80 protein-coding genes and 12 pseudogenes (1 of these 92 only partly in view) are annotated in these 115,343 nt (G+C 70.9%); 41 read left to right on the top strand and 51 right to left on the bottom strand.

Annotated elements, in window-relative coordinates; translation table 11 throughout:
• A protein-coding gene (locus tag ACZ4VK_RS11070) for a hypothetical protein (protein WP_468350741.1) crosses the window boundary here: on the top strand, positions 1–570 show its 3' portion. 105 nt of this gene lie to the left of the window's left edge; the window shows 570 of its 675 coding nt (coding positions 106–675); its start codon lies off the left edge, out of view; its stop codon occupies positions 568–570.
• Positions 571–811: 241 nt separating this feature from the next.
• Here the strand turns inward: ACZ4VK_RS11070 and ACZ4VK_RS11065 are convergent, their stop codons facing one another.
• Positions 812–2,170, bottom strand: coding sequence for a hypothetical protein (locus tag ACZ4VK_RS11065; RefSeq protein ID WP_468350739.1), 1,359 nt, complete (start codon positions 2,168–2,170; stop codon positions 812–814).
• A gap of 560 nt (positions 2,171–2,730) precedes the next feature.
• Between ACZ4VK_RS11065 and ACZ4VK_RS11060 the strand changes: the two genes are divergently transcribed.
• Positions 2,731–3,156: a hypothetical protein gene (locus ACZ4VK_RS11060; protein WP_468350737.1), complete on the top strand. Its 426-nt coding sequence runs from the start codon at positions 2,731–2,733 to the stop codon at positions 3,154–3,156.
• Positions 3,157–3,863: 707 nt separating this feature from the next.
• Here the strand turns inward: ACZ4VK_RS11060 and ACZ4VK_RS11055 are convergent.
• A protein-coding gene (locus tag ACZ4VK_RS11055; protein WP_468350837.1) for an IS5 family transposase occupies positions 3,864–4,681 on the bottom strand; the annotation gives its coding sequence in 2 pieces (ribosomal slippage) (positions 3,864–4,349 and positions 4,352–4,681; 816 coding nt in all).
• A gap of 328 nt (positions 4,682–5,009) precedes the next feature.
• On the bottom strand, positions 5,010–5,696 hold the full coding sequence (locus tag ACZ4VK_RS11050) for an Lsr2 family DNA-binding protein (protein WP_468350735.1): 687 nt from the start codon (positions 5,694–5,696) through the stop codon (positions 5,010–5,012).
• 324 nt (positions 5,697–6,020) lie between these two features.
• Between ACZ4VK_RS11050 and ACZ4VK_RS11045 the strand changes: the two genes are divergently transcribed.
• The 7 genes from ACZ4VK_RS11045 (at position 6,021) to ACZ4VK_RS11015 (ending at position 11,781) form a co-directional block, all read left to right on the top strand.
• Complete coding sequence (locus ACZ4VK_RS11045) at positions 6,021–6,554, top strand: hypothetical protein (RefSeq protein WP_468350734.1); 534 nt, start codon at positions 6,021–6,023, stop codon at positions 6,552–6,554.
• Between the two features lie 41 nt (positions 6,555–6,595).
• The gene (locus ACZ4VK_RS11040) at positions 6,596–7,051 is read left to right on the top strand and encodes a hypothetical protein (protein WP_468350732.1); all 456 of its coding nucleotides are present in this window, start codon (positions 6,596–6,598) and stop codon (positions 7,049–7,051) included.
• Positions 7,048–7,251, top strand: coding sequence for a hypothetical protein (locus tag ACZ4VK_RS11035; RefSeq protein ID WP_468350730.1), 204 nt, complete (start codon positions 7,048–7,050; stop codon positions 7,249–7,251). The genes ACZ4VK_RS11040 and ACZ4VK_RS11035 overlap by 4 nt, the downstream gene beginning before the upstream one ends.
• Positions 7,188–7,829 (top strand): class I SAM-dependent methyltransferase, encoded by a 642-nt coding sequence (locus ACZ4VK_RS11030; RefSeq protein WP_468350835.1) that lies wholly within the window; start codon positions 7,188–7,190, stop codon positions 7,827–7,829. Before ACZ4VK_RS11035 ends, ACZ4VK_RS11030 begins: the two co-directional genes overlap by 64 nt.
• A 384-nt stretch (positions 7,830–8,213) precedes the next feature.
• Positions 8,214–8,465: a hypothetical protein gene (locus tag ACZ4VK_RS11025; RefSeq protein WP_468350728.1), complete on the top strand. Its 252-nt coding sequence runs from the start codon at positions 8,214–8,216 to the stop codon at positions 8,463–8,465.
• A 308-nt stretch (positions 8,466–8,773) separates the two neighbouring features.
• Positions 8,774–11,197, top strand: coding sequence for a polysaccharide lyase 8 family protein (locus tag ACZ4VK_RS11020; RefSeq protein WP_468350727.1), 2,424 nt, complete (start codon positions 8,774–8,776; stop codon positions 11,195–11,197).
• A 320-nt stretch (positions 11,198–11,517) separates the two neighbouring features.
• Positions 11,518–11,781 carry a hypothetical protein gene (locus tag ACZ4VK_RS11015; RefSeq protein WP_468350725.1) on the top strand — a complete coding sequence of 88 codons (264 nt, stop codon included), beginning with the start codon at positions 11,518–11,520 and terminating at the stop codon, positions 11,779–11,781.
• A gap of 13 nt (positions 11,782–11,794) precedes the next feature.
• On the opposite strand, the pseudogene ACZ4VK_RS11010 reads toward ACZ4VK_RS11015, so the two are convergent.
• Positions 11,795–12,266: pseudogene (locus ACZ4VK_RS11010) on the bottom strand (IS5 family transposase); the annotation flags it as partial.
• Positions 12,267–12,270: 4 nt separating this feature from the next.
• Between ACZ4VK_RS11010 and ACZ4VK_RS11005 the strand changes: the two are divergent.
• Positions 12,271–12,582, top strand: a pseudogene (locus ACZ4VK_RS11005) (PP2C family protein-serine/threonine phosphatase); the annotation flags it as partial.
• A gap of 307 nt (positions 12,583–12,889) precedes the next feature.
• Here the strand turns inward: ACZ4VK_RS11005 and ACZ4VK_RS11000 are convergent.
• The gene (locus ACZ4VK_RS11000; RefSeq protein WP_468350723.1) at positions 12,890–13,093 is read right to left on the bottom strand and encodes a cold-shock protein; all 204 of its coding nucleotides are present in this window, start codon (positions 13,091–13,093) and stop codon (positions 12,890–12,892) included.
• Between the two features lie 248 nt (positions 13,094–13,341).
• Entirely contained in the window at positions 13,342–13,689 is a 348-nt protein-coding gene (locus ACZ4VK_RS10995; protein WP_468350721.1) for a MerR family transcriptional regulator, read from the bottom strand.
• Between the two features lie 926 nt (positions 13,690–14,615).
• On the opposite strand from ACZ4VK_RS10995, the pseudogene ACZ4VK_RS10990 reads away from it, so the two are divergent.
• Positions 14,616–14,992 (top strand): annotated as a pseudogene (locus tag ACZ4VK_RS10990) (ATP-binding protein); the annotation flags it as partial.
• 282 nt (positions 14,993–15,274) lie between these two features.
• Here ACZ4VK_RS10990 and ACZ4VK_RS10985 read toward each other — a convergent pair.
• Positions 15,275–16,906, bottom strand: a complete 1,632-nt coding sequence (locus ACZ4VK_RS10985; RefSeq protein ID WP_468350719.1) for a protein kinase domain-containing protein — start codon at positions 16,904–16,906, stop codon at positions 15,275–15,277.
• A gap of 219 nt (positions 16,907–17,125) precedes the next feature.
• Positions 17,126–17,212, bottom strand: a pseudogene (locus ACZ4VK_RS10980) (HNH endonuclease); the annotation flags it as partial.
• A gap of 527 nt (positions 17,213–17,739) precedes the next feature.
• On the opposite strand from ACZ4VK_RS10980, the gene ACZ4VK_RS10975 reads away from it, so the two are divergent.
• Entirely contained in the window at positions 17,740–17,868 is a 129-nt protein-coding gene (locus tag ACZ4VK_RS10975; protein WP_468350717.1) for a hypothetical protein, read from the top strand.
• Positions 17,869–18,012: 144 nt separating this feature from the next.
• Positions 18,013–18,477, top strand: coding sequence for a hypothetical protein (locus ACZ4VK_RS10970; RefSeq protein WP_468350715.1), 465 nt, complete (start codon positions 18,013–18,015; stop codon positions 18,475–18,477).
• Positions 18,478–18,688: 211 nt separating this feature from the next.
• Here ACZ4VK_RS10970 and ACZ4VK_RS10965 read toward each other — a convergent pair whose 3' ends face one another.
• Complete coding sequence (locus ACZ4VK_RS10965; RefSeq protein WP_468350713.1) at positions 18,689–18,871, bottom strand: hypothetical protein; 183 nt, start codon at positions 18,869–18,871, stop codon at positions 18,689–18,691.
• Between the two features lie 162 nt (positions 18,872–19,033).
• Complete coding sequence (locus ACZ4VK_RS10960; RefSeq protein ID WP_468350711.1) at positions 19,034–26,437, bottom strand: polymorphic toxin type 27 domain-containing protein; 7,404 nt, start codon at positions 26,435–26,437, stop codon at positions 19,034–19,036.
• A 549-nt stretch (positions 26,438–26,986) separates the two neighbouring features.
• Here ACZ4VK_RS10960 and ACZ4VK_RS10955 point away from each other — a divergent pair.
• On the top strand, positions 26,987–28,489 hold the full coding sequence (locus tag ACZ4VK_RS10955; RefSeq protein WP_468350709.1) for a hypothetical protein: 1,503 nt from the start codon (positions 26,987–26,989) through the stop codon (positions 28,487–28,489).
• Positions 28,490–28,585: 96 nt separating this feature from the next.
• Here the strand turns inward: ACZ4VK_RS10955 and ACZ4VK_RS10950 are convergent.
• From ACZ4VK_RS10950 to ACZ4VK_RS10910, 9 genes and pseudogenes are all read right to left on the bottom strand, one after another.
• Positions 28,586–28,858, bottom strand: a pseudogene (locus ACZ4VK_RS10950) (HNH endonuclease); the annotation flags it as partial.
• Positions 28,859–28,918: 60 nt separating this feature from the next.
• On the bottom strand, positions 28,919–29,722 hold the full coding sequence (locus ACZ4VK_RS10945; RefSeq protein ID WP_468350707.1) for a HEAT repeat domain-containing protein: 804 nt from the start codon (positions 29,720–29,722) through the stop codon (positions 28,919–28,921).
• Positions 29,723–29,968: 246 nt separating this feature from the next.
• Positions 29,969–30,736 carry a transposase gene (locus ACZ4VK_RS10940; protein ID WP_468350706.1) on the bottom strand — a complete coding sequence of 256 codons (768 nt, stop codon included), beginning with the start codon at positions 30,734–30,736 and terminating at the stop codon, positions 29,969–29,971.
• Between the two features lie 177 nt (positions 30,737–30,913).
• Positions 30,914–31,375, bottom strand: a complete 462-nt coding sequence (locus tag ACZ4VK_RS10935) for an SUKH-4 family immunity protein (RefSeq protein WP_468350704.1) — start codon at positions 31,373–31,375, stop codon at positions 30,914–30,916.
• Between the two features lie 89 nt (positions 31,376–31,464).
• Positions 31,465–31,984: pseudogene (locus ACZ4VK_RS10930) on the bottom strand (IS5 family transposase); the annotation flags it as partial.
• A gap of 225 nt (positions 31,985–32,209) precedes the next feature.
• Positions 32,210–32,413: a cold-shock protein gene (locus ACZ4VK_RS10925; protein ID WP_030219333.1), complete on the bottom strand. Its 204-nt coding sequence runs from the start codon at positions 32,411–32,413 to the stop codon at positions 32,210–32,212.
• A 1,060-nt stretch (positions 32,414–33,473) separates the two neighbouring features.
• Positions 33,474–33,848: a DUF6086 family protein gene (locus ACZ4VK_RS10920; RefSeq protein ID WP_468350702.1), complete on the bottom strand. Its 375-nt coding sequence runs from the start codon at positions 33,846–33,848 to the stop codon at positions 33,474–33,476.
• Entirely contained in the window at positions 33,848–37,447 is a 3,600-nt protein-coding gene (locus ACZ4VK_RS10915; RefSeq protein WP_468350700.1) for an ALF repeat-containing protein, read from the bottom strand. Before ACZ4VK_RS10915 ends, ACZ4VK_RS10920 begins: the two co-directional genes overlap by 1 nt.
• A 352-nt stretch (positions 37,448–37,799) precedes the next feature.
• The gene (locus ACZ4VK_RS10910; protein ID WP_468350698.1) at positions 37,800–39,767 is read right to left on the bottom strand and encodes an FG-GAP-like repeat-containing protein; all 1,968 of its coding nucleotides are present in this window, start codon (positions 39,765–39,767) and stop codon (positions 37,800–37,802) included.
• A 324-nt stretch (positions 39,768–40,091) separates the two neighbouring features.
• Here ACZ4VK_RS10910 and ACZ4VK_RS10905 point away from each other — a divergent pair, with 324 nt between their 5' ends.
• Positions 40,092–41,069 (top strand): helix-turn-helix domain-containing protein, encoded by a 978-nt coding sequence (locus ACZ4VK_RS10905; protein WP_468350696.1) that lies wholly within the window; start codon positions 40,092–40,094, stop codon positions 41,067–41,069.
• A 240-nt stretch (positions 41,070–41,309) separates the two neighbouring features.
• On the opposite strand, the gene ACZ4VK_RS10900 is transcribed toward ACZ4VK_RS10905, so the two are convergent.
• Positions 41,310–41,606: a transposase gene (locus ACZ4VK_RS10900; RefSeq protein WP_468350694.1), complete on the bottom strand. Its 297-nt coding sequence runs from the start codon at positions 41,604–41,606 to the stop codon at positions 41,310–41,312.
• 444 nt (positions 41,607–42,050) lie between these two features.
• Between ACZ4VK_RS10900 and ACZ4VK_RS10895 the strand changes: the two genes are divergently transcribed.
• Positions 42,051–42,560 carry an excalibur calcium-binding protein gene (locus ACZ4VK_RS10895; RefSeq protein ID WP_468350692.1) on the top strand — a complete coding sequence of 170 codons (510 nt, stop codon included), beginning with the start codon at positions 42,051–42,053 and terminating at the stop codon, positions 42,558–42,560.
• 463 nt (positions 42,561–43,023) lie between these two features.
• On the opposite strand, the gene ACZ4VK_RS10890 is transcribed toward ACZ4VK_RS10895, so the two are convergent.
• Both ACZ4VK_RS10890 and ACZ4VK_RS10885 read right to left on the bottom strand, forming a co-directional pair.
• Positions 43,024–43,788 carry a DUF6207 family protein gene (locus ACZ4VK_RS10890; protein WP_468350690.1) on the bottom strand — a complete coding sequence of 255 codons (765 nt, stop codon included), beginning with the start codon at positions 43,786–43,788 and terminating at the stop codon, positions 43,024–43,026.
• Between the two features lie 129 nt (positions 43,789–43,917).
• Positions 43,918–44,334 carry a hypothetical protein gene (locus ACZ4VK_RS10885; RefSeq protein WP_468350688.1) on the bottom strand — a complete coding sequence of 139 codons (417 nt, stop codon included), beginning with the start codon at positions 44,332–44,334 and terminating at the stop codon, positions 43,918–43,920.
• 141 nt (positions 44,335–44,475) lie between these two features.
• Here ACZ4VK_RS10885 and ACZ4VK_RS10880 point away from each other — a divergent pair, with 141 nt between their 5' ends.
• Positions 44,476–45,351, top strand: a complete 876-nt coding sequence (locus ACZ4VK_RS10880; RefSeq protein ID WP_468350686.1) for an IS5 family transposase — start codon at positions 44,476–44,478, stop codon at positions 45,349–45,351.
• Between the two features lie 18 nt (positions 45,352–45,369).
• Here ACZ4VK_RS10880 and ACZ4VK_RS10875 read toward each other — a convergent pair whose 3' ends face one another.
• The 3 genes from ACZ4VK_RS10875 to ACZ4VK_RS10865 all read right to left on the bottom strand — a co-directional run bounded on the left by ACZ4VK_RS10875 (position 45,370) and on the right by ACZ4VK_RS10865 (position 47,490).
• Positions 45,370–45,855: a DUF1877 family protein gene (locus ACZ4VK_RS10875; protein ID WP_468350684.1), complete on the bottom strand. Its 486-nt coding sequence runs from the start codon at positions 45,853–45,855 to the stop codon at positions 45,370–45,372.
• A 198-nt stretch (positions 45,856–46,053) separates the two neighbouring features.
• Positions 46,054–46,824 (bottom strand): transposase, encoded by a 771-nt coding sequence (locus tag ACZ4VK_RS10870; RefSeq protein ID WP_468350682.1) that lies wholly within the window; start codon positions 46,822–46,824, stop codon positions 46,054–46,056.
• Positions 46,825–46,866: 42 nt separating this feature from the next.
• Positions 46,867–47,490, bottom strand: a complete 624-nt coding sequence (locus ACZ4VK_RS10865) for a hypothetical protein (RefSeq protein WP_468350680.1) — start codon at positions 47,488–47,490, stop codon at positions 46,867–46,869.
• Positions 47,491–47,518: 28 nt separating this feature from the next.
• Between ACZ4VK_RS10865 and ACZ4VK_RS10860 the strand changes: the two are divergent.
• The 6 genes and pseudogenes from ACZ4VK_RS10860 to ACZ4VK_RS10835 all read left to right on the top strand — a co-directional run.
• A pseudogene (locus ACZ4VK_RS10860) lies at positions 47,519–48,229 on the top strand (DEAD/DEAH box helicase); the annotation flags it as partial.
• Between the two features lie 579 nt (positions 48,230–48,808).
• Entirely contained in the window at positions 48,809–49,519 is a 711-nt protein-coding gene (locus ACZ4VK_RS10855) for a tectonin domain-containing protein (protein WP_468350678.1), read from the top strand.
• A 795-nt stretch (positions 49,520–50,314) separates the two neighbouring features.
• Positions 50,315–50,611, top strand: a complete 297-nt coding sequence (locus ACZ4VK_RS10850) for a hypothetical protein (RefSeq protein ID WP_468350676.1) — start codon at positions 50,315–50,317, stop codon at positions 50,609–50,611.
• Positions 50,612–50,630: 19 nt separating this feature from the next.
• Positions 50,631–51,448 (top strand): annotated as a pseudogene (locus ACZ4VK_RS10845) (IS5 family transposase).
• Positions 51,449–51,638: 190 nt separating this feature from the next.
• Entirely contained in the window at positions 51,639–53,159 is a 1,521-nt protein-coding gene (locus ACZ4VK_RS10840; RefSeq protein ID WP_468350675.1) for an FAD-binding oxidoreductase, read from the top strand.
• A gap of 159 nt (positions 53,160–53,318) precedes the next feature.
• A pseudogene (locus ACZ4VK_RS10835) lies at positions 53,319–53,459 on the top strand (peptidase inhibitor family I36 protein); the annotation flags it as partial.
• A gap of 223 nt (positions 53,460–53,682) precedes the next feature.
• On the opposite strand, the gene ACZ4VK_RS10830 reads toward ACZ4VK_RS10835, so the two are convergent.
• Both ACZ4VK_RS10830 and ACZ4VK_RS10825 read right to left on the bottom strand, forming a co-directional pair.
• Complete coding sequence (locus ACZ4VK_RS10830) at positions 53,683–53,847, bottom strand: hypothetical protein (protein ID WP_468350846.1); 165 nt, start codon at positions 53,845–53,847, stop codon at positions 53,683–53,685.
• Between the two features lie 1,266 nt (positions 53,848–55,113).
• Entirely contained in the window at positions 55,114–55,323 is a 210-nt protein-coding gene (locus tag ACZ4VK_RS10825; protein ID WP_468350673.1) for a hypothetical protein, read from the bottom strand.
• Between the two features lie 304 nt (positions 55,324–55,627).
• On the opposite strand from ACZ4VK_RS10825, the gene ACZ4VK_RS10820 reads away from it, so the two are divergent.
• Positions 55,628–55,993, top strand: coding sequence for a hypothetical protein (locus ACZ4VK_RS10820; protein ID WP_468350671.1), 366 nt, complete (start codon positions 55,628–55,630; stop codon positions 55,991–55,993).
• Positions 55,994–56,031: 38 nt separating this feature from the next.
• Here ACZ4VK_RS10820 and ACZ4VK_RS10815 read toward each other — a convergent pair.
• Both ACZ4VK_RS10815 and ACZ4VK_RS10810 read right to left on the bottom strand, forming a co-directional pair.
• Positions 56,032–56,410 (bottom strand): annotated as a pseudogene (locus ACZ4VK_RS10815) (acyl-CoA dehydrogenase family protein); the annotation flags it as partial.
• 261 nt (positions 56,411–56,671) lie between these two features.
• The gene (locus ACZ4VK_RS10810) at positions 56,672–57,673 is read right to left on the bottom strand and encodes a helix-turn-helix transcriptional regulator (protein WP_468350669.1); all 1,002 of its coding nucleotides are present in this window, start codon (positions 57,671–57,673) and stop codon (positions 56,672–56,674) included.
• 137 nt (positions 57,674–57,810) lie between these two features.
• Here ACZ4VK_RS10810 and ACZ4VK_RS10805 point away from each other — a divergent pair, with 137 nt between their 5' ends.
• On the top strand, positions 57,811–58,206 hold the full coding sequence (locus ACZ4VK_RS10805; protein WP_468350667.1) for a RidA family protein: 396 nt from the start codon (positions 57,811–57,813) through the stop codon (positions 58,204–58,206).
• Between the two features lie 2,604 nt (positions 58,207–60,810).
• On the opposite strand, the gene ACZ4VK_RS10800 is transcribed toward ACZ4VK_RS10805, so the two are convergent.
• Positions 60,811–61,728: an NADP-dependent oxidoreductase gene (locus ACZ4VK_RS10800; protein WP_468350833.1), complete on the bottom strand. Its 918-nt coding sequence runs from the start codon at positions 61,726–61,728 to the stop codon at positions 60,811–60,813.
• Between the two features lie 529 nt (positions 61,729–62,257).
• A complete protein-coding gene (locus ACZ4VK_RS10795; RefSeq protein WP_468350666.1) occupies positions 62,258–63,571 on the bottom strand; it encodes a preATP grasp domain-containing protein in 1,314 nt (437 codons plus the stop codon).
• A 221-nt stretch (positions 63,572–63,792) separates the two neighbouring features.
• Between ACZ4VK_RS10795 and ACZ4VK_RS10790 the strand changes: the two genes are divergently transcribed.
• From ACZ4VK_RS10790 to ACZ4VK_RS10755, 8 genes are all read left to right on the top strand, one after another.
• Positions 63,793–63,903, top strand: a complete 111-nt coding sequence (locus ACZ4VK_RS10790) for a pheganomycin family RiPP precursor (RefSeq protein WP_468350664.1) — start codon at positions 63,793–63,795, stop codon at positions 63,901–63,903.
• A 92-nt stretch (positions 63,904–63,995) separates the two neighbouring features.
• Positions 63,996–65,966 (top strand): RiPP maturation radical SAM C-methyltransferase, encoded by a 1,971-nt coding sequence (locus tag ACZ4VK_RS10785; RefSeq protein WP_468350662.1) that lies wholly within the window; start codon positions 63,996–63,998, stop codon positions 65,964–65,966.
• 88 nt (positions 65,967–66,054) lie between these two features.
• A complete protein-coding gene (locus tag ACZ4VK_RS10780) occupies positions 66,055–67,230 on the top strand; it encodes a glycine amidinotransferase (protein WP_468350660.1) in 1,176 nt (391 codons plus the stop codon).
• Positions 67,227–68,309 (top strand): 3,5-dihydroxyphenylacetyl-CoA synthase DpgA, encoded by a 1,083-nt coding sequence (gene dpgA / locus ACZ4VK_RS10775; RefSeq protein ID WP_468350658.1) that lies wholly within the window; start codon positions 67,227–67,229, stop codon positions 68,307–68,309. The genes ACZ4VK_RS10780 and dpgA overlap by 4 nt, the downstream gene beginning before the upstream one ends.
• A 53-nt stretch (positions 68,310–68,362) precedes the next feature.
• Positions 68,363–69,136 (top strand): enoyl-CoA-hydratase DpgB, encoded by a 774-nt coding sequence (dpgB, locus tag ACZ4VK_RS10770; protein WP_468350656.1) that lies wholly within the window; start codon positions 68,363–68,365, stop codon positions 69,134–69,136.
• Complete coding sequence (dpgC, locus tag ACZ4VK_RS10765; protein ID WP_468350654.1) at positions 69,129–70,490, top strand: (3,5-dihydroxyphenyl)acetyl-CoA 1,2-dioxygenase DpgC; 1,362 nt, start codon at positions 69,129–69,131, stop codon at positions 70,488–70,490. The genes dpgB and dpgC overlap by 8 nt, the downstream gene beginning before the upstream one ends.
• The gene (locus tag ACZ4VK_RS10760; RefSeq protein ID WP_468350652.1) at positions 70,487–71,812 is read left to right on the top strand and encodes an aminotransferase-like domain-containing protein; all 1,326 of its coding nucleotides are present in this window, start codon (positions 70,487–70,489) and stop codon (positions 71,810–71,812) included. The genes dpgC and ACZ4VK_RS10760 overlap by 4 nt, the downstream gene beginning before the upstream one ends.
• Positions 71,809–73,014 (top strand): cytochrome P450, encoded by a 1,206-nt coding sequence (locus tag ACZ4VK_RS10755; protein WP_468350650.1) that lies wholly within the window; start codon positions 71,809–71,811, stop codon positions 73,012–73,014. The genes ACZ4VK_RS10760 and ACZ4VK_RS10755 overlap by 4 nt, the downstream gene beginning before the upstream one ends.
• Before the next feature lie 31 nt (positions 73,015–73,045).
• Here ACZ4VK_RS10755 and ACZ4VK_RS10750 read toward each other — a convergent pair whose 3' ends face one another.
• The 5 genes from ACZ4VK_RS10750 to ACZ4VK_RS10730 form a co-directional block, all read right to left on the bottom strand.
• Positions 73,046–74,875 (bottom strand): ABC transporter ATP-binding protein, encoded by a 1,830-nt coding sequence (locus ACZ4VK_RS10750; protein WP_468350647.1) that lies wholly within the window; start codon positions 74,873–74,875, stop codon positions 73,046–73,048.
• The gene (locus tag ACZ4VK_RS10745) at positions 74,872–76,581 is read right to left on the bottom strand and encodes an ABC transporter transmembrane domain-containing protein (RefSeq protein ID WP_468350645.1); all 1,710 of its coding nucleotides are present in this window, start codon (positions 76,579–76,581) and stop codon (positions 74,872–74,874) included. Before ACZ4VK_RS10745 ends, ACZ4VK_RS10750 begins: the two co-directional genes overlap by 4 nt.
• Complete coding sequence (locus ACZ4VK_RS10740; RefSeq protein ID WP_468350643.1) at positions 76,578–77,654, bottom strand: methyltransferase; 1,077 nt, start codon at positions 77,652–77,654, stop codon at positions 76,578–76,580. The genes ACZ4VK_RS10745 and ACZ4VK_RS10740 overlap by 4 nt, the downstream gene beginning before the upstream one ends.
• 599 nt (positions 77,655–78,253) lie before the next feature.
• On the bottom strand, positions 78,254–79,162 hold the full coding sequence (locus ACZ4VK_RS10735; protein ID WP_468350641.1) for a squalene/phytoene synthase family protein: 909 nt from the start codon (positions 79,160–79,162) through the stop codon (positions 78,254–78,256).
• Positions 79,163–79,325: 163 nt separating this feature from the next.
• Positions 79,326–79,976: a CatB-related O-acetyltransferase gene (locus ACZ4VK_RS10730; protein WP_468350831.1), complete on the bottom strand. Its 651-nt coding sequence runs from the start codon at positions 79,974–79,976 to the stop codon at positions 79,326–79,328.
• Between the two features lie 357 nt (positions 79,977–80,333).
• Here ACZ4VK_RS10730 and ACZ4VK_RS10725 point away from each other — a divergent pair, with 357 nt between their 5' ends.
• A complete protein-coding gene (locus tag ACZ4VK_RS10725) occupies positions 80,334–81,377 on the top strand; it encodes a LacI family DNA-binding transcriptional regulator (protein WP_468350639.1) in 1,044 nt (347 codons plus the stop codon).
• Here ACZ4VK_RS10725 and ACZ4VK_RS10720 read toward each other — a convergent pair.
• The 3 genes from ACZ4VK_RS10720 to ACZ4VK_RS10710 are packed head-to-tail and all read right to left on the bottom strand — an operon-like array spanning position 81,361 to position 84,880.
• On the bottom strand, positions 81,361–82,071 hold the full coding sequence (locus tag ACZ4VK_RS10720; protein WP_468350637.1) for a sulfite exporter TauE/SafE family protein: 711 nt from the start codon (positions 82,069–82,071) through the stop codon (positions 81,361–81,363). The two genes, ACZ4VK_RS10725 and ACZ4VK_RS10720, sit on opposite strands and share 17 nt — an antisense overlap.
• The gene (locus ACZ4VK_RS10715) at positions 82,068–83,507 is read right to left on the bottom strand and encodes an amidohydrolase family protein (protein WP_468350635.1); all 1,440 of its coding nucleotides are present in this window, start codon (positions 83,505–83,507) and stop codon (positions 82,068–82,070) included. The genes ACZ4VK_RS10720 and ACZ4VK_RS10715 overlap by 4 nt, the downstream gene beginning before the upstream one ends.
• Entirely contained in the window at positions 83,504–84,880 is a 1,377-nt protein-coding gene (locus tag ACZ4VK_RS10710; RefSeq protein WP_468350633.1) for a uracil-xanthine permease family protein, read from the bottom strand. Before ACZ4VK_RS10710 ends, ACZ4VK_RS10715 begins: the two co-directional genes overlap by 4 nt.
• 739 nt (positions 84,881–85,619) lie before the next feature.
• On the opposite strand from ACZ4VK_RS10710, the gene ACZ4VK_RS10705 reads away from it, so the two are divergent.
• From ACZ4VK_RS10705 to xdhC, 3 genes are read left to right on the top strand one after another with little or no spacing between them, the layout of a single operon-like run.
• Positions 85,620–87,083, top strand: a complete 1,464-nt coding sequence (locus ACZ4VK_RS10705) for a xanthine dehydrogenase small subunit (RefSeq protein WP_468350631.1) — start codon at positions 85,620–85,622, stop codon at positions 87,081–87,083.
• Complete coding sequence (gene xdhB / locus ACZ4VK_RS10700; protein ID WP_468350630.1) at positions 87,080–89,497, top strand: xanthine dehydrogenase molybdopterin binding subunit; 2,418 nt, start codon at positions 87,080–87,082, stop codon at positions 89,495–89,497. The genes ACZ4VK_RS10705 and xdhB overlap by 4 nt, the downstream gene beginning before the upstream one ends.
• A 1-nt stretch (position 89,498) precedes the next feature.
• Positions 89,499–90,308, top strand: a complete 810-nt coding sequence (gene xdhC / locus ACZ4VK_RS10695) for a xanthine dehydrogenase accessory protein XdhC (RefSeq protein ID WP_468350829.1) — start codon at positions 89,499–89,501, stop codon at positions 90,306–90,308.
• 146 nt (positions 90,309–90,454) lie between these two features.
• Here the strand turns inward: xdhC and ACZ4VK_RS10690 are convergent, their stop codons facing one another.
• From ACZ4VK_RS10690 to ACZ4VK_RS10655, 8 genes and pseudogenes are all read right to left on the bottom strand, one after another.
• A complete protein-coding gene (locus ACZ4VK_RS10690; protein ID WP_468350628.1) occupies positions 90,455–92,563 on the bottom strand; it encodes a DNA polymerase III subunit gamma/tau domain-containing protein in 2,109 nt (702 codons plus the stop codon).
• Complete coding sequence (locus ACZ4VK_RS10685; protein WP_468350626.1) at positions 92,560–96,633, bottom strand: vWA domain-containing protein; 4,074 nt, start codon at positions 96,631–96,633, stop codon at positions 92,560–92,562. Before ACZ4VK_RS10685 ends, ACZ4VK_RS10690 begins: the two co-directional genes overlap by 4 nt.
• Before the next feature lie 3 nt (positions 96,634–96,636).
• Positions 96,637–97,860 carry an ATP-binding protein gene (locus tag ACZ4VK_RS10680; RefSeq protein ID WP_468350624.1) on the bottom strand — a complete coding sequence of 408 codons (1,224 nt, stop codon included), beginning with the start codon at positions 97,858–97,860 and terminating at the stop codon, positions 96,637–96,639.
• On the bottom strand, positions 97,857–103,187 hold the full coding sequence (locus ACZ4VK_RS10675; RefSeq protein ID WP_468350622.1) for a hypothetical protein: 5,331 nt from the start codon (positions 103,185–103,187) through the stop codon (positions 97,857–97,859). The genes ACZ4VK_RS10680 and ACZ4VK_RS10675 overlap by 4 nt, the downstream gene beginning before the upstream one ends.
• Entirely contained in the window at positions 103,184–104,044 is an 861-nt protein-coding gene (locus ACZ4VK_RS10670; protein ID WP_468350620.1) for a DUF4132 domain-containing protein, read from the bottom strand. The genes ACZ4VK_RS10675 and ACZ4VK_RS10670 overlap by 4 nt, the downstream gene beginning before the upstream one ends.
• 788 nt (positions 104,045–104,832) lie before the next feature.
• Positions 104,833–104,967: pseudogene (locus ACZ4VK_RS10665) on the bottom strand (IS5/IS1182 family transposase); the annotation flags it as partial.
• A gap of 111 nt (positions 104,968–105,078) precedes the next feature.
• On the bottom strand, positions 105,079–105,732 hold the full coding sequence (locus tag ACZ4VK_RS10660; protein ID WP_468350618.1) for a hypothetical protein: 654 nt from the start codon (positions 105,730–105,732) through the stop codon (positions 105,079–105,081).
• 256 nt (positions 105,733–105,988) lie between these two features.
• Positions 105,989–107,275, bottom strand: a complete 1,287-nt coding sequence (locus ACZ4VK_RS10655) for a tetratricopeptide repeat protein (RefSeq protein WP_468350616.1) — start codon at positions 107,273–107,275, stop codon at positions 105,989–105,991.
• Positions 107,276–107,438: 163 nt separating this feature from the next.
• Between ACZ4VK_RS10655 and ACZ4VK_RS10650 the strand changes: the two genes are divergently transcribed.
• Together ACZ4VK_RS10650 and ACZ4VK_RS10645 are read left to right on the top strand one after the other, a co-directional pair.
• Complete coding sequence (locus ACZ4VK_RS10650) at positions 107,439–107,912, top strand: hypothetical protein (protein ID WP_468350614.1); 474 nt, start codon at positions 107,439–107,441, stop codon at positions 107,910–107,912.
• Positions 107,913–107,966: 54 nt separating this feature from the next.
• Positions 107,967–108,898, top strand: a protein-coding gene (locus tag ACZ4VK_RS10645) for an IS5 family transposase (RefSeq protein ID WP_468350828.1) whose coding sequence is annotated in 2 segments (ribosomal slippage) — positions 107,967–108,350 and positions 108,353–108,898 — 930 coding nt in all. Because the reading frame shifts where the segments join, the coding sequence is not laid out codon by codon here.
• Between the two features lie 399 nt (positions 108,899–109,297).
• Here the strand turns inward: ACZ4VK_RS10645 and ACZ4VK_RS10640 are convergent.
• The 3 genes and pseudogenes from ACZ4VK_RS10640 to ACZ4VK_RS10630 form a co-directional block, all read right to left on the bottom strand.
• Positions 109,298–109,636 carry a thioredoxin family protein gene (locus ACZ4VK_RS10640; protein ID WP_468350612.1) on the bottom strand — a complete coding sequence of 113 codons (339 nt, stop codon included), beginning with the start codon at positions 109,634–109,636 and terminating at the stop codon, positions 109,298–109,300.
• A 254-nt stretch (positions 109,637–109,890) separates the two neighbouring features.
• A pseudogene (locus ACZ4VK_RS10635) lies at positions 109,891–110,108 on the bottom strand (IS5/IS1182 family transposase); the annotation flags it as partial.
• Between the two features lie 323 nt (positions 110,109–110,431).
• Positions 110,432–111,493: an Lrp/AsnC family transcriptional regulator gene (locus ACZ4VK_RS10630; protein ID WP_468350610.1), complete on the bottom strand. Its 1,062-nt coding sequence runs from the start codon at positions 111,491–111,493 to the stop codon at positions 110,432–110,434.
• 104 nt (positions 111,494–111,597) lie between these two features.
• Here ACZ4VK_RS10630 and ACZ4VK_RS10625 point away from each other — a divergent pair, with 104 nt between their 5' ends.
• The gene (locus ACZ4VK_RS10625; protein ID WP_468350608.1) at positions 111,598–112,800 is read left to right on the top strand and encodes a M20 metallopeptidase family protein; all 1,203 of its coding nucleotides are present in this window, start codon (positions 111,598–111,600) and stop codon (positions 112,798–112,800) included.
• The gene (locus tag ACZ4VK_RS10620; RefSeq protein ID WP_468350606.1) at positions 112,797–114,230 is read left to right on the top strand and encodes an MFS transporter; all 1,434 of its coding nucleotides are present in this window, start codon (positions 112,797–112,799) and stop codon (positions 114,228–114,230) included. Before ACZ4VK_RS10625 ends, ACZ4VK_RS10620 begins: the two co-directional genes overlap by 4 nt.
• Before the next feature lie 429 nt (positions 114,231–114,659).
• Here ACZ4VK_RS10620 and ACZ4VK_RS10615 read toward each other — a convergent pair whose 3' ends face one another.
• The gene (locus ACZ4VK_RS10615) at positions 114,660–115,295 is read right to left on the bottom strand and encodes a TetR/AcrR family transcriptional regulator (protein WP_468350604.1); all 636 of its coding nucleotides are present in this window, start codon (positions 115,293–115,295) and stop codon (positions 114,660–114,662) included.
• Between the last annotated feature and the right edge of the window lie 48 nt (positions 115,296–115,343).

Raw genomic sequence — 115,343 nt, 5'->3', positions numbered from 1 at the left:
TTCCTGTACGACCGGGACGACAGTGCCCTTGGAAAGGTCCTGGACCGGGTCCCCAAGGCAGTGCGCATGGCCACGCAGCAATACATCAAGGACAAGTGCGCTCCGGTGATGGGGGCCTTCACCGAGTGCGGGCCGGTCGAGGTCGTTCGTGAGGCTGTGTTCTTCGGCGGGATCGACGAGGAACTCGAGGAGTACCTCGAAGGGGCCTACACGATCGGGCTCGGCATCCGCATGTCTAACGAGCGGCACCGCGATGGCAGCGTCCGGTGGGTCATCCAACTTCTGAATGACGAGGTTTCCGTGCCGGCCAGCGCCGAGCCGCGCACCTGGGCCATCCCTGCCGGGACGACGCTCGCGCGGACCTGGACGAGTAAACAGAAGACCGGCGGTGCCGGTCCTGTGCGTGGCGCGCTCCAAGTGGCGGCGGAGGCAACGGATCAGGGCCGGTGGGTGAGGATCCACACGCTGCTGCACAGCCGCTACGACGTCGACTTCGAGGGCAGCGGAACCTCGGAGTTCGTCGTCGACGTCTTCGACGCCCCGATCCCCCTGGAACCGCGGTGCGAGTAAACCAGAAGGCTGTCGCCCGGGCTGCTCGCCGGATCGGCTGAACCGGCGCGCCAGAGGGACTGCGCGCAGCCGTTGCCGCCACGATCGTGGACGAGGCGGCAGCGGCTGGCTGTTCCGCCCGGGGAATAGACCTTCGCCCAGGCCTCCCGGCCCGCCCGCCGGACCTCCTCGGTGTAATCGAATCCGGGTTCGCGGCCGCCTCAGCAGCGCCCCCGGGTACGGGCGGTGCGCATCGACTGCATCAATCGGCGTCGGAGAGGACGCTGATGTAGTGGGCGTGCTGGGCAGGCGTCAGGCGCTGGCCGGACCACCCGCGGCAGAAGGAGCAGGCCAGACCGTTCCATTCCCAGAAGGCTTCGTGTGCGACGAGCTGCGTGAGCGTCATGCGTTCGGTGTGCTGGTCGAGGTGCCGCGAGTGCTGGCAGTGGCCTCCCGGCGAGTGGGACCGTCCCTGATAGTGGCCGTTGAGGTTGGAACCGTAGACGAAGACATCGGCCAGGGGGCCGAGCAAGCCGTGGTCCGCGCGAAAGGGCCGCAGATCGACGACCCTCCCGGGGAAGGTAAGTGCAGCTGCCCAGGCATGCCTCAGGCCGAAGTGGATGTCTTTGATCTGGGCAGCGAGGTCACGCAGGTCGGTGGTGTGGGTGGCTTGTGCGGCAACCCTCAGAGCAGTCGCGCGGTCGCTGGGGCTCCACCCCGAGCCGTCGCAGGCCTTCTTGAGGTCGGCAAGGCTCGTCTCCGCTGTGAGGGGTTCGGTGTGCTCCAGTGAAAGGCGGGGCACCGCTGCGGTTTGTTCCACGCTGCCCGACGCTGGCTTCGACACGGTGCGGGCGGTCGGCATGGGTGGGGCCGTCTCGGGTGCTTCAGGCTGCGGGCTGCCGCCGACGTGCCTTTGGTAGGCGGCGGAGAGTTCCGACAGGTCGATCCGGCGCTGGCGCAGCAGGTCGTCGGGTTCCTGCAGGCTGGTGTCGAGCAGTTGTACGCCGTTTCGGAAGGTGTGGAAGCCGATCGACTCCCATAGAGCGGCGATCTTCTTTTTTGCGGTGGCACGGTAGGCGTCGGTGACGTCGTCTCTGTTGTCGGGCCACTCGACCATTCCGGGCTCGGCCGCTACCGCGCAGCAGCCGCTGGAGAGCCGGCGGATGGCTTCGGCGGCGAACACGGGGCCAAGGCCGAATCCTCGCCACGGCTTGGTGAGGAAGACGCGGTCCAGGATGAGTAGATCGCCCACCGGGCATTCGATGGCCTCTTCGAAGGCTGCCGAGTACTCGTCGTGGTCCAGGACGGTGGAGACGATACTTTCCAGGTCAACCGATTCGGCGTCGGCGACCATCCAGCGGTCGGCTCCGGTGTAGTCCCGCAGCCGCCACAAACTCAGGCGGCCGACCTCGCTGCCGTCGTCTTTGAGTCCCTCACAAGCCTCCGTGCATCCGCCGGCGCACTCGGTGTCCTGGTCGTGGAAGAAGCGGACGGACACACCCCAGTGCTCGAGGGTGTCCTCGTAGACGTAGGGGATCGCAGGATGACCGTGGGTGTAGATCAGTTGCAAGTTGGCTGGATCACCCGGGAGTTCGGAAACCGGACGGCGCGAGAGGCTCATGACGGGCAGGTTAGCCGGAGGCACTGACAACGCATCTGCAACAGCGTGCATTCCCGCCGGCCGCTCCCCCACCGACCCCCGCCTCACGGACCAGCCGGCGGGTTGATGCAGCGGTTCTCCGAAGCCGTTCCGGGAGCCTCAGGCGTCTACGCGAGAGACTGGCCGTATGGATTCGCACCGCCGGAGAGTGTGATCACCGCGCGGGACAGTGGCCCGAAGCCACATACTCTTGGCGGCTCGCTCTCTGAGCGGATCGAACGGTTCTTGCTGCTGGTGCGGCTGCTCAAGCCCGGTATCAGCGAGTCGATGGCTGAGATCCGGGGGGAGTTCCGCCTGGTACGCGACTTCGGTCCCACCGTGATCCGCTTCCGAGGTGCACGCCGAGGGCGGAAGTCTGCCCGGCGAGATTCTCAGGTCATCACTCTGGACCGGGACGACGCGGGCCGTGTCGATGGTCTCGACCGGCTGCTGGCCGCGGCACAGCAGCCGCCGAAAGAGATGGCCTTCACCTCGTTCGGCATGGCCCTTCACAAGTTCCTCCTGTCCTTTCACGCACACGAATGGTCGGAACAGATCGTCGACCTGGCGACTGCCTTCGAGGCCACACTGTCGGGCACAACGCCTACCCCCTCACCGCCGTCGCCGGGTGGACGACCGATGTCACGCTACGGCTCAAACTCCGCGCATCGGCTTTGCTCTGCACCCCTGACGACCCGGCCGAGCAGATCTTCAACGATGTCGGCACGACCTATAACCTGCGGTCCTACCTGGTTCATGGCGGCGCCCTGTCACAGAAGACGCTGCGCAAGGAGATCCGGAAGATTTTCACCGTTGCGGACGGCCTGCTTGACGGAGACGCGATCGCACAGACGGTGGAGCGGCTGCGCGACCTCGTCCGACGGAGTCTGCTGGCCAGGATCTGCCTGGCGGCAGGCGCCAACCCGCTGTGGCCCTTGGCAACGGACCAGGTGTCGACGCGGCGATGATGAGCGATGACGGCCGTCAGGCATGGCGTGAGCGGTGGCGGGATTTACTCGCCAGCATCAACGCCGAGGCCAGTGCCGACCGGGCGCCTGCCTGACCTGTACAGCCGCGCGACATGCCGCAGCCAGACGTTTCATCTTCTCAGGGGACGGCTGTCACCTCCCTCCTGCCTCTGAAGGCGGTGAGTCTCGGCTTGACCGCTCGGGTGGCCCGGCGGCTCTGCGGTGCCTTGAGGACGTGGCATTCGGTCCTCCGGCCGCCCGCAACAGCGCTTGTCCACCCAGCACTACCCCGTTGTCGCCCAGCATTCCTGGCTACGGCTGGCTCCGCGAGCTGCTGGCACCGCTGCGTCTCGCGAAGCGGCGCCAACTCCTTGAATGCCGGCTACACGGCGAGGATGAGGAGTTCCTCCGTGAGTGAGGTGACTTGATGCAGCACATCGGACCGGCTCCCAATCGCGTCACCGCGGGCATCGATGCGGCGGGCTGGCTTCTGCTTGAGTCGCCCTGGGAGCTGGGCGCCGACGTCCTCGAGTGGTTCGTCTGGGACCCCGTCCTGAGCCGGCTGGACACTCCCCGCATAGCTTTCCTGCCGCCTGTGCACCGCAGGCCATACCGCAGAGGGCCGGGGCACGGCAGGACGAGGAGAAGCAGATGAGTGTCCGATCCGGCGTTCGAAACGACGGTAGTTCTACGGCGGCTTAGAGGTCCTAACAAAGGCGTTGGACGTGTCGGTGGGTGATCAGGCAGGTCGCGAGGCCGAGGAAGGCTTCATGGATGTCGTCGCGTCGTTCCCAGCGGACGCGTAGACGTCGGAAGCCGTGCAGCCAGGCAATCGTGCGTTCGACGACCCACCGGTGGACGCCGAGTCCGGAGCCGTGCGGGACTCCGCGTCTGGCGATCACCGGTTTGATGCCCTGGGCCCAGACCAGGCGGCGGTATTTGTCGTGGTCGTAGCCCCGGTCGGCCAGCAGCACGTCCGGTCGCCGCCGCGGTCGTCCGACCAGGCCGGCGACGGACGGGATCTTCGCGAGCAGGGGCATCAGTTGGGCGACGTCGTTGCGATTGCCGCCGGTCAGCGACACGGCGAGCGGGATGCCCTGGCCGTCGACGATCAAGTGGTGCTTGCTGCCCGGCCGTGCTCGGTCGACCGGGCTGGACCCGCTTTTGGGCCCCGTCGCGCGGCCCTGACGTGGGAGGAGTCGATCACCGCCCGCGACCAGTCCAGCTTCTTCGCGACCCGCAGCTTCTTCAGCAGCACCAGGTGCAGCTGATCCCAGACACCGGCCTTGTTCCACGCGGCCAGACGCCGCCAGCAGGTCATCCCGGACCCGAAGCCCAGCTCCTGCGGCAGGTACTCCCACTGGATGCCGGTATGCAGGACGAACAGGATCCCGCACAGGGCCCACCGGTCCGGCACCCGCGGCCTGCCCTCCACCCGCTTTGGTGCCGGCTCGGGCAGCAACGGCTCGATCAGCGACCACAGTTCATCCGACACGATCCACGGTCGCGACCGACGTTCCCCCACGGCCAGATCAACGACCACCCGAACCGAAAGTCACATGATCAACAGCTTCTGTTAGGGCCTTTTAGTGAGCGCCTCCAGGGCCTCCGTGAGATGCAGGTCGGAGGACGCCTCGCCCAGGATCCGTCACTCGTCCCGGCCCAGCATGGTCGGCACGTCGACCAGCAGGACCCGCCGCGCTGCCGGGTCGGTTCCTGCGGCCAGGAAGGCCCAGCGGCCGGCCCGGAGCTGTTCCCAGGTCCTCGTGCCGCTCGGCCGCAGGTAGCACCGACACCGGGCACCGGGAGCTGAGCGGTAACCACCACTCGCCCGAGCATGCGGGGAAGGCTTCTCACCCGCTGTTGGAGTTCTCTTGTTCCCAGGCCTGGATGATCTCGATGGGGATGCGTCCGCGTTCAGGCAGGTCGTATCCGTTGGCGTTGGCCCAGTCACGGATGGTGCGTGTGCTGACGGACGTCCGACTGGCTGCGGCCGGTGTGTCGCTGCGGAGAGCCGTAGGGGTGAAGGTGGGCCTGTGGTCGAGGAGGTCCTTGGGGAACATGGGGACTTGTGTCGTTCCGCTGAGAGTGGCGACGAGGAATTCAGTCAAGGACCCGTTGTAGGTGAACCAGGGGGCGCGCAGAGCCTCGTTGACGGCGACGGTCCACTCGTCCGGGGTGCCGGAGGGCTCGGTGACCCAGAAGAGGTAGTCCCCGTTGCCCGTGACTCCCATGGCGAAGAGATCTTTGGGGGAGTGCGGCAATGGCCAGGGGTGTCCGGCAGTTTGTCGGACCTCTTCGATCTGCGTACGTAGACGCGCCGGCATGGGCCCGGTCAGATCAGCCCACTCGCTGGGGGCATGAGGCTGGTACAGGGTAATAAAGCCGCAGAACTGACCTGGGCCGTAGGTGGCGACGAGTTGCTTGTAGTCCTGGGGCAGGGTCATACCCAGTCCGTCTTCGACCCGGGACCAATCGGGAGCCGGCGGGACACTGGGGGGAGGCGGGCACAGTGCCGTCAGCGCTGTGAGGGCAGTCATGGGATTCCTTCCTGGTCGCTGCTGCGACGCGGCTGGCTCTCCAACGTCGCCTTCAGCACACCCGAACACCTCGTCCAGCGCATCCGACGCGGCCTACGGCACATCCAGTACCGCAGCTACCTCATAGACGGCTGCCTCGCCGAGACCGGTCTGACCATCAGACCCACCTGAGCAGCCCAGCAACACCACGAGTTCAACCCCACCCGCCCTGTGAACGGCCATGGTCGGTGATGGCCCGCTGCCACCCTCCCGGCCCCCCGTCTGCCACCCCTGGACGCACGGGACGTGAACCAGGTAGGCGATCATCGTGCGATGGATACAGGTATGTGGCCGACGCTCCCGGACGCGGAACGGGATCAGTGGGTTTACCTCCCAGGGCAGACCCTGGGGCCGCTGCGCATGAATATGCATCGCGAGGAGGTCGTCGCGACTCTGGCCGCGCATGGGTTTGCTACGCAGTCCGACGGACGCATCGAGGGGTGGGATTTTGTACATTTCGCCAAGGAAGGCGTCCCGCAAATCAAAGCGGCGGTGGAATGCTACTTCCACGAGGACGGGGAACTGGCCTACGTCCTCGTCGACGGCCGGTTTGGCCCACAGGTGACCTGTCAGGGGATTCGACTCATCGGCCGTGTGCCGTCGCAGCTCGCGCAGGAGATGGAGGACTACGCAACCGAGCATGACACCGGCCTCTGGTTCAGTTACGGCGGCGACTGCTTCTGCGACGGCTTCCAGCTCGAAATCGGCGCACAGCGTGCCGGCGACCACGTCGTGTCCTGGGCCCTGTTCTTCATCGCCGGAGAGGACCCCTCCCTCCCACGCGACGCCGCTCCCGCAGCGATCTGGCACCGCTGGTAGACGACATCACGAGTTCAACCTCAGTAGTTCAGAGAAACTGGATGAACCGCCCCCAGGTCCTGGCCGACCTCGACCAGCTCATCACCCCCGGCGGCGGCATCGTCATCGCCTCCGCCGGCCCGCCCGGCACCACACCCCTGCCCGCCTGGGCGCCCGTCATCGACCAGGTCCGCACCACCTACCTCGGGCCCGTACGCCGCGCCGGCACCTACGCCAAACCCGAAGACCGCTTCACCGACACCCTGCGCCGCTCGCCGTTCTCCCGCGTGGAGCTCACGTCTCTGGAGCAGCATGTGACGCGCGACCTCGACCAGCTTGTCGGACTCCAGCTGTCCAACTCCTACTCCACCCCCGCCCTCCTCGGGGACCGCCTGGACGCGTTCACCCGCGATCTGCGCCGCGCCCTCCTCGCCCACGACCCCTCGGGCCTCTACGACGAGGTGATCCGCACCGAAGTCCTCATCGCCACCCGCCCCGACCGAAGGAGCACCCCGTGACGACCTTCGCCTCCGCCGCGCACCACTACGCCGCCTTCCGCCCCCGCTACCCCGAGGAGTTCTTCACCCTCCTCACCGACCGCTTCGATCTCGACGGGACCAGACGGTCCTCGACCTCGGCTGCGGACCGGGCACCATCACCGTCCCCCTCGCCTCACGGACCGGCCACGTCCACGCGGTCGACATCGAACCGGCCATGATCAGCGAAGGCCGCAAGGCCGCTGCCACGCAGGGCACTGGCAACATCACTTGGGCGTGCGGCGACGCCGCCGGCCTCACCGGCATGGGCCTGCCCCCGCTTGACCTGTGCACGATGGGCAAGTCCTTCCAGTGGATGAACCAGGACCAGGTCCTGGCCGACCTCGACACGCTCATCCGCCCCGGGGGCGGGATCGCCCTCGTCTCCACCGGCCCCCGGGCCAGCACGGTCAGACCGACGTGGCTCGACATCATCGAGAGCGTCTGCACCGACATCATCGGCCCCGGCTACCGCCAGGAGCACGGACCCGCTGCCCACCCCGCCGAAGGCCGGGACGACGCCCTCGCCCGCTCCGCGTTCTCCCGCGTCGAGACCGCCTGCTGGGACCAGACCTTCACCCGCACCCTGGACGAGCTCGTCGGCCTGCAGTCCTCCTTCTCCTACTCCAGCCCCGCCGTCCTCGGCACCCGGCAGGCCGCCTTCGAGGAACGCCTGCGCCGCGAGCTCACGGCGTTCAGCCCGAACGGTACTTTCGAGAACACCGTCCCCATCGAAGCCGTCATCGCCACCAGGCCGTAGCTGTCCGTCCGCTTGAAGCACCGTCGGCCTGCCCCCGCCGCCGCCCCTGCGGCACACGGCTCGCCAGGCCGGCCTGCGGCGGGGAGCGGCCGGTGTGCCAGCTGGAGGTGCCCGGTGGGGTCGCGCCCGTGAAGCCGACGCCGCCCCGCCGGGCACCAGCATCCCGATCAGCACAGGGATGCCCGCCGTGGACAGCACCGGCCGTCCTCGGCGACGACCATCAGCGACACCACCGCCCGGCTCCGCGACCTCACCGCCGACGGCGACTACGCGTACTACACCGACATCGCCGACTTCATGGCTGACCGGCCCGTCCTGGCGAGCTCCGCTCTGTGGATCCTCTGGGCGTAGCCGCCGGGGTCGGCTGGGTCAGCGGGGGGGTGGATGCTCCTCGCGCTGGCGCAGCCAATCGGGACCTCCGCGTTCTACACGGCCGGCCAGAAGCCCCTGCCGGGCAAGCACCGGCAGCTGCGACACGCCGCCGCCGCGCTGGGGGTCGTCAGCGTAGTGGTGCCGCTGCTCGCCTTCGGGGTACTGCCGTGGTGGGTGTGGCTGCTGCCGATCGTGTGCTGGGCCGGCGGCTACGGCCTGGCCAGCGAAGCGAGTGGGGACGGCGCGAGGAAGGTGAAGGCGTGAGCGGATATGAGTCCCTGGGCGTGAGCGAGGAACACGGCCGCCGCATCGACGCACTTCCGGTAGACCTGCCCACTGCTCTGCGGGGTTGGCCCACCACGCCGCCTGGCCGGCGACCCTGGTTCGCTCGCGCCCGCCGGGCCCATCGCGTCCGCCGGGCTGCGGAGCGGCTGGCTCCGATTCGGGCCGCGCGCTGCGGAATTCCGGTTCCCAGAGGGTAGCAATCGCTTTCTGTCCCGGGCATGCTGTCGGCCACAGCGCCGACCGCCGGGGGCGCTCCCCAGGAGGTCAGCCCTGCCATGCACTCCTCCGTGCCAGCTTCCCTGCTGTCCCGACGCGGCCTGCTGCGTGCCGCCCTGGGCACCGCCGCCGTCGCACCGCTCGCGGTGCCGCTCACCGCGGTACCCGCGCACGCCGCCGACGCGTACGACGCGCTGCGCCTGACGTGGCGGGAGCTCATCCTCGGTACGAACGTCACTCCGACCGCCGAGCCCTTCGCCTCAAAGCTCGCCGCGCTCGGCGACACCGCCCGCGGTCTGCGCTCCTCCATGGCCCGGACGAACGGCTCGCTCTGGCCGGACCTGCCCTACGCGGACCCCGAGCCGGACACGGACGCCGAGTCGTACACGTACTCCGGGAACCTCAACACCAGTTACAACCGGCTGCGCACCCTTGCCGAGGCGTACTCCCAGCCCGGCACGGGTCTCACCGGCGACACGGCCCTGCGGGCTGAGATCCTCGGCGGACTCGACCACCTCCACGACCAGGCGTACCACGCGACACAGGCCCGCTACGGCAACTGGTACAACTGGCAGATCGGCATTCCGCAGGCGCTGCTCGACATCGACGTCCTGCTGTACGACCACCTCGGCGCGACCCGGATCGCCGAACATTGCGCCGCCGTCGACCACTTCGTCCCCGACAGCGCCGTGGCGAACTACACCGGCACGTCCACCGGCGCCAACCGGGTCGACCTGTGCCGGGTCCTCGCCCTGCGGGGCGTCGTCGGCAGATCCGCCGCGAAGCTGACCCTGGCCCGTGACGCGCTCTCGCCGGTCTTCCCGTACGTCACGAGTGGGGACGGGCTCTTCGCTGACGGGAGCTTCATCCAGCACACCTATGTCCCCTACGCGGGTTCGTACGGCGCGGTCATGCTCGGCGGCCTGTCCCTGCTGTTTGCGCTGCTCAAGGATTCGCCATGGGAAGTTACCGACGGCGGCCGGCAGGTGGTGTTCGACTCGGTGGAGAAGGCGTACGCGCCCTTCCTCTTCAACGGTCTGGCCATGGACGCCGTATCCGGACGGGCGATCAGCCGGGGAATACGGAAGTCGGACACCCGAGGCGTCCGTCAGGACGACCATCTGCGCGGCCACGCGATCATCGCGTGCGTCGCGCTGCTTGCCCAGAGCGCGTCGGCGGCGGAGAAGACCCGCTGGGAGGGGATGGTGAAAGGCTGGATCGCCCGCGACTACTACAGTCCGCTGCTCGCCAGCCCCGCCCTGGGCGTCGCCGCGCTCGCCCGCCTCAAGACCGTCGACGACGGCGCGGCGGCGGCGAGCCCCGAACCGTCCGGCCACCGCCTCTTCTCCGGTATGGACCGGGCCGTGCACCGGCGCGCCGGCTGGGCGGCCTCGCTCTCCATGGCGTCGAACCGGATCACGTACTACGAGAACGGCAACGGCGAGAACCTGCGCGCCTGGCACAGCGGCTCCGGAATGCTCTACTGGTGGGGCGACACCTTCGCCAACGGGCAGTACAGCGACCACTTCTGGCCGACGGTCGACCCGTACCGGCTGCCCGGCACCACCGCCTCCCGCAAGCCGCTCGCCGACGGCGAAGGCGGCACCTGGGGCGCGGCCCGGCCCGACGTGCGCTGGGTGGGCGGGACGACCGACGGCACGTACGCGGCCGTGGGCCAGTACCTCAAGGGCCTGTCCTCCACGCTCCTGGCCAAGAAGACCTGGTTCTTCCTCGACGACGCGATCGTCTGCCTGGGCTCCGGGATCCACGGGCGCGACGGCACGGGCGTCGAGTCGGTCGTGGAGAACCGCAACCTCGGTGAGACCGGCATGCACGCCTTCACCGTCGACGGCACGGCCCAGCCGACCACGCTCGGCTGGAGCGCCACCCTCACCGGCGCGCGGTGGGCGCACCTCGCCGGACACGCGGGGTACGTCTTCCCCGGCAGCGCCCCGGCGTTGAAGGCCCTGCGCCAGGCCCGGACGGGCGCGTGGTCGGACATCAACAAGGGCGCCGTGACCGAACCGGTCACCCGCCGGTACCTCACCCTCTGGTTCGACCACGGCACCGATCCGACCTGGGCCGCGTACTCCTACGTCCTCATGCCTGGCGCGAGCCAGGCACAGACGGCCGCCCGCGCTGCCGACACGAACTGGCTCACCGTCCTCGCCAACACCAAGGAGCAGCAGGGCGTACGCGTTCCCCCGCTGGGTTTCACCGGCATCAACTTCTGGCTCGCCGGCACGGTCGACGACGTCACGACCGGCGCCCCCGCGTCCGTGCTGATCCGGGAGTCCGGTACCACCGCCACGGTGTGCGTCTCCGGCCCCCTGCGCGACGGCGCGACGATCGACCTCACCTGGAACCGCCCCGTGTCGGCCATGCTGTCCAAGGACGCGACGGTCCAGGTGGTGGCCACGGGTTCCGCACTCCAGCTCCGGATCACTCCGGGAACGCTCGCCGCCACGCACAAGGCGGTGGTCAGGCTCGCGTGAAACCCGACCGCGACGCGCCTGCGTCCGCGCGCTCCCGCATGCGCGGGGATGATCCTCCGGCCGCGAAGAACCGCGCGGGTAACACCCCCTGCTCCCCGCACCCGCGGGGATGGTCTCGTGTGCCCGCCCGCCGTTGTCAGAATCCAGCCCTGCTCCCCGCACCCGTGGGGAGGTCCCGACGCGTAGGCGGCGTCCCGGTCGAACACGAGCTGCTCCTCGCACCCGCAGGGATGGTCCCTCCGCCGTGCCGCCTCACTGCGCCACTTCCAGCTGCTCCTAGGAGCTGTCCGGGCGATCAGGCTGCTCGTTAGGGTGCTGTCGTGGCGAAGACGAGCGTGAGTAACGAGACGGACAGCATGCTCTGCCTGTGGGTGGAGCCGTGGGGTACCGATCACTGGATGCGTCCGGGTGAGGAGTTCACCGTCGTGACACAGACAGCGCCCGAGGAGTCCCCTTTCAATGTCGTCGTTCACAGCCAGGGCATCACGGTGTGGGTGAATTCGGCCAACGATTCCGAGGTCTTCGACAAGAACGGCAACCCGGCTCCGTGTGGGCACCAGCGTCCCGCCGATGCGAGGTCCTGAGGGTCCACTCCGCTCAGGCACGGAGCCAGATGACGAGGGCTGCTGCTGTGGCCGTGCCGAGGAAGACGTACCCGCGCTTGTCGTAACGGGTGGCGACCGCCCGGGACTGCTTCAGCCGGTTGATCGCCCGCTCGATGGTGTTGCGCTTCTTGTACCGATCCTTCGAAGGATGGCGGCCGTCCGCCGCGTGAGCCTTTGCGCAGGCGGGCGGCCTGGCTGTCGGTCTTCTCCGGAATGGTGTGTTGGATGCGCCGCCGTCGCAGGTAATCGCGGCATGGCCTGTTGCTGTATGCCTTGTCAGCCGCCAGGCTGTCTGGCTTCCTGCGGGACCTTCCCGGCCCGACGCGGGGGACGCGGATCTTCTCCAGGACGGGCATGAACTGGGTGCAGTCCGCCCGCTGTCCCGGTGTCACGATCAGGGAAAGCGGGCGGCAGCGGCCGTCCGCGCTCAGGTGGAGCTTGGTGGTGAACCCGCCGCGCGAGCGGCAGCCGCTACGACTGCGCGACGGCAGGGTCGAGGAGGTCCCGCTGCGCGTGGATCTGCCCTTCGGTATCACGCAGCAGGGCCCCTACCAAGTGCAGGACTTCGACCTCCGCCCCGGAGACCGCCTGGTGCTCTACACCGACGGCATGCAAGAAGGCCCGGCCGAGAACCTCGACCTCTCCCGTCTCGTCGGCGACACCGCCGCCGAGCACCCTCGCGAGGTCGTACAGAACCTGACCACCGCGGTGACCGACGCGTGCAACGGCCATCTCCCCGACGACGCCACCGTGCTCTGCCTCGACTGGCACGCCCCCCAGCGGGCCGAACAGCGGAGCCATCTGACCCGGCAGGAGCCGGACCGGCGCCCCCGCAGGTCTGAAGACCGAGCACGGCGGCTCTTGTCACAGCAGTCGCCGGGGCCGGCAGCCGACAGCGGTCGACGGCGGCCCGGGGCGGCGAGGGGCAGTGCCCGGATCCCGGCCTCAGCGGCCGTTTCGGTGACTTCGTCGTACTGGGTCGACCGGCAACAACGCTCAGGGCCGTGCAGCCAATGGCTGCACGGCCCTGAGCGTTGTTCACCAAACGCTTTGGCGGGCTTTCGCCCCTGGAGGGGCGGAGAGAAGATCAGGCGGGGGTGATGTTCTCCGCCTGCGGGCCCTTCTGGCCCTGGGTGACGTCGAACGTCACGCTCTGGCCCTCCTGGAGCTCGCGGAAGCCCGAGGAGTTGATCGCGGAGTAGTGGGCGAAGACGTCCGCGCCGCCGCCGTCCTGCGCGATGAAGCCGAAGCCCTTTTCCGCGTTGAACCACTTCACAGTTCCGGTAGCCATGTCTGGTGCCTTCCAGTCGATGAACGCCTGCCGCACGATGCGGGAGGCGGAGGTGATCGCCCTGGTTCCTGCGGCACAGCACAGCAAAAAGCCCACGCCGGGGGCGTGGGCAAAGGGAACTTCCGAACCACGACAGCTAACGGTGACGCTACACACCTGCACCCTCAGTCACCACAGGAAAGGGTGGCGCGTTCACAATTGGACCGATCGAGGGATACCTGCCGGATTCCGGTGGGCGCGGTGCTGTCTCAGGCCGCGGCCGGCGGCTCAACCGCTTCAGTCCGCTCGGCAGCTTGGCGGTATTGCTCGTTGAGTTGCTGGGCTTCTTCGAGCTGGTCTTCGAGGACGATGATGCGACAGGCGGCCTCGATAGGGGTTCCCTGGTCGACGAGTTCCCGGGCGCGGGTGGCGATGCGCAGCTGGTAGCGGGAGTAGCGGCGGTGGCCGCCCTTGGAGCGCAGCGGGGTGATCAGGCGGTGTTCACCCAGAGCGCGCAGGAAGGCGGGGGTGGTGCCGAGCATGTCGGCAGCCCGGCCCATGGTGTAGGCGGGGTAGTCGTCGTCGTCGAGACGGCCGTAGGAGTCGTCTGCTGTCATCTGCACCTCTCTCTGGAGCGCGTGGAGGGGCCCTGGTGCCGTACTGGCACCAGGGCCCCGAAGGAACTTCTACACCACGTGCCGGCCCTGATACTGCGCCGGCCTTCTGTGTCCGCGTGCCCGACCGAAACAATGTCGGGGCTGCGGGGATCGCGGTTGCTTGACCGGAGACCACCTCACTATCGATGTCCTGCGGTACCCGGGTTCAAGACATCCGCCCGGGCGATCCTGATGGTGCGTCGCTCCTCCGTCATTCCTCGGTGATCAACTACCTACTACGGGTACTGCGCACTACTGGTACTGCTCTACTGCGGGTACTGCTGGTGATGCGAACTGCTCAGCGGCCTGTGACAGCGCCGCTCTTCGGCAGCCAGCCCCGTTGCCCGTCCTGCGTCTGCTCTGGCTTGGAACCCCACTGCCGAACTTCCCGGTGCGCGCGTCCGCAGCCGACGCCTTCACCAGGGGTGCTGCTCACTGACTTCACTGCTGGGTGCTGCGTACTGCACTCGCGGGTACCGCATCTGCCATGCCCGCGGTCCCACTGAGGTGGCCCCTGATCACTGCGGGCCACCCGGTCCGGCTGCCAGTCCCGTCGCCGTCCTGCAACTTCCCTGGCTTCGAGGCTCCGCCGCCGCACCGTCCTGCGAACTCCAACTACCTGTACTGCTGGTACTGCTTGCCGGCAGTTCGTCTCTGCCAGGCCCTGCTGTCTTTCTGGGCTACGGGAGAAACCATAGCGACGTCACTACCTAATGTCTACTCCGGCCAATGCAGATTTTCGTGTGTCTGGTGACGAGGTAATCGACCTCGGACAGTGACGAAGGTGGGGCGCAGGGCGGTCGCACCGGGTTAATCGCTGCTTGTCGGGGCAGATGCGGTGGGCGGGGAGGAACGGGCATGGACGATCCGGAGGCCAGGGTGACCTGATGGAGACGATGAGCGTCGATGTCGCGACCGACCACCCTGCGGGTTCCGTCGCCTGGGCGCGCGACAGGGCCCGGTCCTTCCTCGACGGGTTCATTCCGGCGCCCGCGTCCGAGGCCGCCGACACCGTGCTCCTCGTGGTCTCAGAGCTCGTCACCAACGCCCTGCGACACGGCGGCGGCACCTGCACCCTCGACCTGGCCGCCCGCCCGGACGGCATCGAGGTGGCCGTGCAGACCAAAGCCCCCGTGCCCCGCGCATGCGCCCTCCCGACCTCAACGGCGGCACTGGAGGCTTCGGGTCGCCCATGGTCCACCGGCTCGCCCCAGCCACCGCGGTCACTCGCCGGGCAACTGGAGGGAAGACTGTGAGCGCCCTCCCCCCAACTGCGGCAGATGCCCGCTTCAGATGGCCAGCGACCGGCGCCATCACCCCTGTGGGTGACAGCGCCGGGCCCCCTGGCCAGTCTCAGATTCGTGGCCATTTGACCGTCGGGTGGCCACCGGTCGTGAGATTTGGCCACGGGATTTGAGTCCCCACAACAGCTGTAGGGCCTCGCGGCTCGTGTCGGACGTCGGTCTCGTGACCTGCGGGTCTGTCCGCTGTCTCACCTCACGTCGGACGGTCGCCGTCTCAGATCCGTGTCGGAAATCGCTGTCGATTACCGTGCCCACGCCCTCCGGATCCGCAGCGCGGTCCGGAACAGCAGGACAGGGGCCGCGCAGGCACACGCGATGGTCACGGGGAGCATGGCCGAGGCGGGAAGGATCCCCATGACGCGGACGGCCGAGTGCAGTCCAGCGTACTGGTGGACGACCGGTTCGATGGCATTGTCCAGGACAGTGAACTGGGCGAAGTGAAGCCCCCAGGCGGTACACAGCGCCAGCCAGTAGCAGCCCGCTGCCACCGTCCAGGCCCGCACGGCAGGTGCGCCGGAGGCGCTGAGACGAGCTCGGAAATACAGGAGGGGGGCCAGGGCGCACAGCAGCACCACATACATCGGAGTCCGCCACCAGTCGTCAACGGCCCAGCCCGGGATGTCCGCGCGGAAGGATGCCACGATGGCGGGCGGCAGATTGCTCGTCGTCAACAGATCGTCGAACTTGCCCAGGACCATCCCGTAGGCCACCAGCGGGGTGAGGGCGAGCAGCCACATGATCGGGTGACCGAGCCCCATCTTCAGCCGGCGCGTCACCTCTTCCGTCGCTGTGGGCGGCGGAACGATGGGCATGGGGTGCTGGCCCGGCGCGTAGGACGGTACGACCGGGGCGCGTCGAGGCTGGGTCGGCAGGCCGGCGAGCGGAGAGGGGGGCGGCGCGTCGTGCGGGATGTCAGCGCCCGAGCCGGATCCGGCCGAAGCGGGCGGGCGAGGTCCGCCGGCGGGTGCGCGGTCGAGGACCGTGGCAACGTATCCGTCCTCCGGGGTGTCGGCGCCGGCAGCGTCCCGCCCGGCGACCTGCAGGATCTGTGCGCGCATGCTCCGCGCGTCCGGGAAGCGGTCCTGCGGACTCTTCGCCAGCGCCCGTGTCAGCAAGGCCTGCACTTCTCCGGGCACCTGGACGCCGAGTGTGGGCGGCTCAGCGTGGACGTGCTGGTAGCCGATCTGGAACCCCGATTCCCCAGCGAACGGCACCTTTCCGGTGAGGAGTTGGAAGAGAGTGACGCCGACAGCGTAGAGATCACTGCGTGGGTCAATGGCGCCACCGGCCGTGAACTGCTCCGGGGCCATGTAGTGCGGCGTCCCCACGATGAAGCCGGTGCCGGTCAGAGCGGTGGCCTGCGCGTCCAGAGCTCGGGCGATCCCGAAGTCCATGACCTTCACCGAGCCGGCCTCGGTGACCATCACGTTGGCCGGCTTCACGTCCCGGTGCACCAGCCCGGCGGCATGGCTCGCAGCCAACGCATCCAGGATCTCGGAGACAAACCGCAAGACCTCGGCCAGCGGCAGCCCACCGGGACCGGGAGGAACGTAATGACTCAGGGGCCGCCCCTGGACGTACTCCATCACCAAGTACGGCACACGCACGCCGGCCACGTCCTCCTCAAGCACGTCGTACACCGCCACCACGTGCGCATGGCTGAGAGCGGCGGCCGCACGCGCTTCGCGACGGAAGCGTTCCCGCCCAGCCTGATCACCGCCCGGCACGGTTGTCATCGTCTTGATCGCAACCGTCCGGCCCAGAGCATCGTCGCGTGCCCGGTAGACCGCTGCCATCCCTCCCGTGCCGAGCAGCTCACCGATCAGGAAACGCCCCTGAGCAAGCCGGACTCCCGGCCCGATGCCGCGGGTCACCATCGAACTCCCCCGTTGACGCAGTGCAGTTGCGCAGCCGGGACCGCCACCGACCCCAACCGATCCCGCCAGCCCGCTGCGTCGCAAGTATGCCCGACCAGGCATGAGCACGGACGACCTTCACCAGCCACTCGAACCGACGCGCCCGCAGACCTGTGAACGTCTCCGCTCTTCTACGCCACCGCCCTCGGCAGCATCGTCACCTACATCGGAGCCGACTGACCGGTTCGACCGGGCGGTCACCGCGACCACCGACGCGGCGGCGCCCTGGTCGTTGGCGTACGCCTCCCGCCGCTTCGCATCCCAGTCGAGGCCCCAGCTGGCAGGGGGCGTCATTCGAGCCGTGCAGTATTCCTGCCTGACGCTGGTGGCTGAGCAGTCCGAAGTGCGGCCGCGGCCTGGCCAGGAGGCCCCAACGGCGTTGCGGTCCGGGGAAGTCCGACGTCGTCGAACCACAAAGTGACGAGCAGGGTGCATCGCCAGCACACGTCGCAGTCTGGCGAGAGCGTCCAGGTAAGGGTGCTGGGCTGGAGCTGTTGGCACTCTGGTCGTAGCTGGAAGAAATACCGCGGCAAGGAGCGGTTCCCAATCTCCGGCGATGGTGAGGTAGCTGCAGAACGGCACGGATGCCACGCTGTCGACAGGAGTGTCGACGGCCGTGACGGTGTGCCAGCCGCCGACCGGGGCAAGGCTCGGGACAGAAGGAGCTCGCTGCTCTGACGGAAATGTCCGGCACTGGTCGAGTCGAGGTCAAAACGTAATGTGGACACCTCGCCGCCGCCAGTAAGATCATTCTGCTTATTCTTCGCCAGCGAGAGATGCAGGGAAAGACCATGAAACTGCGCAAGGCCGCCCTTCCGATCGCCGCCGTCATACCGGCCCTGCTCGTCATGTCCGCATGCAGCGGAGAATCCTCGGATTCCGACTCCAAGAAACCGAATCCGAGCGCGAAGAGCAAGTAGAGCGCCGAGGAGAAAGAGGCCGCCGAGGCAAAGCGCCTGGGGGCGTTCGACGGAAAGGCCCTCGAAAAGGCCGCCATCACCGGCCGGATCGCGGGCTTCGACGCCAAGAAGGTCGCCAGGGCGGAGGTCGAGGCCGGCCGCGGCATGGACGCCGACAAGAAGGCCTGCCAGCCGCTCGCCAGCCTCATCGGCGGCTTCACGCACGTCCCCGCGGTGAGCACGGTGCATCGCTCGCTCCAGCCCGGCGAGGCGAGCAACGCGACCGTCGGCTCGATGTGGCTCGCCTCGCATTCGGAGGACAACGCCACCCGGGTGATGAAGGATCTCCGCGCGGCCGTCGCCGAATGCCCCAAGGGCTTCAAGCCCCTGGGCCTCACCTACGGCAAGGTCGAGGGCCTCCCGGCGCCGAAGCTCGGCAACGAGGCTGTCGGCTACAGGATCACCGGTGACATCGGCAAGCAGAAGGTGCCGATGACGTACACGGTGGTGCGCAGAAGGGGAGTGATCGCCGCGTTCTACGGGGTGAACATGCTGGACGCGAAGAAGGCGTCGATCCCGGAGCCGGTCGTCAAGGCCCAGCTGGAGCGGATCGCGGACGCTACGGGCTGACACCGCCACGGTAGGAACGGAAAGGGCCGTCCCAGTGCATCGCACTAAGGGACGGCCCCTTCTTTTCGTCGGCGCACCTTCAGCCGAATCCGCCGAGGCTGCTACCCCTCGTCGGCCCCGGCCGGTGGGCAGTCAGCCGATCATCCCCGATTCCGCCGGGAACCCCGGCGGCCAGGGCTCACTCGGGTCGTGCAACGACTGCGCCCATCCATCACCTCGCCTCCCGCCAGTTCGGATCGCTGCCGACGACGAAGCTGTCGCCGTCCCGCTCCAACTTCCAGGTGCAGGCGGCGTCCTCCGCCGGAATGCCGTGCCGTTCGTGGAGCACGGCGAACTCTGCGGCGGTCGCCCCCCGGTTGTGGAGCCCGTTCTCGGAGTAGGGATTGAGGAACATCAGTTCCACATGCCCAAGAGAGACCTCGGCCCTCGTCGTGGTCCGGTCCACCAGTGTGGCTAACTGGCCAGGAGGAGTTGCCGGTGCGAAGGAAGGAACGCGGCGACTCTGAAGAGCCGCCCCTCCCGGATGAAATCTGTCATACCCACCATCTTCTTATCACTACTCAACGGGCGTTCCGTTGGCGTACGTCAACCGCGTCGGGTACACCCGCTCGAACACCGGCTTGCCGGCGTCGAGCACCGGCTTGCCGGCCTCGTCGAGCTTGTTCATGTACCACTTGATGGAATCCCACTTGCGGTACTCCATCCGGAGGGCCGCACGGAGTTTGACCATCTCCCATGCGGTTCCGTAGCCCTGCTTTTGGATGAGCGTCCAGTCGCTGTTCGGGATCGTGTCCCCTCGCGCCAGAAGCAGAGTCAGCGCCTCGTCGGCGTTCTTGGCACCTGCGACACCGGCCAGCGACACCGAGAGCTCCACGTTAGAGTTGACCACTGCTCTCTCCACTCCCACCGTCCAAATGGCGCGTTCCCCCAGCCCCATGCTTGCAGGCAGTTGGGTACTGTAGAGGTCGTCGTTGAATGTGCGCCCGCCGACAGACGTGGCCAGAGCATCCGAACCGGGGTTGACTCCGAGGACGATGTGATCGCCGTCCTTCACCAAGTCGGCGAGGACCTCGGTGCACTTCTTGACGACGTCGTCGCTTGCCGCCGCCGCGACGGAGAACGACACGACCTTGAAGGTCGCGGTGTCCACCGTCTCGCACGCCTCGGAGAGCTTCCGGACGATACGGCTGATGATGCCGTGGATGACGGCCTCGGTCAGGCCGATGGTGCGGAGCGCCAGATAGGCGTCCATGAATCCGATGCCGGTCTTGATGGCAGCGTCCACCGCCGTTACAGCGGCCTTGGCCGACCTGAAGATCGCGCCTGCCACGAACCAGCTGGCCGCCCAGGCGCAGTCGCCCCAGCTTCCACCGGAGAGACCCGGGGTGATCAGCTTGGCGCAGCCGATGAAGTCGCCGAGCAAGACGTCGATCGGGTCGATGCCCGAGTTGAACTCGAGCATCGTCAGCGTGACGGTGAGCCGCTTCGTCTCCGCCTTCGTCACCTCGGGGCCGAGGTAGACCGTCTCCGCGGCCGGGCAGCTGCCCGTGCTCGTGTACGACTCCCACGGCACCATGCACATGTACACGTCGACGTGCGACTTGTATGTGATGTCGGCCGTGATCTTGCAGTCTCCGATGTGGATGATCGGGTTGCAGTTGTCCTTGACGACGTTCTGTGGTTCGCCGATGTACTCGATGTGGTCGAGGACCGCCCACACATCGCTGATCCCGGTGGTGACACCCTGCGAGATCTGTTCGCTGCTGCCGCCCTTCTCCGTGCGGTCAGCGGCGTCCTGGGCCTCGTTCGCCGCGTCCCACGCACCGGCGGCGGCTTCCTCCGCCGCCGTCGCGTCGTTCTCCGCCTGGGTGGCGGTGGCACGGGCGCTCGCGGCGTCCTCCTCGGCCTGGGTGGCTGCGGCGCGGGCGTTGGCGGCGTCCTTCTCCGCCTCGGTGGCCGCGGCGTCCGCGGCGGTGGCGTCGGCCTGCGCGTCCATCGCCGCCCACGACGCCGCCATGGCGTCGTTGCCCGCCGACTGGACGTAGCCGTCGGCGCGGTTCGCTGAGGCCTGGGCTTCCTTGGCATCCTTCGCGGCCTGGGTGGCTGAGGCTTGGGCCCGCTGGTACGCGTTGGCGGCACGGAGCGCGTCGGCCGCCGCGGCCGAGGCGGCCTGCGCCGCGAGCTTCATGTCCGCGGTGGCCTGTTCGGCCAGGGCCTTCGCCTCGGCGGAGAACGCCTGGGCCATGTTCGCGGTAGCGGCCGCTGCCGCTGCCTGTTGCTGCGAGATCGTCAGGGACTGCTGTCCCGTCAGGACCGCGAACGCCGCCGAGCTGTCGGTCTCCTGGTACGGGCCGCCGAGGGCGATCGCCTCGTTGGCCGGCTTGATCACCGCCTTCGCGGAGTCACGAGCCGCGAGCGAGGCCTGCACGGCCGCGAGGGCCTTGCCGGCGGTGGTCGCCGCCCAGGCGGCGGTCTGCAGCGCCTCAGAACGTGCGGCAGCCGCCTCCGTCTTGGCGACCTTGGCCGCCGCGGAGGCCTTCTCCGACTGCTCCTTGGCGCCCTTGGCGTCGGCCGCCGCCGCCACGGAAGCGTCGATGGCCTCGGCCGCCGCGGCGTGCGCCGCCGCCGCTGAACCGGCCGCCACCAGGTACGAGGACCAGGCGCTGTCCGCCGCCGCCTTGGCACGGGACGCGGAGCCCTGCGCCTTGGTGGCCGCGTCCCGAGCGTTGACGGCCGCGGTCGTGGCCGCGTTCGCCGACGCGCGCGCGTTGGTGGCCGCCGTGGTCGCCGTGTTGGCGGCGGCTCGGGCGTCGGTCGCGGAGGCCCGGGCGGCCTCGGCTGCGTCCGTGCCGTCAACGGCCGCGGCGTGGGCCTCAAGGGCCGCCGCCTTCGCCTTCAGCGAGTCCCGCCGCTGTTCGGCCTCCAGGGCCCGATCGCGAGCAGCGACCGCGTCGCGCTCCGCCTGCTCAGCGACGCCCCGCTTGGCCGAGGCCGCGGTACCCGCTGCCTCGGCCGACGTACGGGACTCACTGGCGATCCGGCCCTGCGCGACGGCGTCCGCCTCGTGGGCCTTCGCCTTGTTCCGCTCGCTCTCCGCGGTGGCCCGGTAAGCCGCCGCGTTGGCACGCTCCAGCTCGGCGACGGCCCGGGACGCCTGCGCGTCGGCCGCAGCCTGACGGGCCTGCTCCTCCTCCGCCAGCGCGGATTCCTTGGCCTTCTTGGCCTTCTCCGCGTTAGCCGCGGCCGAGGCCGCGTAGGCGTCCGCGCTGTCCGCAGCGGCCTTCGCCTGGGCGGCAGCCTCCTGCGCGGCGATACGACGGAACTCCGTGTTCACCGCATGCGCCTCGGTCTGTGCCAGGGCCAGCAGCGTCTGCGACGTCGCGACGGTGGCGTTCGCCGCGTGCAGCGCCGTCTCCGTCGCCTTCGAGGCGGCCGTGGCAGCGGCGCCGGAAGCACGTGCGACCTGCACCGACTGCTGCGCGTACATCAGGCCACGACCGCGCGGCACCTCGGCGGCGTCCGCGATCGTCCACGCCTGCTGCTGGGCGGTCACCGCACGCTGCGAGGCGGCGGTAGCCAGAGCGGCCTGCTCCTTCGCCTTGACGACCAGCGCCTGGACCTTGCCCCGGGCGTTCGCGAGGTCCGTCTTCGCCTTGTCGAAGAGGGCCTGCTTCGGCCTGGCAGGGTGGTCTGGGTCGGCCTCCAGGAAGTCGTGCCAGTACTTCTGCCAGCGCAGGATCTGGTCGGCACGCCACGCCTGGCCGATGGCCTCGACCATGTGGTCGGCGGCGGCGCGAGTCGCGGCGGCGGCGTCCGCCTCCGCGCGCATGATGACGGCGCGCGGGGCGGCCTGGCCGGCGTACTCCGACTCCCACTCCGCCGAGGCCTGCGAGACGGCCTCGCTCAGGGCGCTGCGCGGGTCCACCGGGTCGTTGTGGTTGCACGTGGCCCACGCCTGCTTGAGGTTCTCGACCTCGATACGGAACTCAGGCGTGCCTTCGGCGACCTTCTTGTCGAGGAAGCCGCCGTGCCGCAGGTAGGTGGCGATGTCGGCGGAGGTGGTACCTCCGGAGAACCGAGTGTTGTTCAGGTTTGTGAACAGCAGCATGGTGTCGGCGGCGAAGTCGTGCCAGCCGTCCTTGCCCCGGTTCTGCTCGGTGACCTTTCGAGCCTGAGCAACAGCCTCGGCGCTTGGGTTGGTGTGGTCGTCCCAGCCGAGCCGGTATGACAGCTTGGCCTGTGCGGCCAAGGTGAACCCGAGGGTGTCTTCGCCGAACTCCGGGGCGTGCAGCGTGATCCCGTCGTCGTCGTACGCGCTCATCGCATACGGGCGGTTGGCATCCTCCAGGATCGCCTCGCGGGCAGCGATGGCATCCCAGAAGGCGTAGCTCGCCTCACGGTCCAAGTCCCGGGCCTGCCCCAAAGGCCCAAAGCCGATCCAGCCGACATCGGCGATGACCGCGTCCAGCTGGGCGTTGGTGCCGCTGAGGCCCTCGATGGCCTTGGCCTTCATGTTGGCGCCGCCCGCGTGCAGGGCGACTCCCGCGAGGCACCGGTTGAGGCGCGGGGTGGAGCGGACGCCACTGATGACGGCCGTCAGATCGTTGAGCCGGCGAAACGCGTTGTCGGCGTCGACGAAGAGCTGCCGGACGCCGTCGGAGACCTTCTCGATCGCCTGTGCGAGCGCGGGTATGCGGCCCACGATCACGGCGGACGACGGGACGTCGACCAGCTCCCAGAGGCAGTCCTCGATGTCATAACCGGCCAGGCATTCCTTGACCTTGGCGACGTCGAGCTGCTCGAAGAGGATCTGCCCGCCGTTAGCGGTCGCCCACTCGACGACGTTCACCGAGACGGCCGCGAGGCCCTCCCTGTAGTCATCGACGCAGGTCTGACCACACGCGTCGAGCAGTATCCGCTCCTCGCGCTCACCGAGGACCGGCCAGTTGGACGCACCGCCCTTGATCGGCGTGACGCCCTCGGCGAGCGCCTCCTTGTGCGCGGCCTCATTCTTCTTACGCTGCTCCTCCTCGGCCTTCTTCGCGGCCTCCTCGGCAGCGGAACTGTCGCCATCCGCATCGGACGCCTTGCCCTCAGCGGCCTTGGCCTGCTGCTCTGCCTCGGCCGCCTTGCGCGCGGCTTCCTCGGCGGCTTCCGCCGCACGACCCGCCTTGCCGTTTGCCTCGGCGGCGTGCTGCTCGGCATCGGTGGCCTCGCGGTAGGCCTCCCCGGCGACGCTGCTCGCCTCGCCGGCTGTGAAGACGGCACTGAGAGCGTCGTTCCCGGCCTGCTCGGCGTGGCCGGAGGCGGCGTCAGCGGCGGTCTTCGCGTCCTTCTGTGCATCGGCGGCTTCGGCCGCCGAGCCCTGGGCGCGGGTCACGGCCTCGACGGCGCGCACCGAATCACTCGCCGCGCGGGCGGCGGCCTCCGCGGCGAGCTTGGCATCGCCGGTGGCCTGGGCGACGGCCTGCAGCGCCTCCTCAGCAGCGGCTGCCGCCTCGGTCGCCTTGGCCTCGGCCGCGGCGGCCTGCTGTTCGGCGATCGTCTTCGAGGACTGGCCGACCAGAGCAGCGAACGCGGCCGAACTGTCCGTCTCCTGGTACTGACTTCCCATCGCGATGGCCTCGATGGAGGCAGCGCCCGCTCCCTTTGCGGCGTCACGGGCGGCGAGCGCGGCCTGACCGGCGGCGTAGGCACGGCCGACAACGGTCGCGGCCGACTTCACTGCCTCGGCGGCGCTGGTCCCGGCGGCGACCGACTCCAGCTGGGCCTTCTTGGCCAGCTCAGCGGCATTCTCCGAGGCCGTCGCCGCGTTGTCCGCGCGAAGCGCCGCGTCCTGGGACGCGTCTAGCGCGGTGGCGGCCTCAGCCCGCGCGGTGGAGGCCGCGCCGAGGGAGGCGTAGGCCACCGCCCAGGCGCTGCTCGCACTGGCCTGGGCGCGTTCGGCTGCGCCCTCCGCCGTGGTGGCCGCGCTCCGCGCTGAGACGGCGGCGGCGGTGGCCTCGTCTGCCGCGGTCTGCGCGGCGGTGGCAGCCTCAGCAGCCTGCGCCGCTGCCGTATGGGCCGTCGTGGCGGCGGCACGGGCCTCGACGGCGGCCGCGGTGCCCTCGGCGGCAAGGGCCGCGGCTTCGAGGGCGGCTGCGCGGGCCGCGGTGGCCTGCTTCGCCTGAAGTGCGGCGATCGCCTTCTCCCGCGCAGTCTGAGCGGCCTTCGCCTTCGCGTCGGCGACCTTCCGCTTCGCCGCGGCGTCGGCGGTCGCGGTCCCAGCGGCCGTGTCGGCGTTCTTCGCCGCGGTCTGCTGGGTCCCAGCCCTCTGTTCGGCCTCCTCCGCCTTGGCGCGCTCGGTCGCGGCCTTGGCGCGGGAGGCGACGGCGATGGCCTTCTCCGCCTGAGCCTTGGCCCGCTCGGAAGCGGCAGTCTCCGCAGCAGTCTTGGCCTTGTCGCGCTTCTGCTCGGCCGTTGTCTGCGCGCTCTTGGCGGTGGCGGCGGCTTCGGCGGCGGCCGTGGCGTTGGCCTCGGCGCTGTCGGCGGCGGCCTTCGCCTGGGCAGCGGCCTCCTCGGCCGCGACTCGGCGGAACTCCGTGCTGATCGCGTGCGAGTCCGTCTGCGCCTTCGCGAGCAGGGCATCCGCGTCTTCCACCGTCGCGTTCGTGGCGGACATCGCGCTCTCGGTCGCCTTCGCGGCTGCCTTGGCGGCAGCGGCCAAAGCTCGGGCGGCTTGGACGGACTGCTGGGCGTACATCAGACCCCGGCCGCGCGGCACATGGGTCGCGTCGGCGACGGCCCACGCCTCCTGCTGCGCCGTCGCGGCCTTCTGGGCGGCGGCCGCGGCCTTGGCGGCCTGCGCCTTGGCCGAGGCAACCAGAGCGGTCGCGTTGGTACGGGCCTGAGCCAGATCGGCCGTGGCCTTGTCATAGAACGCCTGATCAGGCTGATCTGGGTGTTCCGGCCAGCCAGCCAGGACCTCCAGCCAGTGCTTGCGCCAAATCAGAATCTGCTCGGCGAGCCACGCCTGCCGGATGGCCTCGATCATGTCGTCGGTGGCGGCCCGGGTCGCCGCCGTGGCCTCGACCTCGGCTCGCATGATCGTGGCGCGCTGGGTGCCCTGTCCGGCGTACTCCAGCTCCCACTCGACCATCGCGTCCATGACGAGCTCGTCGAGCTTGCGGGACGGATCATACGGGTTCTGGTTGTCGCAGGCGGCCCACGCCTGCTTCAAGTTTTCCACCTCGACCCGGTATTCAGCGGAGTCCTTGACGGGCGCCTGGATCGCGAAGCCGCCGCGCTTCAGATAGGACGCGATGTCGCTGGAGGTCGTACCACGCGAACTACTTGCGATGTCCTTGAACATCCAGTCCGCGGTGAAGTCGTGCCATTCGTCCTTGCCGAGATTCTCTTCCGTGATTGCTTTGGCGCGGGCTAGGGCCTCATCACTGGGCTTGGTGTGGCCGTCCCAACCGAGCTGGTGCGCGCGTTGGGCCTTCGAGACTGCCGTGAAGTAGTTCACGTCCGCGCCGAACTCGGGCGCGTGCCACTCAATGCCCTCAGCGTCAAAGGCGGACTCGCGGTAGGGCTTGTTGGCCGCGTTGAGCTCTTCGACCCGTTGGGTGCCCGCTCTGTAGGAGGCGGTTGCTTCCTCATCGTCGGCGTCATCGGCCAGGCCCAGAGGGCCGTAGCCGATCCAGCCGACACTGCTGACGACGTCACGTAGTTGCTCGTCGGTGCCCGTCAGGCCCTCGATGGCCTTGGCCTTCATCGCGGGACCGCCGATGTGCAGTGCCACACCGGTAAGGCAGCGGTCGAGCCGCCGTTGCTCGCCGATGCTGTTGCGGTAGAGGCCGTCGTCCACCTCGGGCACCGGGTCGGCGTAGGCCGGAGCGGCCTGGATCACGCCGGCCAGTACGGCGGCGGCGGTGACGAGCGCCGTCGTGCCGGTGGCCCTGGCAAGGGCCGACCGCATGCGACGCCGGCGTCTGCCGACGTCTCTGAACAATGACATGGAGTGCCTGACAATCTGTCGATCCTTCGACAGCGTCATCCATGGGCATGCCAAACCGGGCGGCTCACCGCTCGGCCCCCCGGCCTCGTACGGCATGCGTCAGCGCGGCCGCCCCTCCCCACGAACCAACGCCGCCGCTTACGCTGCGACGATGTCACGCAACACTCAGCACGTGAAGATCAAATAATCTTCACCAACCGCACACGGGGGGCCACTAGCGGACAAAGCCGTCCGCAAGTTGATCACCTTGTTACCTGGCGTAGGACGCGTAGGTGATCGGGTGTCAGAGGCGGTTGTCTCGTATCGCGAGAAGCTCCCACATTTCCCGGCCGACGTGCTCGACGGGCCAGCCCGGAGACCACGAAGGTGCTCGCTGCGGCGATGGCCACGACGTCCACCGCCCGCCAGCGCATCGGCCTGCCCGGCCCTGCGAGGGGAGCCCGCTGGTGAGCGCCCACGTGGTAGGCGTCGGGCGGCCCGGTTCGGGAGACGAGGTGGCAGGATGATGCGGTGTCCGACTCTCTGCATGAACTGTGGCTGCGTGGCCTCGCTTTCAATCCGGCGGCGCCCTCCGACGTACTGATACGCCTGATGGATCAAGCGGTCGGTGAGGCCGGCCTGCTGATGTGCGAGGGGCGTGACCTGACCGACGCCGTCATCGACGCGGCCCTGCGCCATCCGGTCAGAGCCGTCCGCAGCGCGCTCGCCCGCAACCTGTACGTCGACCCGGCGCAGCTCGCCCCCCTGGCGACGGACCCGTCGGGACTCGTCCGCGCGTCGCTTGCCGAGGGCCCCCAGTCCCGGCCCCGATGGGTCCGCCCGCTGCCGGACGACATTCTCGCAACTCTGCTGACCGCGCAGGATGGGGGAGAGGACGGCAGACTCACCGCAGGTGAGATCATCGGGGTGCTCGAATCGTCCCGGCAGATCCCGCTGTCCTTCCGCCATTCCCTGGCCGGCCGCGAGCACCCCGAACTCCGGATTCGGGCCACCTGGAGTTGGGGGTCGCTCACCCCGGCGCAGCGCGCGGCGCTGCTCGATGATCCAGACCCCGCAGTCCGTGAAGCGGCGAAAGACCACAGCTGGGTGCTGGATCCGGAACAAGTAGAGGCCCGACTGCCATCCTACGAGCCGCGCGGCAAGCCCTTCGTGTTCGGCACGTGCGCCCTGTCCCCCGCGCTCGTCGAGCATTGCTTCGCTGACGGCACGGTGCGCCCCCTTGCCGGAAACCGCCACGCCCCGGCCTACGCCGTCGCCAGGCTCGCCCGCCATCCCGAGGCGCGGGTCCGCGCGATGGTCACCACCCGGCCCGACCTGGGGCCGGACCTGGTCGCGGAGCTGAGGAAAGACCCTGACGAGAACGTACGGGCGCGCGCACGCCTCCACCCCTTCTCCCGCACCTGGGTCGAGTACGACATAATTCACAGGATCATCGACCACGGCCCGGACTGCACCTGCCCGATCACCGAGCCCGCCCTGCGGCCGTCACCCGGCTGGTTCGCCGCCTGCGCGGCGTCCGAGGAACCGGTGCTCCGCCGGGTTGCGGCGAGCTGGCCCGGCCTGCCCGCAGAACTCGTCGCGACACTCGCGCAGGACGACGACGAGGAAGTGCGGATCCGGTTGGCCTGCCACCACCCCCTGGCCCCGCCACGCCTCCTCCTGGACGTCTTCGTCACCCGCCCCGTCCACCGTCCGCACCTGCTGACCCTGCCCGCGTTCCCCCGCACCGGCACGACCCACCTCATCGGCCACCCGGATCCGCAGGTACGAGCCCTGGCCGCAGCCGATCCCGCCCTGCCCGACCCCCCGGTGAAAGACCCCGACGAGTCGGTGCGCCGTGCAGCCGCCGCCAACCCGAGCCTGCCACTGCAGGCCCTGGAGGCCCTCCTCGCCGACCCTCGCACCGCAGAGGGCGCCGCAGCCAACCCGTCCCTCTCCGTCCCCCGCATGCACGCACTCATTGACCGCTGCCTGAACAACGTCCCCAGCCCGTCGACGATGCCCCGGCGCTGAGACTACGGCCGCGTAGCGATCACAGGCATGGCAACCTCCGTCGACCACGGGTCGACGCCAGCACACCAGACAGGCGTTTCCGAATCTCGGATTGTGCTACAGGACGGGTTCGTAGCTAACGGTGGTCGTGGGGCAGTCCGCGGCGAGTCCGAGGAGAGCCTGGTGCTCAGCCTCATCGGCGGCGAGGTTCCAGCACAGTTTCGTGCCGACCCACGTCGCGGCATAGTTGCAGTGGTAGGAGGCATCCGAGGGAAGCCAATCGGCGGGGTCCTTGTCGCTCTTGGATCGGTTGGACGCCGCGGTGACGGCGATCAGCGTGTCGGGGCTGTCCTGGTCGTTCGCGTACGCCTCACGCCGGGCCGCACTCCACGGGGTCTGCTCGAACCGTGTGGTATTCCCGGCTCCGGAGCAGATAGGCGGGCGGGGACGTCAGCGGCGGTCGCGGCGCCACTCGTAACGCCACACCGCGTCGAGGTAGCTCTCCTCTTCCAGGGAACCGCGCTGCGGCGGGCCGAGGCAGCGTGCCGCTTCCACGCACCGTTCGTCGTCGCGGAGGGCGAGTCCGTAGACGGCGGCTAGCTGGACCAGGCGATCCGTGTCGTCCAGCGCAGCGGCCATGGCGTCTGCGACGGCGGGATGGTTGTCCCTGCCCCCGGCAACCCTGTGGCAGGCCGTCTTCCGTACCACTGGGTCCGGATCGGTCATCAGTCGCAGCAGCGCCGTGCGTGCGTCGCCGGAAAAGGCCGGCGGTGAGGATCGCCAGTCGCTGATGAACCCCTGCGCCACCGCACGCCGTACTCGGGCATCGGGATGGCCAGCGTGGCGTAGAAGGGTCGCCTCCGCACGGGGGTCGATGTGTTCTCCAAGAGCGACCAGCACCTCGGTGAGCACAGAGAGGTCCGTCTCCTCGGCCGACCAGTCGGTGAACATGTCCAGAGCGGGGCCAGCGAACGCGTCCTCGTCGCTGTCGTCGAACAGATGGGTCAGCCGGAGCACTTCGGCACCGAACAATCGGCGGAGTGGGTCCGGGTTCGTCCGCAGCGCTGCGGCAGCTGTCCAGGTCACCTGGTCGCGCCGGCCGGCCAGCAGGATGGTGACACTGCTCCATGTCGTGTGGTTCTCCTGGCCGGCGTGGGCCAACGCGCGGTCCATCAGCTCCTCGAACGAGGTCCGGACCCCAAGCAGTTCCTCGACCAATGTGAGGATCGCCCCATGGCCGTCCCGCACGGTCATGCCACCAAGGGTGAACTCGTCGACGCTGTTGTACTCATCGTCTTGAACCGGCGTACGGGCGATGGCATCCCGGGAACCCGTACGGTGGCGCAACTCGGCCTCGACCCCCGTCTCGTGCCAGCGGCGCGCGAGGTCCCGCGCCTCCAGGAGTTCAGATTCGGTATACCTGCCGCGGATCTCGTGGTCTAAGGGCTGTCCCGCAAGCGATCTCGGACGTACTCCTCGTCGGTCGTCGGCATAGATCCACTATCCGGTCAGGGCGAGGTTGTGGAGGCGGGCGATGCCGAGCATGGCGTGGTGGACGCCGTCGCCTTTCAGGCGGCAGTCGCGGAGGATCTTCCAGGTCTTCATGCGGGCGAAGGTGTGCTCGACTCGGGCGCGGACTTGGCGGTGGGAAGCGTTGTGGGCTTCCTTCCAGGCCGGTAGCTCGGTCTGGCCGGGTTCTCGGCGGTGCGGGATCAGACCGGTGCCGCGGTAGCCACCGTCGGCGATCACGGTGGTGTTGCCGACCGAGCTCTTGGCTCCGGACAGTTCCCATGCCTTGCAGTCGTTGCGATTGCCGGGAACGGGCCGGCCGACAGAGACGACAAGGCGTGAGTCGGCATCGATGACGACCTGGTGGTTGGTCGAGTAGCGATAGTTCTTGGACTGCTCCGCCACGCTGTGGTCCCGTGTCGGCACCAGGGTGCCGTCCACGATCAGCACTGTGTCTCTGCGGAAGCGGCTCCGCGGCCGCAGCGCGAGCAAGGGCCCGAGCTGGCTCACGATCCGGCCCGCTGCCGACTTCGAGATCCCGAACAAGGGAGCCAGCTGCCGCAAGGTCAGGTTCGTCCGCCAGTACGCGGCAACCAGCAACACCCGGTCTTCCAGCCGAAGACTCCACGGACGGCCCCTGCAAACCACGGGCAAGCCTCCGCGCCGTAGCACGGTGATCAGTTTGCCGAACTGCTTCGGAGTGAGCCCGGAGTACGGCGCTATCCATGACGGCTCCGACGCCGTGATCACAGCCACCACATGAAGATCATCTCAGTCGTGGGCGGCCTGGCCTCCCGCACGGGTCCAGACCTGCGGCCCCTGGATCTGCCGGCCGAGGTCAGTAGAGCCAGCGGTCCAGGAGTCCTGGCCAGAGAAACCCCTCGTAGCCTTTGAAGGCTGCCGGGTCGATCTCTTTCAGCTCCTCGGCCAGCCGGTTCAGCTCGGCGAAAGCCTGCTCTTCCTCCTCTTCGGAGAGGTACTCCTCGGGGCCGTCCGGCTCGCTGAGAAGCTCTGAGGCGGTGACGCGACTACCGTAGTGATGAAGGACGTTGACCACACGCCGACACCCGAGTTGGCGAACCATGCCTCCCCGTCCGGCATGACGAAGTAGACCGCCCCGGTCTCCGGCTCGACGCCGAACGATGACCGCTCGGCCGGCTCATCGGGGTCCGCCTGCTCGGTGAGACGGTAGAGCGGGCCCCGGGACGTGAGCAGGACCGGATCAGCCTCACTCTGCATCACGACTCGCTCGATGAGACGCGGAGCCACCGGGATACCCACTTCGATGAGCTGTGCCTTCATGAAGCCCGGGATCCGCCAGCCGGCCACAGCGTCCCGTCCGGCTCGCGTGACATGCCCCAGACCGGCCCACTCGGTCAGCTGGTCGTACGTCGCCATCGAACGATCCTCTTCCGTCGGCTGTGGTCCTGACCCTATCGAGCCGGTCTCAGGCCAAGGCACAGCCGCACTTGCGGGACAGCCCTTAGTCAGAGCCATTCGTTGAGAACTGCGACCAGGACGGTCGTCTCGTAGCGGACGGCGAGCTTGTCGTATCGCGTGGCGACAGCGCGGTGCCGTTTGAGGCGGTTGATTCCGCATTCGACCGCGTGGCGCTCGCGGTAATCGACCGGGTCGAAGCGCGGGGGCCGACCACCACGGGAGCCAAGCTTCTCGCGGTTGCGTACCTGGTCGCCCTTGTTCGGTATGGTGCAGCGGATCCTGCGGCGGCGCAGGTAGGCGCGATTCTTGCGGGAAGAATACGCCTTGTCCGCCCGCACGCGGTCGGGGCGGACGCGCGGCCGGCCCGACCCAATCCGAGGCACGCGGACCTTGGCCACTACGGGTTCGAACTGCGGCGAGTCCCCCGCTGTCCAGCAGTCACCACGATCGACACGGGCTTTTTTGGCCCCGCTCGACAGCCGGGTGCAGCTTGGTGGTGAACCCGCCGCGAGAGCGGCCCAGCCCATGATCACCGGGTTCGGTGGACACGCCGCCCGGTGGTTCCTTGAGGGCCAGCTCTGTGAGGAGCAGAGCAGCCGGCCTTCGAGGTAGAGCTCGTACTGGTAGCGCCCGGCGCGCCCGAGGCCGCGCCGCTGCTGCGGGCTGGCGTCCGGCAGCACGAGCTCCGCGAAGCCGCGTCGGCAGATGCACGAGAATGCCGCCGCTGAGAGATGCGGCGACGCCCCGCGGGCGGCTGAGCGGCCCGCGGGGCGTCAGGGGTGCAGGTGGGGCTCAGACCGGGCGGATGTTCTCCGCCTGCGGACCCTTCTGGCCCTGGGTGACGTCGAACTCCACCTTCTGGCCCTCCTGGAGCTCACGGAAGCCCTGGGCGGCGATGTTGGAGTAGTGGGCGAAGACGTCCGGGCCTCCACCGTCCTGCTCGATGAAGCCGAAGCCCTTCTCCGAGTTGAACCACTTCACGATTCCCGTAGCCATGTTCCATGCCTTCCAGTCGATGAACGCCGCCCACACGGTGTGGGAGGCGGAGGTGATCGCCCTGGTTCCTGCGGCACAGCACAGCAAAAAAGCCCACGCCGAGGGCATGGGTAAAGGGAGAATCCGAACCACGACAGCTAACGGGGACGGTACACGCCCGCACCCGCTGTGACCACAGGAAACGCCTGACGCCCAGGGGAAGATGACCGTCAGGACGTAGAAGGCGCGGCCCGGACCAGCGGTTCGAGGTCACCGTAGAAGGCGGCGTGCACAGCGGCGGCGGTGGGGGTGCGTTCCAGGATGTACAGCTGCCGGGCGGGGGATCGTCGGGGTGGACGTCGTCGCGGCGGGTCCAGCGTTGAGCCTTCGGGAGGGCCAGCTGGTGACGTGCCGGAACCACGTGATTCAACAGCCATGTGGGGGACGGCGGTTCACCGGAAAGCGCGCGTCCGCTTGTGGGCGAGCTGCGGTTCGTGGCCGGCGCTCGCTAGCGGGTCGAGGGGCTCAACTACTGGTTTCGGTGGCATCCTGGCCAGGTCTTCACCAGTTGACTGGCGCCTCCGGTGAGCTGCTGCGGGGCCCTCCGACTGGCAGGTGCTTCAGGTTGGAAAAGGCTCAAGTTCAGTACGGCCGGAAATTCCTGCTCGGGCGAAGGCAAGCCGCTGCGGAAGCGACTGAGGGATTGGGGCATCACGGTCGACTCCCGTCATCGCGCACCATCACCAGGCCCTCGCCGACCTCGGACTGGAGTGGACCGCATGAACAAGCAGCAGCGCGGCGCGTACGGCCAGGGCCTGACCCGTGTCAGCCGACATCATGGCGAGGCCGCGGCAGCGCGGTACACAATCCTTCGGGCCCTGACCTCTGTCGGGGTCGCACCCGAGCGCGCAGACGAACTCGTGTCGCAGCTGGAGGCCAGGGCGTCGCCGGGGCCCATACGTGGATCTCGGTCCCGGCAGCAGGGCACCAGCCGCGACCTCTACGCTACTGAAGCACGCGAGAACGGCCGGTCCCGTGTGACGGGGCCGGCCGTTCGTTATGCACGCGCGCGTGGCGAGACTCAGCCGTCCGTCCACATGGCGCGCACGTAGGCGTCATGCTCGTCCAGCTGCCCGGCCTCGTCCTCTGGCGACCGGGCGATCGAGCCGCCGCCGTTCTCGAGCATCACCAGCGAGGCCAGGAGGAGGCCGCGCAGGAGACCGTGCAAAACGAAATTATTCGTGTTGAAGTACTGGTCGTACAGCTTCTGGGTGAACCGCTGGAACAGGGCCAGGTCCACGTCGCTGCCGCCCAGGCGCTCTGCGTAGGTCAGCCCTGTGGGCACCTCCAGCAGGGCGCCGGTCTCGGCGGCGAGAGCGGCGTAGGCCTGACCTACTCCGATCCCCGGATCCCAGATGATCTTCGATCCGGTGGTGCTCCGGAACGGGTAACTCATCAGTTCCACCTTGTCTGGATCGGAATCTGCGGATACTTCGCCCTGAGCTTCTGAATCTCGGTCTCGATCAGCTCCACGAACCGCGGGTCCTGGTTCGGGCGGGTGAACCAGAAGCCCATGGGGGCATCGTGGTAGAAATCTGGCAGCTGCGCACGGGCGTCGATGTACTTCTTGATCTTGTATTCGAGGTGGTCGAGCCAATCCGGGTCGCCCCAGTAGCCCAGGACGCTCTTCTCCTCCCACAGGACGTCGCCTTCGAAACGGTCGATGTCGGTGATCAGGTTCCTGGTCTCCGGATCGTAGACCTTGTGATTGGACTTGCCTTCGAGGCAGCCCCTTCCCACCGGCCCGGCAGCCACCGCCTGTACGCCCATCATCGGCGCCATGCCGGACGTGTCTGCCATGGTTATCGCGCCGACGATCTTGCAGCCGCGCCGGATCAGCTGGAGGCTGTCCCAAACCCGTTCGAGTGCCTTGAGCTTGGCTCCAACGAGGGCGTCGGCCGCGAGGCTGCCACAGTCCTCGAAGCTCTTGTTGTCGAGGCAGGCTTCAAGGTTTCCGAGACCGGTGACGGCGCTGGTGAAGGCGTGCAGCTCCTCCATGGCCTGCTTGAACTCAGGGCCCATGGAGATGATGTCGCAGCCGATTTCGTTGTGCTGGCACCAGCGGGCGAATTCGTACGGGTCGCAGGGAACGATCGCCTGGCCGCAGCGGTAGTGCTTGCGTGCCTGGTAGCCGGGGTCCTGCTCGGCCTTCTGCTTCGCCTCCAGGGCGGCCTTACGGCGAGCTGCCTCCTCCGCCAGGTACTTCTGCACCGAGATGACGAAGGCCTCCTGCGCCGCCTTGAGGGCGGCGCCTGAGTCCTGGCCCGCCGCGACGGCCGACTCCCGCGCCTGTTCGGCGTAGGCCCACGCGGAGGATGCGGAGGCCTGGGCCATTTCGGAGGACAGGGTCGCGTCAGAAGCGGAGAGGGCTGCGGCCTCGGACGCCGTGTTGGCCTCGTTGGCCGCCTTGCGCGCGCTGGCCGCCGAGGCGGCAGCGCTGGCGGCGGAAGCCTCGGCGTCCCTGGCGTACTGGTCCGCCTTGACGGCGCTGGCCAGTGCTTCCTTGGCAGCGGCGTCAGCCTTCAGCGCCCACTCATTGGCTTCGGCGGCGGCCTTGCGGGCGGTGGCGGCGACCTTATGCGCGGTCGCGGCGTTCCTCTGCGCCTCGGCCGCGATCTTGGCGGCGTCCGCGATCAGCTTCTGGACCTGCGCCTCGTGCGTGGCGTCGAGGTGGTCCTGGCGGGCGGCCTTGTGCTGGCCGGAGAGGATGAAGGCGTGGACCGTCTGCGGCGAACCCTCGAGGGCGATGCGAGCGGCGGCCTCCATCTCGTCCCCACCGATGCTGAACAGCTGCGCGGTCCGGACGCGTTCGTCCTGGGTCCGTGCCATCGGCTGGGTCGTGACCAAGAATTCGCTGTACTTCTTGGGGTCGCCGCTGTTGAGCGCCGCCCGAGCGGCGTCGCCGAGGACAGGGCCGCCCTGGGAGGCGGCCTGTGCGACGGCGATGCGCATGCCCTCCGCGGCAACCTGGTACTGGCCGCCTTGGATGAAGGCGGTGATGGCTTCCGCGTCCCCGGTGAGCGCCGTCTCGGCGGCGGCGCGGACCTCAGGGGCCTCGCTCTCCTCCGCGAGGCGCGCGACGTAGGAGCGTTCGTCCTGTTCGCGGGCTGTGGTCCAGCCGTTCTTGAGGTAGCCGATGACCACCTCGTCGGGGCCTGCCAGCGCCGCGTCGGCCGCCGCGCGTCCCCAGGCCGTGCCGTTCTTGGCCGCCAGCAGGGCCAGCTTGCGTCCCTCGGTGGCGATCAGCGCGAGATCGGCTCCGGGCTCGGCAAGCTTGGCCACGAGCCGGTCGCGTTCGGCGTTGCGGTCCTTAACGGCCTGCATCAGCTGGGCTGCCTTGGCCGTGTCGGCGGTGTACTCCGCCTTCTGGTCCCGGGCCAGCGCGATACCGGCGTTGGTACGGCCCAGCAGATCCTCGGCCTCCACCTCACGGGCGAGGGTGTAGACCTTCTGGGCCTCCGCTACTGCCTCCGTTGCGATGGTCGCGGCTGCGGTGGCAGCGTTGGCGTGCGCGGTGGACTTGGCTGCGGCGGTGGCCGCATCGCCCGCGTGCTGAGCCGCGTCTTCGGCTGCCGCCGCGGCGTTGGTGGCGTGGGTCGCGGCCTTGCGGGCGGCGTCACGGGCATCGCCCGCGGCCGTCGCGGCCTTGCGGGCCAGTGCCCCGGCGGCGTTGGCGGCGCGGTTGGCTTCGGCGGCATGACGCTTGGCGGAAGCAGCGGCGGCACGGGCCTCCGCTGCGGCGTCGCTGGAGCTTCCGGCGTAGCCGCTGGCGTCCATGGCCGCGTTGGCGGCCGCGGTGGCGTCAGCGCCCGCGGCGACAGCGGAGTCCGCCGCCTCACCTGCTGCGGTGGCGGCCTTGGCTGCCTGATCTGCCGCGTCGGCGGCGAGGTTGGCGCCCTTGGCGATGGTGCGCGCGTTCTCGGCAGCGATGCGGGCGGCGTCCGCCTTGCCCGCGTCCGTTGCCGCATCGGCCGCTGCGGATTGAGCGCGTGCCGCGGCCTGTGACGCGGAAGCTGCGGCCGCGGCCGCCCGGGAGGCGGCGTTTGCGGCTACACGTGCCGAGTTCTTCGCGGCACTGGCTGCGTTGATCGCCTTCTGCGCGGCGGTCGCAGCCTGAGCGGCCGCGGCCGCCGCGTCACGCGCGGCGCGGGCGGCTTTCGCTACTTCGCCACCGGCCGCCACAGCCTGCGCTTTGGCCTCGAAAGCGGCGGCCTTGGCCAGCTTGGCCGACGCGACGGCCTTGCCCGACTCAGCCTTGGCCGCCTGTGTTTCCTTGGCTGCCTGACGGCTTGCCTCCTGCGCCTGCTCGGCGAGCTCGGCGACGGTCGCGTGCTCCTCGTCCTTGTTACGGGCGACGAACTGACCGACTTCGAGGAACTCACGGCGATCGTCAGCGGTGCCGTTCAGTGCGAGCTGTCCGGCGGCCTGGACGTTGGTGCCGCCCACGCTGACCATCTGGACGACCTGCAGCCGGTCGTCCTGCTCGCGCGCACTGTACTGCCCCTTGCGCAGGAACGTGACGACGTCCTCCGGCGTGCCGTTGAGCGCGGCCCGCGCGGCATCCGCTTCCACGGCCCGCGCCGTGCTGGCGATCTGGGCGACCTGTACCCGCTGGTCCTGGCGCAGCGGCTCTTCCCAGCCGTCGTCCAGGAAGTCCTCCAGGGCGTAACGGTCGCCAGCGATGGCTGTCCGGGCTGCCTCCAGGAGCTGGGTTCCGCCGATGCTTCCGAGCTGAGCGGCGCCGACGCGCTTGTCCTGGAGGTCCAGGGTCTCAGCGACGGCCAGGAAGCTTTCGACGTCGGCGGCGCTTCCAGTCAGCGCCGCTTCCGCGGCCGCCTTCACGTTCGGACCGCCGTCCCGCCAGTAATCCATCACGCGGCCACGGTCCGTGGGTGTCACATCCGACAAGGCCGCGAGCTGGGCCGCACCGGTTTGCCGGCCCGCAGAGGCGGGTGAGGCTCCCAGCAGGCCCAGGGTGAGGACTACGGGCAGCATGCCGAACGTAGAGGCGCGTATCGCGCGCCTGATTCTTCCCGGGCGTCGAGGCCCGTGGAGTTTTGGTTTCACCAGACTCTCATCTCGTTACCGGCAACTCACGTCAGCGGGACGCGGGCGTCGGCCCGCGTCCCGCCTGGATGTCACCGTGTTGTGGCGTTCGGTCAGTTCATCCCGGCCAGGGTGATGCCGTCGAGGGTGCAGTTCAGCCCCTGCAAGCCGACCGGGACGGTGGTCGCCCAAAGTGCTATCGGCGCGGCGGAGACACCGACGTCGGTTCTCAGCTGGGTGCCCTCGGGCCCGTATGGGCACGCTTCCGCCGGCCCGCGCGGGCCGGCCGGAGGGGTTTGCGTCACAGAGTGATCATCAAGGTGCCGCTGTTGAAGTAGGTGCCCATGTTGGTGCGCACGGACACGTTGCCATTGGCGAGCTCGTAGATGAACATGTCGGCCTTCTTGTCGCCGGTCGCGTCACCGAAGCGGAGGTGGCCGAGGTCCGTGCCGGTGACGAATCGGCCCCATCCTGTGGTCCAGTGGGTGCCGCCGTCGAAGTAGGTGCCCATGTTCTTGCGGACGCTGACGTTGCCGTCAGTGCCGTGGACGACCAGGTCGGCCTTGTTGTCACCAGTGATGTCGGCGAAGTAGAGCCGGCCCAGGTCCGTGCCGGTGACGAATCGGCCCCATCCTGTGGTCCAGTGGGTGCCGCCGTCGAAGTAGGTGCCCATGTTCTTGCGGACGCTGACGTTGCCGTCAGTGCCGTGGACGACCAGGTCGGCCTTGTTGTCACCAGTGATGTCGGCGAAGTAGAGCCGGCCCAGGTCCGTGCCGGTGACGAATCGGCCCCATCCTGTGGTCCAGTGGGTGCCGCCGTCGAAGTAGGTGCCCATGTTCGTGCGGACGCTGACGTTGCCGTCAGTGCCGTGGACGACCAGGTCGGCCTTGTTGTCACCAGTGATGTCGGCGAAGTAGAGCCGGCCCAGGTCGCTGCCGTCGAGGTAGCGTCGCCACCCGGAGGTCATGACGGTGCCCGCGCCGAAGCTCGTGCCGAGGTTGCGGTGGACCGTCACGGTGCCGTCGGTGCGCTGGACGACCAGGTCGTCCTTGCCGTCGCCGTCGATGTCGGCAGGCGTCGTCTGGTCGCGGGTGATGATCGACCGGACCCAGTCGGAGACGTTGTCTGTCCTCACGTCGTAGGCGCCCGTGGCGGTGCCTGCGTTGCCGAGGCATCCGGCCTGGTGCGAGCGGCTGCCGATGGCCACGAGCGTCGCGTTGCCGTTCACGACGCGCAGGGCCGGGGCTCCCGCGTCACCCTTGCAGACCGTGGCGTCGGCAGACGCGGAAGCCGCCAGGTCGAACCCGTCGGTGACAGTGGCGCCGACGGTGAACTCGGCCGTGTGGAGTACGTTCGGCGTCCACGCGGTGCTGGTACGGCCGAAGCCGGCCACGGTCAGTTTCTCACCAGCAACCGGAGCCGTCGTGCCCAGAGCGACCGGGGTGATGGTGTTGGCGGGCGTCGCCAGGCGGGCCATCACCAGGTCGCGGTCCGGGTGCGGGACGACCTCGCTGATGCCGCTGCTGTGCAGCCCGCTGGAGGAGAGGTCCGAACGGCCCAGGAGCAGGGTGCTCTTGAGCTTGGGAGCACCCTGGGCGACGTTGTTGTCCACGGCCGGGTCATCGGCAAAACAGCTCTTGGCCGTGACCGCCCAGTTCCGCGCGACGAGCGTCGCCGTGCAGGAACGGAAGTCCCCGACGCGCAGTCGGCCGGTGTATCCGTAGGTGGTGTCCCCAGAAAGGGCGGGGGCGGTTCCGCCGGGGCCGGTGACCCGGATCTCGACCAGCCTGCTGCGGGCGCCGCCCGCGACACCCTCGCCGACCGGCGCGTAGCCGCCCTTGGGGATCGTGATGGTCTTGCTGGTGCCGTCCTCGGCGGTGAGTGTGGCGCTCATGGGCTGGTCGGCCGCGTCGATCCAGAAGGCCCGGTTGAGGTCCAGCGTGAGCAGACCCGTGCTAGCCCGGGAGACGAAGCAGTACATCTCCTGCTTGTTCACAGGTGCCCCGACGACCTGCACGCGTATCTGCGCGGCGTCCAGGTCGCAGTCGGCAAGCATGATGTTGCCGTCACCACGGATCAGCTTGATGCCCTTGTCCGCCTCGATCTGAGCGGCGTTCGGGTACGCGCCGTCCTCGAAGGCGTACGGCATCACCGCCTCAGCGGCCTCGGCAGGCCCTGTCTGTGCCGCGAATGCATGACCCGCCGCAGGAATGGTGAGGGCGGCGACGGTCATCACCGTGACGCCCATTCTGGTGGCACGCGTGTGCACCTGATCGTGTCCTTCCGAAGGAAGCGTTGTTCGAGGGCCTCGCGACGTCCGCAGTAGTGCCCCGTGCCTGCCCGGAACCAAGACGCGCGGGCAGAAGGCTCACGCTAGGACCGCCACGAGCACCGCTCCAGGGACACCACGCGCCAATCCGGGACCGTAGGTGCCATCAGGGGACCGTAGACGCCGAGTTGGGGACTTCACGCGCCTGACACCGGCATTCACCTGGGAACTTGCGCTGCTCTATGCTCTGCCCTTGTGCAATCACACTCGCATCCGGGAACGACCTCGTCCGCCCTTGCCCGGCTGTCCGTCGAAGTCATCCGCATGACCAGCGCGGACCCGAACAGCTACGCGCACTTGCTGGGCCTGGCGCCGGAGCACCTCCACGGCGACGCCTACCGTGCCCCCGCCGCCACCACTGGGCGCCTCGCGGACCTGACCACCGTCCACGTCCCGTGGACCGACACCGCAGCGCTGCTCGCACGGCAGTCACACATCGGCGCCCTCGGCGTCTGGGACTACCTGATCACCGCCGCCCCCACCCCCCTCGAAGGTATCCAGGACGCCGCGGCCTACTTCGCCACCATCGTGGACACCGCCACCGAGTGCCTGCACATCACCGAGGACGGTGACCACATCACCATCAGCCACCGAAACCAGGCCGACGTCACCCACGAAGCCGCCTGCGCGATCCGCGCCTACGCCCTAGGGATCTTCCGGCAGCGGCTCAGCCAGGCAGCCGGCCGCGCCCTCGTCCCCATCCGCGTCACCCTGGCGGCACGTGCACCCCGACGGCACGACATCCTCGCCGAGCTCTACAGCACGCGTGTGATCCATTTCGACGCCCTCGACAGTTCGATCACGTTCCGCGCCGCCGACCTCAAAACTCCTGGACCTCACACCCAACCCGGTCTGTCGGCCGTGCTGCGAAGACACGCCGACCAGATCCTCGCCACAGCGATACCGTTGCATGACTGGCTCAGCCTCTTCCGCACCACCCTGGCCACCACCCACGATGAGGGCAACCCCACCCTGGCCGCCGTGGCCCGACGCATGGCCCTGAGCACACGAACCCTCCAGCGCCGCCTCGACGAACACGACACCACCTGGAGCAGCGAACTCGAATACCTGCGTCAGACACACATCACACGGCTGCTGGAAACCACCGAACTCAGCATCGACTCCATCGCCACCCGAAGCGGCTACGCCAACGCCCGCGCCCTGCGCCGAGCAGTCCAACGCTGGTACGGAACGACCCCCGCCGCTCTCCGCAACAACAGCCGCAGAAGCATGACCTGGTAGACGGGAAGCGGGTCGTGGGAGACTGCGAGCTACTTCGCTCAGTGGGTAGCCGTTGTCGAGCATGCGGTTGATGAGTTCGTGTCGCTGCTGAAGACGTTGCACGATGAGCGTGGGAGGTAGGGCCTCCAGCAGCGGCATGCGAGGTATCGGGGAAGGCGTCTGTTCCGCGTACTTCCGCAGGCAGGCTCGATGCTGCTGGCAGGTCTTCTCCACTGCTTGCGACAGATTCCGCAGCAGGTGTCAGCGGTCCGCAACCTCCACCGCATGCGGCGCCGCTTCCTTGATCGCTCGCGTGTAAGCACTGGCTCGGTCCCGGCCGACAATCTCCACTCCAGGATGGGCAACGAGCCAGGACGCGAGCGTCTCAGACGTGCGATCGGGAAGAACATCGACGGGGCGACGCTTTTCCACGTCGACGAGGATCGTGCCGTAGGTGCGTCCCCGTTCGCCCTGCGGGACCAAAAGGAGACGGTCGCCCTCGATCGTGTGGCCCCAGAGCAGCGGCCCGCCCGGCAAGGGCAGGACCGAGCAGGGCACAGAGGAAGAACCCGCCAGCCGACGGCTCTATCCCTCCCCATACGCCCGCAGGCCCCGGGCACCGCAGAAGTACACGTAGTCGGAGATCATGACGTCGCCGTACGCGGCTGCCGCGGCCACATAGTCCACTGGAAGGACAACTCCCCAGTCACGGGCGACCGCCTCGATCACAGCGGCGCCGTCATCCGCCCGCCCGGCGAGAGGGTCCAGCAGCTCGGCCAGGCTGCAGCCGCGCCGCGAGAGCCGCCTCCTTCCCCGGAGCGGGCGCAGGCTTCAAGGGCTCGCCATGGTGGTGCCACACAGGCTCACAGAGCGCCCGCCGACCAGGAAAAACACCCTGCGAGTCACACAATGTGATGCTCATTTGGCCTAGCGTCACGCGCTCCGGGCGCCGGCCGCTCTTAGCGTGGGGTGACGCGTGCAGGACCCTGAGGAGGTCTTCCGATGAGAAGTCGCAGCGTGGTGGCCGGCATAGCCTTGGCGATCGTCTCTTTCGCTCCGTTGTCCGGCGTCGCTCATGCCCAGGATCTCGACTGCCGGGACTTCCGGTTCCAGGAGGACGCGCAGGCGGAGTTCGACCGGGACCCGAGCGACCCGAACCGGCTCGACGAGGACCAGGGGCCCGATGACGGCATCGCCTGCGAAGTACTGCCCAGGCGCTCCGGCGCGGGCGTTGCGCCGCAGGTGAGCCCGAGTGCCACCACTGTGCCGTCGGTGAGCCCGAGCCCTACCGCTATCCGGCCGGTGAACCCGAGCGCCACCACCCTGCGGCCGACGGCCCCCGTCACTCCCGCCCCCGTCGTTCCGAGCCGCGGTACTCGGGCCGGAATCGGCGGAACATCCGGCCCGTCCGCTCTCAGCGTGGGCGTAGGCCTCACCTTGGCTGTCGGAGCCGCCACGGCCGGCGGCTACTTCACCGCTCGCCGCCTGCGCCGTGGATCGATACGGCCGTGATCGTAAGGCACTCGCCGCAGCGGCCGGGGGCGCTCAGCAGGTGGGCGGGAAGGTGCCCGGAGCGCTCGTCATCGACGGCACGCGGATGTCACTCATCCGCGTGCGGGAACCCTTCCAACGAAGGAACGCGCCGCCTGCGCAGCCCATCCGCGCCGCTACCGAGTTCCGTGGGAGACCGGGCGGCCGACTGGTCGTTGATCCGCCTCCCTGGCGCCCCCACACCGGTAACCCCGGTGCGGGGGCGCAATGCGTTCCCTGAGCCCGCGGGCCCTCGCTCATGCACCTGCCGCACCTGCACGGGGGGTGGGGCACACGAGTGCCCCACCCCCCACGGTCACAGCTCTACCGGCTCCGCGGCCTGTGCCTGACGCCGATAGGCCTTCAGGAATGCCGCCAGGCTGGGCCGGTACGTCAACAGGTCCTCCCACTCAGCGTCAGTGAGGCCTTCCGGATCATCGCCGCCTCAAGCATCCCGAACTAGCAAGCTCGGTCGTGGTCTCGTCCGCCTCCATGAGCGGTACAACGAGCAGGCCTCCACCCCTGACGGCCAGCCGGTCGGCGAGTTCACGCCGGGGAGTGGCGCGGCTAACCCCTTCCTCCTTGAACGTGTGGATCGCCGTGTCGACCGACCGGCCTTCCCACACTCATCCCAGGGCTCTTGGTCGCGAGAAGCCCGCATTCCGTAGATCCCCGGGCTTGTGGCCTGGGTTTTCTCGTGGGGGCAAGCCGTGAATACGGTGGCGGCCACGGGTACGAGCAAGCCCCGCAACCCGCAGAAGGAGGACTTCGGGCATGCGAGGCGGGGGGCCTGGTGCTGACCGATGTGCCTCCGCCGGAGCGGGGCCTTCAGCTGTCCTGGGGTCTGCCGGAACGGGGGAATCCGGCAGACCCCAGGACTGCCAGAGCGGTCCCATGCGCTCTCCAACCCTCTGCCCCCGAACTCACCTTCCACACACCACCTTCCGCCCCGGGCAAACCGGACAGCCCGGGCCGGGGTCAGCGCAGCCGACCCCGGCCGCTTTGACTTCTGGGTTAGGGCCGCAGGTCGGCGTAGAGCCGTGCGGTCACACCCGGCTCTCCGGGGACGACCGTCCCGCGGTGCCCCGGAGGTCGCCCAGTGCCGGCAGAGTTCCTCGACGGCCGCCTGGAGGGTCGCTTCGTCGGTCGCGATGACGTCCAGGACGATCAGGCCGGGCTCGCTGATGTGGATCGGGACGATCGGTTCCATGCCCGCCAGAACGCCCCTCGGCGGTGGTGGAGTGGGGCATTCGCCCCGATCCGCCTGGACGGGTCGAGTTCCGTGCGGCTTTGGCCCGGCGGACGGACCACGCAAGGAGGACGATAGTTATCTGCGGTTCTATTCTGCCGTGTCCATGAGTGGCCCGTGTGTGGCGAAGCGGTCTGCGGCACGGGTGAAGTTGCCCGCCTCAGCTTCGTATTCGTGGGCGAAGGCGGGTTCGGCGAGGGCGAGGTCCCGATAGATCGCGGCCAGGTTCCTGCACACGGAGACCACCCGCACGTTGACGGGATGGTCGACACCGGCGTCAGCGTCGTCGGCCAGCGCGTTGAGGCCGTCCCACGCCTCGGCGCGCTCCTGGATGGCCTTGGCCAGGGCCGTGTGAAGGTGCTCGGCGCGGGCGCGCTGATGTGCCTCGTATTGCGCTGAGCCGGGGAAACGGGTCGCGTCGAGCCCGTCGGTGACCAGGCGGGGCGTGCCGGGGGTCTGTTCCGCGGCCCATGCGTCGAGGCTCTCGGCGAGCGCCGGGCCGGGCAAGGTGCTGCGGTTGCGCCAGCCGTCGCGCGCCCACTGCAGTACCGCCGCGGTCCAGGTCCGGTTCCCGGTGAGTTCCTGGATCCGGGCCGGGATTAGGCCGTGTATCGGAAGTAGATCTTGAGCTGTGAATGATCGTGGTCCGTGGCGCGCGGAGATCTCACGGACGAGCAGTGGGCGGCGTTGGCCCCGTTGTCGCCAACGGGCAGGAAGACGGGCCGGCCGCCGGTCTGGCCGCGACGGCGGCTGATCGATGGCATACGGTTCCGGGTCCGGACCGGTGTTCCGTGGCGGGACGCGCCTGCCGAGTACGGGCCGTGGGGCCGGGTCTACGACCTGTTCCGCCGTTGGCAGCGAGACGGCACCTGGCACCGGGTCCTCGCCCGGCTTCAGTCCCTGGCCGACGCGAAGGGTGGGATCGTGTGGGACCTGAGCGTCGACTCCACAGTGTGCCGTGCCCATCAGCATGCGGCCGGGGCCCGCAAGCGGGGTGACCTGCAGAAGGAACCACCGGGCGGTGTGCATGAAGAGCCTTGTGATCACGGGCTGGGGCGTTCGCGCGGCGGGTTCACCACCAAGCTGCACCTGGCCGTCGAGCAGGGGCAGAAGCCCATGGCCATCGTGGTGACCGCCGGGCAGCGCGGCGACTCGCCGCAGTTCGAACCCGTGCTGGAGAAGGTCCGCGTGCCCCGCATCGGGCCGGGCCGGCCGCGCGTCCGCCCTGATCGCGTGCGGGCTGACAAGGCGTACGCATCCCGCAGGAACCGTGCCTATCTGCGCCGCCGCGGAATCCGCTGCACCATCCCCGACAAGGCCGACCAGGCACGCAACCGCCAGAAGCTCGGCTCGCGCGGCGGCCGGCCACCACATTTCGACCCGGTCGACTACCGCGAGCGTCATGCGGTCGAGTGCGGGATCAATCGCCTCAAGAGGCACCGCGCCGTCGCCACCCGGTACGACAAACTTGCGGTCCGCTACGAGGCGACCGTGCTGGTCGCGGCCATCAACGAATGGCTGTGATCAGCACGCGCCCGCGTCTCAAGCCCATACCGCTTTGACCACCGCTCGGCCTGCTGAAGCCGCCTGCCCGTAGAACTCTTGGAGCTCCCTGTGATGTTCGAGGTGTTCCTGTTTGATCCAGCCGAGGGCACTGAACCTTGCGTCGACGACGCTCCACAGCTCGTCGAAAGAGACAGTCGTAAGGAACTGCGCGGCCTGTGACACCCCGGGTGGCTCCAGAAGCATCAGCGGGGGATCGGAGGGGTCGGCATCAACGCTGTGGGGTACCGGGCGGCCGCCGTAGATCGGCAAATTCCAGGGCTGGTCAGCGTCTGTATAGAGGGCATCAGCGGCGGCATAGAGGTCGTGGACAGCGTCCCAGCTCTTGCTGATCGAATGGGCGATGCCCGCTGCGTACTCGGCCTCGTCGTTTTCCCACGCCTCAGACATGAACGCAGCGAGCCAGGTGTGGTCATCCCGGATCTCGGACTCAGCCACGGCACGAAAGTGCAGGTAGATGCTCACTACGACGAATCCCTCAGCTCAACGACCTACCTGTCAGGCCGAACGGACAGAACCTACTTGACGGCACTCACAGCCACGTGTTGTCCATATCGGCTCGCGGCATCCGGCAAGACTCTTTCGATACACGGCCTAAGGGCTGTCCCGTAAATGATCTCCGAGCCGTCTCAGGCATGGTCGACTGCGGTACGGCCAGCTGGTCTATCCGGCGAGGGCGAGGTTGTGCAGCCGGGCGATGCCGAGCATGGCGTGGTGGACGCCGTCGCCTTTGAGGCGGCAGTCGCGGAGGATCTTCCCGGTCTTCATGCGGGCGAAGACGTGCTCGACGCGGGCGCGGACCTGCTTGTGGGACTTGTTGTGTTCCTCTTTCCAGCCCGGGAGTTCGGCCTGGCCGCGCTCGCGGCGGTGCGGGATGACGAGTCCGGTGCCCGGGTAACCGCCATCGGCGATCGTGAGGGTCTTGCCGACGGCGGCCTTGGCGCCGGACTCCTCCCACGCCTTGCAGTCGTTGCGGTTCCCGGCGAGCGGCCGGCCGACCACGACGACCAGGCGGGTGCCGGCGTCGATGACGACCTGGTGGTTGGTGGAGTACCGATAGTTCTTCGACCGCTCGGCCACAGTGTGGTCCCGGGTGGGCACGAGGGTGCCGTCCACGATGAGCACGGCGTCCTTCGCGAACCGCTTGCGGGGCTGGAAGGCGAGCATCGGCGCGAGGTGGTCGATGATCCGATCCGCCGCCGACTTCGACACCCCGAACAGCGGGGCGAGCTGCCGCATGGTGAGGTTCGTGCGCCAATACGCGGACACCAGCAGGGCCCGGTCCTCCAGCGGCAGGCTCCACGGCCGGCCCTTGCGAACCTCGTCCGCACCCTGGCGCCGCAGAACTGTCACCAGCTTCCCGAAGGCGCGAGGGCTCAGCCCGGAGAACGGGGCTATCCAGGAAGATTCCGACGCCGTGATCACACCAGCCATATCAAGATCGTTTCATGGGTGATCGGCGGCTCGGCCCGCCTCTCAGCTGCCGCTCAGCGGAGACGTCCACGTGGGGTCGTGGCGGGATCTCCTTGTGAGGTGGGCCAGAAGGTGTTCCGCCGCGATGGAGGCAGTGTCTTGCGGCGTGCCAGTTGCGGTCAGGGCGGCGACCAGCCTTGCTGATGCTGTTTCCTGCACGTCCGGGTCGGTGAGGAGGGGCAGCAGTAGCAGGAGGCGGGTGGCTGTGTCCTGGACGCCTTCGTCCGCAAGCGACGGATTGTCAGCGATCTGGGTCAGTTCGGGCCAAGTCAGCCCAGCGCCCGAGAAGTCTCCGTCCCAGCTGGCGATCTGCTCGGCGTAGCTTCTTCCTGGAGGGGTGATGAGGTAGTCGGTGCCGTAATCGCCATTCAGATTGCGGTAGATCACCACGGCTCCAGGGCCGTCATCTACTGGCACCCTGAACACCGGCCAGCGGTCAGGATCGAAGAGGACCTCGGACAGGGCATCGACATCGGCGCCGTCCTCACCAAACCACTCCGGAACCGGGCGCTCGGCACACCCCCCGTCGCTGCACATCGCCAGGAGGTAGTTCGACCAGAAGCCCGGGTGGACCAGCAGCGACTCGCCCGGCACCAACGGGCCGACATCGTATCCCTTGATCAGCACCCCTCGATCCTGTCACCAGCCACTGACACGATCCGATCCGGGATCGGCAACGGGTCGCCGTCCAGTTACGGGACAGCTCTTAGCGGGCGGAGAGCGCCTCTACGGCCAGCGCATGGACGGCTTCGACCTCGCAATCGTGGATGAGGCCCACGGAACCGCCGGTGATCTTGGTCGCCCGTGGGCGGCGATCCACGACAACGCCCGCACCCCGGCCGACTTCCGGCTCTACCTCACCGCCACTCCGCTCATCCTCGCCGCGGCCCGGCCCCAAAAGGGTGCGGACGGCCAGGAGGTGGAACTCGCGACCATGGCCGATGACCCGGAGGGCACCTACGGCAGGTGGCTCGCCGAGCTCGGACTGAGCGAGGCGATCGAGCGCGAAATCCTTGCGGGCTTTGAGATCGACGTCCTGGAGATCCGCGACCCCTCCCCCGTCCTGGGCGAGTCGGAGGAGGCGCGGCGCGGCCGGCGCCTGGCCCTGCTGCAGACCGCGCTTCTGGAGCACGCCGCCGCGTACAACCTGCGTACGGTCATGACGTTCCACCAGAAGGTGGAGGAGGCCGCTGCGTTCGCGGAGAAGCTGCCGGCGTCGTCGATCGACGCGGAGTTCTACGAGCTGGAGGCTGGCCGTCACGTCCCGCCGGACCGGGTGTGGTCGGCGTGGTTGTGTGGCGACCACCGATCGCCCACTCCCTGTTCATCTGCGTCATGCCTTGATGCTGCCGCACGCCACCGACATTGTTGCCTCGCCGATCGAAGGTGCCCCACCGCGGGGCAAGCACGCGCGCAAGCCGTGAAGCGGGACGAGGACGGCAGGATGGCGCGGGAGGGCTACCAGGGTCTCCGCCAGGACGATCCGGTCGCCGAGTCGCGGCGCACGGGCGCGTAGAGGCCTCAGCCGGCAGCACCGGCCCACCAGCCGGGGGTGATCCCCAGCTCGCGGTCGGCGACGCCCGTCCCACGCCGCCCTCACGTCCCGGGCCGACGCCCGCGACAGCGTGATCCCGTACGACCCCGACGCGCCACCGCCCAGGGCCGGTCCCCGTGGGCCTCACAGGTCTCCGCAAGGCTGAACCGTCCGGGACAGGTCGGACGGACGCATGGGCCGCCGATCTTGTCGATCCCCCCGCGGCAGGACGGTGTTTCCGGTCGAAGTGATACCGGTCAGCCCTTCTCGTCCTTTGCCCGGCCAAGTCGGTCGAAGTTCAAACCTGACTTACTGGCTTGTTTGATATCAAGACAAGCGTTCACGCACCTTATTGCCTCATCCGACCGGAAAGCATGGCCGTGACAACGGTTCGACGAAGGGTGTTTCGGCATGGCGGATTGGGTGAAGGTCGCGGGCAGTCTCTCGGCCATCTCGGCGGGATCCAGGACGACCGTGTGGGGCGTGAACTCGGCGAGCGCGATCTACCGGTACACCAACTACGACGGCGGTCCGTGGATCAACATCCCGGGAGGTCTGAGCGACATCGGCGCGGCGGCGGACGGCACCGTGTGGGGCGTCAACAGCGGCAACCAGATCTACCGGTACACCGGGGACCAGGGAACGACGAACTGGGTGGGCATCAACGGGAGCCTGGTCCGCATCGACGCGGGTTCCCGGACGAACGTGTGGGGCGTGGACTCCGCCGGCGGCATCTACCGCTACACCAACAACGACACCAACCCGTGGCTCAAGATCCCCGGCGCGCTGAGCGACATCGGCGCGGCGGCGGACGGCACCGTGTGGGGCGTGAACAGCGGCAACCGGGTCTACCGGTACACCGGGGACCAGAACCCCTCAGATCCGTGGGCGGACGTCAACGGCAGCCTGAAGCGGATCGCGGTGGGCTCGCGGACCAACGTGTGGGGCGTCGACCCGGCCGGCAGCATCTACCGCTACACCAACAACGACGCCAGCGGCACCAACCCGTGGATCAAGATCCCCGGCACCGCCACCGACATCGCCGCAGGAGCCGACGGCACCGTGTGGCACATCAACAGCGCAGGCGACATCTACCGGTACACCGGCGACCAGCCGAGCTAACCCCTCCCACCTCGTCGTGCGGGCCCCGGCCAGGACAGCCGGGGGCCCGCACCCGATGCTGCCGTACGGAGACAGCAGACCCTTGCCCGAGAGAGGACGGTGCAGAGCTCAAGCGGCTGCGACCGGAGCTGCCTCCGGCAACTGACGGGTCAGCCCGGCCGTAGGCCGGGCTGACCCCCTTGCGAACGGCTGCCGACGGACACCAGTTCCGGCCCGGAGTCGTCCCCGACGTCGTCGGCTCACCGCCCACCGGCGGTCCTCCCCCTGTCGGACGCACCGGCCGGGCCACAGGTGAATCCCGTGCCTTCCTCCAGCGGGGGCCGAGGCGTCCCGGCCCGGCCACAGCCGCCACAACCTTGGTCACAGGGGTACCCGGTCAGGCGGTGCCAGGCTGGGCTCAGAAGGGAGGTTCATCGCTGTACGTCTTCTGGCTGCTGATCTTCGGTTGCGGTGCTCCGGTGGCCCAAGGATCATCCTGCGGCTGGTGCTGCGAAGTACCCCATCTCCCTGAGGGCGAATTGCCGCCCCAGTTCCCTGTCGGGGTGGACCGCGTCGCCGACACCCTGCCGGTCACCACCGGTGCAGTCCAGACGGCGACGAACCTCACCACCACGGTCGACGCGGACGGCACCTGGCATCTGCACGTACGGGGCAAGGACCGGGCCGGCAACTGGTCGTCCACCGCCGCACAGCAGCGTCGCCCTCGTAACCGGCCTGGACATCGACGGGCACCGCCGGCAGGCATGGCTCAACCTGGACAACGCCGCAGCTCTCCTCGTCGAGGAACCCGAAGACGTGGACGACGTGAGCCTGTGGATCGCCACCCCGGAGTTCGAAGAAGCCATCGGACATAGGCGTGCCGAGCTCGATGCGGAGGTGCCGGCCGACGCCGCAGGCGCTCTCGTGTGGGCTTCAGCGGCTGGTGTCCAGGTCACGGCGCAGCAGTCTCGGATCGAGGAACTGCTGTGCGCACAGGAGGCCTTCGTGGAGGAGCTGTTCGACGCGCTGCTGGACGAACTGGGCTTCCCTGAAGCTGCCCACTCCGGCCGCAGCCATAAGAAACGATGTCTGAGACCGTGTCCTATGTGGTGAGGCGGTCGTTGAGGTCGTCATGGGGCGGGGTACGTGGAGTTGGATTGTTCCGGACGGGCTGTGGGAGATCGCGAAGCCGCTGATCCCACCCTCACGGGTGCGGCCGCAGGGCGGCGGGACGCCGGACACGCCTGATGAGACGCTGTTCGCCGCGATCATCTACGTACTGGTCTCCGGGTGCGCCTGGCGAGCCCTGCCGCCGTGCTTCGGGATATCGAAGTCGACAGCCCATCGCCGGTTCCTGATCTGGTCCCGTGCCGGGGTGTGGGGCCGGCTGCATGAGGAGATCCTGCACCGCCTCGACGACGCCGGCCTGCTCGACCTGTCCCGAGCGGTCCTCGACTCCGCCCACGTCAGGGCGAAAAAAGGGGCGGCCTCACCGGTCCGAGCCCCGTGGACCGGGGCAAGGCGGGTTCCAAGATGCACGTCCTGTCGGACGCGAACGGACTGCCCCTGGTCGTCGGCCTCTCGGCCGCCAACACCCATGACAGCCAGGCACTGAAGCCCATGATCGCCGGTCACCAAACGAGACACGACCCTCATCGCGGCCGTCATTTCAAGCCCCAGCGCCTGCACGCCGACAAGGCCTACGACATGCCTGAACTGCGGAAATGACTCCGCGGCAAGCGCATCGGCGTGCGTATCGCCCGCAAGGGCCTCGAGTCATCAGAACGTCTCGGACGCCGCAGATGGGTCATCGAGCGGACCATGTCCTGGCTGACCGGCTACCGCCGGCTCAACCACCGCTACGAGCGCCATCCACGCAACTACCTGGCCTTCCTCGGCCTCGCCGCAGCCATCTGCTGCTATAAACGGCTTCTCCGCCTCACCACATAGGACACGGTCTGAGTACGCCCTCTCGGGTGGGGTGCGGCGAGGTGCGCAGCAGGCCGATCCCCTGTCGGGCGTTTGCGTGAACCACGTAGGCGTTCGGAGTGTCAGGGCAGGTCAGCGTGCCTGTGACGGCCCATGCTGGCGCGACACCCCGCGGGACCGGCCGGCGGGCAACGCTGGAGCGAGGTCCACCATGCCGCCCACTCGTCGAGCCGTTCTTCGCGCGGGTGCGCTCGCCGTCGGCGGGGTCGCTCTGTCTCTGGGGCAGGCCGGCCTGTCTGCTGCGGCCGTCGCGCCGTCCCGTACGGGGCAGGGGGCCGACCCGGCCGCGTGGCGGGAGCTGCGCGGGTGGCTGGGCCCGGCAGCTCGCCTGTACCGGCCCGGCGAGCAGGGCTACCCGTCCCAGGCGGCGGCCGACAACCAGCGGTACGCCGCGGTGCTTCCGGCGGGAGTCGTCGCGTGCGCCACCGAGAGCGACGTCCGGGCGGCGCTGCGGTGGTGCGCGAAGCACGGTGTGCCCTTCGCGCCCCGTTCCGGCGGCCACAACTACGCCGGCCACTCGACGACCACCGGTCTCGTCATCAGCCTGCGCGCGATGAAGCAGGTGGCACCGCGGGGACGCCGCCTCCACCTGGGCGGCGGTGCCACCAACTCCGACGTCTACGCGGCCCGCGACGCCGGCCTGTACTTCCCCGGCGGACGCTGCCCGGGCGTCGGCGTCGCCGGGCTGACCCTCGGCGGCGGGCTCGGCTTCAACGACCGCAAGTGGGGTCTGACCTGCGACCGCATGACCGAGACCCGTCTCGTGCTCGCCGACGGCACCCTCGTGCGCGCCACCGAGGCGGAGAACCCGGACCTGTTCTGGGCCTGCCGTGGCGGCGCGGGCGGCAACTTCGGCGTCAACACCTCCTTCACCTTCGATGCCGTCCCCGTCGGGTCGCTGCGCGCCACCGTCTTCGACCTCACCTTCGGCCTGGCGTCGGCCGTGGACGTGGTGCAGGAAGTGCAGGACATCCTCGCGGCCGACGGCACGGGCGACTTCGATGTCCGCGTCGGCTTCAAACCTGCCGGCAGCGGCGCGACAAGCCTGTGGGTACTGGGCCAGCGCCTCGGTGGCGAGGACAGGCTGCGCCGGCTCCTCGCGCCCCTGCTGGCGCTCCGGCCCACCCGTACCCTCATCGAGGAGCGCGGTTTCTGGGCTGCCCAGGACTACCTCATGGATACCCCTGGTGCGAAGGACTGCTACGCCTCGAAGTCTCTCGTCCCCGACACGTGGCTGAGCCCGGACACGGTGATGGACATCGCCGAGTGGGCCCGTGCCTGGCGCCCCGGCGCGGCGAAGGCGACGGGCTACGTGACGCTGTTCGCCATGGGCGGCACCGCTGACCGGCTCCGGCCCGACGATACGGCCTACCCTCACCGTGACGCCACCTACGTGATCGACATCGGCGCCCACTGGCAGCCGGGCACCCCGCAGAGCGCGGTGAACGACCTGCTCGCGCAGACCCGCGCCGTGCACCGGCGCCTGTGTCACCGCCTGGAAACCGACGCCGCCTACGTCAACTTCCCCGACCCCGACCTCGGCAACTGGCAGCGCGCCTACTACGGCGCGAACTACGACCGCCTGATCGAGGTCAAGCGCCGCTACGACCCCACTGGCCTCTTCCGGCACGCACAGTCTGTCACCGCGAGCCGCCACCCGAACCGGCCGTGACAGGCGTTCCCGACGAGGACGATGAGTTCGGGAGGCGTCCCGTTCCACTGATGGGTGATCTTGACGAATACAGGAGGTATCAGGGTTCTTGTCGGGGCAGCATCGGGATGCTCCTGACCGGGAGCACTGAGGAAAGGGATAATTCCTGATGTCGTAACCGTGTATGCCGACGTCGACTACAAGGGCAAGAGCGCCACGCTCGGTGCGGGACGCCACAAGCTGGACCCGTCCATGAACGACTGCATCTCCTCCGTCCGTGTGCCCGACGGGTGGAAGGTGACCCTCTACGAGCACGTGGACTTCAACGGCGCGCAGATCACCTGGAAGCCGACACCCCGAAGCTGGAAGGCGCCCTCCACGACCAGGCGCCCTCGCTCGTCATCACCAAGCGGGTCGGGGACGAATACCCCGACCACGTCTTCTCTATGGAAAACGGGGACGACTGGTTCTACTTCGAGGAATCAACCCAGCGCTCCTGACCCGTCCCTCCGCAAGGCAGAGATCCGCTGCCCTGGCCACTGCGCTACGGGCCGTCCCGATCCTCCCCTCCCCGTGAACACGAAAGAGGCAGGACGGCGACCTCCTCGATCATCGGCACCACGGAGAGCCACTCGACGCCCGCCGGGGGCATCAGCGCACGGCGGCGCAGGTCGAAATCCGGGTCCGCGAGGACGGCGTCACTCAGCATCCCGGTGAGCATCTGCCACATATAGGCGCGGGCGCGGCCGTCGCCCTGGAGCCCGCACGCCGCGATCTGCTCGACGTCGCCCCCTGACCTGCCAGGAGTCCGCCTGCCCGACCTCGAGGAACTGCGGGCCCGCGGCCTGGGTACACCCTCGCGGGACAGCCGTCGACCCGCCGGATCCTCGGAGGAGGAGCTCCGCCGAGCGACGACACACCTGGGCCCGTCGGCTGACGTCAGACCGACGGCCCGGCCGCCCCGGCGATCTCCAACAGGTCGTGCCCGGCAGCGGTGGCGAAGCCGCGGCGCAGGGCCGGGGAAGCAACCCCCTACCAGGTACAGCGATCTGGTGCCTGGCCGACGCCGCCGACCCGTCCGGCGACTGGCCTGGCCAGTTCGCGGACCTGTGAGAACCAATAGGTCCGACCGGGCTGGGCCAGGACCGCCAAAGTGAGACCGGCAGCGCGTTATCGTCGCCGCCCGAGTTGAGCATCAAGCGGGTGGCGGGCCCAGTCGCCCTGGCCCCGACGGCGACCCCGCTGCGGCCCGCGCGGTGCCGACACAGGCATCCCGATGCGCAGGGAGGGACTGCTCTCGGGATCGAAGTCCTCCTTACAGTTCCACCTCCAGCCCTGGGAGTTCCTGCTCTTCCCAGGGCAGCTCGGATCCAGAGATCAGGAAAGGCTGCGTGGGCTCGTACCGCCGGGCCCGCCCATCCCGCTGGAGGAACCTCTTCCCCGTCACCTGGCGAACGAGCAGCCTCGGGAGCGGGGGCTGCGCTTCGAACCACGGGGCGCACGATGCCCGGGTGGTGGAGCAGCTCGCCGAGCAACAGGCCCCCAGCGCCTACAAGCCCGTCCAGAAGGCCGCTGAGGGCCAGGCGGGCCGGGCCGGGCCGGGCCGGGCCGGGCCGGGCCGGGCCGGGCCGGGCCGGGCCGGGCCGGGGAGAACGGGTCCGGCGGTCCGTCGGCGTTCGCGCGGAAGCGGTAGGCCCGCCTCGCATCCTTGACGTGCCTGAGTGGAGTGACGAGCACGCCGTGGAAACCCGTACTCGGCGAGGACGCGCTGTGAAGGGCACCCCGGCCGTCCTGTGCACGTCGAGGAGGGGCGGATGCCTGACGTGGATTCGGGCCGTTCCGGCTGGTCGGTGCGAGCTATCGCGTGATGCGTCCGCGGATGGCGAGTACGGCGAGGCCGAGCAGGACGGGTTCGGCCAGGCGGGAGGCCATTTTCGGTGGAGGTGCCGGCGGTGGTGAGATCCTGGCCGGAGGATCAGAAGATCACCGAGTTGATCACCCCGCGCAGGCCTTTCCCGAAGCGTTTGGTGGACAGACGCTCGTGGAGGGCGTCGGTGGGGTTGGCCGGGTCGGGCTTCTCGATGGGCAGGCGAACGTGTCGGCCGGTCACGGTGCCGACGGTCTGCGGTTTCCAGGTGTCGGCGGGCAGGCCCCAGAGCATCATCACCAGCAGGGTGCCGGTCATCGCGAGCAGCAGCCACGGCGTGGGTGGCGCGTAGTCCGTATCCCGAAAGTGCCCAGTACGCGGCGGGGAGCGTCGTTCTGCGCGCGGCCGGTAGCGATGGTGACGGCGCATCTTCGTCTCGCCGTGGTAGAAGTCCGCCGAAGGCGCTGGTGCCGCCCGCCCGTCGTACGGCACCCTCGCCCGCCGTGTCCCGGACAGGGCCGTGCCTGTCCGGGACAGCGGCCGTCCCTTGCCCCAGCGCCCGCCTCGCCCGGACGCTGAATCGCAGCCCTCCCCACCGATGGACCGACGAAGGGATACGCCCATGTCCGCACCGCCCGTCGCCGCCCGCATCGCCCTGGCGGCACTGCTGTTCGCCGCGCCGGCCGCCGTGGCCGCTCCGGCCCAGGCGGCGGCCCAGGCCGCCGACTGCCCGTGGTACCAGGGCGCGCCGCCGAGCAACCTGAACCCGTACAGCAGCACGGACTACGCCGCCGGCAGCGCACCCATCCGGGTCGGCCCCTACGGTGCCTGCACCGCCGTCTCCACCAAGCCGTCCGGGACGGCGATCACGGTGAACTGCTACATCACCAACAGCTACGGCAACACCTGGTCGTACGTCCGCGGCAGCGGCTGGGTCTACGACGGGAACCTGCGCAGCGGCGGCTCCACGTACCCTTGCCGTTTCTGATCCTTCTCCCGACCCCTCTCCGGCTCCCGTCGTGGCGGCTTGGGCAGGTCCAGCGTCTGATGGGGCACGGCGTTCAGGATCATCTCGCTGCTGACGGGGGATGCGGGCGACGCGGGCGGTTGTGATGAGACGGGTGAGGCCGAACTCGTGGGTGAGGCCGTTGCCGCCGAGGGTGTGGACGGCCCTGGTCGACGGCCCTGACGCACGCCCAGGCGGCCCGCGTGCTCGGCCATGTCGGCCGCCTCGCCCGCACCCGCGTCGTCGCCCGCGTCGTACAGCGCGGCGGGTTTGCGCATCATCAGGCGGGCCGGCTCGAGTTCGATGCGGGCCTGCGCCAGGGGTGGGCGATGGCCTGTGGGCGCAGAGCGGGGCCTTCCAGACCTGGCGCTCCCTGGCGTGCTTCACCGCGGCCCTCGCTTCCTTCGACAGGCCCGGCAGGATGGGCGGGCGACGCGAGGCGCTGGGCCCGGCTCGCCGCCGGTTGCAGGACGGGCGGCCTCCACCACCTGCAGCAGCTCCTCCGGTTCACAGTTCGTACGCGGCGAGCGCGGCGAAATAAGCGCGAGGAGCTGGGCCCGGCGCGACGGGCGCGGGCCGGCCGGGGACGCGACGCAGGGGCACGCCCTCTCAACGGCTCGGAGACGTCGGCCGGTACGGGGGGGGCAGGGCGGGGGCTGGTCACCACCAGGGCGCGCCGTCGTCGTCCCGCCGGATCTCGCGGTAGCGGGTGGCGATCGCGGCGGCGCGGTTGTGCAGGGCAGTGCGCAGCGACTGCGGGGCCAGGGCTTCCGCGTCCGTGCTCAGCTGCCACAGCGACCATTCGGCGTGCCGTGCGTCCTGGAACGTCACCTCCAGCCGCAGCCGGCCGTCCGTGTCCGGTTCTTCCGCGCGGACGGCCAGCGCGGTGTCCAGCAGTTCCTCCCGCCGCGCCGGGTCCACCCGTACCAGCACGGTGATGTGGTCACCGCCGGAGAGAAACCGCGCGGAGCGCTCCCGCCAGATCCGGTCCAGGTCGACCCGGTCGGGCCGTTGAGCCGTTTCGGGAAGTTCCTCGGCCGCCAGCACCCTCGACAGCCGGTAGGTGCGGTCCTCGCCAGCTCGCGTGGCCAGCAGATAAGCCCGGTCGCGTACCGTGACCAGGCCGATCGGGTCCACCGTGCGCCACCGTGGCGCCTGGCCGGTGGCCGCGTACCGGATACGCAGTCTGTGTCCCGCGAGCACGGCACGCCTCACCACGGTCATCGTCGTACCGGGCACCTCGTCCGTGACCAGCCGGCGTGAGAGCAGATCGGTCTCCGGGTCGACGAGAAAACGCTGGGCCGCGTCACTCGCGGAGGCCCGATGGCCTTCCGGCAGCGCGTCGACCACCTTCCGCATCGCCGAAGCAAGCACCGAACCGAGACCGAACACCCGCTCGCCCCGCCCCGAACCGGCGGTCAGCAGAGCGAGGGCCTCGTCGTGGTTCAGGCCGATCAGCTCGGTCCTAAACCCCGGCAGCAACGCGAAACCACCATGCCTGCCGCGCTCGGCGTAGACCGGAACACCGGCCGCCGACAGCGCCTCGATGTCACGCAGCACCGTGCGGGTGGACACCTCCAGCTCACGGGCCAGCACATCCGCCGTCAGCCGGCCACGCTGACGCAGCAGGAGCACCAGGGAAACCAACCGGTCCGCACGCATACGCGAACCCTAACGAAATACCTGACAGTGGGTGTCGTGATTCGACGACAGGGTCGGTGCCACGACGTCAAAGACCGACGGCCACCTGGCTGTCGGACGTACGTCCTCCTGACGGAACGAATGGAGCTGAAGTGGCAGTGGAACGAACTGCGGTCAACCCGGTGACCTGGTCGAAGGAGCTGGGGTTCAACCAAGGTGAACTCGTCTCCGGGCACACACGGACCCTGTACATCTCGGGCCAGACCGCGATGAGCGCGGACGGCGAGCCCCGGCACGACGGTGACATGGCGGCGCAGCTGGCGCTGAGCGTCGACAATCTGGAGGCCGTGCTCGCCGCAGCCGGGATGTCTCTCGCGAACCTCGTCCGGCTCAACGTCTACACGACCGACGTCGATGTCCTGTTCCGGCACTACGGCGTGCTGGCGGCGCGGCTGGGTGCCGTGGGGGTGGCACCGGCCTCCACGATGCTCGGGGTGACACGCCTGGCGATCCCCGGCCAGATGGTCGAGCTCGAAGGGACCGCTGTCGCGTGAGGTGAGCTTGCCGGGCCCTGCTGCCCGTGGCCGTTACATCGGTGAGCGGCAGGCGGATGGGGGGACTCCGGGGGCTTCCCGTGCCGGGGCCCGGGCCGGGGCCGGGGCCGGGGCCGGGGCCGGGGCCGGGGAGTACCCGGGCCGGGGAGGACCCGGGCCGGGGCCGGGGCCGGGCCTTCCGTCGTGCCGGACCGGGGCGGTACCGGACCGGGGCGGTACCGGACCGGGGCGGTACCGGACCGGGGCGGTACCGGACCGGGGGTGAAACCGGACCGCGCACGCGCTTGATCGAGGGGCGATCCGTCCTGCCGCCGGCGCACCTCGACCGGACCCTCGGCCCCTGCCGGATACTCCGCCACTCGGCCGCTGCCGGATCCTCGGATGGAATACCCGCCCGGCCCGAAGCCCTGCCCCCCCCCGGCGAAGTCCTCGACCTCAGTGCGAGCTTCTCCGGCCTCACTGAACCTTCACCGAGCCCGCGGAAGTGTGACCGCTCGCCGCCGGCCGGCCGACCCGACACGCGAGCTGCCCGGCGGGACGGTCAGGGATGGTGGCGGGGTGCTCCGTCGAACAGGGGGATGAAAGGACCGCCCTCCGTACCCGACAACGAGACAAACCGACACCACCATCCCTCGGAGCAGCTCCACCAACCCGGCCACAACCCCTGCCCCCGCCCCCGTCCCCACAGGACAGCACCGCAGGACCGAGACCGAGCACCCGGGCCGCCGGTCACGTCGCACGCGCCGAGATCGAGATCGGGCAGTTCCGCCCGTACTCGCCGGCGACCAGCCGCAGTTCCTCGGCCGATCGGCCGGCAGCGGCCCACCACCACCGTGTCACCGGACACAAACGCACCAACTCCCCCAGGGCTGTGGACGGTCACGGATTTCCCCACCCCGAACGTCACGTAACCGGCTCGGCCTCGCTGTCCCGGCTCACGTACACCACCGGCCGCTCCCCGCCGCCCCCGCCGCCCTGGCAGCGGAGCAGAAAGCGTCCCGCGAGCCCGCTCCCTCTCACAGCCCCGACCGGGGCGCGGAAGCGAGGCCGGCCCCGCCCCCGAGGCGTGAGAGGACGGGGCTGCCGCCGCCGAGGTCCGGGGTGACGATCGCGACCAGGACGCGGGGCGTCTCGAGTGCGGACCGGGCGGCATACAGCTCGGTCCGGACCAGCGCGAGGCGGTCGCCGTCCGCGCGCCGGCCAGGCGCAGCTCCTCGCGGACGAACCAGGGGGTGGAACCCTCGAACTGGACCTGCTACTCCCCGGAGTCCTCGGACCTGTTCCCAGGGGTCCACGGTTCAGGCGGGTACGCGTCCCGCGGCCTGGGATCCGTGGACGCTACGAGTCCAGCCATCCGTGAGAGCCGGTCCCAGTACGCCGGGCTGTCACCATCACCAACGGTGATGAGGATCCGGTCGAGTTGGGACCCACGCCCATGCAGGACCCTGTAACGCCACTCGTCCACAGTGCCGGAATCGGCCAGCCAGGTATGCACACACCCGGCGATGTCCGCATCGACCATGACCAGGTCGAAACCCGCTCGGTCAGCACCGGCAAGGCCAGGCGGGAAGGGGACCGAACGGTGTGCCTCGTACAGTGGCGTCACAGCGGCTATCGGATCAGCGCTGTCGCTCATCCTCCTGATCATCAACCAAGCCGACCGAAAACCATACGCCTTTCAGGAGCTCGCCTTCGGTCTCCGCAGTGCCAGGGCTGACTGGGGATCGGGCGTTTGAGAGCAGCCAGAGCCGTACCTCGCACTCGACGAAGACCGCGTAACAGTCACCCGCCTCTTCCCGCTCACGTGCGAGCCGTGCCCTCGTCGGGGCCTTGGGAGAGCAGCGTCCCGCGCGGGTCCGAGCAGAGTTCCGAGGACGGCTGGGACGACGGCACCGTATCCGCGTTCGCCACCGTTTTGCTGCGTCTGGCCGGCCAGGCCGCCGCCCGGCGCGGCCGGTGCCGGTGCCGGTGCCCACCGGTCCTCCCACCGTCAGCAGTCCGGCGCCACGGCACCTGAAGCATCGGTGCAGGGTCAGGCCCCGGCGTTCGGCATTGCAGGAGGTCCTGGAGGTGACACGGCAGTGCACGTGGCCCTGACCCGCCCGCGTCCGCTTTCTCTTCCCCGGCGCGTCGGAGGGGGTCACGCTCGTGGCCCTGGGCGCCATACGCGTGGACGAGCGTGACGAGTCCGTGCAGCGTCCTCAGGAATTCGCCGGGTGGCACCGTGTGTGTCCGGTGGGGAGGGTGCGTTCGTACGGGCCGGGCAGCGCACCCGCCGAGTAGGGCCGGTACCTGGTGGCCGGCCCGCCCGAGGATGTGCCACTCGTCGAGTGGAGGCAGGAGAGCGCCCTGTTGCTCCCACGCAGCCGGTGGCAGGACGCGCAGGAGGCCGGCAGGTGCCGATCGGCCGATTCCTGCGAGGGATTCGCCTTGCCCGGAGCGGCGCGCTTGAACGTGGCGGCGGATACTCCCGGTTGAGGCTCGGCCTGCCGGCCGGACGTCTGCGCGTGGGCTGTGAGGGAGCCCCGGGGGCGCGCGGGATTGCGCCGGGCCGGTGCGGGAGCCCAGACTCAGGCACCGGCCACCCCGGCCGTCGGGCCGGCTTCAGATTTCGATGACGATCTTCCCTGACGAATGGCCTTCCTGGCTGAGCGCGAAAGCCGCTTTCAGCTCGGAGAGCGGGAACGTCGCAGCCACATCGACCACGAGCCGGCCTTCGTCCGCGAGCCCGCCCAGAACTGTGAGGTCCTCGCCGGACGGCCTGACCCACATCCACTCACCGCCCGCACCGAGCACGGTGTGATCGGCGACGGAAGCATGCCGCCCGCCTTCGGCCAGGACCGCCACGGTGGTGTCAAGGACTCCACCCACGAAGTCAGCCACGACGGTGACCCCGTCCGGGGCCAGCGCGCGGACGCGTTCGGTCAGCCCGTCCCCGTAGGTGACGGGCTCACAGCCGAACCCCCGCAACCGCTCGTGATTGCGCGGGGAGGCGGTACCGATGACCCGCGCACCGAGCGTCCGGGCGAGCTGGACGCCGAAGGACCCGACACCGCCGGCCGCACCGTGCACAAGGACGGTGTCACCAGCGGCCGTACCCAGACGCGTGAGGAGCTGGTAGGCGGTCAGACCGGCCAGCGGCAGCCCGGCGGCCTGCGCCCAGTTCAACGAGGCCGGCTTGGCGGCGAGAGCGCGTACGGGCACACTGACGTACTCCGCGAACGTACCGCCGTGCACGTAGTCCTTACGGGCGTAGGCCATTACCTCATCGCCCACCGCGAACTCAGGCACGTCGATACCGACCCTGTCGACAATACCGCTGACATCCCAGCCCGGGACCACCGGGTGAACGACGTCCATCAGGCCGTCGAGCCCACCCGCCATGATCTTCCAATCAACCGGGTTGACCGCGCCACACCGAACCTTCACAAGAACCTCTCCAGGAGCGACCTTCGGCAGCGGCAACCGGGTCTCACGGAGCACCTCTGTCCCACCGTAGGTTTCATACGCCATCGCCCTCATGGTGTCCTCGGACATCCCCGCTCCCTTTCCCTGTGCAGTTCGTACCGTTCGCTGCGCCGTTTCATCTGAGCACGGCCCGTCCCTGACACGCCGAACGACTCGCTCGCACCCGGCGAGTGACTCTGACAGGGATACCGACGCCGCCCGGGCCGAAGTCCCCAGGCTTCGGGACGCTCTGAACGCTTCGCGGTCCCCCTCATCCCGGGGGTGGTCAGTGTGTTCGTTCGTCCTCCCCGGCGGCGTCCCCGCCGTCGCCCCCGCCGCCCCGACCTTCACCCGCGCAGGCGGAAAAGGGACGCCTTCCGCCTGGACGGCCTCCCGTTCACATGGAGACCCGCAGGCAAGGGGCAGCGGGGCTTGTCGGGGCACGGGGCCGACAGCACACAGGCATGGCAAACGGCATCGACGAGACACTCGACAGCACCGCACGGATTACCGGCCAGGCCGAACCCTGATCATTCACAGTGCGAGATCCACTTTTGGCACGCGGCCTGGTGAGGGCTCTGACACCCCGGGCTGCGGGGCGTGGTCAGGAGGTGGTGGTGAAGAGCCGGCCGATCTGTTCCTCGCGGTGGAGGGCCGCCTCGACGGTGTCGTCCGCGAAGCAGAGCATGACGCCCTTGCGGCCCGGGTGGTAGGCGGCCAGGATGATCGCGCCCCGGCGGGTGGCCGGGTCGTAGGCGTGGCCGGACTCGCGGAGCCGGGTGAGGGCGTCGGTGAAGGAGGGCACCTCCCAGTGCCGGGGCCACACCCGCTCCAGCAGGATGCGGTCGGTGCCGAAGCCCGGTCCGACGACCCGTTTGCCGACGATCTCGTAGATGTGGGTGGAGCCGGTGGCGCGGCCGTTGTACTCGGTGAAGAGGACGTCCCCCTCCGGGGTCACGACGGCGTCCGCGCTGAGGATGCCGCGGTAGCCGACCGCGCGTAGCCCCTCCGAGATGCGGTGTCCGCCGTCCAGCAGCACGTCGAGCTGGTGCGCGGTCAGGTCCGGGGCGGGCATCACCTGGGCGTTGGGAAAGGGGCGGTACTGCATCTCGCCGTGCCCGCCGAGCCGGATGCCCGCGTCGGAGATCCAGTATTCGGCGAAGTAGGCGCGGCTGCCGGGGTGGTAGCGCTCGACGACGACCCGGTCGCGGCCTCCGACGGTCAGCCAGTCCCAGCGCTCGGCGAGGTACGCGGAGACCGCCGCGCGGTCGGGAAGTGCGCGCACGTCGCGTGCGCCGCGCAGGTCCACGTCGCCGGTGCGGCCGAGGATCTCGTTGCCGTCGCTGCCCGAGCCGAAGTCCTGCTTGAGGATGACGGGGCTGCCGCCGTCCAGCAAGCGGACGATGTGCTCCTCCGCGCGCCGTGGATCGGCGCAGACCGCGCCGTCCGGGAGGGGGGCGCCCACGCCGGCGGCCAAGGCCCGGAAGACGGCCTTGCTGCTGCCGAGGAGGCCGCCGCTCTGTGTGAGAAAGGCGTGCCCTTCGAGGGCTCCGGGGCAGCCCAGGGCGTCGGCGGCGGCGGCGATGGCGGCGTCGGGCCACAGGGCGAAGACCTCGTCGACGGGCCGGCCGGCGGTCCTCTTTCGCAGCTCGGCGATGAGGGTGGGGTCGGTGAGCCGGTCCGCGGTGAGGGCGCCGGTGCCGGTGCGGCCGGGCGGCGGGACGACCACGTGCAGGGACTCGCGGCGGGTGCCGGTCAGGGAGGTGACGTAGGAGAGGAACTCCTCCTCGGGCGGGACGGGCAGGACGAGGACGTCGCCGTCGCGGGCGAACCACAGCAGGCGCTGCACGGCCCAGCCGGTTCCGGCCGGTTCCTCCAGCTCCTCGCTCCAGTCGTTTCCGATGAGCAGTCGCAGCATCCGGCAATACTCCCTGTGATCGCAGTGCCATTTCCGGCGCCGGCGAAGGAATCCCGCCCGGGTGGACCGGTCAATTGTGAAAAGCGGCCGGAGACGGCGTCAAGAGCGCCTCTTCCGCCTCGTTCCGGTGGCCGGTTCTCCATCTTGTTCCCCGCTGGAGGGGTTCCTACGATCGTTCACCGACGGAATTTCATGTCCGGATATGAGGCAGGAGGTGAACCATGGAGCGTGAAATCCTCTGGACCGAGATCGAGGACGCCGATGCCGCGGAGATCGTCTCGAACAGCAATGTGAAGGACACGATCGTCTCGGCCAGCAACGTCAAGGACTGACCCGAGCCACGGACCGACCAGTGCGCGACCCGGGTCCTTCCCCGCCCGCCGGGGAGGGGTCCGGCCTGCCGGAGCGGACGTACGGAGGAATCGTGTCAGTCGGTGCCGAGTTGAAACTGATCGACCAGTCCCTGTTCCCGCCGGACTGCGTCCCGGCGCGGCCGCTGCGGATCGGGCTGGTGAACATGCCGTGGGCGCGCACCGACACCCCCTCCATCCAGTGCGGGCTGCTCCAGGCCGCGCTCCGCTCCTTCGGCCACGACGCGCGGAGCGTCTATCCGAACCTGGAGCTGGCCGCCCAGCTGGGAACGGACCTCTACGAGATCATCACCGAAGCCCCTTCCGAGCGGGTCCACCTTTTCGGCGAATGGCTCTTCGGGACGGCGGCCTTCGGGGTGACCGAGGACGTGGAGGATTACCGGCTGCGTTTCCCCGAAGTGGCCGAAATGTGTGCCGAAGCGGGGGCGGACTGGGACGCCGTGGCTGATTTGCGGTGCCGTCGGCTGCCCGCGTGGATCGACGAACTCGCCGCCCGCGACATCTGGTCGGAACTCGACATCGTCGGATTCACGTCGACTTTCATCCAGAACGTCGCCGCGCTGGCGCTGGCACGCCGCCTGAAGGAAGCGCGCCCCGATCTGATGATCGTGTTCGGCGGCGCGAACTACGACGGCGACATGGGGCCGGAGTATCTGAGGAATTTCGACTTCATCGACTACGTGGTCGTCGGCGAGGGCGATGTGACACTCCCCCGGCTGGCGGCGGCCGTGGCGCGCGGCGCCGACCCCGCCGTGCTCCCGGGGGTCTGCGGCCGCACCCCCGACGGCCGGGTCACCACCCCCTCCCCCGGCACCCGCACCCGGGACATGGACCAGCTGCCGGTACCGGACTACGACGACTACTTCACCGCCCTTGAGGCCCTCGGCCGGGACCGGGTGATCGGCCGGAACACGCAGCGGCTGCTGGTGGAGTTCTCCCGGGGCTGCTGGTGGGGCGCGAAGCACCACTGCACCTTCTGCGGGCTGAACGCGCTGGGCATGCAGTACCGGGCCAAGTCCCCGGCGCGGGCGCTGTCGGAGCTGGAGGAGCTGATGCGCCGGCACCGGGTCCTCGCGGTCGACGCCGTCGACAACATCCTCGACATGGCCTATCTCGACACCTTCTGCGCCGGCCTGCGCGGGTCCCCGTGGGACACCGCCCTGTTCTTCGAGGTGAAGGCGAACCTGACCCGGGACCAGGTGCGTCTGCTGGCCGAGGCCGGGGTGTGGAAGATCCAGCCGGGCCTGGAGAGCCTCAGCACCCACGTCCTCGGGCTCATGCGGAAGGGCTCCTCGCGGCTCCTCAACATCCGGCTGCTCAAGTGGGCCCACTACTACGGCGTCCGCGTCGACTGGAACCTCCTCGCCGGCTTCCCCGGCGAGACCGACGAGGACTACGCCGACCAGGCCGCCCTGGTGCCCCTGCTGACCCATCTGGAGCCGCCCGCCGGCGTCGGACGGATCTGGCTGGAGCGGTTCAGCCCGTACTTCACCGACCCGTCCTTCGGGATGGGCGAGATCACGCCGAAGAGTGCCTACCGGCTGGCGTTCCCGGTCCCCGGTCTTGACCACAGCCGCATCGCGTACTTCTTCGACTACCGGGCGCCGCACGTCGCCTCCCCTGACGCCGTCGCCGAGCTCGCCAAGGCCGTGGAGGCATGGGGGCGGGAATGGGCCTCCGCGGACCGGCCCACCCTCACCTACCGGCGCGGGCCGGACTGGCTGACCCTGTTCGACACGCGGGGCGGTCGGCGCCGCAAGACCACCCTCGCCGGGTGGCGGGCGCGGGCGTACGAGCTGTGCGGCGACGCCCCGCGCAGCGCCGCCCGGATCCACCGGGAGCTGGGCGCCTCGGACGGCGGGACCGTGGAGCGGGCGGAGGTCGAGAAGTTCCTCGCCTCCTGCGTCGCGCACGGGATCTGCCTGGAGGAGGACGGCAAGTACCTCTCCCTGGCGCTGCCGCTCCGGTCCGGACTGCCCGCACTGCCCGGCCGTCCGGCAGAGCGCGCGGGCGGGGGCCGGTGAGCGGGCGCGGGCAGGGTGCGGCAGCCCGGTCCGGGCCGGTCGGAGTCGCCGACCGGCGGGGTACTTCAAGCGATCGATGGAGCTCACGATGACGCTGAACAGCTTCGACGAATGGTCCCCGCTGAAGGAGGTGGTCGTCGGCTCGGCGGCGAACTACACCTCTCATGAGCGGGAGTTGTCCTTCGACCTCTTCTTCCACGACAACATCGCCGGCGACAACTCCACGCGGTCCGAGTGGTATTACCCGCGGCTCACGGTCGGCGGGGCCGGTGAGGGGGACGCCGCTCGGGACGGCGCCCGCCGCGGCCGAGTTCCCATCAAACAGCGCTACGTGGACGAACTCGTCGAGGACCTCGAGGGCATCGCGGCGGCCCTGACCGGCCTCGGGGTCACCGTGCTCCGGCCGATGGCTCTCGACCCCGGCACCAGCGAGGTCCGCACGCCCGCCTGGTCCGCCTCCGTCGTCCCGCCGCTCAACATCCGCGACAACACTCTGATCCTCGGCGACGAGATCATCGAGACGCCGCCCATGATCCGCTCCCGCTACTTCGAGACCCAGTTCCTCACCCCTGTGTTCCAGCGGTACTTCGCGCAGGGCGCCCGCTGGACGGTGATGCCCCGCCCCCTGATGACGGACGCGTCGTTCGACCTCGACTACGCCCGCGAGAGCACGATCGGCGGTCCGACCGAGCCCATCGGCGCACCCAGCCCCTCCCCCTACGACGTCGGCATCGAGATGATGTTCGACGGAGCGCAGGTCCTGCGGCTCGGCCGCGACCTCGTGGTCAACATATCCACCGCGCACCACGCCCTGGCCTGCGACTGGCTGGAGCGGCACGTGGGCGACCGGTTCCGGATCCATCGCGTGCACCGGCTCAGCGACAGCCACATCGACAGCATGGTCCTGGCTCTGCGGCCCGGCACCCTGCTCGTGCGATCGGAGGCCGTCGCCGAGAAGCTGCCCGAAGCGCTGCGGAAGTGGGACCGGATCGTCGCGCCCGCCCCGGAGAGCGACAACTTCCCCCGCTACGAGGACGAGGACCTGGTGCTGACCAGCCCGTTCATCGACCTCAACGTGCTGTCCGCCGGCCCGGACACCGTGCTGGTCAACGAGGCCTGTCCGGAGCTGTCGCGGACGCTGGAGAAGCACGGGTTCACGGCCGTCCCGGTCCGGCACCGGCACCGGCGGCTGTTCGGCGGAGGCTTCCACTGCTTCACGCTGGACACGGTGCGCGAAGGCGGGTTGGAGGACTACCTCGGATGACCCTGCCGGACACGGGGGCCGCTGCCCGGCTCGTCGGGGTCGGCACCGCCGTCCCCGACGCCAGCTACAGCCAGCACGAGCTGCTCGACGTGCTGGCCGTCACGGACCCCCGGGTCCGCTCGCTCTTCCTGAACAGCGCGATCGAGCGGCGCGGCCTGACCCTGCCCGCCGCCGGCCCCGACGGCTCCCGGGTGGTGGAGTCGCAGGGCGAACTCCTGCGCAAGCACACCCAGCAGGGCCTGCTCCTTGGACGGCGGGCGATCGAGAACTGCCTCGCCGACACCGGAGCGCGGCTGTCGGACGTGCGCCACCTGTGCTGTGTGACGTCCACCGGCTTCCTGACCCCCGGGTTCTCCGCCCTGCTCATCAAGGAGATGGGCATCGACGTCGGCTGCTCGCGCCTCGACGTCGTCGGCATGGGCTGCAACGCCGGTCTCAACGCCCTGGGCGCGGTCACCGGCTGGGCCCGCACGCACCCCGGCGAGCTGGCTCTGCTGGTGTGCGTGGAGGTGTGCTCCGCGGCGTACGTCTTCGACGGCACGATGCGCTCGTCCGTCGTCAACAGCCTCTTCGGAGACGGCGCGGCGGCAGTCGCCGTCACCGCCTCGGACGGCGGGCAGGACGCGGGCGGGGTGCTGTCGCCGGCCCTGCTGCGGTTCTCCAGCCGGATCATCCCCGACGCCGTCGACGCGATGCGCTACGAATGGGACGAGGGGCACGGCAAGTTCAGCTTCTGGCTGGACCCGCAGATCCCGTACGTCGTCGGCGCCCACGCGGAGGGGGCGCTCGAGCGGCTGCTGCACGGCACGGGGCTGCTGGCCTCGGACATCGACCACTGGGTGGTGCACTCCGGGGGCAAGAAGGTCGTGGACTCCGTCCGGGTCAACCTGGGGCTGACCCGGCACGACGTACGGCACACCACCGGGGTGCTGCGCGACCACGGCAACCTGTCGAGCGGCTCCTTCCTCTTCTCCTACCAGCGCCTGGCGTCCGAGGACTCGGTCCGCCCGGGCGACCTGGGGGTGCTGATGACGATGGGGCCCGGCTCGACGATCGAGATGGCGCTGGCGCGGTGGTGACCCGCACCCCGGGCCGCACGGCGGGCAGCGGCGCGACGACGAAGGGAACTGCGATGCGGACGCACGACACGCTGCCGCCTGCGGAGGGCGAACCGGCGGACGGCACGGCGAGGGCCGTGCACGACGGCCCCGCGGAAGGGCTGTGCACCATCCTGCACCTGGACGCCCGGCAGCCGCTGCCCGAGCTGACCGCCGCCGTCACCGGCGCCTGCGACCGGGCCGAGGGGCGGGACGACGGCTCGGTGGTCCTCCTGCGGCTGCCGGACGCGCCCGCCGGAGCGCGCGCCTGGCCGGGGCCCGTGGACATCCAGCAGATCAACCGCTGGGAGCGGGCCGTGCGGAGGCTGGAGCGGCTGCCCGCGCTGAGCATCGCCGTCGCCTCCGGGGCGTGCGGCGGGCCCGCCCTCGACCTGCTGCTTGTGAGTGACTACCGGATCGGCTCACCGGACCTGCGGCTCCTCGCGCCGGTCAACGACGGCCACTTCTGGCCGGGGATGGCCGTCCACCGGATATCCCGGCAGCTCGGGGCGGCCCGCGCCCGGCAGATCGTCCTGTGGGGTGACGACATCGACGCCGGGCGCGCCCGCGACCTGGGCCTGATCGACCAGCTCGCGGACGATACCGAGGAGGCCGCGCACACGGCAGCCGTGCTGATGGGCCGGATCTCCGACCGGGAGCTCGCGATCCGCCGGCAGCTCCTCCTTGAGGCTCAGAGCCTGGAGTTCGACGAGGCCCTCGGCCCCCACCTGGCCGCCTGCGACCGCGAACTGCGCCGCCTGGCCGCCGCCGCGGAGCCGGGCGACACGGCGGGAGGGCCGGGTGAGTGAGCGGGCGGGCCGCCGGGAGACGGGCATCCCGGCCGGCGGCCCCGGCTCCCCCGCCTTCTGCGGCGACCTCGCCGCCGACGCCCGGCTCCTCGCCCGGCACGCCGCCGACATCGAGTGGAGGCTCGCCCTCCTGCCGCCCCGCCCCGACCGCACCGGCACCCAGGCGGAGCGGGCGGCAGGCCTCCACGAGGTCTGCCGGGCGGCCCGGCACGCCTTCCTCGCGCGCCACGCCGACGCCGTCTACGACGAGCTCACCGCCGGGCGGACGCGGCGGCCCCGGCTCCCCGACCTGGCCGCGGAGGCCGCCGTACGCTTTCCCGGGCTCGTGCCGGACGCCGGCCAGCTCGCCGAGGAGCACGGTCGCCTCCAGGCGCACAAGGAGGGCCGCGAGATCGACCAGGGCATCTTCTTCGGGGCCCTGCTGCGCTCTTCCACGGCGGGCACACACCTGATCGAGAGCATGCTGCGGCCCGCACCGGGCTCGGCCGACCGCCTCGCGGAGTTCTTGCGCACGGACCGGCTGGAGCTTCCCGCCGTGCTGCTCGAGCGCCGTGGCGAGGCGGCCCATGTCACCTTCCGCAACGGCCACTGCCTCAACGCCGAGGACAACCGGCTCATCGCCGACCTCGAAACCGCGGTCGACGTGGCCCTCCTCGACGACCGCGTGCGCGTCGGCGTCCTGCGCGGCGGACCCGTGACCCATCCCCGCCACGCCGGGAAGCGGATCTTCAGCGCGGGCATCAACCTCAAGGAGCTGCGTTCGGGTGCGATCTCGTTCGTGGAGTTCCTCCTCGGCCGGGAGCTCGGCTACGTCAACAAGCTGGCCCGTGGCCTGCTGTGCGAGGATCCGGCGGCCGGCGGCGCCCCGGCGGGCAAGCCCTGGGTGGGCGTCGTCGACTCGTTCGCCATCGGCGGCGGCATGCAGCTCCTGCTCGTCCTGGACCGCGTGATCGCCGAGGAGGGCTCCTTCCTGAGCCTGCCCGCCGCCGACGAGGGCATCGTCCCGGGTCTGGGGAACCTGCGGCTCACCCGGCTCACCGGAGCCCGCACGGCCCGGCAGATCATCCTCTCCGGCCGCCGCATCCACACCGCCGACCCGGCGGCGTCCCTGCTGGTCGACGAGGTGCTGCCCGCCGCCGCGCTCGACGGGGCCGTCGAACGCGCCGTACGCGAGCTGGCAGGCCCGGCCGTGGCCGCCAACCGGGCCATGCTGACGCTGGCCGAGGAGCCCCTGGAGTTGCTGCGCGGCTACCTGGCGGAGTTCGCGGTCGTCCAGGCCCGCCGTATCTACAGTCCCGACGTGCTGGCCAAGACCGAGCGCCACGGGGCACGTTCCGGACGGGCCCCGGCATGACCGTCCTTGCCCGCGAGGGGCTGCACGCCTCGCTCCAGGACCCGGTGCTTGAGTCGATCGGCTTCCTCAACGAGATCATGGGCCGCTACCCGGACGCCCTCTCCTTCGCCCCCGGGGCCCCGCACCCCGCGCCGTACGAAGGGCTGGACACCGCCCGCTACCTGGACCGCTTCACCGCCCACGCGGCCGCGGCGGGCCTCGGGGCGGACCGGGCGGCCCGGCTGCTCTACGAGTACGGGCCCGCCCGCGGCCTGATCAACGAGATCGTGGCCGACGCCCTACGCCGCGACCAGGGCATCGACGCCGCCCCCGAGGCGCTGGTGATCACCGTCGGCGCGCAGGAGGCGATGTTCCTCGTGCTGCGTGCCCTGATCGCCTCCCCGAAGGACCTGCTGGCCGTCTCCGACCCATGCTTCGTGGGCATCACCAGCGCCGCCAGCCTGCTCGGCGCCGGGGTGGTCCCCGTCCCGGAGGACGCCGACGGCCTCGACGTCGACGCGTTGGCCGAGGCGTGCCGAGCGGCCCGCCGCTCCGGCCGCCACATCCGGGCGTGCTACGTCGCCCCCGACTACTCCAACCCGGGCGGCACCCGCATGGCGGCCGGGCGGCGGCCGCGGCTGCTGGAGCTGGCCGGGCGGGAGGACTTCCTCGTCCTGGAGGACAACGCGTACGGCTTCACCGCTCCCCCGGGCGCCGAACTGCCCGCCCTGAAGGCCCTGGACAGCGGGCGGCGGGTCGTGCACATCGGCACGTTCGCGAAGGTGTGCTTCCCCGGGGCGCGCGTCGGCTACGTCGTCGCCGACCAGTCCGTCTCCACCGCCGGCGGGGCCGCGGCCGTCCCGCTCGCCGCGGAACTGGCGCGGCTGAAGACCGCCGTCACGGTCAACACCTCCCCGGTGTGCCAGGCGCTGATCGCCGGGATGCTGCTTGAGCACGGCGGCTCGCTCGCCGAACTGAGCCGGGGCAGGTCCGTGCTGTACCGGCGCAACCTCGCCCGCCTGCTGCGGGCACTGGACCGCGAGGGCGCGGCCGGACTGCCGGACGGGGTGGAGTGGAACCGCCCCGGCGGCGGGTTCTTCGTGCGGATGCGGCTGCCCGTGCCTGCGGACGCCGGGCTCCTTGAGGCGTCCGCGGCCGGGTACGGCGTGCTGTGGACGCCGATGGCCGCCTTCCACCCTGGCGGCGGGGGCACCCACACGCTGCGGCTGTCGTGCAGCTACCTGGACCCGGAGGAGATCGACGAGGGCGTGCGGCGGCTCGGGTCCTTCCTGAGGGAGCACGCCCGCCCGCGGGCCGGGGCCGGGGCCGGGGCCGGGTCGTGAGCGGCGGCCGGAGTGTTCCCGTCCATCCCACCGCCCGCGACCGGAGCCGCCCGTTCGACCCGCCCCCGGAGCTCGCGGCGCTGCGCGCGCGGGGCCCGGTCAGCCGCCTGCGCTACCCCGACGGCCACATCGGATGGCTCGTCACCGGCTACGAGGCGGCCCGCCGGGTGCTCGCCGACCCCCGCTTCAGCGCGCGCTCGGAGCTCAAGCGGGTGCCGGTGGCCCGGCCGGGGACGGACCCGTTCTACGGCAGCCCCGCCCTGCCGGGCTGGCTCGTCGACATGGACGCACCCCATCACACGCGGCTGCGCAGGCACCTCATGGGCTGGTTCACCGCCCGCCGTACGCGCGCCCTGGCGCCCCGCATCGAGGAGATCGTCGGCGAACACCTGGAGGCGATGGCCGCCCTCGGCGGCCGGGCCGACCTCGTCGAGCGGTTCGCGCTGCCCGTCCCCTCTCTGGTGATCTGCGAGCTGCTCGGCGTGCCGTACGGCGAGCGCGCCTCCTTCCAGCGCAACAGCGCCACCCTCTTCAGGATCGACGCGACCGCCGCCGAGGCCTCGGCGGCGATGGCCGAACTGGACGCCTTCCTCACCGGCCTGGCCCGACACCGGCGCCGGGCGCCGGGCGACGACCTGTTGAGCGCGCTCGCCGCCGGGGGCGACCTGTCCACCGCCGAAGTCGCCGGCGTGGGCGCCCTCCTGCTGTCGGCGGGGCACGAGACGACGGCCGGCTCCCTCGGGCTGGGCACCTTCGCGCTGCTGTCCCACCCCGCCCAGGCGGCCCGGCTGGCCGGCGATGCGTCCCTGGCCGGGAACGCGGTGGAGGAGCTGCTGCGGTACCTGACCATCTTCCACTTCGGGGTGCCCCGCTCCCCGCTGGAGGACGTCGTGCTGGAGGGGCACTTGCTGCGCGCCGGGGAGTCCGTCACGGTCTCGCTGTCCGCGGCGAACCGCGATCCGGCGCGCTTCGCCGACCCCGACCGCCTCGACCTCGCCCGCCCCGCCTCCGGCCACCTCGCCTTCGGCCACGGGGCGCACCAGTGCATCGGCCAGCACCTGGCCCGCACGGAGATGCGGATCGCGTTCCCCGCGCTGTTCGCGCGCTTCCCCGGGCTGAAGCTGGCCGTGCCGCCATCGGAGGTGCCGCTGGGAGAGGACATGGGCTTCTACGGGGTGCACCGGCTACCCGTGGCCTGGTGAAGGGCCCCGTACCCGTCGGCGCTGCGCCGCCTCACCCGTGCCAGGACTTCCACAGCCGGGCGTACGCCCCGCCGCGGCCCACCAGTTCGTGGTGGGTACCGCTCTCGGTGATCCGGCCGTCCTCCAGCACCACCACCCGGTCGGCGTCGTGGGCGGTGTGCAGCCGGTGGGCGATGGAGACGACCGTGCCGCCGAGCAGCCCGGCCAGGGCCCGTTCCACCGTGCGCGCGGTGTGCGGGTCGAGCAGGGCGGTCGCCTCGTCGAAGACGACGACCGGCGGGTCGAGCAGCAGCAGCCGGGCCAGGGCCAGCTGCTGGGCGCGGGTCGGGGGCAGCTCGGCGGCCCCGGAGCCGACCTCGTGGTCCAGGCCCAGCGCCGACGCCCACTCCCAGGCGGAGACGGCCCGCAGCGCGCGCTCCAGGTCCGCGGGGCTCGCGTCGGGGCGGGCGACGAGCAGGTTGTCGGCCAGAGTGCCGCGGAACACGTGGTACTCCTGGGTGACCAGGATGACGCCTCGGCGGAGTTCGTCCGGCGGCAGCTCCGTCAGGGGCACGCCGCCCAGGCGGACGGTGCCCCGGCCGGGGGAGTCGATCCCGGCGAGGAGGCGGCCGAGCGTGGACTTGCCGGCCCCGGAGGGGCCCACGACGGCCAGCCGCTCTCCGGGCCGTACGTGCAGGTCGACGCCGCGCAGGCTCTCCTGCCGCTCCCGGTAGGCGAAGTGGACGCCCCGTACGTCGATCGCGCCGTCGCGGGGGGCGGGTCGCCGGGCCGTGTCCGGGCCGGTCCGGCCGGGGGCGTCCGCGGCTGCGGTGTCCGGGGCTGCGTCGCGGACGCCGAGGATGCGGGCCATGGAGGCGCCGCCGACCTGGAGTTCGTCCATCCAGTACAGCATGGTGTCGACGGGCCCGATCACCTGCTGGACGTACAGGGTGGCGGCGGTGACGGCGGCCAGGCCGACCAGCCCCTCGATGTACATGAGCCCGCCGATGACCAGGGTGGCGGCCACCGGCAGGATGTAGCCGGTGTCGGCGATCGGCAGGTAGGTGCTGCGCAGGTTCAGGGTGTGCCGTTCGGCCGCGTACGAGGAGGCGATGTCCGCGTCGGTGCGGCGGCGGCGCCGCCCCTGGAACCGGAGCGCCTCCACCGTGCGGGCGCCCGCGACGGTCTCGCCGAGGGTGTCGGTGAGGCGGGCGTACGCGGAGTTGGAGCGCAGGTAGCCGGCGCGGGCCCGCCGCAGGTACCAGCGGGTCGACAGCCACAGCACGGGGACGGCCACCAGACAGGGCAGGACCAGCAGCGGGTCGGTCAGGCAGACGGCGCCGATGGTCAGGGCGATGGTGGTGCCTGCCACGAGGGTGTCGGGGACGGCCCGCTGGACGGTGAAGGCGAGGACGTCGACGTCCCGGGTGGTCCGGGTGACGAGCTCGCCCGTCCCGGCCCGCTCGACGGCGGGGGTGGGCAGGGACAGCACCCGGTCGACGAACTCCTCGCGCAGCTCGGCCAGTACGGTCTCACCGAGCCGGAGGGAGGCCAACCGTGCGAAGCGGGTGAGGACCGCCTGAAGGACGACCGCGGCGCAGATCGCGAGGGCGACCGGGGTGACGGCGAGCGTGCCGTGCGCGGCATCCTCGACGATCCGGCCGAGGAGCTGGGGTGCGGCCAGCGCGGCGACGCAGGCCAGCGCGTGCAGGGCCAGGGAGCCGGCCAGGGGGCCGCGGTGCCTGAGCATGGTCCGCCGGGCGTGCGCGCGGACCTCCCGGGGGGAGGCGACGGGCAGCCGATCGGCGGGTGGGGCGCCGGGGACGGCGTCGCCGTCGGCTCCGGGGTCCGGGGCCGTGGGGGCGGGGGCGGGGGCGGTCATGCCAGGACCTCCCGGGTGACGACGGCACGGTAGTCGGGGTCCGCGAGGAGGGTCCGGTGGCGCCCTTCGGCGACGGCCTTGCCGTCCTTGACGAACACCACCGAGTCGGCGCGGTCCAGGACGATCGGGCTGGTGGTGAAGACGACGGTGGTCCGGTCCGCGCGGTACGGGCCGAGGTTCCGGGCGACCCGGCCCTCGGTGTGGGCGTCGAGGGCGTTCGTCGGCTCGACGAGGACGAGCAGCTGTGGGTCGGCCAGCAGGGCGCGGGCCAGGCGCAGCCGCTGCTGCTGCCCACCGGAGAACTCGCGTCCGCCGGTGGTCTCGTGGGCGAGCCCGTCGGGGAGGGCGTCGACGACGTCGCGGGCGGAGGCCGCGTCCAGGGCGCGCAGGACGGCGTCGGCGGGCCGGCGGCCGTCGCGGGGGTCGAGCTCGGCGCCGAGCCGCCCGGCGAAGAGGGCGGCGTCGTTGTCGGCGAGGAGGGCGTGGCGACGTACGTCGTCGGTGCGGTGGGCGGACAGGGGGGTGTCGCCGAGCAGGACCGCGGAGTCGGTGTAGCCGGAGAGCCGTTCCGCGAGGGTGCGGGCGTCCCCTTCCGTGCCGCACACGACGGCGAGGAACCGGCCGGGCGGGACGGTCAGCCCGGAGTCCGGGTCGTGCAGCGGGAGGCCGTCCGCGCCGTCGTCGAGCGGGCGGGTGCCGCCGGGCCGTTCCCGTTCCAGGCGCAGGAAGTCCAGGACGCGGCCGGCGGCGACGTGGGCGCGGGTCAGCTGGTCGAGCATGGCGGTGACCTGCCCGAGCTGGTCGGTGAGGAAGACGGCGTATCCGTAGAAGGCGACGAGCAGGCCCGGTTCGAGGCGGCCGGTGCTCACCTGGTGCGCGCCGAGCCAGACGATGGCGACCAGCAGCGCGCCGGGCAGCAGGACGCGCAGGAAGGCGATGTCGGCGACGGTGGCCGCGACCCGGATGCCCTCGGCGCGCACGGACTGGGAGCCCTCGCGGTAGCGGCGGCCGTAGGTCTTCTCGCCGCCGAAGCCTCGCAGGACGCGCAGCCCGTCGATGATGTCGACCGACAGGTCGGTGAGGGCCCCCTGCTGCTCGCGCAGCCGCTGCTGGCGGCCGTGCAGCACGCGCATCAGCCGGGTGACGGCGGCGGCGATCAGCGGGACGCCGACCAGCACGAGCAGTCCCAACTGCCAGGACGTGACCAGCATGAACACGGCGGCGAACAGGATCGAGGCGACCGCGCCGCTGCCGCGCGCCGTGCCCTCCAAGGCGGTGCCGAGGTGCCCGACGTCCGAGGCGCTGACGCTGACGACGGAGCCGGTGGAGGCCCGCCGGGGCAGGTCCGCGCCGAGATCGGCGGCGTGGCGGACGACGAGCTGGGTGGTCCCGTACACGGCACCGAACCGGTTCGTGGTCGACGCCCGGTCGCGCAGCATGCCGATGACGGCCTGCAGGACCCCGAGGACGAGGACCGCACCGCCCCACAGCAGCAGCGCGTCCCGGTCGCGCTGGAGCACCCCGCGGTCGATGCCGAGGGCGACGGCCGCCGGCACCAGCGCCTGGGCGAGTGTGCACAGCACGCCGAACACGGTGGCCAGGACGAGGCTGCCGCGGTGGCGGGTGGCCAGCCACACCAGGAAGCGGACCGGGGAGCCGGTGGCGGGTGCCCCCGGGTCGGCGGCGGGGAACCGGCCGCGGGTCACGGCTTGGTGCCGATGGTCAGACCGTGCTCGTAGGGGTAGCCGGTGAGCGTGCGTACGGCGTCGAAGCCCGCCCGGCGCATCCACTCCTCGTAGTCGCGGGCCGGGTAGGCCATGCCCTGGCCGCTGGCGAGCACGTTGAGGTAGAGGGAGAGGCGTGCGGAGTACCAGCCGCGGGTCTCGTCGTCGGAGGCGTTGTAGCCGTAGACGAACACCCTCCCGCCGGAGGGGAGGACGGCGTGCGCCTTCGTCAGCAGCTCCGTGATCTGCTCGGCGGAGAAGATCTCCAGGACGTGGCTGAAGAGGACGGCGTCCGCGCCGGCCGGGAAGGGGTCGGTGAAGAGGTCGCCGGGGTGCAGCCGGATGCGGTCGGCAGCCTCGGAGTTGGCGTCGGCTGCCAGCTGCGCGACGGACGGGATGTCGAAGACGGTCGAGCGCATGCCGGGGTGGCGGGCGAGCAGCCGGGCGCTGGTGGTGCCGTCGCCGCCGCCGATGTCGAGTAAGTGCCGTACGGTGGCGAACTCCTCGGTCTCGACCAGCGCGTCGAGGCTCTTGAGGGTGAATGCGCTCATGCTGCGGTGGAAGACCGCCTCCCGCTTCGGGTCGTGCGCCAGGCGGCGGTAGAGCGTCGGCTCGTCGCCGGGGAGCGCGTCGAGCGCGGTGTTGGTGCCGGCTGCGAGGGCCTCGCTCATGCGGGAGAAGGCGGGGTAGTAGATCTCCCGCCAGCCGGTGAGGATGTGGCGCCAGCTGTCGGGGCCGTCGGGTACGAGGAGTTCCGTGGCGGCCGGCGCGTTGTGGTAGCCGCCGTCGGGGTGGCGCTCCAGCAGGCCGGTGGTGCACACGGCGTGGAGCAGGACCCGGAGGGAGTGGGCGGGTACACCGGCTGCCGCGCGCAGCTCCTCGAAGGAGGCGCCGGGGTGGGCGGAGAGATGGCCGAAGACGTCCCATTCGAGAGCGGTGACGACGGCGTTGAAGAGGGCCGGGGCGTTCACGAGGAAGTGGAACCGCTCGGCGACCGGATCGACGGCGGGGACGTCCGGGGCGGCACCGGCGGGAGGCGGGGCCTGTGAGGGCACGGAGGGCGGATCGGGCTGGCCGGGCCGGTCGCGCGGGCCGGGCGGGGTCGGTCGTGCGGGTGGTGCCGTGTCGGCAGACGAATTCAACGTCGCACCTCTCGTCAGCGGATCGGCGCGGCCCGCTCACGGGGGCACCGCAGCCGATTACAAGATCACGATCACGCCCTGGCATGCTGGCACACCCCCCAGAGCCCTGCAAGAACACGCAACACAATCCGGCCGCCCACGAACACCCCCCGGCCCGCCGCGCGGGGCCCACCAGCAGCGCCCGTTGCGCCTCGCGGAGCTGCTGGCGGAGGCGGGGGCAGGTGGACAAGGCGATCGGCCTGCTCGCGCCCAGGCAGTCGTCAGCACGACTCGGTCGTCGGCGTCGGCGTCGGCGTCGGCGTCGGCGTCGGCGTCGGCGTCGGCGTCGGGTGATCAGACGCCGTGTCCTGGCTTACCGGCCACCGTCGACTCAACCGTCGATACGAACCCCACCCCCGCAGTTACCTCGCCTTCCTCCGCCCGGCGGTGGCCGCCCGGCGGGTCGCCCTGCGTTCGCCGCCGCGACGAGGGTCCCGTGGCGACCGTCGCAGCGCCGTGCCGCTACGCACGACTCACCGCCTGTCCCTTGGGACCCGTCGGGCACGGGCCGCCGCCTCTCGTAGGAGCAGTACGACGGCCGCCGGCGCCGCGGGGCCGGAGCTGCGCGTCGCCAGGGACGCGCCCGCGCGGCGTACCGCGTCGAGGCGGAGGTGCTGGACGCCGACGAGGGCCCGCAGGAAAGGTCGGTACGAAGGGGCCGCCGCACCCGCGAGGGTGGCCGTCGCCGCCAGGTCGGTTGCGGCCCGGTCGGCCTGCTCCTCGACAAGCCGACCCAGCGCCACGCCGGGCCGGGACAGGTCCGCGCCGTGGCGTGCCACCGCGTCGGCCGGGACGCCCGGCCGGCCCGCGCGTACGTCCTCGGCCAGGTCTTCCAGGAAGTCCATGCGCTGCATGGCCCGGATGAGCTGGTGGCAGCCGTCCGTGAACGCCACCCGCGCCGGCGCCTCCGCCGGCGCGAGGAGACAGGCCGTGAGCATCAGTGCGGGCAGGGAGTACTCCCGTACGTACTGCTCCAGTTCCTCGTCGTCCGCGATGGTCCGCCACGCGGCCTCGCGCTCGCAGCCCCGCAGGAAGTCGTCCACGTAGGCGCGCATGTCCGGGTGGCGGTCGGCGGCGCGTACCAGGCAACGCAGCACGGGCAGTGGGGAGTCACCTTCGGCGAAGGCCTTCTGCACGAGCCCGTTCCACTCGGCGAGCGCCCTCACCCGATCGTCCGGCGTCCCACGGTCGATCCGGTCGTCGGTGTCGTGCATGAACGCGACGGCGGCCACGACGTGCGGCAGCAGCCCGGCGGGGAGCAGCAGTCTCGCGGCCGCGTATTCGGCGGTCCTGTATCTCCGCACGGCCCGCCGCTGCCGCGTGTATTCCCGCCGCAGCAGCGGCTCCCTGACCCCGGCCCGGTCGAGGGCCCGCTTCCACATGCCGATCCCCTGTCGTCGTCGGCTGCGAGCCTACGCGTGCGTGTGCCGGGAACCCTGATGAGCCCCTGGCGCCTGTCGCTTGTTCCCCGGGATGCCGGCCGTTCTGCCGCGTTCGGTGGGCCCGCGGGTTTCGCTCCGCCACGATGATGGCTCCCTCAGGGCATCACGCGCTCGGGGTGTCCAGGGCTGCGGTCTCCAGATCGGCGATGCTGCCCGACATGATCGTGCGCACGTGCTCGGTGATGCGCTCCGCCGGCCAGTCCCACCAGGCCACCGCCAGCAGTCGGGCGATGTCCTCGTCGTCGTAGCGGGTGCGGATGAGGCGGGCCGGATTCCCGCCGACGATTCCGTAGTCGGGCACGTCACCGGTGACCACGGCGCCGGAGGCGATGATGGCGCCGTGACCGATCCGTACGCCGGGCATCACCGTCGTACCGTGGCCGAACCAGACGTCGTTGCCGACGACGGTGTCCCCTCGGTTCGGCAGTCCGGTGAGCAGGTCGAAGTGATCGGCCCAGGAGCCGCCCATGGTGGGGAAGGGAAAGGTCGAGGGTCCGTCCATGCGGTGGTTGGCGCCGTTCATGATGAACCGGACGCCCGTGCCCAGTGCGCAGAACTTTCCGATGATCAGTTTCTCGGGGCCGTAGTGGTAGAGCACATTGCGCGTCTCGAAGGCCGTCGGGTCGTCCGGGTCGTCGTAGTAGGAGTACTCCCCCACCTCGATCAGCGGGGACTTCACCAGCGGCCTGAGCAGAACCACCCGCGGCTGCTCGGGCATCGGGTGAAGGATCGTCGGGTCGGCAGGCACGGGCATGGCGAGGGTTTCCTTCTGGTTCGCGGACGGTGTCAGTTCCATGATCGCGGTGCTGCGCTTTCCCGGACACCGGTTTTGGCCGGTGGGCACGTATTCGGGAGGCACGTGGCCCTCGCGGCCGGTCGGTGGGTAGCGGTATCACCACAGCCGGAAGGCTTGCAGATGCCTTCGCCCCTCGCCGGGTGGCCTTCGGCGCCCGGAGCGTGGCGGCGGAGGAGGCAGCGGATTCTCGTCCTGGTCCGTGGCCCTTCAGTCGCAGCGGTGTGGGTGTCGCGGTAGGGAGCTGTCCCGGGGAGGGCCGTAGGCGAAGATGGGGTGACCTTCCTGTCCTCAGCAGCCTGCAAGGAGCTTCCGTCGATGCGTACATCCGGTCCCGGCTCGCGGCCACCGACGATCGCCGATGTCGCGCGGATCGCCGGGGTGTCGCGTACGACGGTCTCGCACGCTCTCAACGGGATCGGCAAGGTCGATCCGCGGACCAGGGAGCGCATCAAGCAGGTCGCCGCCGAGCTGGGATACCGGCCCAATCTGCGGGCCCAGCGGCTGCGCCGGGGGGAGGCGAAGGCCATCGCGCTCGCCTCTTCGATGCCGTTCGCGGTGGCCGGTGGGCCGTCGCGGCTCGGGTTCTACATGGAGATCGCCGCCGCCGCCGCGGAGAGCGCGCTGCTGCACGGCTACGCGCTGGTGCTCGTACCGCCCGTGCAGTCGGGGTCCGCGCTGTACTCCGTGGACATCGACGGGGCCATCGTCGTCGAGCCGGACGTGAACGACGCGGCGGCGGCGCAGTTGACGGAGCGGGGTCTGCCCTATGTGTCGCTCGGCCGGCCGGTGTCGCCGGACGACACGTCGCCGTATGTCGATCTGCGCGGCGGTCTTGTCGCCGAGTTGCTGCTCGCGCATCTGCGCGAGCAGGGTGCCAGGCGGCCCGCGCTGATCGTCGGCTCCGGTTCACGTCACTCCTCGGTCGACGCGCTCGCCGCGTACGAGCGGGTCGCCGAGCGGTACGGCTGGGTGCCCGTCGTGGCGAGCGCCCCGGAGGCGGGCGGCGAGCAGGCCGGGTACGAACGCTGTGCCGCCCTCCTCGCCGAGCACCCCGAGATCGACGCGGTCTGCGCGTTGGTGGACGCGTTCGCCGTGGGCGCGGTCCGGGCGATCCGGGACAGCGGGCGGTCCGTACCGGGCGACGTCATGGTCGTCACCCGGTACGACGGGCTGCGCGCCCGGACCTGCGAGCCGCCGCTGACCGCCGTCGACCTCCACCTGGACCGTGCGGCGGCCGATGCGGTGGAGCTGCTGCTCGGCCGGCTGCGCGGCGAGGGCGCCGCCGCCACGGTGGCGACGGCGCCCGAGCCGCGGGTCATTCCGCGTGCCTCGTCGCTGCGGGTCACAGACCGAGCATGAGCACGAGCCCGGAGACCAGGGCGAAGACGAGGACGCACAGCCGCATTCTGCGCGCGTCAAGCCGGTGGTGCACGAGCCGGCTCAGCCACGCGCCCGCGCCGATCACCGGCAGCAGCGCCAGCGCGAGCCCCAGGTCTCCCGGCTCGCCCTCCCCTGTCGCGAACAGCAGGCCCAGCGAGGCCACTTCCCCGACGAGGAAGCAGGCCGCGACGGTCGAGCGCAGTTCCGCGGGCGGCCGGTGCTGGTAGACGAGCGCGAGCGGCGGGCCGCCGACGCCGGTCGCGGTCTCCGTCAGACCGGTCACCACGCCCGCGCCGAGGTAGGCCACCCGGCCGGGAGTGAAGGCGGGTGCGGCGAGGCTCACGATCGCGGCAAGGACGGTGGCGATGCCCACGAACAGGCCGATGCTGCGGTCCGGGATCAGCCAGAGCAGCGCGAGGCCGGCGGGTGTGGCGGCGAGCCGTGCCCCGGTGATCCAGCCCGCGCCGCGCAGGTCGATCGAGGCTCGTTCGCGCCAGGCGACGTACAGGTTGAGCGGGATCATCGCCGCCAGGACGAACACCGGGAGCAGGCCGGGGTCGAGGATCCCGGCCACGGGTGCGACGATCAGGGCGAAGCCAAGACCGCTGCTGCCCTGGACGAACGCGGCGACGGCCACCGTCACGGCGAGGACCGCGAGTGCTTCCGTGCTCACAGGGCGGTGCTCCGCTGCCGCGCCGCCGTGGACGTGGGGTGTACGCGGGTGATGGGCGCCCTTTCCACGGTGGTACGGGCCAGTTCGGCTGCCTGCCGTACGAGTGCGGGGCCGTCCCAGCCGGTGGGCAGGCCCTGCCACAGGCGCAGCTGTCCCGCGACGAACACGGCGGTGATCTGGTCGCGGTTGCCTCGGCGTACGAGCTCCCACGGCACGTCCCAGGAGAGGGCGAGCTCGGGGTTGGTGAGGTCGACGAGGAGGAAGTCGGCGGCCAGTCCCTCGGCGACGGTGCCGGTGCGCGTACCGAGGCCGACCGCGTCGGCGCCGCCGGCGGTGGCGTGTTCGAGCCAGGTCCAGCCGGCGCCGCACGACGAGTCCCCGGTGGCAAGCCCGTAGGCGATCCGCTGGGCGAACTCGGCCGCGTCCGCGAGCCGGAATCCGTCGCCGCGGGTGCCGTCGGTGCCGAGCCCGAAGCGGATTCCGCGCTCGGCCATGGCGGTGGCCGGGGCGACGGCGTTGCCCTTCCAGGCGCTGGCCACGGGGTTGTAGCTGATGGCGGCCCCGGTGTCGGCGAGCAGGGTCAGTTCGCCGGGGGTGAGCAGGGTGGCGTGGGCGGCGAGCAGTTGGGGGCCGAGCGCGCCGATGCGGTGCAGGTACTCGAGCGGGCGCAGTCCGTGCCGTACGAGGGAGCGTTCGACACCGGCCAGGTGCTCGTTGACGTGGATCTGCACGGTCGCCCCGGCTTCCGCGGCGAGACGTGCCGTGCGGTGGAGCGTCGCGGGTGTGGCTGCTTCGGGGATGGAGACGGCGAGCGAGGGGTGGACCAGTGGGTCGCCTTCGTAGCGGGCGAGGTGCTTCTCCGCCCTTTCGAGGACGGCGGTGGTGGTCGCGGTGTCCTCGGTGGCGGTCGAAGCGTCGCCGGTGACGGTTGCGGCGTCGCCGGTGACGTCGTTGCAGACGAGGCCGAGTACGCAGCGGATTCCGGCGTCCCGAGTGGCCGATGCGATGACGTCGACGTCCACGTCGGCGCGCGTACCGGCGTCGGTGACAGTGGTGAAGCCGCCGCGCAGTGCCTCCAACGCCGCCAGTTTGGCCGCGACATAGGCCGATTCCTCGTCCAGCGCCCCTTCCAGCGGAACCCAGACCCTGCGGAATATCTCCGACGGTTCCCCGAAGGCTAGCGCGGAGCCGAAGCTCTGGGTCAGATGATGGTGCGCGTCGACGAAGCCGGGCATCAGGAGGTGGCCGGGCAGCCGTACGGCGTCGAGCTGCGGATGCGTACGCGCCAGCTCATCGGCGGGTCCGACGGCGCGGAAAACTCCGTCGGCGACGACGATCGCGTATCCGTCGGTGGGTCCTTCCGGCAGCAGCACGGCGTCGGGTACGAGAAGGAGCGGGCCGGGGTAGTCGAGAAGGTCGCGGGTGAGCTGGTTCATCGGTCGCTTTCCGTGCGTGTGGTGGTCAGCCGGGCGGCGATGCGCGGTCTGACGTGGTGGAACAGGATGTTGAGTACGGCGGCGACGAACGCGCCGACCGCGACGCCGCTTTCGAGGAGGATGCGGACGTTCGGCGGGAAGCCCGCGTACACGCCGGGGACGAGGATCGGCAGCAGGCCAAGCGCCAGGGCGACGGCGCAGATGAACGTGCTGGTGTGCTTGTCGAGGTCGGAACGGCCGAGCATCTGCACGCCGAGGACGGTGATCACCGCGAAGACGACCATGGCCGTGCCGCCGATCACGGCGGACGGGACGACGCTGATCGCGCGGGTCACCGGCGCGAGGAACCCGATGGCGATGAGGACCACACCGGCGGCGGCGGTGACGAAGCGGCTGCGGACGCCGGTGACACGGACGATCCCGATGTTCTCGCCGCTCGTCACCATCAGCGGCAGTCCGAAGAACCCGCCGAAGAGCGAGGTCAGCGCGTCACCGCGGACGGTCTTGGGGACGTCGGTGCGCGTGTCGATCTCCTTGCCGACGGCCTCGGCGTTGATGACCGTCTGGCCGGTGGCCTCCGCCATGGAGGCGAGGCTGTAGAGCATCAGCGGCAGCGCGGCGATCAGACTGAACTGCGGTGAGCCGAACGGCATCAGCTCGGGCAGGCTGACCAGACCGCCCTCGGCGGCGCCGCCGAGGGCGAAGCGGCCCAGGAATCCGGCGAGGACGGTGCCGGCGACCAGTCCGAGCATGACGGCGAGCTGCCGCAGGATGCCGGTGAACAGCAGATAGAAGACGACGGTGAATCCGATCGTCGCCGTGCCGAGCGCGAGGTTCGTCGTGTCCGCGAATCCCGGCTCGCCGGGCCGGCCGGTGACGAGGACCGCGCCGACCTTCACCAGGTTGACCCCGACGATCACGATCATGGTGCCGATGACCAGGGCCGGGAAGAATCTGAGCAGCCGTGAGAAGACCGGCAGGACGACGAAGTAGAAGGCCGCGGTGAGAATGACCGCGCCGCTGGCGGTCCGCAGACCGTGCTGCTCGGCGATGGCGATGAACAGGATGAGCGGCGCGCCGCCGGGCAGCATCACGAACGGCAGCCGGGGGCCGAATTTCCACGGTCCAAGGGACTGGATCAGCGACCCGACACCGGAGAGCACGAACGCCGCGGAGAGCAGATTGACGGTCAGGCCGGCGTCGAGGCGGAGGGTGGCGCTCATCAGGAAGATCGCCGAGATGGGGGTGGCGGCCATGACGAGGACGTGCTGGATCCCGAAGAGGATGATCCGGCCCAGGGGGCGGGACTCGTCGACGGGGTGGGGGGTGGGGGGTTGGGCGTCGTGCGGGGCGGGGTGTGGGGCGTCAGGCACGGCGACGGGCGGGGCGGAGTGTGGGGCGTCAGGCACGGCGACGGGCGGGGCGTCTTGCGCGGCGGGCTCCGGCGTCGGTGGTTGTTCCGTTCCGGGTGCGGGCTGGCGATGACTGGGCACGTTGGAGCTCCATTTCGGGAGGGAAGAACGCTCGGACATCAGCCGCGATCCGGCCCCGAACGGAGGGCCAAATCGATTTGGCCAAATCGATTTGGCCGTCAGTATGGAGAGCCCTCGCGACAGGCGTCAAGAGCCGCGACGCCGGGCGCGTCCTCAGTGATGCGGGGTGTTCGTCGGCGGGGCGGCGGCCGCGCGGCGGGCGGTGGAGTCGCGGGTGGGCGCACGACGGGCCGGCGGCGCTCACGCGAGGTTCGGCGGCGGGCGGACTCTTGACCTCCGTGGCGGCAGCCACTAATTTGCCGTAAACGCCGACCCCTGCGCTCTCGAAAGGAGGCGACCAGCCGATGTTCACCTACTCCGATCTTGGTCGCCTCGCCGAGTGCACCGCCTGGGTTCCGGGGCGGATCGCGCACGGCGCCTGAGCGCGCCCCTTCTCATGTGCCCTTCTTCGGCACATTTCGGCCTTTCCTGATTTCCCTTTCCCTTTTCACGGCGCCTCGCTGTTGCGCGCCGCTCCGCGCCCCCGCCCGTCTCACGTGGCGCGTCTGAATAAAGAGAGCTGTCCGACATTGATGAAGATGATGAATCGACCGTTCGCGCGCCGAAACGGAGGCCTGTCGTGACAGCGGCGCGCATCACGGTCAACGGGAACGAAGCACCGATCTCACCGACGGCGCCCCACACCACGGTGCTTGACTTTCTGCGCGAGCGTGGCCTCACAGGGACCAAGGAGGGCTGTGCCGAGGGCGAGTGCGGCGCCTGTGCGGTCCTGGTCGCCCGCCCCGGGACCAACGAGCCCACCGACTGGGTGGCGGTCAACGCCTGTCTGCTCCCGGTCGCGGCGCTCGACGGTCAGGAGGTCGTCACCTCCGAGGGGCTTGCCGCCACCGGCGAAGCCGGCACACCGGGCACGCTTCACCCGGTGCAGGAGGAGATGGCGGTCCGCGGCGGCTCCCAATGCGGGTACTGCACACCGGGATTCGTCTGCAGCATGGCTGCCGAGTACTACCGGCCCGACCGCTGCGCGCACGCGGACCCAACCGACAGTAACGATCCCGAGCACGGTCCGAACGGCTTCGATCTGCACGCGCTGAGCGGAAACCTGTGCCGCTGCACCGGATACCGTCCGATTCGCGATGCCGCGTTCGCCGTCGGTACGCCCACCGAAGACGACCCGCTCGCACAGCGTCGTAAGCAGTCCCCGCCCGTACCGGTCGCCACCGAGTACGTCCAGGGCAGCAGCGCGTTCCTGCGGAGGAACACCCTGGGCGAAACCCTGCGGTTGCTGCGCGAGCGGCCCGACGCGGTGGTGGTCGCCGGCTCCACCGACTGGGGCGTGGAAGTGAACATCCGTGCGCGCCGGGCGGATTGCGTGATCGCCGTCGACCGGCTGCCGGAACTGCGGGAGCTGCGCGTCGAATCCGACCGCATCGAGATCGGGGCGGCGCTGACGCTCACGGAGATCGAGCGCCGACTCGACGGCCGGGTCCCGCTCCTTGCCGAGCTGTTCCCGCAGTTCGCGTCGCGGCTCATCCGCAACGGTGCGACTCTCGGCGGCAATCTGGGGACCGGCTCCCCCATCGGTGACAGCCCGCCGGCGCTGCTCGCGCTCGAGGCGTCGGTGGTGCTCGCCGACGCCGACGGTGAGCGCGAGGTTCCCCTCGCGGAGTACTTCACCGGCTACCGGCAGAGCGTGCGCCGTCCCGGCGAGCTGATCCGCGCGGTCCGCGTCCCGCTGCCACTGTCGCCGGTCGCGGCCTTCCACAAGATCGCCAAGCGGCGCTTCGACGACATCTCCAGCGTGGCGGTCGCCTTCGCGCTCGACGTCGAGGACGGGATCGTCCGCAAGGCACGCATCGGCCTGGGCGGCGTGGCCGCCACCCCGATCCGCGCCCTCTCCACCGAGGCGGCCCTGGAGGGCAGGCCGTGGACGCCGGAGACCGTCGAAGCCGCGGCGCCGGTACTGCGGGCGGAGGGCACGCCGATGGACGATCACCGCGCCAGCGCCGCCTACCGCTCCGCGATGCTGGGCCAGAGCCTGCTGAAGCTGTACGCGCAGACCACCGAGGCGGTTTCCTCATGAGCCATCTGTCCGAGCGCCCCGAGAAGCCGGCCGTCGGCGTGTCGATGCCGCACGAGAGTGCCAACCAGCACGTCACCGGCACCGCGCTCTACACCGACGACCTGATCCACCGCACCAAGGACGTCCTGCACGCCTACCCGGTCCAGGTCATGAAGGCCCACGGCAGGATCACCAGGTTGCACACCGGGCCAGCGCTCGCCGTGCCCGGTGTGGTCCGCGTGCTGACCGGTGCCGACGTGCCCGGTGTCAACGACGCCGGGATGAAGCACGACGAACCGTTGTTCCCCGATACGGTCATGTTCCACGGCCACGCGGTCGCCTGGGTGCTCGGCGAGACCCTGGAAGCGGCCCGGCTCGGTGCGGCGGCCGTCGAGGTGGAACTCGACGAACAGCCCTCCCTGATCGCACTGCGGGACGCGATCGCGGCCGAGAGCTTCCACGGCGCCCGGCCCGTGATGGTCACCGGCGACGTCGACGCCGGCTTCGCCGACTCGGCGCACGTGTTCTCGGGCGAGTTCCAGTTCTCCGATCAGGAACACTTCTATCTCGAGACGCACGCGGCGCTTGCCCTGGTCGACGAGAACGGGCAGATGTTCGTCCAGAGCAGCACCCAACACCCTTCCGAGACGCAGGAGATCGTCGCGCACGTCCTCGGCCTGCACAGTCACGAGGTGACCGTGCAGTGCCTGCGGATGGGTGGCGGCTTCGGCGGCAAGGAGATGCAGCCGCACGGGTTCGCGGCCGTCGCCGCGCTCGGCGCCAGGCTGACCGGCCGGCCGGTCCGGGTCCGGCTCAACCGCACCCAGGACCTGACCATGTCCGGCAAGCGCCACGGGTTCCACGCGGAGTGGAGGATCGGCTTCGACGCCGACGGTCACATCCAGGCCCTGGACGCCACCCTGACCGCGGACGGCGGCTGGAGCCTGGACCTGTCCGAGCCGGTGGTCGCCCGTGCGCTGTGCCACATCGACAACACGTACTGGATTCCCAACGCCCGCGTCGCCGGCCGCATCGCGAAGACCAACAAGGTCTCCAACACCGCCTTCCGTGGCTTCGGCGGACCGCAGGGCATGCTGGTGATCGAGGACATCATGGGCAGGTGCGCGCCGCTGCTCGGCCTGGACCCGATGGAGCTGCGGGAGCGCAACTTCTACCGGCCGGGGCAGGGCCAGACGACGCCGTACGGGCAGCCGGTCACGCACCCCGAGCGGATCTCCACCGTCTGGCAGCAGGTGCGCGCCGACGGCCGCCTCGCCGATCGGCGGCGCGAGGTCGCCGCGTTCAACGCCGCGCACCCGCACACCAAGCGGGGGCTCGCGATCACCGGGATCAAGTTCGGCATCTCGTTCAACCTCACCGCCTTCAACCAGGGCGGCGCGCTGGTGCTGATCTACAAGGACGGCTCGGTCCTGATCAACCACGGCGGCACCGAGATGGGCCAGGGCCTGCACACCAAGATGCTGCAGGTGGCCGCGACCACGCTCGGCATCCCGCTGCACAAGGTGCGGCTGGCCCCGACGCGTACCGACAAGGTGCCCAACACATCGGCCACCGCCGCCAGCGCGGGTGCGGACCTCAACGGTGCGGCGGTGAAGAACGCCTGCGAGCAGTTGCGCGAGCGGCTGCTCGGGGTGGCCGCCACCCGGCTGGGTGTCAGCGCCTCGGACGTGCGCATCGTCGAGGGCGTCGCGCGCGCTCTCGGCCACGACGAGGAGCTGGCCTGGGACGACCTGGTGCGCACGGCGTACCTCCAGCGCGTGCAGCTGTCGGCCGCCGGTTTCTACCGGACCGAGGGGCTGCACTGGGACGCGAAGGCCTTCCGGGGCTCGCCGTTCAAGTACTTCTCGTACGGTGCCGCCGCGGCCGAGGTGGAGGTGGACGGCTTCACCGGCGCGTACCGCATCCGTCGCGTGGACATCGTGCACGACGTCGGCGACAGCCTCTCCCCGATGATCGACATCGGCCAGGTCGAGGGCGGTTTCGTGCAGGGCGCGGGCTGGCTGACGCTCGAGGACCTGCGCTGGGACACCGGTGACGGGCCGAACCGCGGCCGGCTGCTGACCCAGGCGGCGAGTACGTACAAGCTGCCCAGCTTCTCGGAGATGCCGGAGGAGTTCCACGTCCGGCTCCTTGAGAACGCCACCGAGGAAGGCGCGGTCTACGGGTCCAAGGCCGTGGGTGAGCCTCCGCTGATGCTGGCGTTCTCGGTACGGGAGGCGCTGCGGCAGGCCGCCGCGGCGTTCGGGCCCGCCGGAGTCAGTGTGGAACTCGCCTCGCCCGCCACACCGGAAGCGGTGTACTGGGCGATCCAGGCAGCACGCCGGGGCGATCCCTCCGCGAACGGTGGGCCGGGCGACGGGTTCGCCGGCGGGGTCGGGATGCGGGCCGAGGCCGAAGTGTTGAGCGGTGCCTGACATGACCTGGGTCGGCGCGGTCGCGGCGCTGCGAGCGCGCCGGGAGGCCGGCGTGCTGGTGACCGTCGCGACCGTGCGCGGCCATGCTCCTCGTAACGCCGGCGCGAAGCTCGTCGTGGGGCGGACCGAGACGTGGGGCTCGATCGGTGGCGGCAACGTCGAGGCGGTCGCGATCGACCGTGCCCGGGAGATGATCGTCGCGTCGACGCGCGAACCGGAGCTGATGGATTTCGCTCTGAACGACAAGGTGACCAACCGGCACGGCGTGCAGTGCTGCGGCGGCACGGTCTCGGTACTGCTCGAACCGCTTCCGGTGGTGCGGTCGGTGGCGATCTTCGGCGTCGGACACGTCGGGATGGAACTGGCGCGCGTCCTGGCCCGTCAGGACCTCGACCTCCATCTGATCGACAGCCGCTCCGACCTCCTCGCCGAGGAGCGGCTCGCCGTCCTCGCGGACGCGGTGGCGGGGATACGGGTGCACCACACACCGCTGCTGCCCGAGGAGGTCCTCGAGAAGCTGCCGCGCGGCACCCACGTCCTGATCATGACCCACGATCACGCCGAGGACGCAGCTCTGTGCGACGCCGCCCTGCGGACGGCCCACCTCGGCTCCATCGGGCTGATCGGGTCGGCGGCCAAATGGGGACGGTTCCGCAAACGCCTCCTCACGGAGGGCGGTCACGACGAGGCCACCGTCGATCGGATCAAGACCCCGATCGGACTGGCCGACATCACCGGCAAGGAACCCGCGACGATCGCGGTGAGCGTCGCCGCCGATCTGCTGCGTACCTTCGAAACTGAGGGGAGCTGACGCTCCGCCCTGAGCGGTAGGGGTGCCCTGTGCGCGGTCCGACGCGCCGATGCGGGGCGCCCCTTCGCCGTGGCTGTGCCGGTCGCTCTCCCCCGCGCTCGGTCGCGCTCGGTCGCGCTCGGTCGCGCTCCCGCGCGGTACGTGGATCAGCCAGTCAGGACCTGCTGTGTCGGTTCCCAGGCCGCCGCGCACAGGGACTCGGCCACGGCGGCCGTGTAACGGGCCGCGGTGAGCCAGTGGGTGGCGAAGCCGTCGGTGTCGGCGGGGAGGAGGCGGCCGAAGAGGTCACGATCGCGTTGGGCCGCCGCGGCGCACAGCGCGGTGAGGAGTCCGGCGGCCGTGGGGAGGCCCCCGCGGCGGATGCGGCGGGCCTCGGCGGTGACGTCGCCCAGCATGCCGAGGGCGGCGCGGCCCGCCGTGACCGTCTGTTCGACCCTCCGCTCCAGGAGGTACAGCGGCGGGAGTGCACCGGACCCGCCGGGCTGCGGCGGGGCGGGGAGCACGGGGGCAGCCGCGTCTGGGAGATCGGCGCGGCGCAGGCGGTCGAGGCCGAGGTCGATCGTGCCCTCGCCGGTGGGGTGCGAGCAGGCGAGGAGGGCGAGCCGGGGGTGGAGGGCGGGCACCAGGCGGCCGATGACCCTCAGCCGTGTCCCCGGCGCCGTGGCCAGCAGCATCAGGTTGTCGCGGTGGGCCAGCGCGGGGTCGTCGTCGGCGACGGTGAGCCTGACGAGGATGCCTCCCTCGCACAGTGCGAGCAGGCAGGTGCCGCCCGACTCCCGTACTGATCCGAGGAGTTCGACGTCCAGGAAGAGCAGGTCGCTGCCGCCGCCGTCCGGGTCCGCGTAGCGGGAGGTGGCACACAGGGCGCGGGCGGCCTGTTCGTACGGCGGCGACTCCCACAGGGCGGCGAGTGGCGGCTCCGTCCACGCCACGCCCCGGGCGGAGACGGCCTTGACGCCCTTCCCGGCGCCCAGTCTGCCGTCCGGCGAGACCGTGGCCCCCGAGACCACCAGGCCGGCTCGGCCCAGCTCCCGGTGGGTGAGCGCGCTGTCCCCCAGGCGCACGGCCCGGTCGGCCACGCCCAGGGCGCGCCCGACGCCGCCGGGCGCCACGTCACCGACCGTGCGGAGTCTGCCGTCGGATCCCGCGACCCAGGTGCGGACGCCGCCGTGCCCCGAGTCGGTGACCACGGGTTCGGTGAACAGGCCGTACAGGCGCAGTGAGCCCTCCTGGCCGTACGGGCGGCGCACAGTGCCCTTGGCGGCGGCCAGCTCCGCCCCGGACGCCGTCCCCACTCGGTGGGCGGCGCCCAGGAGTTCGGCCAGCGCCGTGACGAGGTCGGCGGTGCGGTACGACGGGTCCCCCGCGCGGGCCGCGCGCAGCAGCGTGACGACGGACAGCGCGGCGCCCGCGGCGCGCGGCAACTGCCGGAGCCTGGCGGTGTGCGAGGCGCGGAGGAGGGCTGACTGGGTGACGGCACCGGCCCCGTCGACGCCCGCTTCGAGGACGGCGGCGCCGGCCGACCACAGGGCGTCGGCCGCGGCACGCTGGGCCGGGCTCGCCACCTCGGGCGAGGAGGCGGAGTCGGGGGTGGCGTCCGTTGCGGGGGCGGGTTCGGGGGGTGCCGGGGTGGGCTGGTCGGCGGGGGCCGGGGCAGGTTCCGTCGTCCCGGAGGCCGGTTCGGGAGCCGCCCCGGTGGGCTGGTCGGCGGGGGCCGACGCCGGGTCCGCTGCGGGGGCGGGTTCGGGGACCGCCGCGGTGGGCTGGTCGCCGGGCGCCGGGGCAGGGTCCGCCCTGGGGACCGCGGGGGTGGGCTGGTCGGCGGGGTCCAGCGTCGGGTCCGCCGTGGGGGCCGGTTCGGGGGCCGCCGAGGTGAGCTGGTCGGCGGGGTTCGGCGCCGGGTCCGCCGTGGGGGCCGGTTCGGGGGCCGCCGAGGTGGGCTGGTCGGCGGGGTTCGGCGTCGGGTCCGCCGTGGGGGCCGCGCAGGCGGCGGCCGCGCGGTGGACGCAGGCCGGGGCGAGGAGGCAGCCGCAGGTGATGGCGTCCGGCGTCGCCACCACGCCGCCGGGGGCGTGCAGGCGCAACTCGGTCTCGTCGTCGACCTCGATCGTCACCGTGTCCCCGTCGCGGTGCGTCGGGCGGGCGCCGAGCTTGGTGACCGCCGCGTCGAGCCGCTTGCGCAGCCGGGGTGAGAGGTTCTCCACCAGCGTGGCCGTTACCTCCGGCGCGACGGGTGGCAACTGGGCGGCGGTCATGCGGTCTTCTCCCCTATCCAGCGGGCCAGTTCGAGTGGGCTGAGGGCGGCCACGGGCATGCCGGCGGCCACGAGCTGCCCGGCGACGCCCGTCGAGTACCGGGGTCGGCCGGCGTCGTCGAGACTCGCGCACCCGAGGACGTGGCAGCCGGTGGACACCAGGGCCCGCACCTCGGCCAGCAGTCCGCCGAGCGGCGCGCCCTCCTCGAAGTCGCTGATGACGACGACGAGGGTGCGGGTGGGCACCGCGATCAAGCTGCGGGCGTGCCGCAGCCCGGCGGCAATGTGCGTGCCCCCGCCCACGCTCACCTCAAGCAGGAGGGAGAGGGGATCGTGCACATGGCCGGTGAGGTCGACGACCTCCGTGGAGAAGGCCAGGAAATGGGTGCTCAGGGTCGGCACGCCGGCGAGCACGGAGGCGGTCAGCGCCGACCAGATCGTGGACGCCTCCATGGATCCGGAGACGTCGGTGACCAGGATCAGGCGCCAGTCCGCCGACCGGCGGGCGCGACTGCGGAACACCGGCTTCTCGGGGATCACCTGGACCGTTCCGTCGGTCGTCCGGCGGGCGGTGGCCAGGTTGGCGCGCAGCGTGCGCGGCAGGTCCAGGCGGCCGCCGGGGCGGCGGGTGGGCCGGGCCGACATCGTGCCGGTGAGGGCGGGCCGCAACCGGGTGGCGAGCTGCCGGGTCAGTTCGTCGACCAGGCGGCGGCCCAGGGGCCGGAGCGCCGCGAGGCGGGCTTCGGGGAGGCCGCCGGCGTACCGCAGGACCGTCCGGAGCAGCTCCACGGAGGGGGTGGCGGCCGCCGGGTCGAGTTCGGCGAGGACGTCCTGCCGACCGGTCGCGGCCGCGGCGGCGAGGACCTCCTCGCGGACGCCGGGGCCGAACAGCGCGGCCAGTTCCTCGGACCAGTCGCGGACACCGGGGAACGACGGTTCCCGACCGCCACCCTGACCGGGGCCTGGCAGGCCGCCGCGGGACCCCTCTCCGCGGCCCGCGCCGTAGAGCTCGTCCAGTGCGGTCGCCAGGCGGGCGGCGCCGGACGGCAGTCGGTCGGGACGCCGGCCGAGCACGAGCCGCCACCGGTCGGCGGGAGCGAGGGTCCGCGCGGGGGCGGCCTCGGTGGTGGGTGGGGTGGCGGGCGTGGTGGGGGGCGTGGTGGTGGGGCGCGCTACGGCGGGGTGGCCGGGCGGCGGCGGTGGGAAACGGTCGTCGTGCGTGGGGGGCGGGACGGGCAGGCCGAGGCCGGTCAGGAGCTCGCGGGCCGCGAGGTCCGCTGCCGTTCGGCGGGCCAGCTCGGCCGGGTCGTCCGCGTCGAGGATGCCCACCCGTTCGCCCAGCCGCTCCTCGACGGTGTCGAGGAGCCGGTCCCGGGCGGCCGGGCTCAGGGTGTCGAAGCCACCGCGCAGGGCCGGCAGCCGGGCCAGGAACGCGGTGTCGTCCAGCTCGACGACCCGGTGCAGCAACGGGTCCAGAGCGCCGACGCCGACGGTCAGGAGCGGGCCCGCCACCGTCAGGACGCCGGTGAGACGGGCGGTGAGCGCGGCCCGTGAGGTGCTGTCCACGGCTCCGTCCACCCAGGAGGCGACCCGTACCCCGAAGGCCTCGGCCTCTTCGTGGCCCGTGAGCACCCTGACCGCTCCGGCGGCCGCGGCGATCAGCGGGGTCCCGTCGACGGCCAGCCGGGCGAGGGCGTCGGTGAGCCGGATGCCGCCCACCCGGTCGGCGCGCTGGGCCAGTTCGAGCAGCGCCCGGGCGTCTTCGGGCTCCTCGGAGCCGGTCAGGCCGTCGACCTGGCGGACCGCGGCCGAGGTCAGGAGTTCGGCCGCGCGCGCGGTGCGGGCGGCACGGGAGGTGGCGGGGGCGGTGGTGGTGGAGTCCGGGGCTTCGGGGGCCGAGGGGTCGTCGGGCGCGCTGAGGCCTGGCAGGTGGCCGGCGTCGATGCGGTCCAGCAGGTCGAGCCCGGCGAGGAGTTCGGGAAGGGTGCCGCTCGCGGGGAGGACGGCCGCCAGTTCCGTCAGCCGTTCGTCGGCCGGGGCGGGGAGCCCGCACTCGGCGGCCTCCGTGAGGCCCCGCACGACCTGGGCGGCCGTCGGGCCGCCCTCCGCGCGCTCGGCCGCGTGCCGCTGCCGCAGCACGCCCTCGGCCGCCTGGGCGGCGGTGACGCCGCGGGCCCCCGCCGCGGTGAGCATCGCGGCGGTCGCCGGGGTCCACCGCACCTGCCAGCGCGTCGTGAGTCCTTCCGTGCCCGCCGCGCCGCTCACCCCCTGCTCCTGCGCGTAAGGGATGCCGCACACCGTCAGCCTGCGCAGCAGCAGTTCGCGGCGCCGGTCCAGGGTGGAGCGCGCCGGGTCGAGCCGGAGGTCGCGCGGTGTCTTCTCGTGCGCGTCCTCCGGTCCGGGGAGGGAGAGCGCCGCGGTCTCGGCCTCGACGGCGGGGCCCAGTCCGCTGCGCGGAGCGGCGGGCGCGGGACGTCCGGTACGGGATCCGACGAGGACGCGTTCGAGGGCCCGCGCGACGGCGCGGCCCGTACCGTAGGTCTCGCCGCGCCCCAGCACCGTCTGCACGGCCTCCAGGAGTTCACCGCGGCCGGGGGCGGGCAGATCGCGCAGGCGGGCCAGGTCACCGGCCACCCGGACGACCTCCTGACCGTCCGCCGGGCCGTAGGGGTGGCCCTGTTCGCGCAGGGCGGCGCAGACGCGGACCGCGGTGCGGATCAGCGCCTCGTGCAGCGCGGCCGGGTCCCCGGCGGCGTCCAGGACGGTGTGCTGCCACTCCGGGTCCCGGATGCCGGCGGGGTACCCGGACCGTGAGTCGAGCAGCGGGTACGTGTACGGGACCAGGGAGACCGTGCACGCCGCCGTGCCGGCAGCGCCGTTCAGGTGACGGTCCGCGCCCGGCTCGGACGCGGTGGCGGACGCGTCCGGCTCCGGGGAGGCTGCGGACGTGTCCGGCGAGGCCGGCGCGTGGCCTCCGGGGGCCCCGGCGGCGGTCGTGCACGCAGCCGGGCCTCCGGCGGCCCCGGCGGCGGTCGGCAGGAGCGCCGGGGTATGGAAGGCTCCCACCACCACGGCGGGTCGCCGCCCGCCCGCCAGGGCCTCGGCGACATGTCCGCGCATACATGCCTCGCGCATCAGGTCGGTGCTGTGCACCCCGCCCCGCGCCTCGGCCTCGTAGCGCATCGCCCAGCCGGTGAGCAGGGCGGCACGGCGGAGCGCCTCGGGTGTCGAACCGGGCGCGGGGGCCTCCACCAGCCGGTCCCACAGGTCGTCGCCGTCTCGGCCGGTGAGCCTGGAACGGAGCGCGGCTGACAGGCCGTACTCCTCCCCCGGTACGGGCGCGGGGTCGGCGCCCGGGACGTTGGCGGGGATTGGGGTGTCCGGACCGCTCCCCGCCCACGCCCGGTCGGCCAGCGGCAGATCGCAGGCCACGGCCGGGACCCCGTTACGTGCCGCCCAGCGCAGGGCGACCAGTTCGGGTGAGAAGTCCGCGAACGGGTAGAAGGCGGGTCCCCGTTCGCCTCCCGAGCCTCGCCCAGGCCCGTCGGCGGGCACGGCGGCCAGCGCTACCGGGGCCTCGGTCTCCTCGTGTGCGAGCCAGCCCAGCCAGGGCTGGAACTCGGCGGGCAGTTCGACGAGGAGGACGTCCGGGGCCGCCGCGTCCAGCAGTGCCGGGAGCGCTGCCGCCAGCGAGGGCGCGTGGTGGCGCACCCCGATCAGGAACGGCAGCCCGGGTCCGGTCGCCGCGAGTGCCGCCACCGCGGCTTCCGGGGTGGCGGCCCCGGTCGCCGGGCCCTGCGCCGGGGAATCCCCAGCCGCAGGGCCCTGTGGCGGGGAAGCGGCCGGCGGACCGGCTGCGGGCGACACCTCGGCGGTGGATCGCGTCGCGGGGCTGAACCGCGTCTCCGGTGTGAACCGCGCCTCGGAAATGGACCGCGTCTCCGCCATGGACCGCGTCTCGGAGGCGGGCCGCGTCTCCGCCATGGACCGCGCCTCAGAGATGGACCGCGTCTCGGAGGCGGGCCGCGTCTCCGGCATGGACCGCGTCTCGGCGGTGGTCGACTCGTTCATCCGTCAGTTCTCCAGTACCGCGCGCAGGTCCCACAAGGCACGCCAGGTGGCCGACCCCTGCTCCGCGCGCCTGCGCACCGGCCCGTCCCAGTAGCCCAGCAGCCGTGCCGCGTCGGCGGGGTCGTCCTTTCGGACGACGCCGAGCAGATGGCCGGGCAGGAGGGAGAGCACGTCCCGGTCGCCGGGGAAGTAGGCGGCGGCCAGGCCCAGGGAGCCCGCGACGGAGACGGCCTCCGCCGTGCTCATCACCGTGGAGGGGCGTTCGACCTCCCAGCCCTCCACGGAGCGGCCCTCGCGCAGGTCCCGGAAAGCGGTGACGAGGGCTTCGAGGACCGCGTCGTCCACCTGGTAGGCGGCGCCCGCCCGTTCGACGGCCGCCCGCGAGTGGCGCCGGACGAGCGCGGTCTCGGCGTCCACGTCCCCGATGGGCCCCACGGTCTCGAAGTTGAAGCGCCGCTTCAGCGCGGCGGACATCTCCGAGACACCCTTGTCCCGCAGGTTGGCGGTGGCGATGAGGGTGAACCCGGGGGCCGCGTGGACCTGGGCGCCCGGGCCGCCCGCGAGTTCGGGGACCGCGATCCGCCGCTCGGAGAGCAGTGACACGAGGGCGTCCTGGACCTCCGGCAGGCAGCGGGTGACCTCCTCGACGCGGGCGACGGCCCCCCGGGTCATGGCGGTGAGCACCGGGGAGGGCACCAGCGCCTGCTCGGTGGGGCCCTGGGCGAGCAGCAGCGCGTAGTTCCAGCCATACTTGAGCTGGTCCTCGGTGGTGCCCGCGGTGCCCTGCACGGTGAGTGCGCTGGTCCCGCAGACGGCCGCCGACAGCAGCTCGGAGAGCATGGACTTGGCGGTGCCGGGTTCGCCCACGAGGAGGAGTCCGCGCTCTCCGGCGAGGGTGACCACGCATCGTTCGACCAGGGCGCGTTCGCCGACGAACTTCTGCTCGATGACCAGGCGGCGCGGCACCCCGGCTGCGGGCCGGGCGCCCTTCGGCAGGCTCAGTGCCTCGCCCGCGCTGCCCATCACGAAGGTGACGACGGCGCGCGGGGTGAGCAGCCAGCCGGGTGGGCGCGGCCCGGAGTCGTGGGCGGCGAGGAAGGCCAGCTCGGTGGCGTACCGGTCCTCGGGCGGTGTGACCTGGCGGTGCTCCCGGCCTGGCGCCGTCGCCTGGTCGGGGACGCCGCCCGTGGTGGTGCTGTCCAGGGTGGTCGTGGTGTCGTTCGTCATCGGCGGCGGCCCTTCCGGGTGGCGCGGGTGTCCAGTTCTTCGAAGGCGGGGGCGTCGCCGCCGCGGACCCGTGCCCAGGCGGCTGCGAACAGCGCGGGTACGGGGAGGTGGGGCAGGGTCCGGGTGGACCCGGTCACGGGGTAGAGGCGTTCCTTCCAGGTCTCCAGCGGCAGTCCGGGGGCGCCGCGTTCCAGCCAGCCGCAGGGGAGGAACAGGGTGCGGCCGGCGCGGGAGCGCTTCGCCTCCACGACGAGGTCGGTGGCGGCGAGTTCCGCCCGGGCCTTCTTGACCCGTGCCGGCTTCCACTCGGTCCAGCGGACGCAGTTGCGGTCCGTGGGGTCGGGCAGGGCGAGCAGCATCAGGTAGAGGGCGGCGGCGTCCGCGCTCAGGCCGAGGGCGTCGGCTGCCTCGGCCACCAGGTCCGGCACCGCACGCGTCGGGTCCTGGGCCGGGTGGTGCGGGGAGCCGTCGGGGGCGCCCGCCGAGACCAACACGTCGGTCTCCTCGCCAAGGAGTGCGCGCAGGGCGAGCAGATCGCCGGTGCCGTGACTGCCGAGGGTGCCTTCGAAGAGGCCGAACACCGGGTCGTCCGGGCCCGCCAGGCCGGCCGGGCGAATCAGCAGCTTCTCGTTGTTGCCGTGGCCCGGGGCGAGGAGCAGCGCCGTGCCGACCCGGACCAGTCCGTCGGCGTCGGCGCCGCCGGACTCGGGGAGCCCGTGGGCGGCGCGGACCATGGGGCCGATCCAGCCACCCGACTCGGTCCAGTGCAGACCGAGGTCAAGGACCAGGTCCGGGGCGGCGAGGCGGTCACGCAGGGCCGCGAGCCCGACGGGCAGGTGCGCCCGCAGGGGGTGCCCGTACGGCAGCGTGTAGGCGAGGGTGTGCAGGGCGGTCAGGGCGGAGGAGACCGCACCTCGTGCGTCCACCAGGCGCGGGCCAGGGCGACCGGTGGCGTCCTGGACGGCGGTGCCGTGGGCGAGCCAGGTCCGGGAGCCCGCGTTGAGGATCAGGTCGACAACGCGGGAGGTGGTGCCCGTGAGGTCGAGGTCCAGTTCCTCGGGGACGCGGACGAGGGAGGCCAGGCGCTCCTGCCAGGCCTCGGCGGCGGCCCGGACGTCCGGGCCCGTGGACCACAGCTCGACCGGGTCCGCGGGCAGCAGTGCTCGGAGCAGGGCGTGCCGGTCGTCGCGGGGCAGGGCCTCCAGACTGGCCTGGGCCGCCTCGAAGGCACGTGTCTTCACCCCGAGCAGCGCGAGCGCCTCGGCGCCGGGCTCCTGGACGGCTGCCGACAGCAGGGCGGCGGACTGGAGGGGGCCGATTCCGGTGGCGGCGTGGAACGCCTCGGCGGCCTCCGGACGCCACGGTGCCGGGCCCTGCTCCCGTACGAGGGCGGTGAGCCGGGTGAGCCGGTCGCGGGCGATGCCCTGCCGGTGAACGTGCTCGCGGTCCAGGGTGAAGCCGGGGACGGGGCCGAAGGTGCCGGTCGGGTCGTGGTCCAGGGCGAGCCAGCGTGCCGCGTCGTCCCGGAAGTTCCGGCCGCGGTCGGCGATGACCACGACGGTACGGGCGCCCTTGCGCAGCACCTGGCCGAGGCGCTGCACGGCCTCGGGGCGTCCCTGCCCGGGTGCCGCTCCGCCGAGCGGTTCGACGAGTTCCACCTGTCGGACCGTGCCCGCCGGGTCGGCCAGCGGGCCCGCGGCGAAGGCCTCAAGCAGCACGAGGAGTCCGGTGCGGTGCTCGGGGGAGGTGGTCGCGGAGGCGGCCCGGTAGGCCAGTTCGGGCAGCTGGTCGAGGAGGGACGTCCAGTTGAGGGAGTCGCCGGGCACGGTGTACTCGTCCCGCTGCCAGCCGTCCACCGGGGTGAACGGGACCCTGGCCGGGAGGGGCGGCCCGAACGCCGGTTCGCCGCCGAGGACATGATTGACGGCGAGGATCTGCCGGATCACGGTCCACCGGTTCCCGGCTCCCCACCAGCCGCCGTACATCCGCTCGGAGCCCCAGGCGGAGGCGTCCCGCAGGGTGGTGTCGTCACCGCGCTCGGGCGCGTGGTCGAAGAACATGCCCTGGGTGCGCGCGGCGTCCCGGGGAGTGGCCGGCTGCACGGGCTTGGGCGGTTCCACGTACCGGGCGGCTGCGGCGGCCCGGTCCACCGCGTTCCGTACGAGCGCGGTGACGCCCGCGAGGAGCCGCGCGTCGGACACCTCGGGCAGCACCCTGGCGACGGCCTCCTCGCTCAGCTCGCGCGATGTGGGCCCTGTGTACTCCTTCACTGCCCGGAACGCCTCCAGGTGCCGGGCGACCGCGGCCGCGACCTCCTTGAGCAGCTCCCCCGCGCGGGAGTCCGTCAGGTTCCGCAGGGCGGCGGAGCCCCGCTCGTCCCTCGGGCGCAGGGCGTGCCAGTAGGCGACGGGAGGCACATAGGGGGTGCCGGCCGCGTCGGTCCCACCGGAGGAGTCGGGCGTGACGGACCACAGGGTGCCACCGGTGCCGTCCGTGTCCGCCGGGTGCGCTTCGACGGAGCGGTGGCGCACGGCCACGACCGGCCGTGACCCGCCGGGCAGGGTGAGGGCGCCGAGCGGCACCGGGGAGCCGCCGTCGGGCAGCGGGTGCGGCAGGGTCACCGTGTGGCCGTCGGGGGTGCCGGCGACGATCCGGTGCCCGTCGGCGGGGGCGGCCGTGCCGGGCTCGGTGACGGTGCGGCGGACCCAGCGGCCGAGGACCGTGCCGTCCGTGCCGAAGGGGGTGGTCTCCAGACCGGGCTGAAGGGGCAGCACCTGGCAGTGCTCGGTGAGCAGCCGGGTGCCGTCCCGCACCCCGGAGCGGAGGAAGGCGGGGAGGGACGCGCGGCCGTGCGTGCCGCCGACCGGGTCGTACTCCAACCACACCCGCTGCGTGCCCTGGTGCCCTTCCCGCCAGTGACCGGTGCCGTCGGAGATGACGGCGCGCTGAGGCGGGAGGGAGGTGTCGCCCGCGTGCAGGGCCTTGCCGCCGGTGGTGCGGCCGCCGCCGGGCAGCGGCAGGCAGACCTCGTCCGAGGGGCCGGAGCCGCCCCAGCGGGGGATCTGCTCGCCGCCGACGGTGAACACCTCGGCGGGGCGGTGCGACCAGTAGCCGCGCTGCTTGCCGTCCTCCCACCAGATGACCAGCAACTCGCCGTCGACGTAACGGAAGGCGAGCGTCCGCCAGTGGTCGACGGTGGCGGGCAGCCGCAGGGTGTGCCGCAGCAGAACGCCTTCCGGGCCGACGACGACGGCCCGTTCGAGAGTGCTCAGGATCAGCGCGGGCCAGGCGCCGGTGACGCCGACGCTCTCCGACCGGTGGCGCTTCTGACGTACGGCGGCGGCCTCGGCGGCCAGTTCGGCGTAGGTCTCGTCGAGCGCGGGCCAGCCCAGTTCGTCGAGGACGCCGGTGCGCAGGGTGGAAGCGAGCAGCGGCACGACATCGTGGCCCTTGAGGAGCCGCACGGCCTCCGGGGCGACGTCCGCGGCCACGGCGCGGAACGCCGAGAGCCTGTTGAGGGCGGTCTGCAGCCCGGGGAGTCCTCGCGCGGCCGTGTACTCCTCGGCGCGGTCGGTCAGCCACTCCCGCAGGATCACGGAGAGCACCGGGTGCGACGCCAGCTTCGCCATGACCTCGTCGCCCAGTCGCTGACCGCGTCCGCCGCCGAGGTCGCCGACGTTCCGGCTCAGAAGGGCGCGGAAGACCGGCCGCTCGGCGACGGCGGTGAGATCCCGCGCGCCGGGCGCGGTGTCGGTGAGCCATGGGCCGACCAGGACACCGGGGGTCCGCCCGGTGTCCGTGTCCTGGCCGTCCGGCTCGGCGACGGGGATGTCGGAGGCCAGACAGAGGTCGAGAAGGTCCAGGTCGGCGTTGCGCTGCCAGCGGCCTTGGAACAGCTCGACGGGGCGTCCGTCGGCGCGCAGCCGGTCCGCCATCCGGGCGGCCAGGCCGAGGGTCCCCGGGCTGCGGCCCGGGGCGACCCGGTTGCGCCGGCGATGTGCCTCCCAACGGGCGAGCCAGTCCGCCGGGGAGACGGAGGGGGCGGAGGGGGAGGTGGAGTTGGGAGGGGTGGCTGAGCCCGCGGCGGCGGAGCCGGAGGGGGAGGCTGAGCCTGCGGGGGCGGCCGGGGCCGAGGCGGCGGTGCCGGAGGCGTCCGGGAGGGCGGTCAGCAGGTCTTCGGCGCCGGACTCGGCCAGCAACGCGAGCCAGTCGGATTCGCCGTCCGTGTCCCCGTCGTTCTCACTGAAGGTTTCCGGGAAGAAGCCGAGGAGCCGGGCACGCACCGCCGCGTCCCGCCGGGCGAGGGCGATGAGCGCGGAGCGGTAGGTCGCCCAGAACGAGGCGGGGGCGCGGACGACTCCCGGGGAACCGATCAGATCGGCCACCAGCTCGCGTTCGGCGGCCTCGCGGTCCAGTCCCGCGGCCTTGACCAGCGCGCGCACGTCCTGCGGCAGCGCCGCGTACGGTGGCATGCCGGCTGCGCAGCGCTCGACGAGCAGACGGCGGAACTGCGCCCAGGCGTCCGCCGGTGCGAGCCGGGCCACCAGGTCCCGTACGTACTGCCGCAGCGCCTTGACGGTCAGCGCGCCGGCGAAGGCGAACTCCAGGAAGACGGCCCGCTGCCGGTCCTCGTCCACGACCAGCCCGTGCACCCGCTCGGCCTCGCGGGCCTTGCCGAAGAAGGAGGCGGCGTAGGTGGTGTTCTCGGCCTGAAGGAAGAGGCGTGCCACCTGCTCGTAGTAGGTGGGGAGGAAGTGGGGCACCGCCCGGCCGAGTCGGGTGCCGAGTGCGTCGAAGCCGTCCTTGGCCGCTCCGGCGCGGGTCCTGGCCTGCCGGCCCAGCCGCTCGATGTCTTTGACCAGGGCCAGGGCGTGGTGCCCGTTGGCCGGGTCGTTGACCAGTGCCCAGGCCGGGAAGCCCAGCGTCTCGCGGCGCACCTGGCCCACGACGGGGGCCTCGGCGGTCCGGGCCAGCCCGAGGAACTCCAGGGCCAGGTCCTCGGCTTCGCCGAGCGTGCCGGGCACGAGCCGGACCACGGGGCGGTCGCCGAGGGCGGTGTGCGCGTAGGTGCGGGCGGTCAGCGTGTCGGCGTCGTCCCGGTCGGTGGTGCCGACCGGGAGGATCGCGCCAGCGTCCAGAAGGGCCGCCGCGCGGGCCTCGGCGGCGGAGGCGCTTTCGCTCCGGGCCTGGGCTGCGGGGGTGGAGGTGCCCACGCCCGAGGCCTGGGCCGCGGACGTGGAAGTGCCCACGCCCGAGGCCTGGGCGGGGAGGGGCGCCGCGCCCGCGGCCGTCGTGTTCGCGTTGGTGTTCGTCGTCGTGATGCTCATGCCGCCCGCTCCTCGTCCTCCACGTCGCGGCCGGCGTAGAGCGCCGCCGCCATGCGCATGCCCTCGGACCATGCGACGGGGCCGACCTCGGCGGCCGTCAGCGCGCGCCCCGCGGGGTCGGTCCAGCCCAGGGGGCCCGTCTCGGTGCCGTACTCGTCGTATCCGTCGTGCTCGCCGATCCAGATGCGTGCCTCGGCGGTGGCACCGTCCTCGACGACCGGGCAGACCGCGTATCCGCCGCGCGACCGGTAACCGAGCTGGGTGACGCGGCCGTGCAGGAACCGCAGTTCCTTGAACACGCCGCCGGCGTAGGTGTCCACGGAGGTGGTGTCCGGGGCGAGGCCGGGCGGGCGGTGCCACACCTCGCGGAACAGCTGCTCCACGTTCTGCCGCACCCCCAGTTCGACCGCGAACTCCCGCAGCTCGTCGAGGTCGTCGAGGAGGACGGGGTGGGGGACGCTGACGACGTCCGGGGTGATGCGGACCGTGTCGCCGTCCAGGTCGACGAGGCCGAGACCGCGGTCGGGGTCGACATCGCGCAGGAATCCGGCGACCCCACCGTCCGCGCCGGTGACCACCACGTCGCGCAGGGCTGCCTGCCACGCGGGGTCGGGCCAGACCCGGACGAGGACGGCCGTGGGGACGGGCAACGAACGCACCATCCACTGCTCGACGTCGGTCAGGCACTGGCGTTCGTGCCGATCCAGCCACTCGGTCAACTGCCGGAGTCCGACGACCGCCGGCTCGTCCTTCAAGCTGGCCGGGACGGACTTCAGTCGCCGGCCCTTCCCGTTGCGGCAGACCACCTTGCCCGCCTCCAGGGCGACTTCATAGTCGCCCGCCGGAACCCACCCCATGCGCTGTTCTCCCCGTAGTTCCGAATGGCCACCGAACCGGCGGCACGCTGATGAAACCCGTCGACGGCAACGCACCGTGACGAGTGAAAAAGACTCTAGGCGGCCCCAGTGACAATCGGTCCGGGCCCCTCCGCTTCGTCGTACGGGCCCGCACCCCGGAAGGGGCCACCCGCCATGCCCACCGCCCTGCCGAGGGCTGTGACGCCATGGAACTCAACGACGCATCGGATGGAACGTCAGGAGTGAGAGCGCTGGTGACCGGGGCCTCACGGCGGGATGGGGCGGGCTGTAATCGTGGTCTGTGCGAGGTAGGCGCGGAGGTGGCGGCAAGCGGGTGGCCGTGCTCTACGCACCGACCCACTGGACGGTGAGGTCCAGAATCTCGATGACCTGCTTACGGGGGTGCCTCCACGCCCAGCGTGCAGCGGCACCGTCGACACTCCTCGCTGACGCTGGCGCTGACCCTGACGACTGAACCGCAGCGGTCCGGCTGATTAGGCTACGAAGATGATCACCGCGCACGTCGACTGGTGACCAACGCCGACGGCATTCCTCGCGGAAGGCGGCCCTGCGCGGGCGGCGGGGCGGGTTCCTCTCGCCCTGCCACGGCCAAGGACTCCGGGCTCCTTATCCCTTGCGGCGGTCGGTGATCGCTACGATCAGCTCGGGCTCACGCTCTGGGACCAGATCCGCTGACTCGCCCGGTAGTCGATCACGGTGATGTCCTCCCGCTGAAGAACCTCGCGGGCCTGCGGCGAAGCCCCAGTAGCTAGGACCTGTCCGGTCGATCATGTTCGAAGCCAGATGACGATTGCTGCGGCGGTCGCGGTGCCGAGGTAGACATAGCCGCGCTTGTCGTAGCGGGTGGCGACGGCCCGGGACTGTTTCAGGCGGTTGATGGTCCGCTCGACGGTGTTGCGCTTCGCCCCGAGCATCAACGGCCTCAGCCCGCTCCTGGAACGTGCTGCCGCGAACCGGTGCGCAGAGCTCGGCCTCAGTCATGGCGACCGATGAGGCGAACTTGTCGGTGGGAGTCATGAGTCCCACTGGTCGCAGTACTCGATGTGGATCTCTCGCGCGTTGCCGAGAATGCCGTCGTTGGAGTGGAGCTCGGTGCAGAACTGCGGGTAGCTCGGATGGACAGGGACGTATCCGGGGCCGTTGCAGGCGACGTCGAAGAAGTGCCGGGCGGTGTCCCTGAAAACCTTCGCGCTGCCAGTCATGAACAGGGTCTCGGCGTGGAGATGCTGGTGGAACAGATCCCGGTTCTCCTTGTAGTGCCGCGCCTCGTGATCAATCACGGATTCGTCGGTGTGCCCTGCGCCAGGCAGCGTCACGGTCTGCGGACGCCCTGGGCCGAGCCGTCCTCGTATTTCCTTCCAGCGCGAGGGTGCGAACTGGAGTGAGTGGTGCAGCAGCACCAGATCAAGCTGCCGTGTGCCGTCTTCTGGCAGCTTGTGGGAGGGGCCACGATTCCCTCGAATCGGAAAGTGGATCAGCGAGCGCGGCGAAGAAGCAGCGAGCCTCCATAGCCCACCGATTCGCTGTGCGGCGTCATGATCGAGATAGGTGTCCAGGTGCCGATCGTGGTCGATGAGCACTGCGTGGACCAGGGGTCGGGCGGGTCGGATGACCTTGAACTCCGTCGATCCGAGACGTGCTTGGTGGATGGTGACAGGTATCTTCATTGGTTCTCCGGGACACGGCGGCTGACATCGGCGGCATAACAGGCCCAGTCGCCAGCTGATGCCTTGCCACTGGACGGCGACGTGGATATGGACGCCGAGGACCCGGGCGAGGATGGTGGCGGGGAGGGTGAACAGTGCGGTGGAGCGCCATCAGCCCAGAACGTTGCCGGGACCTCATCGATTTGCGCCATGACAGGCAAGGCTCGGGTGCAACGGCTTCAGATGCAAGATCATTTCTGCTGTCAGGAGCCCCGAGTCACCACCCGAAGCGCCGACGGCGTGCCTCCCGCTCATCCGCGAACGACGGCATCCCCGCCAGCCCTTCGGCGCCCCTCCCGTGCCGGGCGAGGACCTCTACCGCCTCCCACGGCGAGCACCCCTCGCACGTGCGCAGCAGCTCGATCGCCTCGTCGACGCGCCCGAGACGCTCTAGGACCCTGGCGACGACCAAGTCCGTGGACGGCTGCTCCTCCGGCGGCAGAGTCGCCGCGTACGCCAGTGCCTCCTCGCACCGGCCGGCCTGGCCGAGCAACCAGACCCGGTTGATGAGGGCCCAGTCGCTCTCGGCATCCAGCGCCTCGGCCGCGTCCAGCTCCTCGACGATCCGCAGGGCCACGTCCGCCTGTCCCGCCTCGACCAGCGTGTGGACGAGGGACTCCAGGAGTCCATTTTGCAGATGCCCGAACGTGGGCCGGGCGACCTCTTCGGCGTCGCCGAACCGCCCCTGCCGGACAAGCAGTTCGATCAACAGCCAGCGGTACGCCTCCGGATACCGTTCTGCCGCAATGAACTCCCGCAGCAGCACCTCCGCCTCCGCCTCCCGGTCGCGCTCGCTCAGCGCTCGCACGTAGTGCTTCACGGCGTACCTGGCGTAGGGGCCCGTGGCCTGCTCGCGCAGTTCTTCCATACGCCCGTGCCTCGCCAGCAGCTCGGCGAGGTCCTTGACGGAGCCCACCATGATCGTGTCATGGACAACGATCGATCCGCGGAGCGTCTGGATCGCCTCCTCCAGCCGGCCGGCTCGCTCCAGAACCCGCGCTCGGAACGGCCGTCCCGGCCCGATCAGTCCGAGCACCTGCTCGTCACGGCCTCGCCCCTCGGTCACCTGGACCAGGCAGTACAGCATCCCCTCGTCGTCCAGCACGGGCGCGAGCAGGGCGATTGCCTCGTCCACCTGTCCCGCCTCTGCCAGAAGCTCCGCGAGACTCCGGCGGTCCTCGGCCGGCAGCGGCTCGGCTTCTCCCCGCCGGACCTGCGCCAGCCCTTCCTCCGTCCGTCCCGCCCGCACCAGGATCCGGGCCGTCTCCCACATTGCCGGCTGCCAGCCGATCTCCACGAACGGAGCCATCACGTCCTCCGCCCGCCCGAACTCTCCAGCCGCACACAGCTCCCGTACCGCCGCTAGCGCGCAGACCCACTCACCCCGCTCGACGGCCGCCCGAATCACCACCTCCAGCTGCCCGTGCTCCAGAAGCACGTCCACCGTCCGCTTGGGAAGTCCGCCGTTGCCCTTTGCATGCCACGCGAGGTCGTCGAGATTCACAGGTCAGAAGCCTAGGGCCTGTCCGGGTGATCTCCGTGACGCGGTCGACGGGCCTGGACACCTCAATCCGGGACGTCGAGCAGAGCCCGGCGCCAGGCCGCGGCGTTGTCAGTCCCCGCCGCTATCGTTCGCCCGTTCACGATCTTCAGGGAGGGGCGGCTCGATGGGTGCCAGCGGATGGGACTACGTCGCCAGGTACGACGGCGATGTCGAGACGGCCTTGGCGACATTGCAGGCCAAGGTGTTCCAGGAGGAGTACGGCCATGACGCCCGATACCGAAGCCTGGAGGACCTCTACGAGGACGAGGAGTTCATGGGGACCGAGGGCACTCATACGATCCTTGACATCGACAGGGTTGTTGCTACGGATGACCCGCCGACGCGCTCCGGTATCGCCGACTACGGCACCCTGCGCCCTCTGGCTCTCAGCCGCGTGATGCACCACTTCGGCACAGACCGCCCGTCGGTCGAGCAGTACGAGGAGCTCGCCGCTGCCGCCAATGAGGCTGCGAGCCATGAGGAGCACGAGCAGAGCCTGCTCGGCGAGTGTCAGATGCGGTGGACCGGTTACTACGTCGTCCTCTACTCCGGCGACAGGCCGACTCACCTGGGAGTCTTCGGATTCTCAGGAGACTAGGACTGATCCGGCAGAGCATGCGACTGGCCCTTGCCGCTGATCGTTCTTATGGACATGGGGCGGGATGACCTGACGGATGGTGAGTGGGAGCGGCTGCGGCCGTTCCTGCCGGTCAGCAACGGGCGTTGTGGCAGGTGGCGTGATCACCGGCAGGTGATCGACGGGATTCTGCACCGGGTGCGAACCGGAGTTCAGTGGCGTGACCTGCCCGAACGGTTCGGCCCGTGGAAGACGGTCTACGAGCGTCACCGGCTATGGTCGGCCGACGGAACCTGGGAACGCCTGCTCCAGCAGGTCCAGGCCGAGGCCGACGCGGCGGGTGAGATCGACTGGGACATCTCGGTCGACTCCACCGTTGTCCGCGCTCATCATCACGCGGCCGGCGCCCGCACCGAACCGCCGCCGGCCCCCGTCTCAAAGGGGGATGCGGCGGCAGAACACCAGCACGACACGCCGCGGCGGAGTCTCGTCGCCCGCCTGGTGGAGGTGGCGCAGGAGGTGAGGGCCTGGGCCGCTCGCGCGGCGGGTTCACCACCAAACTCCACCTGAGCGCGGACGGCCGCTGCCGCCCGCTGTCTCTGATCGTCACCCCAGGCCAGCGGGCGGACTGCACGCAGTTCATCGCCGTGATGAAGAAGATCCGCGTGCCCAGACTGGGGCCGGGGAGACCGCGTGTGAAGCCGGAAAGCCTCGCTGCCGACAAGGCATACAGCAACAGGCTCCTCCGCGGGTACCTGCGGCGCCGAGGAATCCGCCACGCGATCCCGGAGAAGACCGACAGCCAGGCCGCCCGCCTACGCAAGGGTCCTCGCGGCGGACGGGCACCCGGTTTCGACGAGGAGCGGTACAAGAAGCGCAACACCGTCGAGCGGACCATCAACCGCCTGAAACAGTCCCGGGCCGTCGCCACCCGCTACGACAGGCGCGGCTATGTCTACCTCGGCACCGCGACCGCCGCAGCACTCGTCATCTGGCTTCGAACATGATCGACCGGACAGCTCCTAGCTCGACTGCTCCGAAGACACCACGGCCGCGGGAACGACGACTTCATCCATGCCCGCAGTGTGAGACTTGGGACGAACCTCTGCACGACATTTGCCGCCGCGGAGCCACAGAGCCGTCATGGGGGGCGGCAAAGGGATCACGGGTGTGGCCGGGCCGTTGTCCGCCCGGGCGAGACGTCGGCGATCGGCCCGTGTGCCGCCACAGCGGAAGCGGCACGGTCTCCGATGAAGGCGGCGAGGGTGGCCATCAGCCGGGCGGTCGCGGGCGGCGTGCAGGCGATGCCCTGTGGCTCGGGGCGGTGGTCAGGGGGAATGTGCCGGGACGGGACCGACTCGCCGAAAGCCCCGAAGGGCCCGCTCGCCTCGGCGAAGGTGTGGATCTCAGAGTTGGCCGTCCAAGAACTCCCGCATCTCGACAGAAGTCAGAGGCCCTGAGCCGTGCGCCACCGCCTTTCCCTCCTTCAGCAGGACGAAGGAAGGGGCTCCGGTGATCGCGTACCGCTCCGTGGCGGCCGGGCAGCGCGTGATGTCGGTGCGGACGACCGTCAGGCGGCCCGCGTACTCGTCGGCAACGCCCCCCACCACGACGTCCATCGCTCGACAGCTCTCGATCGCCTTGGGCCATGTCCCGATGAAGTACGCGAGGACCGGAGCTCCGCTCATCCCGAGGATGAAATCGAACTCGGCGTCCTCACGGGGCTGGTGAATCCGCTTCGCCATGCAAGCTCCTGACCTCGTATTCGTCGTTCCACCCCCATCATCTCCCGCGCGGTGCGACGGCCCCGTCAGCCCCATAGGGGGGCCATCCCGGAGGCGTACTGGTCCGTCGATGACGTCGCTGCAGGCGAGCTCGGGGTGGGCGGCGAGCTGGCGGTCGACGGCCCTGGTAAAGCGGGCGGCCGGGTCGGTGTCGGCCGCGCTGGCGAACCGCCGTCGCCACTATTCGGGTGCAACGGACCTCTGAACGGGGCGCTTCACGCCGGGCGGAGCCATAGGCGGAATCGCGCCCACGGTGACCGTCCCGTGGAAGACATACGCCCTCTTGTGGCAGCGCATGGCGATGGCTCGAAATTTCTTGAGCCGGTTGATGGTCCGCTCGACTTTCGTTACGGCGGCGGTAGATCGTCTTGTCGAACCTTGTGGGGCGGCCGCCTTGGCTGCCGCGGCGCCGGCGGTTGGCCCGCTGGTCTCTGTAGGGTCTCGCCGCTCGTGACATGTCGATCTTGCGTGACCTGGGCGTTCATGACTGTCTCACGGCCTTGTCACCCGTGAATCAGCCTCACATCCGTGGCATTTCCTCGCGAGGGCAAGGTCGAGATCAGGCGGCTTGTCCGAGTCGGCCGAGTACGCCGTGTCGTAGTCGGTCTGTCTCACCTGCGGATGGGCACCGAAGGGCCTCCGGGTGCGTGGCCGCGTGACTGAACCTGTCACCCGAACTGGCGGCTGCCCCTCCCGCAGGGCGGGGTTATCCGTTGGGTGGCGGGTGAGGCAGACTGGGCCGGCCTGGGCACGCGACTAGGGCCGGGTGCTCGCTCCGGCCGTGCGGACGTCCAGGGGGACGCCGCCGATGCGGTAGCCCTGTTCGTCGAGGAGATGGCCGCTCAGCTTCAGCGGCCACAGCGCCACGGCCCGGTCGGTGATCTCCAGGCCGGGAACGCGCTGGGCGAGTCGTACCTCGAAGCGCTGCACGTCGGTGAGGGACTTCACCCAGGCGACGATGAGGACGTTGTTCCGGCCGGTGACGCCGGCGCACAGCCGTACCTCCCGGGCGCCGGTGACTCCGCGCGAGACGCGTTCCAGCTCCCCCGCGGCCGCCCGCCCCCATTGGATCACCGTGACCGGCCACTCCGACAGGGGGCGTGCGACCTCGCAGCGGGTCTGGAGCATGCCGGCGGCGAAGAGCCGGCCGAGCCGTCGGCGGACCGTGTCCGGGCTCGCCCCGCAGGTGTCGGCGAGCGCTCGGTAGGTGGCACGGCCGTTCATGGAAAGGGCGGCGATGAGGGCGTGGTCCAGGTCGGTGAGCGGGAAGACGGGCGCCTCGGTGCGGGCGGTGTCGGTGTCGGTGAGGCGGGCGATCTGGGTGCGGTCGAGGGCGCGCAGCCGCCAGCGGCTGCCCTCTGTGTAGACGGTGCTCGCGAGGTGGGTGCGGCTGGCGACGACGCCCGGCATCGCGCCGATGCCGCGGGTCATCCAGTGGGTGAGTGCCGCGAGGTCCGGAACCATCACGGTGAGCAGCAGGTCGCGGTCTCCGCTGAGGTGTTCGACGGCAGTGACGTGTGGCAGCTTGGCGAGTGCCTGGGCCACGGTCAGCAGGCTGCCGCCGGCGCAGTCCACCTCGACGAAGGCGAGCAGTCCCTGTCCCGCCGCGGCGAGGGCGGGTGACGGGGAACAGCTGATCCAGGCGGCGCCGGTTTCGGTGAGCCGGTGCCAGCGGCGGGCCACGGTCACGGCGTCGAGGCCGAGTACGGCGCCGATCTCGTTCCACCCGGCCCGTGGGGCGATCTGCAGCGCGTGCACCAGGGCCTGGTCGACGTCGTCGAGCGCCCGGACCGAACCGTGCGCGGAATGCTGCGTCATTCGATGCCCCTTGCGGTTTTCCTGCGATTCAGAGCCGATGGGATGGCGAGTACTTCAGTCTTGCCCCACTGAAAGCCGGAACCGTACCAGGAGGTTGACGCAGCATGTCCGTACTGGAACGCGCCAGGGAACTCCAGCCCGATCTCGTGCGGCTGCGGCGCTCGCTGCACCGTGAGCCGGAGCTCGGCCTGCGGCTGCCGCGTACGCAGGAGAAGGTCCTCGCCGCGCTCGACGGCCTCCCCCTCGACATCTCCCTCGGCCGGGGGCTGACGTCCGTCACGGCCGTGCTGCGGGGCGGCCGTCCCGGCGGGGCGGTCCTGCTGCGGGGCGACATGGACGCGCTGCCAGTGGACGAGCGCACCGGGGTGGAGTACGCCTCCGAGGCGCCGGGCCGGATGCACGGCTGCGGGCACGACCTGCACACCGCCGGACTCGTCGGCGCGGCGACACTGCTCGCGGACCGCCGCGAGAGCCTCCAGGGCGACGTGGTGTTCATGTTCCAGCCGGGCGAGGAGGGACACAACGGCGCGGGCGCGATGATCGACGAGGGCGTCCTGGACGCGGCGGGCAAGCCGCTGGATGCGGCCTTCGCGCTCCATGTGACGGCCAACCGCCTGCCGGGCGGCTGGGTCGCGTCCCGGCCCGGCACCGTCATGACGGCATCCGACGTCCTGCGGGTGACGGTGCGGGGCGAGGGCGGGCACGCATCGGCTCCGCACCACGCCAAGGATCCGGTGCCCGCGGTCTGCGAGATGGTGACCGCGCTGCAGAACTGGGTGACGCGCACCTTCGACATCTTCGACCCGGTGGTGGTGACCGTCGGACGGCTGCACGCCGGCACGCAGCACAACGTCATCCCGGACACCGCCGAGTTCGAGGCGACCGTCCGCAGCTACTCGGAAGCCAACCACGAGCGGCTGGCCCAGGGGCTGCCGCGCCTGGTGCGCGGAATCGCGGCCGCGCACGGCCTGGCGGCGGAGGTGGAGTACGAGATGCTCTATCCGGTCACGGTCAACGAGCCGGTCGCGACGGAGTTCGCCCTGCAGACGGCGCGCGACCTGTTCGGCCCGGGCGAGGTGTGGCACGCCCCCCAGCCCGCGAGCGGTTCGGAGGACTTCTCCCTGGTCCTCGACAAGGTGCCCGGTGCGATGCTGCTGGTCGGCGCGGCGCCCGAGGGCGTGGACGTGGAGAAGGCGCCGCAGAACCACTCCCCGCGGGCCGTGTTCGACGACCGGGTGCTCCACCGCCAGGCGGCGCTGCTCGCCGAGCTCGCGGAGCGGCGGCTCGCCACAGAGGTGTCCGCATGAGGGCGCCGCGTGGGACGGAGGAGGTGGTGGCGCCCCGGGTCACCGCTGTCGTCGGTCTGCTGGTCGTCTTCGAGCTGGTCAGTGGCTTCCTCCAGGGGGCGGGTCCGGCGCTGGTGCCGGCCGTGCAGGACTGGCAGTCCATCAGCGCGTCGCAGGCGCAGTGGTACATGGCAGTCCAGTTCCTGGCCGCTGCGGTGGGAGTGCCGGTGTTGGGGCGGCTCGGTGATCTGTACGGGCACCGTCGACTGGTCCGGATCGCGCTGGTCTGCGTCGCGGCGGGCACCGTCCTGGTGGCCCTCGCACCGAATCTGACGGTGCTGCTGGTGGGGCGTGCCCTGATGGGTCCGCTGGCGGCGCTGCTGCCGCTGGAGATCGGTCTCGTACGGGACCGGCTCGACTTCGAGGGCGCGCGGAGGGCCGTAGGGCTTCTCGTCGGGGCGCTCACTCTTGGCTCGCTCCTCGGCCACGGCCTTGCGGGCCCCCTGCTCGAACTCACCGGTGGCGTCCAGGCGACGCTCTGCGTCCTCGCCACGGTCGCCTGTGCCTGCGTCGCCCTGTCGTTTTGCGCGATCCCCGAGTCCCGGACACGCGCGCCCGGCCGGATGGACTGGACAGGGGCACTCCTGCTCGGCCTGGCGCTGCTTCTGTTCCTCGGCACGATGGCACGCGGCCAGGCGTGGGGCTGGGCGTCACCGCTCACCCTGGGCGGCCTCGGTCTTTCCCTGGCCCTGCTCGCCTGGTGGGTCCGGCTCGAACGGGACCGGCCGCACGCCCTGGTCGACGTCCGGGCAGTGGCCCACCCCCGGTCCGCGCCGTACTACGTCTCCGGTTTCGTCTTCGGCGCCGTGATGCTGGGCGGGCAGGCAGTCGGCATCTCGTACATTGCCGCGTCGACGGCCGACGAGGGGTACGGATTCGGGCTCACGACCTGGGAGATCAGCGCGTGGGGCGCGGTGCCCCATGTCCTGGCCTTCGCCGGGGCGAGCCTGGTGGCCCGACTGGCGGCCCGCACTGGATACCGTCGCGTCCTGCTGTTGGCCTTCGCGTTGATGGCCGCCGGCAACGCGGGGCTGATCGCCGGCCACACCACGCTGCCGCTGTTTGCCCTGGCTTCCGCCGTTTCCGGCTTCGGCATGGGCCTGGCCTTGGGCGGCCTGCCCACCCTGATCGCGGAGCGCAGCACCCCGGACCGCACGGCGAGTGCGACGGCCGTCTACAACAACCTCAAGACCCTGGGCGGCAGCGTCGCCGGCGCGGGCTCGGCCGTCGTCCTCGGCACCCTCGTTGTCAGGGGTACGGATGTGCCGGCGCTCTCCGCCTATCTGACGATCTGGGGACTGGGCGCGCTGCTGTGCGTGGGCGCGCTCGTACTCCAAGTCCTGACCAACCGTGAGACGGATGCCTCGGGCGCGGCGAAGGTCCGCCGCTGAGATACTCGTACGCACAGCGATGCGGGCACGTCGGCCGGAGCATAGCGGGCGATACCGGAGATCCATCCCGGCATCCGGACGAACAACCGCCGGGTCAACATCAGCGGCGGGCCCGACGACCACTGCGGGAAGAGCGAGGCCAACCTCACCTCGCCGCGGATGCGCCGACCTCAGCAAGTCGACGGCACTGTTGTTCATGGCAGGCCCTCGCCGACGGTGCCGTCTCGGAGGTGAAAGCTGACTGCCACCGCGGAGCCGACCAAGGGAATGGACCCGCTGAACGCGATCCAGGCGGTCAGTGCGTGTGGGGCGGCGGCGCCCAGTGCCCTGACGCCTCGTCGGGGGTCTGTCTTCAGGAAGGTGGCAGACCTGGCAGGTCGGCCGCACGCTGCCAGACAGCGTGTATGGAAATCGGGCCCCGGCAACCACTTACGGTCGCGCCAGGTCCATGGCTCCGGGAGCGTCCGCGGGAGTGAGCCCCGTGGCCCAGACCCGGCCGTACACGGACAGGTCCCGCAGATGTGCGGTGATCTCCTCGGCGGTGTAGCCGGTGTCGCACTCCACCCACCAGGACAGCAGGCCGATCAGTTCACCGGTCCAGGCGCGGGCGACGACGTCGAGCGGGACGCGCGGCGTGACGCCGAGCTGCTCGGCGCGGGTGCGGAAGACCCTCTCGGCCTGCGCGCAGATGATCCCGGTGAACTCGCGCAGCGCCCGTCCGTCGCCCTCACCGCGCAGGATGACCCGGTAGACGGGCCGCTCCTGCTCGGCGTGCTGGAAGACGTACAGCACCGGCAGGCCGGTGAAGCCCCTGTCCTGGGCCTGTTCGACGGCCGGCAGGAGCCGCTCACGGTCCTCGGAGAGGTCCCGCACGATCCCCACGAGCAGGTCGTCCTTGTCGCGGTAGTGCGCGTAGAAGGTGGCGCGTCCGACGTTCGCGCGCTCCGTGATCTCCTCGACCGTGATCGCGTGGAACCCCTTCTCCAGGACCAGATCGACCAGAGCCGTGCGCAGGGCGGCACGGGTCCGGCGGACGCGCCGGTCGCCAGCGGGCTTCGTTTCCACTGTGTCTCCTTCTCGTCCGGACCGTTGACCCGACCTTAACGCCGGGCT

Source organism: Streptomyces sp. NPDC028711, from assembly GCF_055565415.1.
This window is presented reverse-complemented; position numbering and strand designations above follow the sequence as displayed.

Bases quoted from the DNA above. Each gene is read 5' to 3' on its own strand.
- ACZ4VK_RS11065 (WP_468350739.1), bottom strand. From the start codon at position 2,170: ATGAGCCTCTCGCGCCGTCCGGTTTCCGAACTCCCGGGTGATCCAGCC.
- ACZ4VK_RS11060 (WP_468350737.1), top strand. From the start codon at position 2,731: ATGGTCGGAACAGATCGTCGACCTGGCGACTGCCTTCGAGGCCACACT.
- ACZ4VK_RS11050 (WP_468350735.1), bottom strand. From the start codon at position 5,696: ATGACTGCCCTCACAGCGCTGACGGCACTGTGCCCGCCTCCCCCCAGT.
- ACZ4VK_RS11045 (WP_468350734.1), top strand. From the start codon at position 6,021: ATGTGGCCGACGCTCCCGGACGCGGAACGGGATCAGTGGGTTTACCTC.
- ACZ4VK_RS11040 (WP_468350732.1), top strand. From the start codon at position 6,596: ATGAACCGCCCCCAGGTCCTGGCCGACCTCGACCAGCTCATCACCCCC.
- ACZ4VK_RS11025 (WP_468350728.1), top strand. From the start codon at position 8,214: ATGCTCCTCGCGCTGGCGCAGCCAATCGGGACCTCCGCGTTCTACACG.
- ACZ4VK_RS11000 (WP_468350723.1), bottom strand. From the start codon at position 13,093: ATGGCTACCGGAACTGTGAAGTGGTTCAACGCGGAAAAGGGCTTCGGC.
- ACZ4VK_RS10995 (WP_468350721.1), bottom strand. From the start codon at position 13,689: ATGACAGCAGACGACTCCTACGGCCGTCTCGACGACGACGACTACCCC.
- ACZ4VK_RS10975 (WP_468350717.1), top strand. From the start codon at position 17,740: ATGAAACTGCGCAAGGCCGCCCTTCCGATCGCCGCCGTCATACCGGCC.
- ACZ4VK_RS10970 (WP_468350715.1), top strand. From the start codon at position 18,013: ATGGACGCCGACAAGAAGGCCTGCCAGCCGCTCGCCAGCCTCATCGGC.
- ACZ4VK_RS10965 (WP_468350713.1), bottom strand. From the start codon at position 18,871: ATGTTCCTCAATCCCTACTCCGAGAACGGGCTCCACAACCGGGGGGCG.
- ACZ4VK_RS10960 (WP_468350711.1), bottom strand. From the start codon at position 26,437: ATGCGGTCGGCCCTTGCCAGGGCCACCGGCACGACGGCGCTCGTCACC.
- ACZ4VK_RS10945 (WP_468350707.1), bottom strand. From the start codon at position 29,722: ATGACCGTGCGGGACGGCCATGGGGCGATCCTCACATTGGTCGAGGAA.
- ACZ4VK_RS10935 (WP_468350704.1), bottom strand. From the start codon at position 31,375: ATGGCGACGTACGACCAGCTGACCGAGTGGGCCGGTCTGGGGCATGTC.
- ACZ4VK_RS10925 (WP_030219333.1), bottom strand. From the start codon at position 32,413: ATGGCTACGGGAATCGTGAAGTGGTTCAACTCGGAGAAGGGCTTCGGC.
- ACZ4VK_RS10920 (WP_468350702.1), bottom strand. From the start codon at position 33,848: ATGAGTTACCCGTTCCGGAGCACCACCGGATCGAAGATCATCTGGGAT.
- ACZ4VK_RS10915 (WP_468350700.1), bottom strand. From the start codon at position 37,447: ATGCTGCCCGTAGTCCTCACCCTGGGCCTGCTGGGAGCCTCACCCGCC.
- ACZ4VK_RS10905 (WP_468350696.1), top strand. From the start codon at position 40,092: ATGACCAGCGCGGACCCGAACAGCTACGCGCACTTGCTGGGCCTGGCG.
- ACZ4VK_RS10895 (WP_468350692.1), top strand. From the start codon at position 42,051: ATGAGAAGTCGCAGCGTGGTGGCCGGCATAGCCTTGGCGATCGTCTCT.
- ACZ4VK_RS10890 (WP_468350690.1), bottom strand. From the start codon at position 43,788: ATGGAACCGATCGTCCCGATCCACATCAGCGAGCCCGGCCTGATCGTC.
- ACZ4VK_RS10870 (WP_468350682.1), bottom strand. From the start codon at position 46,824: ATGGCTGGTGTGATCACGGCGTCGGAATCTTCCTGGATAGCCCCGTTC.
- ACZ4VK_RS10855 (WP_468350678.1), top strand. From the start codon at position 48,809: ATGGCGGATTGGGTGAAGGTCGCGGGCAGTCTCTCGGCCATCTCGGCG.
- ACZ4VK_RS10840 (WP_468350675.1), top strand. From the start codon at position 51,639: ATGCCGCCCACTCGTCGAGCCGTTCTTCGCGCGGGTGCGCTCGCCGTC.
- ACZ4VK_RS10830 (WP_468350846.1), bottom strand. From the start codon at position 53,847: ATGCTGAGTGACGCCGTCCTCGCGGACCCGGATTTCGACCTGCGCCGC.
- ACZ4VK_RS10825 (WP_468350673.1), bottom strand. From the start codon at position 55,323: ATGACCGGCACCCTGCTGGTGATGATGCTCTGGGGCCTGCCCGCCGAC.
- ACZ4VK_RS10820 (WP_468350671.1), top strand. From the start codon at position 55,628: ATGTCCGCACCGCCCGTCGCCGCCCGCATCGCCCTGGCGGCACTGCTG.
- ACZ4VK_RS10810 (WP_468350669.1), bottom strand. From the start codon at position 57,673: ATGCGTGCGGACCGGTTGGTTTCCCTGGTGCTCCTGCTGCGTCAGCGT.
- ACZ4VK_RS10800 (WP_468350833.1), bottom strand. From the start codon at position 61,728: ATGAGGGCGATGGCGTATGAAACCTACGGTGGGACAGAGGTGCTCCGT.
- ACZ4VK_RS10795 (WP_468350666.1), bottom strand. From the start codon at position 63,571: ATGCTGCGACTGCTCATCGGAAACGACTGGAGCGAGGAGCTGGAGGAA.
- ACZ4VK_RS10790 (WP_468350664.1), top strand. From the start codon at position 63,793: ATGGAGCGTGAAATCCTCTGGACCGAGATCGAGGACGCCGATGCCGCG.
- ACZ4VK_RS10780 (WP_468350660.1), top strand. From the start codon at position 66,055: ATGACGCTGAACAGCTTCGACGAATGGTCCCCGCTGAAGGAGGTGGTC.
- dpgA (WP_468350658.1), top strand. From the start codon at position 67,227: ATGACCCTGCCGGACACGGGGGCCGCTGCCCGGCTCGTCGGGGTCGGC.
- dpgB (WP_468350656.1), top strand. From the start codon at position 68,363: ATGCGGACGCACGACACGCTGCCGCCTGCGGAGGGCGAACCGGCGGAC.
- ACZ4VK_RS10760 (WP_468350652.1), top strand. From the start codon at position 70,487: ATGACCGTCCTTGCCCGCGAGGGGCTGCACGCCTCGCTCCAGGACCCG.
- ACZ4VK_RS10750 (WP_468350647.1), bottom strand. From the start codon at position 74,875: ATGACCGCCCCCGCCCCCGCCCCCACGGCCCCGGACCCCGGAGCCGAC.
- ACZ4VK_RS10735 (WP_468350641.1), bottom strand. From the start codon at position 79,162: ATGTGGAAGCGGGCCCTCGACCGGGCCGGGGTCAGGGAGCCGCTGCTG.
- ACZ4VK_RS10730 (WP_468350831.1), bottom strand. From the start codon at position 79,976: ATGCCCGTGCCTGCCGACCCGACGATCCTTCACCCGATGCCCGAGCAG.
- ACZ4VK_RS10725 (WP_468350639.1), top strand. From the start codon at position 80,334: ATGCGTACATCCGGTCCCGGCTCGCGGCCACCGACGATCGCCGATGTC.
- ACZ4VK_RS10715 (WP_468350635.1), bottom strand. From the start codon at position 83,507: ATGAACCAGCTCACCCGCGACCTTCTCGACTACCCCGGCCCGCTCCTT.
- xdhB (WP_468350630.1), top strand. From the start codon at position 87,080: ATGAGCCATCTGTCCGAGCGCCCCGAGAAGCCGGCCGTCGGCGTGTCG.
- xdhC (WP_468350829.1), top strand. From the start codon at position 89,499: ATGACCTGGGTCGGCGCGGTCGCGGCGCTGCGAGCGCGCCGGGAGGCC.
- ACZ4VK_RS10690 (WP_468350628.1), bottom strand. From the start codon at position 92,563: ATGACCGCCGCCCAGTTGCCACCCGTCGCGCCGGAGGTAACGGCCACG.
- ACZ4VK_RS10685 (WP_468350626.1), bottom strand. From the start codon at position 96,633: ATGAACGAGTCGACCACCGCCGAGACGCGGTCCATGCCGGAGACGCGG.
- ACZ4VK_RS10680 (WP_468350624.1), bottom strand. From the start codon at position 97,860: ATGACGAACGACACCACGACCACCCTGGACAGCACCACCACGGGCGGC.
- ACZ4VK_RS10675 (WP_468350622.1), bottom strand. From the start codon at position 103,187: ATGAGCATCACGACGACGAACACCAACGCGAACACGACGGCCGCGGGC.
- ACZ4VK_RS10670 (WP_468350620.1), bottom strand. From the start codon at position 104,044: ATGGGGTGGGTTCCGGCGGGCGACTATGAAGTCGCCCTGGAGGCGGGC.
- ACZ4VK_RS10660 (WP_468350618.1), bottom strand. From the start codon at position 105,732: ATGAAGATACCTGTCACCATCCACCAAGCACGTCTCGGATCGACGGAG.
- ACZ4VK_RS10650 (WP_468350614.1), top strand. From the start codon at position 107,439: ATGGGTGCCAGCGGATGGGACTACGTCGCCAGGTACGACGGCGATGTC.
- ACZ4VK_RS10640 (WP_468350612.1), bottom strand. From the start codon at position 109,636: ATGGCGAAGCGGATTCACCAGCCCCGTGAGGACGCCGAGTTCGATTTC.
- ACZ4VK_RS10630 (WP_468350610.1), bottom strand. From the start codon at position 111,493: ATGACGCAGCATTCCGCGCACGGTTCGGTCCGGGCGCTCGACGACGTC.
- ACZ4VK_RS10625 (WP_468350608.1), top strand. From the start codon at position 111,598: ATGTCCGTACTGGAACGCGCCAGGGAACTCCAGCCCGATCTCGTGCGG.
- ACZ4VK_RS10620 (WP_468350606.1), top strand. From the start codon at position 112,797: ATGAGGGCGCCGCGTGGGACGGAGGAGGTGGTGGCGCCCCGGGTCACC.